This is a genomic window from Lentzea sp. NPDC042327, from assembly GCF_040647275.1.
In the GTDB taxonomy this organism is placed as follows: Bacteria; Actinomycetota; Actinomycetes; order Mycobacteriales; family Pseudonocardiaceae; genus Lentzea.
In genome coordinates, this window is the sequence record NZ_JBEZBX010000025.1 from 1 (window position 1) to 81,102 (window position 81,102).

At 71.0% G+C, this 81,102-nt stretch carries 70 protein-coding genes, 1 tRNA gene and 3 pseudogenes; 31 read left to right on the forward strand and 43 right to left on the reverse strand.

The genetic code is table 11. The features are described from left to right. Positions 1-104 precede the first annotated feature (104 nt). The 4 genes from AB0A63_RS37755 to AB0A63_RS37770 form a co-directional block, all read right to left on the reverse strand. Positions 105-1,712, reverse strand: coding sequence for an ABC transporter substrate-binding protein (locus AB0A63_RS37755; protein WP_360400589.1), 1,608 nt, complete (start codon positions 1,710-1,712; stop codon positions 105-107). Then, complete coding sequence (locus AB0A63_RS37760) at positions 1,709-3,619, reverse strand: hypothetical protein (protein WP_360400592.1); 1,911 nt, start codon at positions 3,617-3,619, stop codon at positions 1,709-1,711. Before AB0A63_RS37760 ends, AB0A63_RS37755 begins: the two co-directional genes overlap by 4 nt. Before the next feature lie 227 nt (positions 3,620-3,846). Next, complete coding sequence (locus AB0A63_RS37765) at positions 3,847-4,635, reverse strand: chitosanase (protein WP_360400595.1); 789 nt, start codon at positions 4,633-4,635, stop codon at positions 3,847-3,849. A 181-nt stretch (positions 4,636-4,816) separates the two neighbouring features. Beyond that, positions 4,817-6,547, reverse strand: a complete 1,731-nt coding sequence (locus tag AB0A63_RS37770) for a S8 family serine peptidase (RefSeq protein ID WP_360400598.1) — start codon at positions 6,545-6,547, stop codon at positions 4,817-4,819. Positions 6,548-6,770: 223 nt separating this feature from the next. Between AB0A63_RS37770 and AB0A63_RS37775 the strand changes: the two genes are divergently transcribed. After that, positions 6,771-7,859 carry a substrate-binding domain-containing protein gene (locus tag AB0A63_RS37775; RefSeq protein WP_360400601.1) on the forward strand — a complete coding sequence of 363 codons (1,089 nt, stop codon included), beginning with the start codon at positions 6,771-6,773 and terminating at the stop codon, positions 7,857-7,859. Between the two features lie 30 nt (positions 7,860-7,889). Here the strand turns inward: AB0A63_RS37775 and AB0A63_RS37780 are convergent, their stop codons facing one another. Further along, entirely contained in the window at positions 7,890-8,582 is a 693-nt protein-coding gene (locus AB0A63_RS37780; protein ID WP_360400604.1) for a hypothetical protein, read from the reverse strand. 76 nt (positions 8,583-8,658) lie between these two features. After that, complete coding sequence (locus AB0A63_RS37785) at positions 8,659-8,898, reverse strand: hypothetical protein (protein ID WP_360400607.1); 240 nt, start codon at positions 8,896-8,898, stop codon at positions 8,659-8,661. A 232-nt stretch (positions 8,899-9,130) separates the two neighbouring features. Between AB0A63_RS37785 and AB0A63_RS37790 the strand changes: the two genes are divergently transcribed. After that, complete coding sequence (locus AB0A63_RS37790) at positions 9,131-9,337, forward strand: cold-shock protein (RefSeq protein ID WP_030468404.1); 207 nt, start codon at positions 9,131-9,133, stop codon at positions 9,335-9,337. Between the two features lie 88 nt (positions 9,338-9,425). Here AB0A63_RS37790 and AB0A63_RS37795 read toward each other — a convergent pair whose 3' ends face one another. Further along, entirely contained in the window at positions 9,426-9,866 is a 441-nt protein-coding gene (locus tag AB0A63_RS37795; RefSeq protein WP_360400610.1) for an ester cyclase, read from the reverse strand. Between the two features lie 67 nt (positions 9,867-9,933). Between AB0A63_RS37795 and AB0A63_RS37800 the strand changes: the two genes are divergently transcribed. Next, positions 9,934-10,563 (forward strand): TetR/AcrR family transcriptional regulator C-terminal domain-containing protein, encoded by a 630-nt coding sequence (locus tag AB0A63_RS37800; RefSeq protein ID WP_360400613.1) that lies wholly within the window; start codon positions 9,934-9,936, stop codon positions 10,561-10,563. Here AB0A63_RS37800 and AB0A63_RS37805 read toward each other — a convergent pair. Then, complete coding sequence (locus AB0A63_RS37805) at positions 10,560-12,242, reverse strand: acyl-CoA dehydrogenase (RefSeq protein ID WP_360400616.1); 1,683 nt, start codon at positions 12,240-12,242, stop codon at positions 10,560-10,562. The two genes, AB0A63_RS37800 and AB0A63_RS37805, sit on opposite strands and share 4 nt — an antisense overlap. 137 nt (positions 12,243-12,379) lie before the next feature. Here AB0A63_RS37805 and AB0A63_RS37810 point away from each other — a divergent pair, with 137 nt between their 5' ends. Both AB0A63_RS37810 and AB0A63_RS37815 read left to right on the forward strand, forming a co-directional pair. Continuing rightward, entirely contained in the window at positions 12,380-13,453 is a 1,074-nt protein-coding gene (locus AB0A63_RS37810) for an exo-alpha-sialidase (protein WP_360400619.1), read from the forward strand. Between the two features lie 502 nt (positions 13,454-13,955). Then, positions 13,956-14,240, forward strand: coding sequence for a ubiquitin-like small modifier protein 1 (locus tag AB0A63_RS37815; protein WP_360400622.1), 285 nt, complete (start codon positions 13,956-13,958; stop codon positions 14,238-14,240). Between the two features lie 118 nt (positions 14,241-14,358). On the opposite strand, the gene AB0A63_RS37820 is transcribed toward AB0A63_RS37815, so the two are convergent. The 3 genes from AB0A63_RS37820 to AB0A63_RS37830 are packed head-to-tail and all read right to left on the reverse strand — an operon-like array spanning position 14,359 to position 18,555. Next, positions 14,359-14,718, reverse strand: coding sequence for a hypothetical protein (locus AB0A63_RS37820; protein ID WP_360400625.1), 360 nt, complete (start codon positions 14,716-14,718; stop codon positions 14,359-14,361). A gap of 23 nt (positions 14,719-14,741) precedes the next feature. After that, positions 14,742-15,587 carry an SWIM zinc finger family protein gene (locus tag AB0A63_RS37825; protein WP_360400628.1) on the reverse strand — a complete coding sequence of 282 codons (846 nt, stop codon included), beginning with the start codon at positions 15,585-15,587 and terminating at the stop codon, positions 14,742-14,744. Then, a complete protein-coding gene (locus AB0A63_RS37830; RefSeq protein ID WP_360400631.1) occupies positions 15,580-18,555 on the reverse strand; it encodes a DEAD/DEAH box helicase in 2,976 nt (991 codons plus the stop codon). Before AB0A63_RS37830 ends, AB0A63_RS37825 begins: the two co-directional genes overlap by 8 nt. Before the next feature lie 30 nt (positions 18,556-18,585). Between AB0A63_RS37830 and AB0A63_RS37835 the strand changes: the two genes are divergently transcribed. Then, positions 18,586-20,052 carry an aromatic amino acid ammonia-lyase gene (locus AB0A63_RS37835; RefSeq protein ID WP_360400634.1) on the forward strand — a complete coding sequence of 489 codons (1,467 nt, stop codon included), beginning with the start codon at positions 18,586-18,588 and terminating at the stop codon, positions 20,050-20,052. Between the two features lie 1,168 nt (positions 20,053-21,220). Here AB0A63_RS37835 and AB0A63_RS37840 read toward each other — a convergent pair. From AB0A63_RS37840 to AB0A63_RS37850, 3 genes are all read right to left on the reverse strand, one after another. Next, positions 21,221-21,496, reverse strand: coding sequence for a GlsB/YeaQ/YmgE family stress response membrane protein (locus AB0A63_RS37840; RefSeq protein WP_360400637.1), 276 nt, complete (start codon positions 21,494-21,496; stop codon positions 21,221-21,223). A gap of 63 nt (positions 21,497-21,559) precedes the next feature. Further along, positions 21,560-22,042, reverse strand: a complete 483-nt coding sequence (locus AB0A63_RS37845; protein ID WP_360400640.1) for a hypothetical protein — start codon at positions 22,040-22,042, stop codon at positions 21,560-21,562. A 94-nt stretch (positions 22,043-22,136) separates the two neighbouring features. Further along, positions 22,137-23,177 (reverse strand): DUF2786 domain-containing protein, encoded by a 1,041-nt coding sequence (locus AB0A63_RS37850; protein WP_360400643.1) that lies wholly within the window; start codon positions 23,175-23,177, stop codon positions 22,137-22,139. Between the two features lie 62 nt (positions 23,178-23,239). Between AB0A63_RS37850 and folP the strand changes: the two genes are divergently transcribed. From folP to AB0A63_RS37865, 3 genes are read left to right on the forward strand one after another with little or no spacing between them, the layout of a single operon-like run. Further along, positions 23,240-24,076, forward strand: a complete 837-nt coding sequence (gene folP / locus AB0A63_RS37855) for a dihydropteroate synthase (RefSeq protein ID WP_360400646.1) — start codon at positions 23,240-23,242, stop codon at positions 24,074-24,076. Position 24,077: 1 nt separating this feature from the next. Further along, on the forward strand, positions 24,078-25,016 hold the full coding sequence (locus tag AB0A63_RS37860; RefSeq protein ID WP_360400649.1) for a hypothetical protein: 939 nt from the start codon (positions 24,078-24,080) through the stop codon (positions 25,014-25,016). Between the two features lie 49 nt (positions 25,017-25,065). Then, entirely contained in the window at positions 25,066-25,350 is a 285-nt protein-coding gene (locus tag AB0A63_RS37865) for a hypothetical protein (RefSeq protein ID WP_360400652.1), read from the forward strand. Positions 25,351-25,435: 85 nt separating this feature from the next. Here the strand turns inward: AB0A63_RS37865 and AB0A63_RS37870 are convergent, their stop codons facing one another. The 9 genes from AB0A63_RS37870 to AB0A63_RS37910 all read right to left on the reverse strand — a co-directional run bounded on the left by AB0A63_RS37870 (position 25,436) and on the right by AB0A63_RS37910 (position 39,056). After that, on the reverse strand, positions 25,436-29,305 hold the full coding sequence (locus AB0A63_RS37870) for a TIGR02680 family protein (protein WP_360400655.1): 3,870 nt from the start codon (positions 29,303-29,305) through the stop codon (positions 25,436-25,438). Then, positions 29,298-30,452 carry a TIGR02678 family protein gene (locus AB0A63_RS37875; protein ID WP_360400658.1) on the reverse strand — a complete coding sequence of 385 codons (1,155 nt, stop codon included), beginning with the start codon at positions 30,450-30,452 and terminating at the stop codon, positions 29,298-29,300. The genes AB0A63_RS37870 and AB0A63_RS37875 overlap by 8 nt, the downstream gene beginning before the upstream one ends. Next, on the reverse strand, positions 30,449-31,786 hold the full coding sequence (locus AB0A63_RS37880; protein ID WP_360400661.1) for a TIGR02677 family protein: 1,338 nt from the start codon (positions 31,784-31,786) through the stop codon (positions 30,449-30,451). Before AB0A63_RS37880 ends, AB0A63_RS37875 begins: the two co-directional genes overlap by 4 nt. A gap of 69 nt (positions 31,787-31,855) precedes the next feature. Then, on the reverse strand, positions 31,856-33,745 hold the full coding sequence (locus tag AB0A63_RS37885) for a DUF2075 domain-containing protein (protein ID WP_360400664.1): 1,890 nt from the start codon (positions 33,743-33,745) through the stop codon (positions 31,856-31,858). A 95-nt stretch (positions 33,746-33,840) separates the two neighbouring features. Beyond that, entirely contained in the window at positions 33,841-35,220 is a 1,380-nt protein-coding gene (locus AB0A63_RS37890; RefSeq protein WP_360400667.1) for a DNA/RNA helicase domain-containing protein, read from the reverse strand. Between the two features lie 842 nt (positions 35,221-36,062). After that, entirely contained in the window at positions 36,063-36,995 is a 933-nt protein-coding gene (locus AB0A63_RS37895; RefSeq protein ID WP_360400670.1) for a DUF6346 domain-containing protein, read from the reverse strand. After that, positions 36,992-38,311 (reverse strand): PPE domain-containing protein, encoded by a 1,320-nt coding sequence (locus AB0A63_RS37900; protein WP_360400673.1) that lies wholly within the window; start codon positions 38,309-38,311, stop codon positions 36,992-36,994. The genes AB0A63_RS37895 and AB0A63_RS37900 overlap by 4 nt, the downstream gene beginning before the upstream one ends. After that, positions 38,308-38,616, reverse strand: coding sequence for a type VII secretion target (locus AB0A63_RS37905; RefSeq protein WP_360400676.1), 309 nt, complete (start codon positions 38,614-38,616; stop codon positions 38,308-38,310). The genes AB0A63_RS37900 and AB0A63_RS37905 overlap by 4 nt, the downstream gene beginning before the upstream one ends. Then, positions 38,613-39,056, reverse strand: a complete 444-nt coding sequence (locus AB0A63_RS37910; protein WP_360400679.1) for a YbaB/EbfC family nucleoid-associated protein — start codon at positions 39,054-39,056, stop codon at positions 38,613-38,615. The genes AB0A63_RS37905 and AB0A63_RS37910 overlap by 4 nt, the downstream gene beginning before the upstream one ends. 57 nt (positions 39,057-39,113) lie before the next feature. Between AB0A63_RS37910 and AB0A63_RS37915 the strand changes: the two genes are divergently transcribed. The 7 genes from AB0A63_RS37915 to AB0A63_RS37945 all read left to right on the forward strand — a co-directional run bounded on the left by AB0A63_RS37915 (position 39,114) and on the right by AB0A63_RS37945 (position 47,092). Then, positions 39,114-39,665 carry a hypothetical protein gene (locus tag AB0A63_RS37915; RefSeq protein ID WP_360400682.1) on the forward strand — a complete coding sequence of 184 codons (552 nt, stop codon included), beginning with the start codon at positions 39,114-39,116 and terminating at the stop codon, positions 39,663-39,665. Positions 39,666-39,727: 62 nt separating this feature from the next. Next, positions 39,728-40,360, forward strand: a complete 633-nt coding sequence (locus AB0A63_RS37920; RefSeq protein WP_360400685.1) for a hypothetical protein — start codon at positions 39,728-39,730, stop codon at positions 40,358-40,360. 112 nt (positions 40,361-40,472) lie between these two features. Next, a complete protein-coding gene (locus AB0A63_RS37925; protein ID WP_360400688.1) occupies positions 40,473-41,789 on the forward strand; it encodes a cytosine permease in 1,317 nt (438 codons plus the stop codon). 11 nt (positions 41,790-41,800) lie between these two features. Then, positions 41,801-43,369 (forward strand): hydantoinase/oxoprolinase family protein, encoded by a 1,569-nt coding sequence (locus tag AB0A63_RS37930; RefSeq protein ID WP_360400690.1) that lies wholly within the window; start codon positions 41,801-41,803, stop codon positions 43,367-43,369. Beyond that, the gene (locus AB0A63_RS37935) at positions 43,362-44,432 is read left to right on the forward strand and encodes a DUF917 domain-containing protein (protein ID WP_360400693.1); all 1,071 of its coding nucleotides are present in this window, start codon (positions 43,362-43,364) and stop codon (positions 44,430-44,432) included. The genes AB0A63_RS37930 and AB0A63_RS37935 overlap by 8 nt, the downstream gene beginning before the upstream one ends. 63 nt (positions 44,433-44,495) lie before the next feature. Further along, on the forward strand, positions 44,496-45,557 hold the full coding sequence (locus tag AB0A63_RS37940) for a DUF917 domain-containing protein (RefSeq protein ID WP_360400696.1): 1,062 nt from the start codon (positions 44,496-44,498) through the stop codon (positions 45,555-45,557). Further along, positions 45,554-47,092, forward strand: coding sequence for a helix-turn-helix domain-containing protein (locus AB0A63_RS37945; protein WP_360400699.1), 1,539 nt, complete (start codon positions 45,554-45,556; stop codon positions 47,090-47,092). Before AB0A63_RS37940 ends, AB0A63_RS37945 begins: the two co-directional genes overlap by 4 nt. Before the next feature lie 34 nt (positions 47,093-47,126). Here AB0A63_RS37945 and AB0A63_RS37950 read toward each other — a convergent pair whose 3' ends face one another. Beyond that, positions 47,127-48,155, reverse strand: coding sequence for a histidine kinase (locus tag AB0A63_RS37950; protein WP_360400702.1), 1,029 nt, complete (start codon positions 48,153-48,155; stop codon positions 47,127-47,129). Between the two features lie 334 nt (positions 48,156-48,489). On the opposite strand from AB0A63_RS37950, the gene AB0A63_RS37955 reads away from it, so the two are divergent. Continuing rightward, positions 48,490-50,157, forward strand: coding sequence for an ABC-F family ATP-binding cassette domain-containing protein (locus AB0A63_RS37955; protein ID WP_360400705.1), 1,668 nt, complete (start codon positions 48,490-48,492; stop codon positions 50,155-50,157). Here AB0A63_RS37955 and AB0A63_RS37960 read toward each other — a convergent pair. Further along, the gene (locus tag AB0A63_RS37960) at positions 50,127-50,963 is read right to left on the reverse strand and encodes a DUF4082 domain-containing protein (protein ID WP_360400708.1); all 837 of its coding nucleotides are present in this window, start codon (positions 50,961-50,963) and stop codon (positions 50,127-50,129) included. The genes AB0A63_RS37955 and AB0A63_RS37960 overlap by 31 nt on opposite strands. A 169-nt stretch (positions 50,964-51,132) precedes the next feature. Here AB0A63_RS37960 and AB0A63_RS37965 point away from each other — a divergent pair, with 169 nt between their 5' ends. From AB0A63_RS37965 to AB0A63_RS37980, 4 genes are all read left to right on the forward strand, one after another. Further along, complete coding sequence (locus tag AB0A63_RS37965) at positions 51,133-52,401, forward strand: glycosyltransferase 87 family protein (protein WP_360400711.1); 1,269 nt, start codon at positions 51,133-51,135, stop codon at positions 52,399-52,401. Next, on the forward strand, positions 52,310-53,299 hold the full coding sequence (locus tag AB0A63_RS37970; RefSeq protein ID WP_360400714.1) for a hypothetical protein: 990 nt from the start codon (positions 52,310-52,312) through the stop codon (positions 53,297-53,299). Before AB0A63_RS37965 ends, AB0A63_RS37970 begins: the two co-directional genes overlap by 92 nt. A gap of 46 nt (positions 53,300-53,345) precedes the next feature. Further along, the gene (locus AB0A63_RS37975) at positions 53,346-54,137 is read left to right on the forward strand and encodes a TIGR02452 family protein (protein ID WP_360400717.1); all 792 of its coding nucleotides are present in this window, start codon (positions 53,346-53,348) and stop codon (positions 54,135-54,137) included. 166 nt (positions 54,138-54,303) lie between these two features. Next, positions 54,304-55,683 carry a GMC oxidoreductase gene (locus AB0A63_RS37980; protein ID WP_360400720.1) on the forward strand — a complete coding sequence of 460 codons (1,380 nt, stop codon included), beginning with the start codon at positions 54,304-54,306 and terminating at the stop codon, positions 55,681-55,683. Positions 55,684-55,824: 141 nt separating this feature from the next. Here AB0A63_RS37980 and AB0A63_RS37985 read toward each other — a convergent pair whose 3' ends face one another. The 10 genes from AB0A63_RS37985 to AB0A63_RS38030 form a co-directional block, all read right to left on the reverse strand. Further along, entirely contained in the window at positions 55,825-56,535 is a 711-nt protein-coding gene (locus AB0A63_RS37985) for a DsbA family protein (protein WP_360400723.1), read from the reverse strand. Next, complete coding sequence (locus tag AB0A63_RS37990; RefSeq protein WP_360400726.1) at positions 56,525-57,937, reverse strand: cytosine permease; 1,413 nt, start codon at positions 57,935-57,937, stop codon at positions 56,525-56,527. Before AB0A63_RS37990 ends, AB0A63_RS37985 begins: the two co-directional genes overlap by 11 nt. After that, positions 57,934-58,242 carry a Rieske (2Fe-2S) protein gene (locus AB0A63_RS37995; protein WP_360400729.1) on the reverse strand — a complete coding sequence of 103 codons (309 nt, stop codon included), beginning with the start codon at positions 58,240-58,242 and terminating at the stop codon, positions 57,934-57,936. The genes AB0A63_RS37990 and AB0A63_RS37995 overlap by 4 nt, the downstream gene beginning before the upstream one ends. Further along, positions 58,239-59,054: an iron-containing redox enzyme family protein gene (locus tag AB0A63_RS38000; RefSeq protein ID WP_360400732.1), complete on the reverse strand. Its 816-nt coding sequence runs from the start codon at positions 59,052-59,054 to the stop codon at positions 58,239-58,241. The genes AB0A63_RS37995 and AB0A63_RS38000 overlap by 4 nt, the downstream gene beginning before the upstream one ends. Further along, positions 59,051-59,839, reverse strand: a complete 789-nt coding sequence (locus AB0A63_RS38005; RefSeq protein ID WP_360400735.1) for a dihydrodipicolinate synthase family protein — start codon at positions 59,837-59,839, stop codon at positions 59,051-59,053. The genes AB0A63_RS38000 and AB0A63_RS38005 overlap by 4 nt, the downstream gene beginning before the upstream one ends. A 6-nt stretch (positions 59,840-59,845) precedes the next feature. Continuing rightward, entirely contained in the window at positions 59,846-60,352 is a 507-nt protein-coding gene (locus AB0A63_RS38010) for a DUF6190 family protein (protein WP_360400738.1), read from the reverse strand. After that, the gene (locus tag AB0A63_RS38015) at positions 60,342-61,493 is read right to left on the reverse strand and encodes an aminotransferase class I/II-fold pyridoxal phosphate-dependent enzyme (protein ID WP_360400741.1); all 1,152 of its coding nucleotides are present in this window, start codon (positions 61,491-61,493) and stop codon (positions 60,342-60,344) included. The genes AB0A63_RS38010 and AB0A63_RS38015 overlap by 11 nt, the downstream gene beginning before the upstream one ends. 293 nt (positions 61,494-61,786) lie before the next feature. Beyond that, entirely contained in the window at positions 61,787-62,482 is a 696-nt protein-coding gene (locus tag AB0A63_RS38020; protein WP_360400744.1) for a DsbA family protein, read from the reverse strand. Beyond that, positions 62,479-63,297, reverse strand: a complete 819-nt coding sequence (locus AB0A63_RS38025) for an MBL fold metallo-hydrolase (RefSeq protein ID WP_360400747.1) — start codon at positions 63,295-63,297, stop codon at positions 62,479-62,481. The genes AB0A63_RS38020 and AB0A63_RS38025 overlap by 4 nt, the downstream gene beginning before the upstream one ends. Before the next feature lie 25 nt (positions 63,298-63,322). Beyond that, positions 63,323-64,327, reverse strand: a complete 1,005-nt coding sequence (locus AB0A63_RS38030; RefSeq protein ID WP_360400750.1) for a DMT family transporter — start codon at positions 64,325-64,327, stop codon at positions 63,323-63,325. 110 nt (positions 64,328-64,437) lie between these two features. Between AB0A63_RS38030 and AB0A63_RS38035 the strand changes: the two genes are divergently transcribed. The 6 genes from AB0A63_RS38035 (at position 64,438) to AB0A63_RS38060 (ending at position 69,647) form a co-directional block, all read left to right on the forward strand. Next, positions 64,438-65,052 carry a helix-turn-helix domain-containing protein gene (locus AB0A63_RS38035; protein ID WP_360400753.1) on the forward strand — a complete coding sequence of 205 codons (615 nt, stop codon included), beginning with the start codon at positions 64,438-64,440 and terminating at the stop codon, positions 65,050-65,052. Positions 65,053-65,268: 216 nt separating this feature from the next. Continuing rightward, positions 65,269-65,790: a YlcI/YnfO family protein gene (locus tag AB0A63_RS38040; protein ID WP_360400756.1), complete on the forward strand. Its 522-nt coding sequence runs from the start codon at positions 65,269-65,271 to the stop codon at positions 65,788-65,790. 72 nt (positions 65,791-65,862) lie between these two features. Further along, entirely contained in the window at positions 65,863-66,705 is an 843-nt protein-coding gene (locus tag AB0A63_RS38045; RefSeq protein WP_360400759.1) for a DUF4097 family beta strand repeat-containing protein, read from the forward strand. Positions 66,706-66,717: 12 nt separating this feature from the next. Continuing rightward, positions 66,718-67,653 carry an ATP-binding cassette domain-containing protein gene (locus AB0A63_RS38050; RefSeq protein ID WP_360400762.1) on the forward strand — a complete coding sequence of 312 codons (936 nt, stop codon included), beginning with the start codon at positions 66,718-66,720 and terminating at the stop codon, positions 67,651-67,653. Beyond that, positions 67,650-68,432: an ABC transporter permease gene (locus AB0A63_RS38055; RefSeq protein ID WP_360400770.1), complete on the forward strand. Its 783-nt coding sequence runs from the start codon at positions 67,650-67,652 to the stop codon at positions 68,430-68,432. The genes AB0A63_RS38050 and AB0A63_RS38055 overlap by 4 nt, the downstream gene beginning before the upstream one ends. A gap of 15 nt (positions 68,433-68,447) precedes the next feature. Next, a complete protein-coding gene (locus AB0A63_RS38060; RefSeq protein WP_360400773.1) occupies positions 68,448-69,647 on the forward strand; it encodes a cytochrome P450 in 1,200 nt (399 codons plus the stop codon). Between the two features lie 3 nt (positions 69,648-69,650). Here AB0A63_RS38060 and AB0A63_RS38065 read toward each other — a convergent pair whose 3' ends face one another. Both AB0A63_RS38065 and AB0A63_RS38070 read right to left on the reverse strand, forming a co-directional pair. Continuing rightward, positions 69,651-70,352, reverse strand: a complete 702-nt coding sequence (locus AB0A63_RS38065; RefSeq protein WP_360400776.1) for an SDR family oxidoreductase — start codon at positions 70,350-70,352, stop codon at positions 69,651-69,653. Between the two features lie 43 nt (positions 70,353-70,395). Next, positions 70,396-71,382, reverse strand: a complete 987-nt coding sequence (locus AB0A63_RS38070; protein WP_360400779.1) for an acyl-CoA desaturase — start codon at positions 71,380-71,382, stop codon at positions 70,396-70,398. Positions 71,383-71,735: 353 nt separating this feature from the next. Between AB0A63_RS38070 and dnaE the strand changes: the two genes are divergently transcribed. After that, on the forward strand, positions 71,736-75,296 hold the full coding sequence (dnaE, locus tag AB0A63_RS38075; RefSeq protein ID WP_360400782.1) for a DNA polymerase III subunit alpha: 3,561 nt from the start codon (positions 71,736-71,738) through the stop codon (positions 75,294-75,296). 124 nt (positions 75,297-75,420) lie between these two features. Then, positions 75,421-75,750 (forward strand): annotated as a pseudogene (locus AB0A63_RS38080) (AAA family ATPase); the annotation flags it as partial. 197 nt (positions 75,751-75,947) lie between these two features. Here AB0A63_RS38080 and AB0A63_RS38085 read toward each other — a convergent pair. After that, entirely contained in the window at positions 75,948-76,442 is a 495-nt protein-coding gene (locus AB0A63_RS38085; protein ID WP_360400785.1) for a hypothetical protein, read from the reverse strand. A gap of 337 nt (positions 76,443-76,779) precedes the next feature. Between AB0A63_RS38085 and AB0A63_RS38090 the strand changes: the two are divergent. Further along, positions 76,780-77,289: pseudogene (locus AB0A63_RS38090) on the forward strand (tetratricopeptide repeat protein); the annotation flags it as partial. Here the strand turns inward: AB0A63_RS38090 and AB0A63_RS38095 are convergent. The 5 genes from AB0A63_RS38095 to AB0A63_RS38115 form a co-directional block, all read right to left on the reverse strand. Continuing rightward, a complete protein-coding gene (locus AB0A63_RS38095; protein ID WP_360400788.1) occupies positions 77,247-77,681 on the reverse strand; it encodes a hypothetical protein in 435 nt (144 codons plus the stop codon). The pseudogene AB0A63_RS38090 and the gene AB0A63_RS38095 overlap by 43 nt on opposite strands. Positions 77,682-78,581: 900 nt before the next feature. Further along, positions 78,582-78,655: transfer RNA gene (locus AB0A63_RS38100), tRNA-Lys, on the reverse strand. A gap of 66 nt (positions 78,656-78,721) precedes the next feature. Beyond that, on the reverse strand, positions 78,722-79,339 hold the full coding sequence (locus AB0A63_RS38105) for a lysoplasmalogenase (RefSeq protein ID WP_360400791.1): 618 nt from the start codon (positions 79,337-79,339) through the stop codon (positions 78,722-78,724). Positions 79,340-79,368: 29 nt separating this feature from the next. Next, entirely contained in the window at positions 79,369-80,091 is a 723-nt protein-coding gene (locus AB0A63_RS38110) for an anti-sigma factor (RefSeq protein WP_360400793.1), read from the reverse strand. After that, positions 80,088-80,690 (reverse strand): sigma-70 family RNA polymerase sigma factor, encoded by a 603-nt coding sequence (locus AB0A63_RS38115; RefSeq protein ID WP_360400796.1) that lies wholly within the window; start codon positions 80,688-80,690, stop codon positions 80,088-80,090. Before AB0A63_RS38115 ends, AB0A63_RS38110 begins: the two co-directional genes overlap by 4 nt. A 221-nt stretch (positions 80,691-80,911) precedes the next feature. Between AB0A63_RS38115 and AB0A63_RS38120 the strand changes: the two are divergent. After that, positions 80,912-81,102 (forward strand): annotated as a pseudogene (locus AB0A63_RS38120) (fasciclin domain-containing protein); the annotation flags it as partial.

Sequence of the window (81,102 nt, forward strand, 5' to 3'; positions counted from 1 at the left end):
CCCCGCGGCCGCGGGGGCCGCGGGCGCCCCCCCCCCCCCGCCCCGTGGGGGCGCCCCCTCAACCCCCCCCCCCGCGGCCGGGGGTGGTACTTGCAGACGCCCGCTCAGCAGGACGGGGCGGGGGTGCCGGGGTGCAGCGTCACGCTGCGGACCCGGCCCACCGCCCCGTTCTGCTTCTGCGGCAACGGGCACACCCGCACGACCGGCGGCTCGGCGCCGACCCGGTTGCCGTCGTTGTCGAACATGATCGGCCCGCCCGCTCCCAGCACCGCGGTCTCCGGTGAGGAGACGAAGCTGATCTGGGTGTTCACCTGGCTGCGCTGCACCGGTTTGGTCACCGGCAGCTTGTTGACGGCCTCCTCGACCACGGACACGGCGTCGTAGCCGTTGACCGCCCAGCCCGCGTCGGTGTGCGCCACGTCGAACCCGATCCGGGTGAACTGGCGCTCGAAGTCGGCGAACCCGGTGTTGCCGGGGACCTGCTTGTCCGCCCCACCGACCAGGGTGGCCACCAGGCGCAGCTTGCCGGAGGTGAAGGAGGGCGAGGACAACGCCTGCACGCGCAGGTCCTCCAGCCGCGGGTCGAGCTCGGCCGCCCGCACCCGCTGCCCGTCCGACGTGCTCACCACCGTGATCGAGCTCGCAGAGCAGTGGCCCTGCGAGAACTCCTGGTCGAGGCTGTGCAGGAACATCGCCAGGTCGCGGCCGCGGGCGATGTAGCCGACCGTCACGTCCTTGGTCACGTTGCAGACCCGCCTGGCGGTCTGCGACACCGTGCTCGCCTCGTCCGGGTCGAACTTGACCTCGGTGATGTTGCCGCCGAACTGCTTGTGCATCAACGGCAACGCGGTGCAGGTGTAGGGGTCGGTGCCGCCGGTCGGCACCATGATGAAGTCGAGCCGGGTGCCCGGCAGCGCCGCGCCGAGCGAGCGGATCTGCTCGGAGCCGCGGAAGGCCACCCGGTAGTAGTGGTCGCGGCCCACGCCGTTCTGGTAGGTCGTGTCGGGCTCGCAGCCGCTGTAGTCCGTCTCCTGCGCCGTGGAACCGCTCTGGTCGAACCCCTCCGCCGTGACCAGGTCCGAGACCATCGGGATCTTCTCCGCCGCCAGCAGGTCGGCGATCTCCGCCGAGTGCTGGTGGCTCAGCCCGATCCCGGCCACGGCGACGACCTCGGGGTGGTCGGCGAGTCGGCGCGCGACCTGCACGGCCTCCTGCTCCGGCCCGTACGCGCCGATGTTGCCGACCAGCAGCCGCACCGGGTGCAGGCAGCCGGTGCCGTTCGCGCGGGCCTGCCCGGCCGCCATGCCCTCCAGCTCGTGCACGGCTCGCGCACCGGCGTACTGGTCGGTCATCGTGAGCAGCACGCCGACCGTCACCGGGGTGCCGCTGGGGTCGCAGACCTCGGCCGCCGCGGCGTTCTGCTTCTCGATCACCTTCAGCACGTTCGTGAACGCGTCGAGCTCGAAGGCGTAGGGCCCCTGGCTCAGCCCGACGCACTCGCCGCCGGCCGACCACACGTCCGCGCTGGGCAGCCAGCCGTCCTTGCAGGACAACCGCTTCCACAGCCACGGACCGCCGGTGACGCCCCCGGCCACGAGCGCGACGACCGCGAGCACGGCGACCGGGCGCAGCCAGTCGGTCCACTTCGCGGGGTGCCGCAGCGCTCGCGGTCTGGGCCAGATCCCGAGGTAGAAGCGTTCGGTGAACGTCACCGGTGGTTCCTCCCGAACCGTTCGTAGCGCTGTGCGCGCCTGAGCAGCAGCGCCGGGTCCTGCGCGCGGTTGGAGAGCTGCCGCAGGGCTTGTTCCACGTGCACGGCGTAGTCCTGCAGCACGTCGGGGTCCGTGACGCACGGGTCGTGGTCGAACGCGGGCACGACGCCGAGCAGCCGGTGGACGTGGGCCAGGTCGCTGCCGCGCGCGGCACCGCCGATCGAGTCCGGCGCGGTCTCGCGCGGGTTCACCTCACCGGTGACCAGGTCGAAGAGGTCGAGCCAGGCCTTGGTCGCCATGTCCGCCAACGACTCCAGCAGCTCCGCCGCCACCGCCGCGCGGTCGCCCAGCAGCAGCGTGTGCCGCAGCCGGGGACCCTCGTCACCGGCGTGGTCGCGCAGCTTGCCGACCACCGCGTCCCACGACGCCTCGTCGGTGCCGGGCCGCGCGGCCAGCAGCCGCAGGCCGAGGTAGCGGACGAGCGGTGGCAGCCGCTGCTCACCGGACTCACCCGGTGTCCACAGCGTCGGCGACGAGTACAGCGGCGAGCCCAGCCCGACCGGGTCGGGCAGCAGCGGGGCGAGCGTCTGCGCCTCCAGCTTGGTGAGCGCCGCCGACAACGTGACGAGGGCCTGCACGTGGTGCTTGTTCGCCCTGCCCCCGGCGGAGAACTCGCGCACGAACGGTTCGAGCAGGCCCGTCTCCGCGCCGCGCAGCAGCCTGGCGGGCTCACGGGTGCGGCTCGGTTCGTCGTGGAGCTTGCGCAGCAGCGTGTCGACGGACTTCGGGTGACCGCGGCTCAACCGGTGCACGACCTTGCCCACGGTGCTCGCGGCGAGGTCGTTGGGCCACAGGTGGCTCTTGGCGAGCTGCACGACGTCCTTGCTCGTCAGGTCCTCCGACCGGACCCGCAGCCACACGCGTGCTGAGCGGGCGAGGTCGGCGTCCACATCGGACTCGGCGAGCACCGGTGCCTCCGGCAGCTCGTCCTCGGCCAGTTCCTCGGCCAGCAGCCCGCCGCTCGTGGTCACGACGAGCAGCGGGTCGGGCAGCGCGGGATGGCCGCCGCGGGCGGTGTCCGCGATCGCCCTGCGCACCCGCAGCAGCGCGCGGACGAACGTCGTGGCCACCGCGATGTCGCCGTCGTCGAGCAGCATCAGCACGTTGTGCCGCCGGGTGCTGACCGGCGCGAGGCTGTGCCGCAGATCGGCCAGCAGCGCGGCGACGAGCAGGTCGTCGACGTCGCGGCGCACGTCGGGGTCCCTGCTGCGGGCCTGGGCGCTCAGCCGCAACCGGGCGTGGTCGGCGTTGAGGGAGAGCCGCTGGTCCTGGTGCCCGAACCACTCCAGCGCCGCCCTGCTCCAGCGGAAGCCGGACGCCCGGCGCGAGGTCTCCAGCATGCCGCCGAGGTAGTCGGCGATCCGGTTCACCACCGGCGCCGGGTCCACCGGCAGCTGGATCAGCGAGCCGGCCGTGGCGGCGAGGTCGCGCACCAGGTCGCGCAGGTTGCGGTCGCGGTAGTTGTTCGTCTGCCGGTTGAGCTCTTCGAGCGCGGCCTCCTGGTCGAGGGTGTCGGTGTCGACGCGCATGGCGATCTGCGCGAGCAGGACGCGTTCGAACGACAGGGGGAAGCCGGGGACCTCGGTGCTCAGCCCCAGCAGCACGGCCGCGAGCACCGGCCGCACCGCGCTGTCCCACGCGGTGTCCTCGTCGTCGGCGCTCAGCTCACGCGGCCGCACGAGCACCGTGGGCGTCCGGTCCTGCCACTCCAGCACCGTCTGGTGCAGCAGCGCGGACTTGCCGGAGCCTCCGCAGCCCTCGACGACGAGCACCGGTGTCACACCTGCCCCCACGGCCCCGACCAGGCCTTGGACGAGTCCGCGCAGCCGGGTGCGCCCTTCGAACACCGTGGCCTCCTCCGAGGTGCGGGGATCGAAGAACTCTATGCAGCCGTGGAGTTCCTACGGGGGCGAACGACGCAATCTGCCTGCGGTTTCGCCGTGTTGGCCGAATGGATCACCCGTTCGGCCGCGCGGCGGAACGCGCTGCGTCGAAGCGCGGCAGGGGACCACCCCCGGTCGCACGGTGAAGGGCGTCCCGATCGGGACGCCCTTCACCGTGCGCGGTCACGCGATCACTTGATCTCGAAGCTGTCGCCGTAGACCTTCCACTTGAGCGGCGTCTTCAGGTCGAAGTTGCCTGCCTTGAGCCACACGCGCTGTGCGGTCTCGATGCGGGAGACGTCCTCGTGCGCGGCCTCCTGCTTCATCGCCCACACGCGAGCGTCCATGAACGCGTTGAGCCAGGTGGTCTCGTTGCCGCCCTGCGACGGCGGCTTCGCCTTGCCCAGCGCGCGCTTGCGGATGTTGCTGAAGCTGGTCTTGTCGCCACCGTCGCCGTGGACGACGATCGCGTCGTAGTAAGCGAACTGGCCGAGCGCGCGCACTCCGTCGGCCTTGCCCTGTGCCACGGCCGGGTTGAAGTACACGCGGTCGCGTTCGGACTCCTGGGCCGCCTTGAAGGTCGAGTCCTTCGCCGCGGTCTTCCAGTCCCTGGTGAAGTTCGGGTCCAGGCCCGAGTGCGAGTCCGTGCCGTTCACCCTGCGCAGTGCGGGGAGGTACTTCTCCAGCACGTTGCCGGGCTTGCGGGACTTGTAGAGCTCGACCAGGTCGAGCATGTCCCCCGTGCCACTGCAGAAGCCGATGATCCCGGCGGTGTAGCCGCGACCGTCGTCGATGTCCTCGATGTAGCCGAACTGGGCCCTCCAGTCCGTGGAGGAGTTCTCCGCGCTGGACACGATCTGCATCGCGATGTCCTTGAGGCGCGGCTCGTCGAGGTTGGCTGCGGAAGCCGTTGTTGCGGTGGTGGTGATGAGCGCGGCGCACGCCAGAAGCGCGGCCGCGATGCGACCAGAGAGTTTCACGGTTTTCCTCCGGGGCAGGGATGTGTGGGGTCCCGGGCGGCGTGAGGGCAACGGTAAGCGGTCCACACCACTATTGGCAAGAGTCTTTACTAATTCGCGAAACGGACAATCCCCGCAACAGGCCCCGGAAACGGCAAAGGCTCCCGGCCGAAGCCGGGAGCCCCTGTGGTGCAACGGAAAATCAGATGAACTGACCGCCGCGGGTCACCGCGCCGTAGGCGTCCACGATGCCGTGACCGTAGAAGCCGTTGAACTTCGCGTCACCCTCGCAGGTGGCGTCGAACTCGGCGGAACGGCCGACGTTGACGTACGACACCGTGCGCGGGTTCGGGCACGCACGCTGGATCGCCGTCTTGTACAGCACCTTCTCGACCTTGTCGGGGTCGAGGGTGAGGCCGCCGTTCTTCTTGTCCTTCTTGCCGTACTGGCTCACGACCAGCGCGGCGACACCAGCGGCGTGCGGGGCGGCCATCGAGGTGCCCTGCAGGTACTGGTAGTAGCCGACCCTGTCACCGTCGACGGCCTTCTTGACGCCGGCGTCGAGGCCCTTCTGCGTGATGTTCCCGGCCTCGTCGATGTTGCCCTCGGCGAGGGCGACGTTGCGCGGGTAGGTCGACAGGATCATGTTCTCGTTGGTGCGGTACCACGGCGTGCCGAGGCCGTCGCGGAAGTAGCCGCCGGGAGCCGAGAGCGCGGTCTGCTCCACACCGTAGTTGGAGTAGTCCGCCTTGGCGGTCGACGGGCCGAGCGACGAGACCGAGATGACGTGGTTGCCCTCGGTCGGCAGGTTGAGGCAGGTGGCGTTGTCGATCGGGCGGGGACGGGCGTGACCCGGCGGGTAGTTCGGGCTCGCCGTGTCGGTGCGCGGCTTGCCGAGGTCCTCGTGGTTGTTGCCGCCCGCGCCGATCAGCGTGACGCCCTTGCGGTGCGCGTAGTTCAGGGCGCGCTGCACGGTCGCGATGATCGTGCGCTGCTCCAGCTGCTCCTCCGCCGTGGCGGTGGAGTCGTTGGCGCAGTTCATGTACCACGGGTCGACGTAGAACGACATGTTGATCACGTCGAGGCCGATGTCGGCGCCGTAGGTCAGCGCGTCGACGACCGGCTGCAGGAAGAACGACCCCGCGTCCTGCCCACCGCGGATGTTGACCAGCGACACGCCCGGCGCGACACCGGAGATGCCGAAGCCGTTGGCAGCGGCGCCGATGGTGCCGGCGACGTGCGTGCCGTGGCCGCCGTCGTCCCAGTTGGCCGGGTCGACGCAGCCGCGGAACTCGCACGGGCCGTCGAACTCGCCACCGTCGGCGTCGTTCGGGATGTCGACGGTGAAGTTGCGCGACAGCTCGTTGTTGAAGTTCGGCGCGATGTCCGGGTGCGAACCGTCCACACCGGTGTCGAGGATGCCGACGTACACCCGCTTGTCACCGGCCTGCTTGGCGCGGGCGATGTTCGAGCGGACGAGGTTCAGGCCCCACAGGTCGCCGTCGAGCGGGTCCATGCCCGCGGTCGACTTCGGCGCGGCGGGAGCCTTGTTCGCCGCGGTGGTGGTGTTCTCCTTCTCCACGTTGTCGCGCTTGGCCTTCTCGGCCTTCTTCTGCGCCGGCGCGTGGCCGATCGGCTTCGCGCGAGCGGCGCCGGCGACGTCCTTCGACGCCGAGACCTTCTCCACGAAGCCGTTCGCGGGTGCCTTCACGGTCAGCAGGCCGATCGCCTGGTTGTCCCGCACGACCTCGCCACCCGCCGCGTGCACGGCGTCGATCGCGAAGTCGCGGTTGCCCGGGTCCTGCAGGAGCACCGTGTACTCCGTGTCCTGCTGCTGCCCGGCCGCGGCCGGCGCTGCCCCCGCCGCCGATGTGCCCGCGGCGATCAGCGACACCGTTGCCGCCACCGCCATCACGGTTCTGCGCGTTCTCACCTAGCTGTCTCCTCACACCCGGTCAGGGCTGGATCCAACACAGAAGGTACGGCCCCCGATTGCCGCCCAAGTCCAGCACACTAGGTGCGAAATAGGGCGAACATCAGCGCCTTTCGTACGGAATCGAACTGTAGTCGATCGGCCGCAGAGCGTGATGGCCGAGAAGAAATCTTGACTTAACATCTCGCAAGCGATGAACTCCGCGTTTATGCGAAGACGGGTAATGGCGGCGTCGGCATGCGCGCTCCTCCTTCTCTCCGGTTGCGGCGATGCTGACCAGGGCGGTCTGTCCCTGCCCACGCGCGGCCCCAAACCCGTTGTCGGTGTAATCCTTCCGGACCGAACGTCCTCGACGCGGTGGGAAGAACAAGATCGCCCATTGTTGACGCAGGCGTTCAACTACGCCGACATCGAGCCGTTCATCGAGAACGCGGACGGCAACGAGGCGAAGTTCGCCCAGATCGCCGACGAGATGATCCGGCGCAAGGTGAAGGTACTGGTCATCACGCCGTTGTCGTCGGCCGGTGGCCTCGCCGTGCAGAAGAAGGCGAAAGACGCCGGCATCACGGTCATCGACTACGACCGCGTGACGCTCGGCGGCCTGGCCGAGTACCACGTCGGTTTCGACAGCCGCAACGTCGGCCAGCTCCAGGCGGAGGGGCTGCTCGGCTGCCTCGGTGACCGGCCGGGTGCGCAGATCATCGAGGTCGAGGGCGCGCCCACCGACCACAACGCGACGCTGTTCGCGCAGGGCCACAAGGACCGGCTGGAGGCCAAGTACGCCAGCGGGGCGCTGAAGCTCGTGAAGTCGGCGCCGGTGGACAACTGGGACGCGGTCCTCGGCGGACAGGTGTTCGAGCGGATCCTCACCGAGAACGGCGGCAAGGTCGACGGCGTGGTCGCCGCGAACGACGGCCTCGGCGGCGCGGTCATCGAGGTGCTCAGGAAGAAGGGCCTCGCGGGCAAGGTCCCGGTCACCGGGCAGGACGCCACACTGGACGGTCTGCGGGCCGTGCTGCGCGGCGACCAGTGCGTGACCGTCTACAAGCCGGTGCGCGACGAGGCGGAGGCGGCCGCCCGGCTGGCCATCGCGGTCGCCCGCGGCGACCTGGCCGGTGCCGACGACCTCGCGACGGGCAACCTGCGCGACCCCGTCTCCCGGCGGGACGTGAAGGCCGTGCTGCTGGGCGCCACGCTGATCAAGCGCGACACGGTGCGCACCATGGTGACCCAGGGCGTGATCAAGGCGCAGGAGTTGTGCGCGAGCGAGCTGCAACCGGTGTGCGTGCAGCAGGACATCGTCGGCGGCTGACCCCGGTCGCCCGCCACGACCTCCCCGGCACTAGTCGGGGAGGTCGTGGCGGCCGGAGATGAACTCCTGCACGGCGATCTTCGCCCGGATGATCGGCTGCCGGATCCGCGCCTCGCGCCGGTACGCGCGGGCCAGCTTCCGCGAGCCCTCCCGGTAGCGCCAGCGCGCCCACGGCGACCCCGGCCGCGCGAGCCGGACCGCGCCCACCGCGGGCACGACCGGCACCAGCAGGCCCAGCAGCCCGGTCCAGATCTTGCCCTTGAGCAGTGCCGCGATGGCGAAGCACAGGTTGACGCCGATCGCGATGAGCCGCAACGTGAACGTGCTCGCCGGCGTCGTCTCCGGGTTGAGCTGAAGCACCTCGTCGTAGCCCAGCGGCCGCGCGCCCAGCAGGAACAGCCCGGTCAGCCCCACGGCGAGGAACACCGCGTCCACCGACAGCCGGCCCGCCTTCGTCCAGTACACGTCCCGCAGGTGCAGGATCAGCGCGAACTCGTCCAGCACCAGCGCGGCCCCGACGCCGAGCCCGGCCGCGGCCGCGAGCCGCGCGCCGTGCAGGTCGTCCGGGATCACCAGGCTGGTCACGCTGGACAGGAGCAGCAGCACCGTGCCGAACACGACGTGGTGCACGTGCGTGTCCCCGTGCACGACGTTGCGCGGCCACCAGCGCACCTTCGCCCTGATCATGCGCACGCTGATGCGGATGAACACGAACGTGGTCACCAGTCCGACGAAGAAGAAGAGCAGTCGTTCACTGCCGGTCAAAGCCACGGCCCCCCGGGTCCAACGACCCTCCAGGTTACCGCCTCCGGTGCGGCCCGGAGCCGATGTTGATGCCACCGTCGACGTTTCCGGTGACCTGGACCACGTTGCCGGTGACGGTCCCGGTGACGAGGTTCGTCACGCCGCCGGAGGGCCGCGGGGCGAGCTCGGCGGACAGGCTGGTCAACCGGGCGAGCAGGAGGGCGTGCAGTCCGGCGCGCACGCGCGGGGCCACCGCCACCGTGATCGACAACGCCGCCACCTGGGGCACGGCCACCTCCGCGTCCTCGTTCCGGATCTCACGGTAGCAGCGCGAACGATGGCTCGACTGGGAGCGGGAGGTCGTGGTTCACTGTCCATGGTCGTACGTTGTGTGTTCGTGCTTGAGCGTGATCATGCGACGAGGTTGAGAGCGTGTGGATTCTCCAGGTTCCGGAGATGACGCAGTTCCAAGCTTGACCCGGTGGTCGCGAGCGCGATCCGGCACCTGTTAGAGGAGAAGTAGCAAGATGGCAGTACAGGGCACCGTCAAGTGGTTCAACGCGGAGAAGGGCTTCGGCTTCATCTCCCCTGACAACGGTGGCGCCGACGTGTTCGTCCACTACTCCGAGATCCAGATGAACGGCTACAAGGCTCTCGAGGAGAACCAGCGGGTCGAGTTCGAGATCGGTCAGGGCCAGAAGGGCCCGCAGGCCCAGGGCGTTCGCGCCGTCTGAGTCTGACTGGTCAGCACATCTGATCTGTCGCGAAGCCGCTGTCCGTTTTCGGACAGCGGCTTCGCTGCGTCTTGTGCCCGTGCGGGCGCTAATACTCTTGCGGGGCCTCGATCAGGCCGAGCTGGTGCAGCACCGTCGCGGAGTCGCCGTAGACGCGTTGGCAGACCAGCACGTCCTTGTCGAACAGGAAGAACCCGGACATCCGGACCTTGAACGACTTGCCGGTCACCGGTTCGCCGGTCAGGCTGCCCAGGTGCGTGCCCTGCAGCTCGAACTCGACGATCACGGCGTCGTCGGCGTGGTAGACCTCGACGACCTTGCTCTTCTGGTCGGGGAACGCCGCGCGCGTGCGTGTCCAGTAGTCCCGCACCGCCTCGGTGCCGTCGAGGACCTGACCGGTGGCCATGATCTCGAACCGGGGGTGGCTGAAGGGGGCCAGGCCCGCGTCGAAGTCGTACTCGTTCTGCGACTCGATGAGCTCCAGGACGATCGCCTCGCGCAGCGCTCTGAGCGCCTTGGACTCGGTCATGCCGCCCGACCTCCTACGTACGCCGTACGTCGGACGGAAGCTACTCCACGTCGTATGGTCTTCGCCAGTGTCCTCGCCCCGTGAACCGCTGACCCGCGCCCGCATCGTGGATGTGGCGGTGCGGCTGATCGAACGCGAGGGCGTGGAGGCCGTCTCGATGCGGCGGCTCGCGGCGGAGCTGGGCGCGGGCACGATGTCGCTGTACAACCACGTGCCGAACAAGGCGGTGCTGGTCGACCTCGCCGCCGAGCGGATCATGGCGCAGGCCAAGCCCTATCACGTCGACAGCGACGACTGGCGCGACCACGTCCGTGCGCACGCGCGTGCGGTGCGGGAGCTCGCGCGGCAGCATCCGCGGGCGTTCGTGCTGCTCGCGACCCGGCGGCTGAGCGGGGAGGCGGGGTTCCGGACCATCGAGGCCGCGCTGGTGAACATCGAGAAGGCGGGCTTCCGCGGCAAGGTCGCCGTCGGGATGATGCGGGCGATGGTGTCGTACCTGCTCGGAACCCTGATGAGGGAGGTCGCGACGTCGCCGGAGCTCGGCGGGATCGCGCTCTCACCGTTCGAGGGCGTGGACGCGGCGGCGTTCCCGTTGTCGGCGGAGGTCATCGACGAGCTGGGGACCTACGACCACGACCAGGAGTTCGAGTTCGGGCTCGAACTCCTGATCACGGCGTTGGAGCGCTACCAGGGCTAGGGGCGCATCTCGTAGCGGCCGGAGAGCGCGACCACCTGCTGCCACACGGCGTCGAAGCGGGCCTGGTCGACGTGCGGCTTGCGGATCTGCCGCACCGCCCACTGCTGCTGGGCCTCGGTGCTGCTCGGCTTGCCGTGCAACGCGGTCGCGTACCCGGCGAAGTCGCGGACCAGCACGTCGAAGATCTGGTCGACGACGGCGTCGCCGGTGCCGGTGGTCTTGGCCTGCTCCAGCACCAGCTGGCCGTAGACGACCAGGGTGAAGAGGTGGCCCAGGTTCAGCAGGAAGTCGAGGTCCTTCTGCTGCTCCGCGTCCGGTGCCGCGGTGGTGAGCAGGGTCTTGAGCGCGTTCGCCTGCTCGTGGAACAGCGCCACGTTCGGCAGGTGCGCGTGCTCGGTGTAGATCGGCTCCCAGTCGTGGAACTGGACCTTGCCGAGACCGCGCGCGGGGCCCTGGTGCCAGAAGAAGTCGTCGTCGCTCGCGTCGTGGCGGGTCGGGACCTCGGCGTAGTCCTTGGGGTTGAACAGGTAGTTGGGCATGAACTTCAGCACCAGGGCCAGGTTCACGTGCACGGTGCCCTCGAGCTTGGGCAGTGCGCGGATGTCGGCCGTGGCGCGGGTGAAGTACGTGTCCTTCTCGAAACCCTTGGCGGCGATGACGTCCCAGAGCAGGTCGATGACGTTCTCGCCCTCGCTCGTGACCTTCATCTTGGTGATGGGGTTGAAGAGCAGGTAGCGGCGGTCGTCCTCGCCGGCGCTGCGGAAGTAGTCGACGCTGCGATCGGCGAAGAGCTTCATCGCGGCGAGGCGGGCGTAGGCGTCGACGAAGTTCTGCCGCACGTGCGGGAAGTCGGTGACCGGGTTGCCGTAGAGGATCCGGTTGTGGGCGTGGGTGATCGCCTCGTAGAAGGAGTGCTCGCAGATGCCGATGCTGGCCGTGCACAGGTTGAACTTGCCGACGTTGACGGTGTTCAGCGCGGCGGAGAAGGCGTCGGGGCCGCGGTGCAGGACGTCCGCGTCGGTCAGCGGGTAGTCCTCCAGGCGGAACTCGCTGACGAACATCTGGCTGTCGACGACGTTCTTCACCAGCTTGAAGTTCTCGTGCTGGCTGTCCACGGCGAAGAAGAGGTACTCGTCGTCGATCTTGCCGAAGACGCTGACCATGCCGGCGACGTTGCCGTTGCCGATGTAGTACTTGCTGCCGTTGGCGCGGTAACCGTCGGCGGTCTTCGTGACGATCATGTCGGTGCTGTAGACGTCGGCGCCGTGCTCCTTCTCGGAGAGGCCGAACGCGAAGACGGCGCCGGAGTCGAGCAGCGCCGCCGCCTTCTGCTTGGCCTCCTCGTTGCCGCTCATCCAGATCGGACCGAGGCCGAGCACCGTGACCTGCCAGGCGTACCAGTACTGCAGGCCGTAGAAGCCGAGCACCTCGCTGAACGCGGCGTTGCGTGCGGCGTCCCAGCGCTTGGCGGGGTCGACGCTCGCGGGCGTGCAGAAGGTGGCGAAGAGCTTCTCCCGCTTCACGAAGTCGAGGAACTCCGCGTACCAGACCTTGTCCTGGGCGTCGGCGATGAGCTGCCGCTTGCCGCGGGCCTCGAACCAGTCGACCGTGGCCTTGAGCAGGCGGCGGGTCTCGTCGTCGAGGTGCGCGGGGTCGTAGTGGTTCGGGTCGAGCAGCACGGGGGAGCCTCCTTCGTCTCTCCGCCGGACGCTACCAGTGAGTAACTTGCGGGTCTACGTGGCCTTTCCTCCACCACCGGAAATTGTCAGACCCCCGGCGTAACGTGCTCCACATCACATCTTCGAGGAGGCGCGAGATGACGGTGTTGCTGGCGATCGGCACCCGCAAGGGCCTGTGGCTGGCCCGCAGCGAGGACCGCGTGACGTGGCAGGTGGACGGCCCGCACCACCCCATGCAGGAGGTGTACGCGGTCGCGTTCGACACCCGCGGGGGCACCCGCCTGCTCGCCGGGGTGTCGTCCCCGCACTTCGGCCCCGGCGTGTCCACATCGGACGACCTCGGCGCCACCTGGGACGAACCGGAGTCACCCCCGATCGCGTTCCCGGCCGACGCCTCCCTGGAACGCGTCTGGCAGCTCCAGCCCGCCCCCGCCACCCAGCCCGGCGTCGTCTACGCGGGCACCCAGCCCTCCGCGCTGTTCAAGTCCACCGACGGCGGCCGCACGTTCGAGCTCGTCGAGGGCCTCTGGAACCACCCGCACCGCCCCGAGTGGTCGGCGGGCTTCGGCGGCCAGGCCGTCCACACGATCGTCCCCGACCCGGAAGACCCCGACCGCGTGCTCGTGGCCATGTCCACCGGCGGCGTCTACCGCACCGCCGACGGCGGCAAGTCCTGGGAAGCCCGCAACAAGGGCATCAAGGCGTACTTCTTCCCCGATCCGTGGCCCGAGTTCGGCCAGTGCGTCCACAAGGTGGCCCAGCACCCCTCGTCCCCGTCCCGCTTCTACGCCCAGAACCACCACGGCGTCTACCGCAGCGACGACGGCGGCGACACCTGGCAGTCCATCGCCGACGGCCTCCCCACCGACTTCGGCTTCGCCATGGTCGTGCACCCCCACGACCCGGACACCGTCTTCACGTTCCCGATCGAGGCCGACGCCCGCCGCTTCCCACCCGAGGGCAAGTGCCGCGTCTACCGCACCCGCGACGCCGGCTCGTCCTGGCAGGCCCTGGGCGCCGGCCTGCCCGACGCCTTCTGGACCGCCGTGATGCGCGACGCCATGTGCACCGACACCGCCCCCACCCCCGGCGTCTACTTCGGCTCCCGCTCCGGCGAGGTCTACGCGAGCCCCGACGAGGGCGAGACCTGGCACCAGGTAGCCGCCCACCTGCCCGACGTGATGTCGATCCGCGCGGCGGTGCTCCCTTGACGCCCGCCGGCCCACCCGCGGCGCTCCCAACCGCGGCGCCTCCACTCGCGGCGCTTCTAACCGCAGCGCCTCTTCCCGCGGCCCTCTGTCCCGCAGCACCTCACCTCGTGGCGTCTCCACCTGCGGCGCTCCGTCCTGCGGCGCTGGTGCCTGCGGCGCCTCCACTCGCGGCCCTCTGTTCCGCGGCGCCTCTACCCGCAGCGCTCCCAACCGCGGTGTCCCCACCCGCGGCACCCCGTCCCGCAGTGCCCCCATCCGCCGCGACTCCCAGGCCCGCTGCAAGACCCGCGCCTGCGGTGCCCAGGCTCGTCGCGACACCCGCGACACCCGCGACACCCGCGACACCCGGTCGCGCCGCGGTCCCGGCGCGCTTGTCGTCCAGGCCCGCCGCGGCGCCTGCCCACACAGCCCTCAGGCCCGCAGCAAGGCCCGAGTCCGTGGCGCCCAAGTCCGCCGTGGTGCCCGCCCACGCGGCGTCCGCGCTCACCCCGGAGGTGCCCGCATGAAGGTCACCGTCCTGATCCCCGGCGTCCTGCGCACCGCCACGGCCGGCGCCTCCCACGTCGACGTCGACGTCCCCGAACCCGCCACCCTCGGCGCCGCCCTGGACGTCCTCGCCGACACCTACCCCGGCCTGGACCGCCGCCTGCGCGACGAACGCTCCACCCTCCGCCGCTACGTCAACTTCTACGTCAACGGCGAGGAGTGCCGCCGCCTCTCCGGCCCGGCCACCCCACTCCCGGCAGGCGCCGAAATCCAGATCCTGCCCTCGGTGGCCGGCGGCTAGCCGCAGGTGTCCAGGGGTCCGCGGCCACGGGGACGGGTCGCGGACCTCCGGACGGCGCGCTCACGGGTACCGCCCCCGAGGCGGGTGTGCCCGTCATCCGCATTCCTGACCTCGCTGGTCAGTGCGACTGGTCCCCGGAACCGCCCGCACGGGCGGCGGACCTCTGGGTCCACATGGCCCAGCCACCGACGACGGCGCAGAGCACGGTCACCGAAGCGAGCACCACGAGCAGCGGTGGCACCCACGGTGTCGGCTGTTCGTCGTGGGTGCGGCCGTCCTCGAAGACGCAGGTGCTCGTGAGCGTCCACGGGTCCTGCAGTTCTTCCTTGAGCACTGCCCTCTCGTAGACCAGGCCTCGCGCGCACATCTCGTCGTGCTCGCTGATGACGAACAGGATGTTGCCCCAGGCGAAAACGGCCCCCATGAGCACCAGCAACAGCGGGACCGGCACGACGAGCCAGGTCAGCTTCTCCCTCATCTGGCCAGCATCCCGCAAATCGCTCACGTGCCGGTCACATCGGGAGGCGGTTCGGCGAGCCGCAGGTATGCCGGCCGCAGCAGGTCCACGAGGTTGTCGCGCCGAACGGAGATCGGAACCGCGTCGAGCTGGTCGAGGACCGCGTCCGGGCGCACCGCGGCCGTCGGGTCGCCGAGGGGGATGGCGGTCGTGGTCTGGCGGTGCCAGAACGTGTCGAGGCACTGGGTGAGCGGCGGGGCCTCCTCGCGGGTCACCGTCGTGCGGGTGGCGCCGCGGAGGGTGCGGAGGCGGTCGAGGAGGTCCTCACGGCCGCGGCCGCGCCAGGCGAGGATTTCGAACGGGTCGTTGTCGAAGGACTCGGCCAGCAGGTAGCAGGTGGCGGCCAGGTGTTTGCAGGGCACCTCCCAGTCGGGGCAGGTGCAGTCCATCGTCAGCTCGCGCATCGTCGCCGGGAACAGCTGCAGGCCGAGGCCGGCGAAGAGGGTCTCGATGTCGCGGGGCATCTCGCCGGCCAGCAGCTTCGCGGTGTAGAGGGCTTGGCCGGCGAGGGCGTGTTCGATGCGCTGCCACTCGGGTGTGGTGAACGACTTGATCGCGATGCGGGCCCGGTACGGGGTGGGGCGGGAGCCCTGGACCAGGGCGATCACCATGCTCGTGGACAGCGACAGGCTCAGCACCTGGCCCTGGCGCGCGTAGGTGCGGCCGCGGGTCAGGCGGCCGCCCATGCCGAACGACTCCAGGACCTCCAGGAAGCGGCGCGACCACCAGGTAGTGGCGATGTCGCCGCGCTGGCTCTTCGCCCTGATGCCGTTGTCGGCCTTGATGGTCCTGCCGTAGCGGGGGTGTTCACCGGACCAGTGGTCACTCACCGACGGCCTCCCCGGAGAGCGTGAGCAGGTCGCGCAGCTGGGAGGTGGACAGCTCGGTGAGCCAGTTCTCGCCCGCGCCCACGACCAGCTGGGCCAGTGCGCGTTTCTCCTCGATCATGGTGTCGATGCGTTCTTCGAGCGTGCCGATGCAGACGAACTTGCGCACCTGGACGTTGCGGTTCTGGCCGATGCGGAACGCGCGGTCCGTCGCCTGGTCCTCGACCGCGGGGTTCCACCAGCGGTCCAGGTGGATGACGTGGTTGGCGGCGGTCAGGTTGAGGCCGGTGCCACCTGCCTTGAGGGACAACAGGAACAGCGACGGACCGGTGCGGTCCTGGAAGCGTTCGACCATGCGGTCGCGGGCCGCCTTGCTGGTTCCACCGTGCAGGAACATCACCTCGGTGTCGAAGCGGGCCGCGAGGTGGGGCACGAGCATGCTGCCGAACTCGGTGAACTGCGTGAAGCACAGCGCCTTGTCGCCCTCGGCGAGGACCTCTTCCAGAACTTCCTCAAGGCGCGCGAGCTTGCCGGAGCGGCCGGAGATGCGGGAGCCGTCGCCCAGGAAGTGGGCCGGGTGGTTGCAGACCTGCTTGAGCTTCGACATCGTCGCCAGCACCAGGCCCTTGCGGCCGATGCCCTCTGCTTCCTCGATCTTCTCCAGCATGTCGTTCACGACGGCCTGGTAGAGCGAGGCCTGCTCGGTGGTGAGGTTGCACAGCTGGCGCACCTCGACCTTGTCCGGCAGGTCGCTGATGATGCGCGGGTCGGTCTTCACGCGGCGCAGCACGAACGGGTTCGTGATCTTGCGCAGGCGGGCGGCGGCGTCCTTGTCGTTGTGGCGTTCCACCGGGACCGCGAAGCGCGCGCGGAAGGTGTTGATCGTGCCGAGCACGCCGGGGTTCGCGAAGTCCATGATCGACCACAGCTCGGCGAGGCGGTTCTCCACCGGGGTGCCGGTCAGGGCGACGCGGTGGCGGGCCTTGAGCCGGCGCACGGCCTGCGACTGGCGGGTGGCGCTGTTCTTGATGTTCTGCGCCTCGTCGAGCACGACCCGGTCCCAGGTCAGGTCGCCCAGTGCGGCACTGTCGCGGCCCGCCAGCGCGTACGTCGTGAGGACCAGGTCGTGGCTCTCGACGGCCTCGCGCAGGGCGTCGCCGTCGAGGCGGCCGGCGCCGTGGTGCACGTGGACGGAGAGCTCCGGCGTGAACCTCGCCGCCTCGCGCTGCCAGTTGCCGACGACCGACATCGGGCAGATCAGCAGGGTCGGCGGGCGCTTGCCGTTCGCGCGGTTCAGGGCCTCCAGCGCCAGCAGCTGCACGGTCTTGCCCAAGCCCATGTCGTCGGCGAGACAGGCGCCCAGGCCGATCTTGTCGAGGAACGCCAGCCACGCCAGACCGCGCTGCTGGTACGGGCGCAGCCGGGCGCCGAAGCCCGCCGGCGGCTCGACCGGCTCGATCTGCTCGTCGGCCCTGCCGGACAACAGGTCGCCGAGCCAGCCGTCCGCCTCGACCGACGTGAGCGGCAGCGGCAGGCTCTCGTCCTCCTCGGTCAGTCCACTGTGGAGCATCACCTCGGCGGCGGTCATCTGGCCACCGCCGCGCTGGAGGAACGCGAGCCCCGCCGCCAGGCGCTTCTGGTCGACCTGCACCCACTGGCCGCGCACCTGCACCAGCGGCACCTTCGCCCTGGCGAGCTCGGCGAGCTCCGCGTCGGTGAGCGAGTCCTCGCCCAGAGCGAGCTCCCACCTGTAGTCCACGATGGACTTCAGGCCGATCTCGCTCTCCTTCGCCACGGTCCCCGCCGTGCCGCGGCTCTTCGTGGTGAGCTTCAACCCGAGCCGCACCCGCTGCTGCCACCACGACGGCAGCAGCACGCCGAACCCGGCCTGCGCCAGCACCGGCGCCGCGGTCAGGAACCGGTACGCGCCTTCGGTTCCGACCTCCAGCTCCGCCGGGTGCGCACCGCGCAGCGCCTCGTCCAGGTCGGGGTGCAGCCGGCTCGCGCGGCCGAGGTCCGCCAGCAGGTGCTCCTGCGGCGCCGGGATCCAGCGCCGCAGCACGGCGTCGTCGGCGAACCACACCTGGTGCGCGGGCACCAGCACGCTCGGCTCGTCGACGGCCTGCAGCAGGAACTCGACCGCCCACTCGTCCTCGCCGCGCTGCTCGGGCGAGCGCAACCGGAAGCACGTGCGCACCGGGCTCTCGCTGCCCGCGCTCTGCCGCCACCGGTCGAGCTGTTCGCGCAGCTCGTAGAGCTCCACCGGGTCCGCGTCGAACTCCGGGTCCCCGGTCAGCGCGGCGAGCCACGCCTCCGCCGTCGTCTGCTGCCCGCGGCGGCGCGGCGCGAGCGAGGTCTTGTCGAGGCGGGCGCGCACCTGCTCGTCCACCACCGTCGTGAGCGCCGCGCGCACCAGCTCCGCCGGGTCGGCGGCGATCTCCTCACAACGGCACGCGGGCGGCATTGCGGCCTGCAACGCGGCGAACCGCGCCGAGTCCGTGCCCGACAGCACCGGCACCCACCGCGCCCGCGGCCGGTCCGGTGCGACCGAGGGCAGCACGCGCCCGCGCGTGACGAGATCCGCCGCGAAGCCCGCCACGTCGAACACGAACCGCGCCGAGTCGCTCAACCGCACGTCCGGACCCGGTTCCGGCCGGTCGCCGAACCGGATCGTGGGCACACCCCACTGCTTCAGCCCGACCTTGCCGCGCTGCGCCCGCCCCGCCGTGAGCGGGTCGCGCACCAGCTCCGGCGACGCCATCGGACCCGACGCGTAGGAGGGCAGCAGCAACGCGCGCCGCGTCGCCCGTTCCTCGTCGATCCCGAGCGCCGCCGCGAGCGACTCCGCCGTGGCCGCGAACGGGTGCGGCGCGTCCCGGCGGCTGCTCTCACTGCGTGCGGGCAGCCCGGAATCCTCGGCCCACAGCGCAAGCGCGCCGTCGGTCGTGCACAGGCCATGCAGTACGAGCACCTGTGAACCCTATGTGTTCACATTGTCGCCATGGTCGATGACACCCCTGTCGTGCTGGACGGTCAGTCCCTCGGCGGCGACGACGTCCTGCGCGTGGCCAGGTACCACACGCCGGTGGTCCTGCACGCCGACGGGCTCGACCGCCTCGAAGCGTCGTGGCGCGCCAGCCAGCGCCTCGTCGTGCGCAGGCAGGTGTACGGCCGCACCACCGGTGTGGGCGCGAACCGCGACCAGCTCGTCACCAACGAAGGCTGGGCCGAGCACGGTCTGCGCCTGCTGCGCAGCCACGCCGGCGGCCTCGGCGGCATGCTGCCGGAGGAACAGGTGCGCGCCATGATGGTCGTGCGCCTGAACCAGCTCCTCGCCGGCGGCGCGGGCGTCCGCCGTGCCGTGGCCGACGCCCTGCTCGCGGCGTTGAACAGCAGCTGCTACCCCGGCGTGCACGAGTACGGCGCGATCGGCACCGGCGACCTCACCGCACTCGCCGAGACCGGCCTCACCCTGATCGGCGAGCGCTACTGGCTCGGGTCCACGCAAACCCCGGACCCGATCGACCTCGACTCCGGCGACGCCCTCGCGTTGATCAGCAGCAACGCCCTGACCATCGGCATGGCGGGCCTCGCCTGGCACGACGCCGCGGAACTGCTCAGGGCCACCCACGTCGTGGCCGCCCTGTCGTTCCTCGCCGTCGACGGCGCCGTCGAGGCCTACGCCGAACGCGTCCACCTCGGCCGCCCGCACCCCGGCCAGGTCGCCGTCGCCGCCGAGATGCGCAGGCTGCTCGCCGAGCCGTCCCGTCCGCCCGCACGCATCCAGGACCCGTTCGGCTACCGCTGCTTCCCGCAGATCCACGGCCCCGCCGTCGACGCCGCCACCGACCTCGGCCGCGTCCTCGACGTCGAGTTCAACGCCGCCGCCGAGAACCCGCTCATCGTCTCCGACCACTTCGGCCCCGAGGACGACGCCGCCTACCACCACGGCGCCTTCCACAGCGCGTACCTCGGCCAGGCCCTCGACCGCCTGCGGTTGGCCCTGCTGCACACCGGTCACCTCTCGACCGCCCGGCTCGCCACCCTCGTCGAGCCGAACTTCACCGGCCTGCACCCGTTCCTGGCCGAAGGCGTGCGCGGCAGCTCGGGCGTGATGATCCTGGAGTACAGCGCCAACTCCGCGCTCGCCGAGGTCCGCACCCTGGCCGAGCCGGCCAGCATCGGCAACGCCGTCGTCTCGCGCGGCCAGGAGGAGAACTCGAGCTTCGCCTTCCAGTCCGCGAGCCAGGCCCTGCGCTCGCTCGGCGCGTTCCGCCTCGTGCTTGCCTGCGAGATCGTCGCCGCCGTGCGCGCCCTGCGGCTGCGCGGCATCGCGCCCGACACCCCGGAGCTGCGCGCGGCCTTCGAGCTCGCCGAGTCGAAGCTCAACCCGGACATGTCCGACCGCCAGCTCAGCCCGGACGTGGAGGTGGCCTCCGGTCTGCTCGCCGAGTTCGCTTCCTGCTGATTCGCACCTTCCTCTCCCCGCGGTTGGGCGGTGGGGTTGCTGTGGGTTGGGGTGGGCGGCCGCTGGGGGTGTCAGTGGTGGATGGGTTGGCCTGTTGCCGGTGATGGGTGGGGTGAGGCGGCCTGTGGCGCGAAGCGGCGCGGGCGCTGTGCCGGCGACGGGAGTCGGCCGGGGTGCAGCGGGCGCGTCGGGGCCCTGAGAGCCGGGGGAGGGAACGGGCTTGGCGGCGGGACCGGTTCTGTGGCGGGTGCGAGCGTTGGTGAGGCTGGGCGAGCCAGCTGGTGGTGTGGTGGGAGGTGCTCCTCTCGTCGCTGGGTGAGGTGGGCCTGGCGTTGAGGTGCGGGCCTGGGGCGGCACGGGACGTGATGCGTGGCCAGGGATGCGGCGGTCGGCGCGGGCGCTGTGGGACACGGGTGTGGGGCGTGGCCGGGTGCGGCGGGCGTGCCGGGACCGCAGGTGCCGGGATGGCGGCGGACGGCGCGGGCGCTTGCGTGGGCAACGCGTGAGGCGTGGCTGGGCAGCGGGCGCGTCGGAGACCGCGGGGTGCCGGGGGATGGCGGTGGTTGACGCGGGCGCTTGCGGAGCAACGCGTGAGGCGTGGTTGAGGTGGGGCGGGCGGCCGGAAACCGCGGAGTGCCGGGTTGGCGGCGGATGGTGCGGGCGCTTGCGTGGCAACGCGTGAGGCGTGGTTGGGAGCCAGCGGGCGCGTCGGAGACCGCGGGGTGCCGGGGTGGCGGTGGTTGACGTGGGCGCTTGCGGAGCACGCGTTGGGCGTGGTCGGGGTGCGGCGGGCGGCCGAGGATGCGCGTGCCGGGGTGGCGGTGGTCGGCGCGGGCGCTTGCGGGGCACGCGGTGCGGGGCGTGGCCGGGGGAAGCGGGCGCGTCGAAGGGCCGGGGAGGTGGGCCGCGGGGGCGGCGGGCGGCGCGCGAGGCGTGCGGGATCAAGGCACGGGGTGTGCGCGGCGGGCGCCGAGGGCGGGGTCAGGTGCGACCGGGGACCGGTGGCGGGCCGAGGTGCCGGCGGGCTGTGCGACGGCGGTTGGCGCGAGGGCGGTCGGCGGTCGGGAGAGGTGCGGTTTGTGGGGAGGTTGTGCGGTGGGCAAGGCCGGGTGGGGCGCTGACGGTCCACCCGGCCGGTGGCGGCGGGAAGCCGGCCACGAGGGGTGGGTCAGTGGACGAGGGGGGACCTCGTGCGGCGGTTGGCGAGGGTGGTGACGCCGGCGCCGGCCAGGCCGACCTGGAGGGCCAGCTCGATCCAGTCGATGCCCGCGGTGTCGGCGACGCCGAGGACGGTGGCCGCCGCGGTGCCCAGCAGAGCCGCCGCGATGCCGACGAGGATCGTCGTGAGCAGCGAGACGTGTTGCCTGCCGGGGACCACCAGGCGGCCGAGGCCGCCGATGAAGGCGCCGATGAGCAGGGCGCTGATCAGGCCGGTGATTTCCACGGTTACCCCCTGAAGACTCTGGTGCGTACTGCTCCAGGGTCCGCCGCCGCGGGGTCCGCCGAATCAGGTCTTCCCCTGAGGCTGCCCTGACATTCCCCCTAGCAGTGCGGCGGCGGTGGAGGAGAGCTCGCGGCCGGGCACGTCCGGGTCGCAGCCCACGCGGGCCAGGCGGGCCCGGATGGCGGTCGAGGAGCGCTGCATCTCCTCGCCCAGTGCGCGGATGAGGACGGTGGCGTCGTCGGTGGACGGGGCGAGCCAGGCTGCGCGGAGGTCGGAGTCGAGGGAGTCGGTCCAGGGCTGGTTGGCGTTCGCATGGCGGGCGGGGCGGCCGCGCAGGCGCGTGTGGGCGCCCAGGACGCGGGAGAGCAGCTTGCCGACGGCTGCCCCGCCCTCGGAGGGCAGCCTGAGGCGGCCGTCGGCCACCACCTCCCCCGAGGGGGCGGACCCCAGCAGGTCCAGGACCACGGACTCGTCCGCGTCCGTCGTGGCGCTCAGCCGGTACAGGACCTCACCGAGCTTCGTCTCGTTCTGGTAGGTGCTTGGCATGGGGTTGACGTTAGGGAGGGGGTCTGACGGTTTTCAGCCCCGGTTGCCCCGGGACGGCCCCGGGAAGGGGGAGTTCACTCGAACGGGTACGGGGTCAGCCCCGTGGCACGGCCTTCCGGCCCGTTCCCAGGTCCGCGGCGTCCGCCGCCGCCCGCCCCGCGCCCCACCCGGCGGCCGACCGCACCGTCACGCGCGAGGTCCGCGTCCGCGTGAACATCTCGTCGAACAACGTGTCCACGGCCTTCCTGCGGTTCGCCAGCACCGGCAGCAGCCGCTCGTCCGGCACCGGCTCGTCGGCGGTGTGCAGCCGCTCCGCGATCCGGGACGCGTAGGCGATCAGGAACGACTTGCGGAACGGCCTCGACCGCGCCTCGCTGCCCTTGGTCTCCTTCCCGCCGGCGGCCACCATCGCGCGCGTTGCCTGCACCAGCAACGACGTGGACAGCAGCTCCACGATCTCCAGGTCCACCTCGTCGCCCACGAGCGCGACGAACCCGAACCCGTCGTAGGCCACCGCACGTGCCCGCGATGCCTCCGCCACCACGTGCACGAGCTGCGACTTCTCCTTGAAGTACGCCTTGTCGAGCCACATCCGCCGCGACGTCGCGAGCTGCGGCAGGTCCGCGTCCAGCACCGCCCGTTCGAGCGCGTGCCGGTTCATCAGGTCCTGCGCCTTGGCCGACAGCGCCTCCGCCTCCTCCGGGAACGACGTCGACTCGGCCTTCGCCAGCAGCCCGCGCACCCGGTTGAGCACCTTCGGGTCCACACCCGCGCGCACGAGATCGCTCAGCGCGTCACCGGGCAGCGGCAGGATCCGCGGCAGGGTCGGCAGCCGGTTCAGGAACGCGAGCAGCTCCGCGGCCGTGCGGGACGCGTAGGACGCCGTCTCGATGTGCCGTGCCGCCCACGCCTCCAGCAGCGGTCCCTCCCACCAGACCGCGGCGCCGATCTCGTCCAGCTGCCGTTGCCAGCGCGGGTGCACCGTGCTCGCGGCATGGGGCGAACAGGACGAAGCGATCACGTCCACCACGAGCGAGGTGGCCGACTCGTCGAGCGAACGCGACACGATCTCGCGAACGTCGTAGGGCAACCATCCCCGCTCCCACAGCGCGTCGACCGCTTTCACCAGTTCCACGCAGGGCAGTATGAGACGTCCGCCATGTGCACAGGCCGGGGCCCGCCTGGTAGACACGGGATGTGATCGAGCTCCAGTTCCGCGGCCGGACCGTCGTCCGCGACCACGCGCTGGTGATGGCGATCATCAACCGCACCCCGGACTCGTTCTACGACAGGGGCGCCACCTACGCCGAGGACGTCGCCATGGAGGCCGTCCACCGCGTGGTCGGCGAGGGCGCGGACATCGTCGACATCGGCGGGGTGAAGGCCGGTCCGGGCGACCTCGTCGACCCCGAAGAAGAAGTGCGCCGCGTCGTGCCGTTCATCGCCCGTGTGCGCGACGCGTACCCGGACCTCATCATCAGCAGCGACACGTGGCGCGCCGACGTCGGCCGGCTGGCCTGCGAGGCCGGTGCGGACCTGCTCAACGACACGTGGGCGGGCGCGGACCCGAGGCTGGCCGAGGTCGCGGCCGAGTACGGCGCCGGGTACGTCTGTTCGCACACCGGGGGCGTGAAGCCGCGGACGCGTCCGCATAGGGTGAGCTACCCGGACCTCGTGGCGGACGTCGTCGCGGAGACGACGGCGCACGCGGAGAAGGTGGTCGCCCTGGGCGTGCCGCGCAAGAGCGTGCTCATCGACCCCACGCACGACTTCGGCAAGAACACCTGGCACAGCCTCGCGCTGGTGCGGCACACGGACGAGCTGGTCGCCACCGGGTGGCCGGTGCTGATGGCGTTGTCCAACAAGGATTTCGTCGGGGAGACCCTCGGCGTTGAACTGCACGAGCGCGTCGAGGGCACCCTCGTCGCGACTGCGATCGCGGCGGTGGCGGGCGCCGCGGTGTTCCGCGCGCACGAAGTGGCGCGCACCAGACGAGTACTCGAGGCCGTCGCCCGGCTGCAGCAGGAGGTATGAGGTGGACGACGTCTTCGCCCGGTTCTCGGACGACCGGTGGGACGACTTCCTCGACGAGCTCGACAAGATCCGCGTCACGGCGGTGGACCCCGCGGAACGGCAGCAGGTCAAGGCCACCGCGCGCCGTGACGCACGGGAGGCGGCCGGTCAGCCGTTGCTCGTGCGGATGGCCATCGCGGACCACTACCTGAACCTGCTCGCCGTCGGCGTGTGGGCGGGCGACGAGAGCTGGCGCGCGGAGCTGCGTGACCTGGTCGTTTCTCTCGTGCCCGAGGACGACGAGACGCGCGACGACGGCCTGTTGAGCTCCGTCATCGCCGTGGTGCTCGCACAGCTGCTGCAGGACGCCCGTCTGCGCGGTGGTTCCGAGGCGGACGTCATCGCGCGCACGGCGTGGGAGAAGGCGCAGGAGTGGGCCGCCTACGCGGAGGACCGCCACGTCGAACGGCTGCTGCACCACTCGACGGAGGCCGGCGCACGCGTCGTGACCGCCACCGAGGTGCAGGAGGTCGTGGAACTGGCCACGGCCGCCGCCGACGACCAGCACGCGGAGACCATCGCGGCGCTGGAGGCCGAAGGGCTGTCCGCGGAGCTGATGAACGGCGTCTGGGTCGTGGACGGCGACTTCCGCAACCCGGTCCGCGCCGCCGCCCGCGCCATCACCCTCACGGGCTACGGGTGCGTGCTCGCGCGGAACATCCGCCAGTCGGCCGTGATGCTGTGGCACGAGAACACGCTCGCCATGGCGGACTCCAAGGTCCCGCGCTGGCGGGTCTACCCGATCCTCGCGCCGGTCACCCCGCAGTCGAAGTTCTCCGGCGGCGAGGGCCTGCCCTTCACCCGCGACACCCACCCGCTGGCACCCGCTCCAGAAGTCGTGCGCCGGTTGGCCGACGCCGTTGGTGTCAACCTGTCCCATCTGCTGGCTGCATTGCGGTGAAAGGGTGATCTTTGGCTTTCCGCAACCTTCAGTGGTTAATCTTGGTGCCATGCCCAGATTTGCCGAGTTCGATGTGGAAGGCCTGCGGAAATCCAGCGCCGTCGCGGACTTTCCCTGGTCAGAGACGTGGGTCACGCTGATCCGCGTCGACGCCAAGGGAGTTGTCCGGCAAGCCAGCTCGTTGTCGGAGAAAGTTTCTCTGCTGACCGTTGCGTCGGACAAGGACCTCGTCATCGCCTCCTGTCCGGAGATTTACGCGGTCGACGACCTGTCGGCCGCCCGAGCAGCCGTCAGGGCTTCGGTCGCACGCGAGATGTCGCCAAGCCTCGGATGAAGCACCACCCGCCACTCGGGCTCAGCGGCGAGCACGAGTTCCGGGAACCGCCGCAACACCACCTGGAAGCGCTCTCACCCCCAGGTCACGACTCGTCCGGTTGCAGGCTGTGGCCGTCCCACGTGAACCGCACCGTCGTCACCGCGTCGTCGCCGTCGGTGCCCGTGGTCAGCTGGTGGATCGCGATGCCGCTGAGCTCCTGGTAGTCGCACCACTCGTGGTCCGAGGTGAGGACCAGGTCGAGGTCGAACGCGACGAGCAGCTCCAGGAGTTGGCCCCGGTTCGTGGCGTCGACGCCGACGAAGACCTCGTCGAGCAGGATCAGGCGAGGTGCGGTCGGGGTGGCCTGGTAGTGGGCGGCAGCCGCGGCGAACAGCGGGAGGTGCAGGACGATGGCCTTCTCGCCGCCGGACAGGGCGCCGTGGACGCGTTTGGTGACGGGGATCCAGCCGTCGCCGCGGTCGACCTTCACCACGAACTGGTGCCAGGTCGTGTAGTCGAGGACCTGGGCGAGCTGTTGTTCCCAGCCTGTCGCGGTGCCGTGGGCGCGTGCCTCTTCTACGCGCTCGCGGAAGAACTGGTGCAGGGTCGCGCGTTCGTCGTCCCTGAGGCCGGAGGGGTCGCGGAGCAGGAGGTCGCGGGCCTCGTAGGTGCCGAGGGGGAGTTGCGGGTCCACCTGCCAAACGAGCTGCACGCGGATGTTCGACGCGGTCTGCACGCGCTCCAGGCGCTGGTTCATCGTGTCGACGAGGTCGATGGTGGAGCTGATGCGCTGGGCGAGGTGACGGCGGGTGTCGCCGGTGAGGAGCTGGTCGAAGAGGGCGTGCTCGCTGTCGGCGATGTGCGCGAGCATGCGGTCGCGGTCGGAGCGCAGGGTGGCCAGCAGGCCGGAGGCGCCGGTGCTCACGCCGTTCACGGTGGCGGTGAGCAGGGTGACGTCGTCGTCGGGTTCGAGGGAGAGGTCGACGCGGCCGGCGAGCTGGTGGCGTGCGTCGTGCACGGTGTTGTTGAGCTGGGCCTCGGCGTCGCGGATCAGGCGTTGTTCGAACGGGACGTCCGCCAGCTCCTCGACGAGCCCCGCGGCGTCCGATGTGGACACGAGGGCGTCGGCGGGCAGCCGGCTGCCGATCAGGTGGCCGAACCGGGTCCTCGCGGCGTCACGGGCCGTGGTGGCCTCGAAGGCGCGGGCGGTGTCGGCCTTGCGGCGTTCCTCCCACGTGCCGAGGACGCGCGCGAGCGAGGTCTGCTTGTGCCGCAACGCCTCCTGCGAGTCGAGCAGTGAACGGGCCTGCGCGCGCAACGTGACGAGCTGCTGGTCCAGCTCCTGGTACTCGGCGCCGGAGGAGCGTTCGACGGTCTCCAGGACGATCGCGAGCCCCTCGGCCTCCTGCTGCTGCGTCGCGGCGGAGTCGGAGGCCTCCTCCGCGAGCTCGGCGCTGGTGGCCGCGCGGGCCACGGCGTCGGCGGCCAGTGCTTCGGCGGCGGCCGCGTCGAGGCGGTCGTCCAGCCAGCGCTGGCCCGTGGTGCGGAACGTCGCGACCGCGGCCAGGACCGCGTCGAGCCCCTGCTCGGTCGTGGGCAGGTCGGTCGCCAGCGCGGTCACGGCGCGCAGGGCCTCGGTGACGGCGAGGTCGGCCTCCGCGCACCGGGTGGTCGCGGCGGCGACGGCGTCTTTCCGCGCGGCACAACGGAGCTGGGCGCGCGTGCGCTGCTCCTCGGCGAGCTCCAGGGGGTCGTGGCTGGGCTGGCGGGCGATCTCACCGGCCAGGGTCGCGCGGCGCACGGACAGCAGCGACAGGGCCGCGTCGAGGCCGGAGAGGTCGGTGGCGAGCTCCTCGATCGACGCGGTGAGCTCGGCGATGCGCCGGGAACGGCCCCGCTCCCGTGCCGAGGTACCGATGTAGGTGGGCTCCGGCTTGGTCCAGCGACCGTGGGCCGCCGCGAGCCGCCACGAACCGTCGGCGCCGATCGCCGCCGTGTGACCGGTCGCGGTCTCACCGAACGCGATGCCTTCGAGCAGCTGCCGGGCGCGGTTGTCCTCGCTGGTCAGCACGTCGAGCAGAGTGCGGCCGGGTGCGGGCGCGGCCAGCAGGGGCTCGGCGAAGCGGTCCTCGTCGCTCAGGCCGTACGAGTTGACCGGCGTGAGCCACGCGTCGAGCAGGCCGGACGCCTCCAGTGCCGCCTCGACGGACCCGCGCACCGGGGTGGGCACGTCCGGGTGGAACTCGACGAGACGCCACAGCGGGGTGCCCGCGGCCGTCATCCGGTGGTCGAGGTCGCGGGTGTAAGGCGCCGGAGGTGGCACGTCGACCTGGTTGGCCAGCTTCTCGCGGATGGCGTTGTACTGCGAGAGCTGCCGGTTCAGCGCGTTGCGGCTCTCGTGCAACGTCGCCTCGGCGCGTGCGAACTCCTCACGGGCCAGCGCGGCGGCCTCCACGACGGCGGAGGGCACGATCTCGGTGGGGTCGGCCAGCGTCAGCTCGGAGCAGCCGCGGGCCCACGTCGCGAACTCCTCCGCGAAGCGCGCAAACGCTTGCTCGTGCGCTTTCTGCCCCTGGACCTCCGCCTGCTCGGCCTGCGCCAGCTCGTCGCGGGTCTCCTCCAGCCGCTGCTGCGCCGCCTTCTGCACGTGCAGGGCCACCTCGTGCGCGAGGAGCACCCGCCGCACGTCGGCGACCTGCGCGGTCCTGGCGTCGACGGCCGCGTCGAGCAGCTGGCGTTGCACTCGCACGTCGGTGCCGCGGTCGAGCTCGCCGAACACCGACGGCATGCCCGCGCGTTCGGCGGCGTGCTCGGCCTCGGTGGCGGACTTGCGCAGGTGCTCGGCCCGGTCAGCGGCCGTGGACCTGGCCGCGGCCGCCCGGTCGGCGTCCTCGGCGGCACGGGCGCGCAGCTTCTCGGCGTGCGCGGCGGCAGCGGCGGCCCACGCGCTCGCGGTGTCGAGCTGGCGGCGCAGCCGGTCGACCTGCTTGCCCTTCCGGTAGGCGGGCAGCTCGGTGATGCCGGTGATCTCAGCCTCGACCCCGCTCGCCTCCGCGATCAGGGCGGTGAGCTGCTCCGCGTTCTGCTCCACGTAGGAGACCTGCTGGTGGTAGCGCTGCTCGCTCTCCTCGGCGGCACGGGTGCGTTCGGCCAGCTCCGCCTCGGCGGACGTCAGCGCCGTGGCCGCCGCACGCAGCACGCGCTGGGCATAGGTGCGTTGACGTGCGGCGAGCACGTCGGCCGTGGCGATCTCCTCGTTGAGCCGCCGCAGCTCCTCGCGTTGCCCGTCGAGCAGCTCGAAGCCCTCGGCGATCTCCCCGAGCTCAGTGGTGTCCAGCGGCGGAAGTGCCCTGGACAGCAACGTCGACAGCACGCTCGGGTCGAGCCGCTCGGACAGCTTCGGCGTGCGCAGCTGCAGCAGGGCCGTGATCAACGAGTCGTAGCGCTGCTCGCTCACGCCGGGGAACAACGTCGTGCGGACCGTGTCGCGGTACTCGGCCGGAGACGGGTGCACGGCGCCGTGCTCACCGATCGCGGTCGCGAGGTCGGAGCTGGTCAGCGGCCGTCCGGCCTCGTTGACCAGCGCCAGGTCGCCGACGCGCTGGTCGGTGGTGAAGTAGTGCGTGGTGACGTTGTTGGTGTTCGTGGTCGCCTGCAATCGCGCGCCACAGGTGAACCAGCGCTCGCCCTGCTGGAACTCCAGCCACACATAGCCCACGCGGGTGCTGCCGTGCACACCCTCGCCCATGAGGTTCCAGTGCATGGTGCGGTCCGCGCTGCCGAACGTCGACAGGCGGTGCGGGCGCAGGTTCGCGTCGAACAGGTACGGCAGCAGCAGTTCGAGCGCCTTCGACTTGCCGGTGCCGTTCGGGCCCCTGAGCAGCAGCCGGCCCTCGTGGAAGGTGAAGATCTCGTCGTAGTAGCGCCAGACGTTGATGATGCCGGCGCGGCTGGGTTGCCACCGGTCAGTCATGCAGCTCCTCGACCGCGTACCTGGCTGCCGCGGGCAGCCTGCTCACGTTGCCGTCCTCGACGCGGGCCAGCCCGAACGCCCGCAGCAGCGCGAGCCCGTCCTGCGCGAGCCGGGCGGCGCCGCCGTCCGAACGGTAGGCCTTGGCCCAGTTGGGGAACCGGGTCAGCAGCTCGTCGGTCTCCGCGACCAGGTCGTCCTCGGTCGCGTCGCCCCGCGCGAGCCGGTCGAGCAGGACCAGCGCGGCGACCTTGGCGTGGTCGTCGTCATCGGGGAACCGCGTGTCCGTCGCGATCGCGTCGGCGTCGACGACCAGGAAGCCCTCCGCGCGCTCCTCCAGCGTGCACCCGGCGATGCCGACCGCGGTGTGCACGAGCTTGCGCCCGCTCGGCGAGGCCAGGAACGCACGCTGGTCCTCGGTGAGCTCGTCGCGGTACACGACCGGATCGTCGACCAGCCGCCGCAGCACCGAGTGCCGGGTCCAGGTCGTGCGCTGGACCGCCGAGCTGTCCTCGTGGCGGTTCTCCCGGGTCAGGCCCTCAATGCTATCCACTGTGGACGGTGCGACGGGCGCGGCGAGCAGCCGGGTGACGAGCGCGGCGTCCACCCGGTACAGCACCTTCGCGCCGGGCTGGTCGAGGAAGCTCTCCGCCTTGCCGTCGACCGGCCGTGCGGCACCGTGCTGTTCGAGGAACAGCAGCACGTCCACGAACGCCGACCGCTCGTCCCGGCGGGACGGGTCGAACACCGGCAACCCCTCCAGCGCGGTCGTCTGCCGCACGCGGTCGGCGAGCAGGCCGATCGTCGTCGCCGGACCGGCCAGCAACTCCGCGCACACCACGCACAGCAGCGTGTAGCGGCGGCGGTCGAACGGCGCCCGTCCCGACCGCGCACGCCGCGCCGGCCGGGTCGGGTCGGGCCGCTGCGTGGTCTTGGTCAGCCGGGCGTACCCGGCGCGCGGCTCGACGTGCAGCCGCCAGCCGCAGTAGTAGTCGAACCACTTCGTGATCGGCTCCCGGCGGTGGCGCACCAGGTCGAACCCGTCCGGTTCGAGCGCGGCGGTCAGCAACGGGCTCGCGAGCAGCATCCTGATGCCACGCGCCACCTCCTCGCTCTCCAACCGCGCGAGCTGGTTCCCGGTCCGGCTCATCGGCGCTGCACTTCGATCACGTAGTCCGGGCCGCTCAACGTACCCCTCTGCGTGGTGATCTTCGCCCACCCGCGGGCGTTGCGCAGCCTGATGTGCACCCGGCCGTCACTGGTGGAGGCCGCGCGGGTGCCCGTGCTGTCCGGCATCGCCCCGAGCGCCCTGCCGACGAGGTCGAGCAGCCGGTCGAACGTGTCGTGGTCGAGCTCCTGCAGGCTGGAGATCCGGATCGGGCCGTCGGTCTGCAGCTGCTGCCAGGCGAGCTCCAGCTGCTGCCGCTCCCGCTGCGCCTGCTCCTTGCGCGCCCGGCGGATCTGCTCGACGTCGCGGACCTTGCCGGTCGCGCCGATGTGCTCCTGCCTGCCGGACTTGCGCAGCTGCGGCGACACCGGCACCGCGGGCGTGTTGTGCCACGGCTCCGCGCTCGGGATCAGCTCGCCGTCCGCGTGCTGCAGGTGCGCGTGCCTGGCCGGCCACAACCCGAACGCCGCGTTGAACAGCGCGTGCGCCTCGTCGTCGTCGCTCGTGCGCGCGAACCAGCTCGCGAGCGCCCGGAAGTCGGCGGCGGTGTTGGTGGGTTTGCGGCGCTGCTCGCCGATCCGGTCGAGCTTGCCGAGGAAGTCGACGATGGCGGCGCGGACGACGTCCTCGAGCCGGTCGAGCCGCCGCGACCAGGCGGTGAGCTCCTCGACGCGTTCGTGCAGGTCATCACGGGTGAGCCCGGCGAGCGCGCGGCGGATGCGGTCCTTGCGCGCGTCCAGGTCCTCGACGAACCCCTGCAGGTGGCCGACGGTGTCGGCGGTGGGCACGTGCTCCCCGCGCTGCAGCTCGCCGACGAAGAGCACGATGTCCGTGCGGAACGCGTCCAGGTGCGCTTCGAGCTCCCGGAGCGTCGCCTTCGTGCGCGTCTCGGCGGCGGCCAGCGCTTCGAGGCGGTCGGCGATGGCGTCGAGGTGGGTGGCGTCGAGCGCGCCACGGCTCGTGATCGTCCTCAGCGCTTCCCTGGTGGCGGCGACGGCGGCCTCGCCGTGGCGGGTCAGGACGTGGACGACGTTGTGGCGCTCGTACTCGGCCGCGGTCGTGAAGTGCGCGGCGTGCCGCTGGACCGTCTCCGTGAGCCCCCACCGCCCGAGGTTCCCGAGAGCGGTCTTCAGCTCCTCGTCGCCGACCGGGCGGTGCGTCCTGCGCAGCTCCTCGTGGAGGTCGTCGGTGGTGAGAGCGGTCTCAAGGCGCTCGGCCGCCTCGCCGAACACGTGGAGGACCGCGGTGTGCAGCTCCGCGTTCGGCGCCGTGGTGAAGCGGAACAGGTCCGCGGGCACCGTCGGAAACGTCGTCACCTGCACCACCGTAGCGGGTGCGCCTACTTCTTCCGGGTGACATCGTGGGCTGTCAGGCGATAGTTCGCGTCACTGCGCCATCGACCGCAGGTGGTCCTGGGTCTCCTCGTCCTCGGAATAGACGCAGACACCGCGCATGCCCCTGGTGAGCAGCACTTTGTAGGTGTTGCGGACCAGCCGGGCGAACTGGAGATCGTCAGCCTTCTTCACCGCGGGGTCGTGCGAGTGCTCGCGCCGCGCCTCCCAGTGGTCGTTCCGCCAGACGAAGTCCTTCCCGAAGATCACGCCCGCCCAGTCGTACTCGAACCCCTGGGCGGTGTAGATGCAGCCGACCTGCCCGAACCCGCGTTCGTCGCTGGCCCAGAAGTGCGACGCCGGTACGTCAGGAACGCGCTGTTCGGGTTTGGCGTTCCACGGCCGGTGCCATTCGCCGATCCGTACGTCCGGCACCAGCACCTTCACCCCGTTCTCCACCACGGGGTCGCTCCACCTCCAGCAGTACCCGGCCGCGATGCGCGCGGTTCCACCGGCCTCGGCCTGCCGGGCGAGCAGCCACGACTCCATTTCGCGCGGCGACTCGGCGCTGCGGACCACGAACTCGTCATCGGTGCGCGTCACCAGCTCCGACCACTGCGCAGCCTTGCCCGTGACGCCGAGCAGCCTGGCGACCCACGCGTCGAAGAACTCCGATCCGCCGCAACGGAACTGTCCGCCGAGGGTTACCACCTGCACGTCACACCCCGCCGCCTCGGCCGCGGCCTCGACCTCCACCCTGGACCCCATCTCGCCGGGCCGCACCGTTTGGTTCTCATCGAGCAGGAACACCGGCACCCTGGCGGCGTCGATCAGCTCCTCGATCTGCCTGCGCGCCTTCACCCGGACCTCTCGCTTCGTGTAGCGGTTGAGGCTGGTCTCGCGGATGCGGTGGGCCTCGTCGCAGATGAGGACGTCCAGGTCGAGCGGATCGGCGTCGATGAAGTTGTTGAAGTACTTGAACATCGCCTGCACCCGCCGGTTGCGGCTGCCGGCGTGCTTGCGCATCGTGCTGGTGAACGACGAGGAACCCGTCGCGTGCAGCACCTCCCGGCCCTGCCGCGCGAGCTCGCCGAGCAGGCTCAGCGCGATGACGCTCTTGCCGGAGCCGGGGCCACCCAGCACGATCACCACGGTCTGCTTGCGCGATGCACGTGCCCTCTCCACCGCCCTGCGGACCAGGCTGTACGCGACCTGCTGCTCGTCCAGCAACACGAACTGCTCGCGTTCCTGGATCTCTTTTGCCGCAACGGTGAGCAGTGGCTTCGAGGGTGCGTGCCGCATCGCGAGGAACTCGTCGGCGGCCTCACGAGCACCGTCGCGCGTCGCGGCGTCGGTGTCGAGCAACGTGCGGAGCCGGTTGACCAGCTCGTTCTTGTTGTCGAGCGTGTAGAGCTCACCGAACTCGTCGACCTCGTAGCGCGTGATGTTCCAAACGCCGGCTTTCCGGGCGTTGTGCAGGTAGGCCACTCCGTGCACCGAGTCCGGTTGGTCGGCGAGGGCGGGCGTCGAGTCCACCAGGTACTCGCGGTACCGCCGGACCTGTTCGAGCGGGTGCAGGACGGGCTGGGCGTAGAACTCGACCTTGACCAGGTCGTCGCCGTACGGCTCCGCCTTCGACCACTGCTTCAGCTCGACGAGCACGTACGAAGGCCTGCCGTGCCGAGGGTTCCGGCCGCAGAGCACCACGTCCACCCGCTTCGGACTGTGCGGCAGCTTGTGCTCCAGCAGCACCTCGACGTGGCCGAGACCCGCGTCGACGAGGTCGTGGAGGAAGGCGGGCAGGCTGTTCTGCCAGGACCGCACCTCGCCGGCGCTCACACCGGCCTCGAACTGGATCCGGGCTTGGTCTTCCAGCAGCTTGTGCAGTCGGTCTGCCAGCGCGTCTTCGAGCAGCGACTGGGCGCTCCTGCGGACGAGAGCCACTCTTCGTTCCCCCACCTGGGCATGCGTGATCCACACGCGGGTGGAGGCAGCTACGGGGTCCGGTGCCTGGCGGGCCGCGACCCGAGGTTAGCTGATCAGCTCCTCGGCTGACCGACCATCGCCCGAAGGTGGTCTTGGGTCACCGGGTCGACGGAGAACATGGTGACGCCGCGCATGCCCCTGGTCAGCAGCACGCGATAGGCGTTGCGCACCAACTCGGGAAACAACCCCGGATCCTTCTTCGCCTTCTGGTCGAAGGACCTGTGTCGTTGTGCGACCCACCGGTCGCCGCGCCAGACGAGGTCGGGACCGAAGATCACCCCGGCCCAGTCGTACTCGAACCCCTGAGCGGTGTAGACGCAGCCGACCTGCTGCCGTGATCCCTCCTCCGTGGCCCAGTAGGTGTGGTCGGGCCCATCCTCCTGGGGCTCGCGGAAGTTCCACCACCGCCGCCAGTCCCCGATCTGGATGTCGGGTTCTTCCGCACGGCGATCGAACGGCCAGTCCCAGCAGAAGCCCGCGGTCATGCGTGCCCGTTGGCGGTCCTTCTTGCGCTCGCGGAGCCAGTTCTCCATGTCGCGTGGGCTGTCACCGACGTGGACCTCGAATCGATCATCGGAGGCGAGGTCTGACCAGGCGACGGGTGGCTCGTCGACGATCCCGAGCAGGCAGTCGACCCACCGGTCGAACGCGGCACTGCCGCCGCACCGGAACTGCCCACGCAGGTTGATCTCTTCGACCTCACAGCCGAGCTCGTGGGCGACTCTCGTGATCTCGGCTACGGATCCGACCTCGTCGGCCCGCACCCGCTGGTTCTCGTCGAGCAGGAAGACGGGCACGCGCGCCGCCGTGATCAGTTCCTTGATCTGGGGTTCCGCGTTCTCGTCGCTCCTCCTGGATCCCGGTGGAGTGCTCGAGCGGCGCAGCCGCTGTGCTTCGTCGCTGACGATGATGTCGACGCCGTGATTGCGATTCTCGCGGAAGTTGTTGTTGTACTTGAAGAGGTGCCAGACTCCCGTGCGGCGCTCCGGGTCGAGGTTGCGTCGCAAGGTCTCGGTGAACGACCTGGAGCCCGTCGCGTGATACCCGCGCATGTCGAGTTCCTCGAGGCTGCCCAGCAGGCTCAAGGCGATCGCACTCTTGCCGGAGCCGGGTCCTCCCACGACGACCACGACTTTCTTGCGGACTCCCTCGTTCGCCGTGGTCAGCGCATCCCGCACCAGCTGGTAGGCGGCCATCTGCTGATCCACCAGCGGCAGCAGCTCACGCCGGTGGATTGCGTCCTTGGCGATCTCGACGAACTGCGCGGAAGGCCGCGCCGGGTACTTCAGGAACCGCTCCGCGGCGATGACGTTCTCCTCATGACCGCGCTGTCGGTCGAGCAGCAGGGCCAGATCCCGCAGCAACTCGGACCGGTCGTCTTTCGTGTACATCCGACCCCAGCGATCGGGGGTGTACTGCTGCAGCGGTCCCACGTCTCGCCGACTCGCGTTGTGCAGGTAGGCGAGTCCGCTGACGAGCTCCTTCTCCTCCGCCACCAGCTGGATCGAATGGCAGACGTAGCGGCAGTAGTCCCGCACCTGGTCCGCTGGGTGCAACCTGAGCTCATCATTCTTGTGCTGCCGGACGAGAACGCCCTCGACCGAGTGCACGTGGCTCCACTGCTTCAGCTCGACGAAGACGTAAGAGGGACGACCTGTGCCCGGGTTGACGCCGCACACGATGGCATCGACCCGCAGTGACGAACGCGGCAGCGAGTGTTCCAGCAGCACGTGGCTGTTGCTCAGTCCTGCCTCGGCCAACGCTTCCAACAGCGCCTTGAGGCTGTGCTGCCACGACCGGTACTCGCCCGCGCTGAACGACCTGAAGTAGGTCGCGGAGTAAGCCTTGCCCAGGCGTGAGTGCAGCTTGTCCTGCCGCGACTCCTGCAACAGATCCGCAGCTTTGCCCCATACCAGTGGCACCAGTTCCCCCGCTATTGCTCAACGTGACCGCAGTCACCCGATCAGGTTATACCCAAACGAGTGATGGAGGGAAAGCGGTGAGGTAGCAACCAGTGACAGACAGGTGGTGGTTCTGGGGAAGCCGGCTAGGTGACGCGCGGCGATGTTGATCGAATGCGCACAGTTGCACACCGACGTCGACCGCGCACTTGCTGGAACGCCTCGCGGATCTTGATGGTGCAGCACGCCTCGTGTCCGCGCCGATCCGCTTTGTCGAGGCAGATCGTCAACCGCGACAAAGTACGTGGCTTGGATGTCTTACGCGTATACCCGCATTTCTGTGCCGTAGGCCGCTTCGTCGTTGATTCTCCTGATCACGACAGGAACTTTTGGTTCAGCGCGTCGCGTTCGGGGGCGGTGTTCTCCAGGCGCCGGGCCATCTGGAGGTTGGTCAGCGGCTTGGCGACCACCGTGCCGACGAGGAGCAGGAGCACCGTGAATGCCTTGGCGAACCGGTTCTCGTAGGGCTGGTCGACGGCTTCCCAGGCGCCGTCCACCAGCGTCACCGGCTTTTGCTCACCGCGGTCACCGGGAGTGAACCAGGTGATCGACTCCGTGGTCCTGGCACCGGTCTTCGAGGTGACGTCGACGGTGCAGCGCCGAACCGCGCCGAGGTAGCGCCAGTCGCGGCCGCAGGACTGGACGACGCCGGTGCCGTCGGTGGGAAGGGCGACGATGCCGTTGTCGTCGATGTGCGAGGCGACGAAGACGCCGTGCACGAAGAACGCGCCGTAGAGCCCCAGCGCGCCGATAGCGAGGTTCTTCGGCCATTGCGCGCGGAGGCGGCGGGCTTCAGCGAGACGTGCCTCGCGGGTCTTCGGCCAGCCGAGGCGGTCACGTGGCCACAGCACGACGAGGCCGGCGATGCCGAGGGCGATGAAGGCCAGCGTGCCGACGAGGTTCCACGGCATCGGGGCGAACTCGGCCCGTGCGGTGGTGAAGGTCGGTGGCGACTTCTTCGAGGTGAACTTCTCCATCGCGACCTCGGTGCCGATGTCCGCCGGGGTCAGCAGGGACGAGTCGCTGGTGAAGCGGTACTGCGCGCCGTCCGCGTCGGTCACGGTCGCCGAGCAGCTCCAGCGGGTGCCGAGCAGGAACCAGTTGCGGGAGCACTGGATGTCGTCCGCTGTTGCGACCGCTTTGCCCTCGTCGCTCGCGTCAGCCCAGTAGCTGCCGAGGAACGCCGCGCCGTAAAGGCAGAAGACGAGCCACGCGAGGGCGAAGCTGCGTTTGCGGTACTTCGTCACCTGCGGTCCTTCTCATCCCACTTCTGCTTGTCGTCGGCGACGAACATGTTGTTGTGCTCCTTCATGCCTTCCTTGGTGGGAGCGATCAGGTCGCCCCAGTTCGGCATGAGGTGGCTGATGTCGCGGCTCGAAACGGCGCGGACCCAGTTCTGGCCGTCGAGCAGGCCCTTGCTGAGCGGTGCGTCGATGCGGTCACCCGCGTTCTGCACCGCTGTCCGCGGGTCGGGCAAGTCGTCACGGCGTGTGCTCAGGGGTGGCTGGTTCATGCGCTCGTAGTAGTCCTTGATCGCCTGCTTGCGGCTGGGACCGTTCTCCTTCACGCGGGCTGCCCAGTCGTCGACCTTCTGGCTGGTGCGCTGCGCCCAGTCGTCCACCCTGGTCATGGCGTTGTCGGCGGACTCGCGAATCCGGGTGCCGGCGTCGGTCAGGTTGTCGCCGAGCTCGTCGAGGCCGTCGGCGCGGGAGGTCCGCGTCGCGGCGTCGTGCGCGAGTTCCCCGGCGCGTTGGTTGCCAAAGGGCGAGTTCGGCATCGACTTGCCGAGGGCGGCCAGCTCGTCGGCCTTCTTGCGCATGACGTCGCCGGCGGCCTTGGCGAGTCCGCCAAGCTTGTCGAGCGCCTTGAACAGCTTCGTCAGGAACTTCATGATCTTGGTGCCGATGGAGATCGCCTTCGTCACCGCGCGGGTGATGAAGGCGGCGACCGAGGCGCCCGCGGTGGGAACGGCTGCCGCGGCGGCGGGAATGCCCCAGGCCAGGAGGGTGCCGGCGAGCTCGGCGATCAGGTCGCGGACCAGGGTCCTCGTCGCGGCCACGCAGACGCCCGCGACCTTGATCTTGTTCGCCACCGCCGCTGCCGCTTCGGACGTCTGGTGGAGGCTGCCGATGAGCACGGAGCAGCGCATCCGGTAGGTGTCCGCGGCGGGACCGGTCCAGCCACCGAGGGAGGAGAGCTGGGTCTGGTACCCGTCCCTCTCCTCGCCGAGGCGCTTGGCGATGTTCTCCCAGGTGGTCGCGGCGGCCTCGATGGCGGGTGGGTCACCTGCCAGCTTGTCGAACGGCTCGCGGACGAAGTCGACGTTCTCGATGATCCAGCCGACGACCGACGCGGCCAGGGTGCCCAGCGGGTCGGCCATCAGGCCGGCCACGTCCATCACGGCCGCGGCGGCGTCGATGCCGAGTGCCGTCGGGTCCAGGCCCTTCCCCTCCTGGAACGGCAGGACGACGTCGCGCGCCACGTCCTCGAGGGAGTCGAACGGGCCTGCCCCGGTGAGCCCCTTCGTGTCGTCCTGGACCTTCGCGATCAGCGGTTCGCTCACTGGTGCAGCCCTTCCAACGAGCCTGCGTTGCCGGTGTCGGTGTTCTGGTAGAGCTCCGCGGTCTTGCCGAGCTGGTCGCCGGTCGCCTCCACGACGGCGGGCAGCAGGCCGACCAGCTGCTTCGCCTTGTCCAGCTCGTCGTTGAAGATGAACGCGTAGGCCTGGCAGAGCTCGCCCATCACGTTCGGGCCGAGACTGGTCTGGGAGGCCGTCACGACCTCCTGCAGCGACGGCGCGACGGCGTTGACCAACTGTTTGCCGTGCGCGGCGATCGCATCGGACCGGGCGGCGAATCCTCCGGTCATCGCAGCACCGAGTTCCCGCCGAAGTCGTCGTCGTCGCCCTGCGGCGGGGCAGGGCGGCCGGGTGGTTCGGAGACGGTGCCCGCCGGGTCGATCACGGCGATGCCCCGGTCGATCTGTTCGCGCAGGAAGGCCATGCCCTCGCCGTCGCCGAGGACGGGCTGGAGGGTGGTCTCGATCTTGCGGGCGGCTTCGACCTGGGCGCGGCGGATGGTGTCCATGATGGTGCGGGCCAGGGTGGTGTGGCCGAGGTCGTCGGCGCGCGGGGTGAGGTGCAGGGACTCGATGCGGCCGCCGGAGCCGACGGTGACGGCGACCGAGCCGTCGGGGCTGTGGGCTTCGGTGCGGGAGTCGCGGAACGCGGTCTGGATCGCGGTGGCCTGTTCCTGGGCCTGGGCGAGGCGCTGTTCGAAGGACGCGAGGTACTCGTACGGGTCGGTCACGGTTCGGATGTTCTCATTCCTCACGACTCTCCGCGCACGGTTCGGCACAATGCGTGCATGTTCATGCCGCTGGTGACGAGGGAGATGCGGGAACGGGCGCGGCTCGTGCCCAACAACTGGTTGCACGTGGTGGATCCCGCGTACGACCGGGTCGTGGCCGAGGCGGTGGTCGGGCGCTACCTCGTCGACGAACGCGGGGAGATCACCGGGCAGTACGTGCCGAACCCGCGGTACCGGGCGAAGGAGCTGGTCTTCGACAACGACCTGGAGTCGTTGATGTACCTCGTGCAGCACGGGCGGGCGGAGAAGCGGGAGCTGGTCGACGCGGTGCTGGCCGCCGAGCTGGTGCTGCCCGCGGACCCGGCGCGCAGGGCGCGGGAGCACGTGGTGATGCGCGGGAACGTCATCGACGCGTTCGCGTCGGAGAAGGCGGTGCCGCCGGACTGGCCGCCGCACTGGCAGCGGTTCAGCGGGGTCGAGCTGGCGGTGGTCGCCGACGCGGTCGCGGAACCGGTCGTGGTGGTGATCGGCGCGCAGGGCGGGGTGCGGTTCGAGGTTCCGGGGGACGTGCTGGTCGACGGGCTGCGCGCGGTGATCACGATGTGGTGAACCAGGGGGCGCCGGGGAGCAACAACGGCGTGCTGTTGCGCCGATCGGGCTAACCTCCGGCCGTGCGGACGAGGCTGAACCCGGTGCAGCAGGCGGTGGTGGCCGCCGGACGGCCGTTGCCGCAGCTCACGGACCCGTTGGAGGTCGAGCTGCGGGTCAGTGCCGCGGTGGGGGCGGTGGCGCACGACGAGCAGTTCTGGGAGGTCGTCGTCCGGCACCTGGCCGACCTGCCCAGCCGGCGCAGCGGGGCGTTGCTCACGGCGCTGGGGCACCTGGTGCCGGGACGGGTCGGGGCGTGGGCGCGGGAGGCGGCGCGGGAGCAGGAACGGCCGCCGTGGGACCTCGGGCGGCTCGTGTTCGGGGAGTGCTGGATCGGGGACCGCTCGATCGACGCGGGCTATCTCGCACTGATGTGCACCTATGCCTATGACGACGAGCCGCACGCCATGGTTTTCATGATCGACGAAATCAGCGGGAGCCTCACGCGGCACGCGTTCCTGACGCGGCAGGTGCAGGAGACGCTGGCGCGGGTGGAGGAGCAGGTGCGGCTCCAGGCGATTCCACCGGAAGCGGCGCACTGGCTGCTTTCCCGCAGCTACGACCGGTTCGAACGGCGGCCGGGGCTCGCGGTGAGCGCGGACGTGCACCACACGCGGCTGGTGGCGCGCAGGCGCATCGGGCTCGCCATGAATTAGGGCTGTGCGAATCGCAACGTGCTGGTTCGGCCGACTGTGCAGATTGTCTGTAGCTCGATCGTGACTCCGCCATTACTGTCCGAGTTGTCGATCACAGGGCGGAGGGACGATCATGGCCGCTCTTCTCGGACATGACGACCAGACCCTCACCCGTGTCCCTGACCAGGCGCGGCACCCGTGGTTGTCGGTCGCGACCCAGCGCTTCGGGCAGACTTCCGCGCTGAGCCAGTTGCTGCTGGGCGCGACCCTCGGGTTCGGCATGGAGTTCTGGGACGCGTTCCTCGCGCTGACGATCGGCGCCGTGCTGCTCAACGTCCTCGCCATCGCGGTCGGCGTGATCGGGCAGCGGGAAGGGCTCCCCACGGCGGTCCTCAGCCGCTGGACCGGGTTCGGGCACGCCGGGTCGGCCGTGCTCGGGCTGGTCGTCGCGCTCGCCGCCACCGGGTGGTTCGGGGTGCAGACGGGGCTCGCCGGGGTGGCGCTCGCCGGGGTCGCGGGACTGCCGGCGCCGGTGTGGTCGTTGGTGTTCGGGCTGGCGGTCACCGTCATCGCCGCTTTCGGCGTGCGGTGGAGGGCGTGGACGGCCTACCTGACCGTGCCCGCCTATCTCCTCCTCGTCTTCTGGGTCGTGCACGCGAACGTCGCCGACGTCCCCGCGGCGGTGGCGGCACCGGCGCCGGGACCGGGGATCGGCCTGCCGACCGCGGTCACGCTGGTCGTCGGCAGCTTCGTCCTCGGTGCCGCGATCGCGCCGGACACCACCAGGTTCAACCGGTCCACGGCGGACGTGGTGAAGCAGACCGTCCTCGGCGTCACGGCCGGGCAGTGGGTCGCCGGGTGCGCGGGCGTGCTCCTCGCGCACGGGCTCGGCACCACCGACGTCATGGGCGCGGTCAGCCGGTCGGGCGGCTGGGTCGGCGTGCTGGTCGTCGTCGCGGTGGTGCTGAAGGTCAACGACTGGAACCTCCGCTCCGCCTCGCTCGGGCTCGGCAACTTCTTCGACGCGGTGTTCGACCGGCGGATCAGCCGGGCGCAGGTGACCGTCGTGGCCGGCTGCGCGGGCAGCTTCCTGGCCGCAGCGGGAATCCTGCACCAGTTCACGCACTTCCTGGTGCTGCTCGGCGTGGTGTTCCCGCCGGTCGCCGGGATCATGATCGCCGAGTACTACGTGGTGCGGCGGTGGCGCAACGAGATCATCTCCACCCGGCCGCGCGTGCCCAGGTCGGCGCCGTCGTGGGTGCCCGCGACCGTGGTCATCTGGCCCGCCTCCGCCGTCGTCGGCGAGCTCGTCCCGTTCGGCCAGCCCAGTGTGAACGCGCTCCTGCTCGCGTTCGCGCTCTACGTCTCAGCTGGCCGGTTGGACCTGCTGCGCATGCGGTGCAGGCGTGCCACGAACCGTAGGGTGGCCGGGGAAGCGACCGCTGTCTGAGGGGTTCGTACATGCACATCGGTATCGACGTCGGCGGCACGAACACCGATGCCGTTCTCGTTGACGGACGCCGCGTCCTGGCCGAGTGCAAGAGAACCACGACCGCCGACGTCACCACCGGCATCGTCGCCGCGGTCGGCGGGCTGCGGGCGGCGTGCGCGTTCGAACCCGCGGCCGTGCGGGCGGTCATGATCGGGACCACGCACTTCGTCAACGCCGTCGTCGAGGGCAGGGGCCTCGCGCAGACCGCGGCCGTGCGGCTCGGACTTCCCGCCACGAAAGCACTTCCGCCGTTCGTCGACTGGCCGGACCGGCTGCGGCGGGTGATCGGCGGGCACGCCTACCTGTGCCACGGCGGGTACGAGTACGACGGCCGGCTGATCTCGCCGCTCGACCACGACGAGCTGCGCGCGGTGGCCGCCGACATCGCCGCGAAGGGCGTGCGGTCGGTCGCGATCTCCTCGGTGTTCTCGCTCGTCGACGGCGACCTCGAACGCCAGGCGGCGGAGGTCCTCACCGCCGAGGTGCCGGACCTGGTGGTCAGCTTCTCCCACGAGCTCGGCCGGCTCGGCCTGCTGGAGCGGGAGAACGCGACGATCATCAACGCCGCGCTGCGCGAGCTCGCCGCGCAGATCGCCGACGGGCTCGTGGAGTCGTTGGCGGCACAGGGCATCGACGCGCCGCTCTTCCTCAGCCAGAACGACGGCACGCTGATGGACCTGGAGCACGCACGCTGCTACCCGGTCGCCACCTTCTCCTCCGGGCCGACGAACTCGATGCGCGGCGGCGCGTTCCTGTCCGGGCTGGACGAGTGCGTGGTGGTCGACGTCGGCGGCACCACCACCGACGTCGGCGTGCTGCACAACGGTTTCCCGCGCGAGGCCTCCTCCCAGGTGCAGATCAGCGGGGTGCGCACGAACTTCCGGATGCCCGACGTGCTGTCGGTCGGCCTCGGCGGCGGCAGCGTCGTGCGGGAACGCGACGGCGTCCTCGTCGGACCGGACAGCGTCGGATTCCGGTTGGCGCAGAAGGCCCTGGTGTTCGGCGGCGACACGCTGACGGCCACGGACGTCGCCGTCGCCGCCGGGCGCGCGGACATCGGCGACGCCTCGCTCGTGCGCCACCTGGACCGCTCGCTGGTGACCGCGGTGCTCGGCCACGCCGGCGAGCGCATCACCGGGCTGGTCGACCGGATGCGCGCGAGCCCGACGCCGGTGCCGGTCGTGCTGGTCGGGGGCGGCAGCGTCCTGGTGCCGGAGGAGCTCGCCGGTGTCAGCGAGCTCGTCCGGCCGGAGCACCACGGGTTCGCCAACGCCATCGGCGCGGCGATCGCGCAGGTCGGCGGCGAGGTGGACCGCGTGTTCACGATCGACCCGGCACGGCGCGGCGACGTGCTCGACGCGGCCAGGCAGGAGGCCGTGGACAAGGCGGTGGCCGCGGGCGCGAAGGCGGACACCGTGCGGATCGTGGAGGTCGAGGAGATCCCGTTGGCCTACCTGCCGGGCAACGCGAGCAGAGTGCGCGCGCGGGCCGTGGGCGATCTCGTGCTGGAGGGCCTGCCGAGGAGGGCCCGTGCGTGAGATCGGAGTCGAGGAGCTGCGGTACCTCGCCCGTGGCGCGGCGATCCTGGGCGCGGGCGGCGGTGGCGACCCCTACATCGGGCGGCTCGTGGCGGAACAGGCGCTGCGGGAGCACGGGCCGGTGCTCGCGGTCGAGCCGCACGAGGTGCCCGACGACGCGCTGGTGGCCGGCATCGGCATGATCGGCGCCCCGACCGTGATGGTCGAGAAGCTGCCCTCCGGCACCGAGGCGGTGACGGCTTTCCGGACCCTGCAACGGGAGCTGGGCCGCCCGATCACGCACGTGCTGCCGATCGAGGTCGGCGGGATGAACTCGCTGGCGCCGTTCCCGGTCGCCGCCGCGCTCGGGCTGCCGGTGCTGGACGCGGACTGCATGGGCCGCGCGTTCCCGATGGTGCAGATGGTGGTGTGCACGCTCGACGGCGTGCCGGCCAAGCCGCTCGCGGTCGCGGACGAGAAGGGCAACTCGGTCGTCCTCGACGTGCTCGACAACCACTGGGCGGAACGGCTCGCGCGCTCGGCGGCGGTCAGGATGGGCTGCACGGCGGTCCTGTGCAGCTTCCCGATGTCCGGTGCGCAGGCCCGCGGCACCGTCATCCCGCGCACGCTGACCCGCGCGGCCCGGCTCGGGCGGCTCGTCGAGCAGGCGCGGCGCGACCACGCCGACCCGTGCGCGGCCGTGGCGGACCACCTCGGCGGGCGGGTGCTGTTCACCGGCAAGGTGGCCGGCGTGCTGCGGGAGAACGACCCCGGCTTCGCCAGGGGCGAGGCGCTGCTGGAGGGGTCCGGCGCGCACGACGGGTCGCGCTTCCGGCTCGCGTTCCAGAACGAGCACCTCGTGGCCACCCTCGACGACGTGGTGGTGGCGTCCGTGCCCGACCTGATCTGCGTGCTGGAGGCCGACGGCGAACCGGTCCCCGGCGAGCGGCTGCGGTACGGGCAGCGCGTGGTCGTCGTGGGAGCGCCGTGCCACCCGCGCTGGCGGACGCCGGAGGGGCTTGCGCTGGTGGGCCCGTCGGCGTTCGGCTACCCGCACGGGTACGAGCCGCTCGGACCGGCCTGACCGCCCCGGACGCGCCGTCGCGGGAGCTTCTCGCCCGCACGGCGCGGCACTACTGTTCCGCGCATGCACCTGCTCCAGCCCGACGAGGTCGACCGGCTCGCGCTGGGCGTGGTCGTGCTCGGCAGCGGTGGGGGCGGCGGGGAACGCGAGACGCACGCCTTCGCGGCCATGTTGCGGCAGCAGTTGCGGGAGAGCGGCCCGGTCACCGTCCTGTCGCCGGAGGAGGCGGACCCGGACGGGCACGGCGCGCGGGTCGGGCTGATCGGCGCGCCGTCGGTGGTGATCGAGAAGCTGCCGTCCGGCCGGGAGGCGGAGGAGGCGCTCAAGGCGTTGCGGGGCCACGACGACACGGCCGTGACCGCCGTGATCGGGTGGGAGGTCGGCGGGTGCAACGGCCTGCTGCCGCTCATCCTGGCCGCGCGGCTGGGCCTGCCGTACGTCGACGTGGACGGGATGGGGAGAGCGTTCCCACGGATCGACCAGACGACCTACGACGCGGCCGGGCTGCCCACGACCCCGTTGGCCATCACCGAACCCGGCGGCAACCGGGCCGTGCTCGACGCGACCGGCATCGAGAAGCTCGCGCGCACGGTCATGGTCGACTTCGGCGGCTGGGCGATGATGGTGGCGAAGCCGTTGCGGCTCGGGGACGCGCTCGGCGCGGGCGTGACGGGCTCGCTGATGCGGGCGTTGCGGCTGGGAGAGATCTGGTCGCGCCGGACCGCACCCGTCGCCGACAGGGCCGCGGAGTCGGGCGGGTTCCTGGTGGCACGGGGGAAGGTCGTCGAGGTCTGGCGCGAGTCGAGCGGTGACTTCCCGCGCGGGACGGCGGCGCTGCGGCTGCTGGACGACGACGACGCCTACGTGCGCCTGGAGATGCAGGGCGAGTACCTGGCCGCGCTGGCCGACGGCGAGACCCTCGTGACGACGCCCGACCTGCTCTGCTGCCTCGACGCCGAGTCGGGCACGCCGGTGTCGGCGGAGCGGCTCACGTTCGGCGCCGTGGTCGACGTGGTAGCGCTCCCATCACCGGCGCAGTGGCTGCACGGCGACGTGCTCGGCCGGGTGGAACCGCGGGCGTTCGGCTACGACCTCGACTACGTGCCCTTCGGGGCCGCCCGGTGATCGACGACGCCGACGCGCTGACCGTGCGGGACCTGCTCGACATCGGCGTGCTCGACGACGCCTCTCTGCTCGCCGGTGGACGCGGGCTCGACGTCGAGGTCGGTGACGTGCGGCTGGCGGCGGACCTGACCGCGGTGGAGGCGTGCGCCGCCGGTGACGTGGTGATCCTGACCGGGAACCAGCCGTACCTCGTCGAGGTGGCGCTGCGCAGGGCCTACAGCGCGGACGTGCGGGCCGTCGTGCTGGTGCGGCCGGTCTCCGGCACCCACCAGCCGCCGTCCGCCGCGACGCTGTCGTTCGCGAACCGGCTCGGCGTGCCGCTGCTGCAGACCGGTGCCGCCGATCCGCTGCTGGTGGCCGACGCGCTGCGCACCGCGGTTCGCCATCCCGAGGTGGTCGCGGCCCGGTTGCTCGTCGCCGTCACCGCGCGGCTGGGCCGGTCCCGCCCCGACCCGCGGTCGGTCGTCACCATCCTGTCCGGCGAGCTGCACGTGACGTGCGCGGTGATCAGCGCCGACGGCACCGCGATCGAGGGCCTGGCCCCACCGGGCCTGCCTGCCGACGTGCTGGTGGGCTCGGTCGCGACGACCGTGGAGCTGGCCGAGGGCTTCGCCGCCGCCGTGCCGGTGGAGACCGACCGCACCGGTCACGTGCACCTGTGGCTCGTCGTGCACGCCGGCGGACGCAACCGGCGCTGGGCGCAGACGGTGCTGCAGATCAGCCAGGTCGCGTCCTGGGCGCTGGGCAGCTGGGTCGCTGCCGAACGGCTGGAGACCGAACGCAGGGCCCGCTCCCGCGGCTCGCTGCTGTCGGAGCTGCTCGCGGCCGGTGACCACGTGCCGCCGCTGCTGGTGCAGCAGGCGGTGCTCGCGGGGTGGCGGCTCGACGGCTGGCACACCGGCGTCCACGTGGTGGCGCCCCCGCCGGTGCCCGGTGTGCACGACCCCGGCCACACCGAACGGTTGCGCGTCGAGCTGTCCCGCCGCGGCCTGCACGGCCAGCTCGTCGAGGGTGCGGAGGGCTGGTCGTTCTGGCTCACCAACGACTCGGAGCCACCGCAGTCGCAGCACCGCGAGCTGACCGCGCGGATCGCCGCCGCGCTCGGCCCGAGCCGGTTGGTGGCGGGCATCGGCCGGCCGCACCCGGGGGCGGCCGGTGTCGGGCGGACGCTCGCGGAGGCGCGTGAGGCGGCGGCGATGACCGGCACGGCGAAGGTCGTGCACATCGACGAGCTCGGCGTGCGGCGGCTGCTGTCGATGGCGGCCGAGACGCCGGCGCTGGTCGAGCAGGCGACCCGGCTGCTGGAACCGCTGGTGGGGGTGGAGGACGGGCAGCTGCTGCGGACCCTCGCCGTGTACCTCGACGAGGAGTCCGTGACGTCGTCGGCCGCGGTGCGGCTGAAGGTGCACCGCAACACCGTGTCGCAGCGGATCAACCGGGCGGAGCAGCTGCTCGGGGTGAGCCTGCTGAACGCCGACGAGCGACTGGCCGTGCACCTGGCCTGCCGGGCGGCCCGCGCGTCCGACGAGCTCTAGCCCTCGTCCACGGCACCGGCAGATGCCGGTGAAGCTAGGTCGGGACGAACGCGGGCAGCACGGCGTCCACCTCGTAGCCGCCGTCCGACGTCGGGCCGGCGGTCAGGGTGCCACCGACCATCTCCACGCGGCCGCGCAGGCCGAGCAGGCCGGTGCCCGGTGTCGGCAACGGGCCGGGGGCGGTCGCGGGTGGGGTGTTGCGGATGACGGCGCGGACACTGTTCGGTCCACAGTGGACGGTGATGGCGGTCTCGGCGCCGGGCGCGTGCTTGTGGACGTTGGTCAGGGACTCCTGGACGACGCGGTACATCGTGCGGCGGACGGCGGGGGAGACGGTGTCGGCGTCGCCGTGCTCGGTCAGGGTGACGGTGAGGCCGGTGGCGGCGACGAGGCTGGACAGCTCGTCGGGCAGGACGTCCGGGATGCGGGCGGTGCGGCCCGCGCGCAGGACGCCGACCAGGTCGCGCAGCTCGTCGAGGGCCTTCAGGCCCGCGGTGCGCAGGTCGTCGGCGGCCCTGCGCACGGCGTCGGTCCGCGCGGCCATGCGGAGGGCACCGGCGTGCAGGACCACCAGCTTCAGGCGGTGGGTGACGACGTCGTGCATCTCGGAGGCCAGGCGGGTGCGTTCGTCGGCGCGGGCCTGTTCGAGCAGCAGGGCCTGAGCGGCCTGGGCCTGGCTGAGGCGGTGCTGGGTGCCCTGGTGCAGGCCGGTGAGGGCGGCGATCACGAGCAGGGCCGGGGTGGTGGGGTCCGGTGACCAGGCGCCGAGCGCCCACGCCGCGGGCAGCGTGGCGGCGACCCAGCGGCGGCGGGGCTGGGCGGCGACCGTGACGGCGACCGGGAACGCGGCGTAGCTCGGGGCGAGCAGGCAGAGCAGCCCGACCGCCGTGGCCGAGGTCAGCGGGCGGGAACGGCGCCACCACAGCGCGGCGGCGGCGAGCAGGTGCACCGCCAGGTAGGCGGCGGTCGGGGCGGCCACCAGGTGTGCGGGCGCGGTCAGCTCGCGCCACGTGCCCAGGGCTGCGACGAGCAGCACCAGTGCCAGGTCGCCGGCGGCTTTCACCTCCCTGACGATACTGCGCGGAAGTGGTCCGGATCACCTACGTCAGCAGGCTGTGGACCCTACTTTCGCAGGTGGCGACCGGTCCGGTTTCCGCCTGCCGGACACCGTTGTCCGGCAGGCGGTTCGAGGTCCTGTGTGGACTCGCGTCACGGCCTGCCGAACAGCACTGTCCACAGGAACGACCGGCCGAGCGCCACGGACGAAACCGGCTCGCCGGGTACGAGGACCGGTGTGCGGTTGCGCTCTCGTACACCGTATGGGAGCCTTGACCACATGATCTTCTGACACCACATCCGTGCATCCGAACTTCCTCCTCTCGGTAGTGGGTGGTGTCATGTCAGGTCAGTTGACGCTGAAGAAAATCAGCAAGAGCTTCGCCCACCGGCGGGTGTTCGACGACGTTTCGCTCACGGTCAGGCCGGGCGAGCGGGTCGGCGTCGTCGGTGAGAACGGGTCGGGCAAGTCGACGTTGCTGCGGCTGGCCGCCGGGGTGGACACCCCGGACGACGGCGAGGTCACCGTGGTGGCGCAGGGCGTCGGGCACCTCGGGCAGGTGCTCGACCTGCCGCCCGGCGCGACCGTGGGCGACGCCGTCGACTCCGCGCTGGCCGACCTCCGGTCGCTGGAACGGCGGATCGCGGTCGCGGCGCGGGAGCAGCGGCTCGCGGAGTACGGCGACCTGCTCACGGCGTTCGAGCTGCGCGGCGGGTACACGGCCGACGCGCGGGTCGAGGCGGCCATGTCGGCGCTCGGGGTCGGTGGGATCGGCCGGGACCGCGAGCTCGGCGCGGTGTCCGGCGGGCAACGGGCCCGGCTCGCGCTCGCGGGCGTGCTGTCGGCGGAACCGGAGCTGTTGCTGCTGGACGAGCCGACCAACCACCTCGACGGGGAAGCGTTGCGGTGGCTGGAGAAACGGCTGCTGGCCCACCGCGGCACGGTGGTCGTGGTGACGCACGACCGGCTGCTGCTGGAACGGGTGGCCACCACGATCGTCGAGGTCGACGGCGACCGGCGGACCACCGCCCGCTACGGCGCCGGGTACGCGGGCTACCTCGCCGAACGCAGGGCCGCGCGGCAGCGGTGGGAGCAGGCGTACGCGGAGTGGACGGGCGAGGTCGGCCACTGGACGCGGTGGCGTGGCACGACAGCGCACCGGGTCGCGCCCGGCCGCCCGATCCCCGACCACAACAAGTGCAAGTACAACGGCGACGGGCGGCGGGTGCAGGCGTCCGTCCGGACGCGGGTGCGCAGCGCCTCCGAACGGCTGGAGCGGTTGCGCGCCGCACCCGTGCCGAGGCCACCGGACCCGTTGCACCTCAACGCTCCGCTCGACGCGGCGGTGCGCGAGGGCGCGGTGCTGGAGCTGCGGGACGTGGTGGTCGGCGAGCGGCTGGCGCTGGCGGAGCTGACCGTCGACGCGGGGCAGCGGCTGCTGGTGACCGGGCCGAACGGTGCGGGCAAGTCGACGTTGCTCGACGTGCTCGCCGGGGTGCTGCGACCGGACAGCGGCACGGTCGAACGGCACGGTGCGGTCGGCTACCTGCCGCAGGAAACCGTTGTCGCACAACCACGACAGCCGGTGCTGGCGGCCTTCGGCGGTGACGCCGGCGAGCTGGCGGCGCTGGGGTTGTTCCGGGAGGACGACTTCGCGACCCCGGTGGGCGCGCTGTCGGTGGGGCAACGGCGGAGGCTCGCGCTGGCGCGGCTCCTGCGGGCCGAGTGGGACGTGCTGCTGCTCGACGAGCCGACGAACCACCTGTCGCCCGCGCTGGTGGAGGAGCTGGAGGCGGCGCTCGCGGCCTACCCCGGCGCGGTGGTCGTCGCGTCGCACGACCGGTTGCTGCGTCAGCGCTGGCACGGCGCCCGCCTCGACGAACGGCTGCGGGCCGAGGAGGCGCCGCTGGTGCGCCTGCTCGACCTGACCGGCGGTACCGACGAGGTGCGGCACCGCCGGGCGACCGGCGCCTGCGCTCACGGCCGGAAGATCGGCTCGATCCAGTAGTTGCTCGCGTTCCACGTCTCGGTGGGGAAGCCGCCGCCCTCGCCGTAGCGGTAGACCCCGGCCTCCACCCCGGCGTAGAACGGCGCGTTCGCCACGCCGCCGAGGAAGTAGCCCTCGGAGGCGACGTACCCGCCGGCCGGTGTGTAGTAGGAGACGACGTAGTCGACGCCCGGCTGCACCGGGACCGGGGTGGCGAAGGTGATCCGCTGCGAGTGCGCGGCACCGGGCGCGGCCTGCTGCGCGAGCAGCGTGCCGTCCGGTCCCCAGACCCGTGCGGTCACGGGACCGGTGTAGCCGCCCCGGCGCAGGACCACGGCCGGGACGGAGCCCGCGCGGTCGAACCGGGTGCGCAGGCCGAGCTCGACGGCGGCGAGGTCGGGGTCGAGCTCGGCCGGGTGGCCCGGCTGCGGCGGCAGGACCAGCTTGGTGTCGCCGTGCAGCGGCGGGGTGGTGCTGCCGCCGACGTGGATGGTGGTCGAGGCGGTGACCGCGCCGAGCGCCGAGGCGGTGCGGGCGCGCGCCCAGATCGTGACCGGGCCGGGAACGCTCGGGAACAGCACCGTCGACCACGTCTCGGTGCGCGCGTCGAGCGAGGTCCAGTTGACCCCGTCGGAGGAGAACTCGACGGTGGTGACGCCGCCGGACTCGCCGTTGACCGCGCCACCGGCGAGCACCAGCGGGGTGTTGAGCGGTACCGAGGTGCCCGTGCTCGGCGAGTGGATCATCGCGTACGGGGTGTCCGCCGCGAGGGCGGGCGCCGCCTGGAGCAGGAGCAGGGCCGGCAGGAGTGCGGCTAATCGCTTCATGGTGCGCAAGTGTCGCACCAGCGGCGGACGGCCCCTGCCTCGGCCGAACGACCGACCCCCGCCCGGGTTGCCGTCTGAAAGCACGACTTTTCCCGGCCCGCCGACCGATCCGGCCGGGTGCCGGTGATCGGCACGCTCGTCCACGTCGGACGGCGGGAGGGTGCGGGCGGTGCTGGATCAGGTGGTTCCCCGGTGGGTGGTGCGGATCGACCTCCGCTGGGTGTGGGCGGCGGTCGCGGCCGGGGTGCTGGTGTGGGTGGCGGTGCGCGTTCCCCACGGCGGTTCGCTGGACCTGCGGGTGTACCTCGCGGGCGGGGAGGCGCTGTGGTCGGGCGAGGGCCTCTACGGACCGGACTTCCCCGGCCCGCGGGGGTTGCCGTTCACCTACCCGCCGTTCGCCGCCGCTCTCTTCGGCCTGCTGGCACCGCTGCCGCTCGTGGTCGCCGCGGTGGCGTGGGCGGCGGCCGGGATCGTGCTGTTCACGCTCGCGTGCCAGGTCGCGGTGAGCCGGGCGGCCGCGCCGGGCACCGTGCCGCGGGCCGGGTTCGGGCTGGCGGCGGCGTGCCTGCTGCTGGAACCGGTGCGCGGCGGGCTCGACCTCGGGCAGGTCAACCTCGTGCTGCTGGGCCTGGTCGCCCTGGACTGCCTGCTGCCGCGCACGCCGTGGCCGCGCGGGCTGCTGGTCGGGCTCGCCGCCGCGGTGAAGCTGACGCCGGCGGTCTTCGTGCTGTTCTTCCTGTGCCGTGGGCGGTGGCGCGCGGTGGCGACCGCCGTGGCGGCGTTCGCGGGCTGCGCTGCCGTCGGCTGGGTGCTGGCGCCGGGGGAGTCGCGGCGGTTCTGGTTCGACGCCGTGCTCGACCCGCAGCGCGTCGGCGGCCTCGCGTACACGGCGAACCAGTCGCTGCGCGGGCTGCTGGTGCGGGCGCAGGCACCGGAGTCGCTGTGGGTCGTGCTGTGCGCGGCGGTGGTCGCGGTGCTGCTGCTCGTGCTGCCGCGGTTGCGGGACGACCTGACCGCCGTGGTGGCGGTCGCCGTCACCGGCCTGCTGGTCTCGCCGGTGTCCTGGTCGCACCACTGGGCGTGGGTCGCGCTCGCGGTCCCGCTGCTGCACGGCCGGGTGCGCGTCGCGGTCGTGCTGCTCTTCGCGGCCGGCGTGCACTGGTGGCTGCCCAAGGAGGCCGATCGCGAGCTGCGGTGGACGTGGTGGCAGCACCTCGCCGGCAACGCCTACGTGTGGCTCGGGCTGGCCTTCCTCAGCTGGTGTTTCATGCGAACACGCAAAGTTGCGTGCACGCAAGAATGGCGGCTACTCTCGGCGGCGTCGACCGACGCGGAGGAGAACGGCCATGCGGGGCAAGGGAATCGCGTACAGCACGGGGTTCGTGCTGAAGGGGGAGAACTCGTTGCCGGTGTTCGACCCGGAGGCGGTGCGGCGTGACCTGCGGGTCATCCGCGACGAGCTGCACTGCACCGCCGTGCACCTGGTCGGCGGCGACCCGGACCGGCTGGAACGGGCTGCCCGGTGGGCGGCCGAGCTGGGACTGGAGGTCTGGTTCTCGCCGTACCCGCTGGAGCTGACGGCGCAGCAGCTCACCGCGTTGCTCGCCGACTGCGCCGAGCGGGCGGAACGGGTGCGCGCGGACGGCGCCGAGGTCGTGTTCGTGACCGGTGTCGAGCTGAGCATCATGAACCGCGGGTTCACCCCCGGTGACGACGTCCTGGACCGCGTCGGGCAGCTGCTGGGGAACCCCGCGCGGATGGCGGAGGCGGCCACCCGGCTGAACGAGTTCCTGGCGGACGCGGTGACGAGGGTGCGCGAGGTGTTCCACGGGCGGGTCACCTATGCGGCCATCCCGTTCGAACGGGTCGACTGGGACCTGTTCGACGTCGTGTCACTGGAGCTGATCCGCTCGGCCGAGGTCGCCGACCGGTACGCCGAGGGCATCCGGTCCGTTGTGGCGCAGGGGAAACCGGTCGCGATCACCGGGTTCGGCACGGCGGCGTGGCGCGGGTCGGGTGCGGTCGCGCCGCGCAGCATGGAGATCGTCGAGCACGACCGGGACGGGCGGCCGGTGGGGATCAAGGCCGGTTACGAGCGCGACGAGGACGAACAGGCGCGGTACCTGCGCGAGGTGCTGGCGGTCCTCGAGGTGGAACGGGTCGACAGCGCGTTCGTGTACCTGTTCGCGCTCAACGACTTCCCGCACCGCCCCGGTGACCCGCGGCGCGACCTCGACATGGCGAGCCCGGGCATCGTGAAGGTCCGCGAGGACGGGTCGTGGGAACCCAAGGCGGCGTTCGCCGCGGTCGCCGAGCACTACGCGCACACCGGCTGAAACTCGCTTGGCCGCGCGGAAACCGTGCGGCCACAATCGGCTCATCATGAGCACAAGGCTGAGAGCGATCGCCCATGAGACCGTGGCCATCGCGCAGAGCGGTTCTTACCGCACCGCGGCGGGAACCGTGCCGGTCGACGTCGCCCCGGCGGTCAGCGGAACGCGGTTGTACGTCCCCGAAGACGTCGTGCCGCTGCCCGAGCAGGGCGGTCCGCCGCGCGTCGAGGTCACCGCCGAGTCGACGCTGGTGGCGACCCGGCGGCTGGGCGGGGACGTCGCGGCGCTGGTGTTCGCCTCCGCCCGCAACCCCGGCGGTGGTTTCCTGAACGGCGCGCAGGCCCAGGAGGAGAGCGTCGCGCGGGCGTCGGCGCTGTACCCGTGCCTGCTGGCGGCCGGCGACTTCTACGCCCACCACCGCGCGCACGACGACCTGTCCTACAGCGACCGGGTCATCCACTCGCCGGGCGTGCCGGTGTTCCGCGACGACCGCGGTGAGCTCCTGCCGCGGCCGTACCCGGTGTCGTTCCTCACCGCGGCCGCGCCGAACCTGGGCGCGATCCTGCGCACGCAGCCCGAACGCGCGCCGGCCGTTCCCGGGCAGCTGCGCCGGCGCGCGGTCCGGGTGCTGCACGTCGCGGCCACCCATGGCCACCGGCGGCTCGTCCTGGGCGCGTGGGGCTGCGGTGTGTTCGCCAACGACCCGGCGACCGTGGCACGGGCGTTCCACGACGCGCTGCGGGAGTGCCGCTTCTTCGACGAGGTGGTGTTCGCGGTGTTCGACCGGCAGCGGGACAGCCCCGCGCTGAGGGCGTTCACCGAGGTGTTCGCCGGGAGCTGACCTCCCGGAAAAAATTTCCGGGGTTCTGCTGAACCGCCGCGGCCCGCTGTCCGTGTGGGTGGCGTCGGGCCGCCAGCCGGCCGGTCGACGAACCCCAGGGAGCACCGATGCCAGCCACGCTGTTGGCCCTGTTCGCCATGCCCGTTTCCGGTCGAGGAGCGCGGCGATGAGCGACTACGACTTCGTCGTCGTCGGCGGTGGCACGGCGGGCTGCGTGCTGGCCGCGCGCCTGTCGGAGAACCCGGCGCACACGGTCCTGCTGCTCGAAGCCGGCCACCACGACACCCCGGACACGCCCACGGCTCACGTCCGCGCGCACCGCTCCAGCTACGACGCGTGGGAGGCGGCCGGGGCCACCGGCTGGAACTTCCAGACCCTGCTGCCGCACCTCAAACGCGCCGAGCACGCCGCGGGCATGGACCCGCGGTGGCGCGGTCGCGGTGGCCCGGTGGTCGTGTCACCGGCGCCGATGGCCGAGCCCGGCTCGTTCTACGACGCCTGCTACCGCGCGGCGGAAGAGGTCGGTGCGCCGTTCACCGCCGACGGCAACGGCCGGGTCGCGGAGGGCGTGGCGCGCACCGAGGTCAACCTCGTCGGCTTCACCCCGCAGAGCCCGTTCGCCGCCTACCTGAAACCGCTGCGCCGCCCCAACCTCACCGTCCTCACCGGTGCCCGCGCCCGGCAGCTGCTCTTCGCCGGACGGCGCTGCACCGGCGTCGAGCACGTGGTCGACGGCCGCCCGCGCATCGCGTTCGCCTCGCGCGAGGTCCTGCTCGCCGCCGGTGCGGTCGGGTCGGCGCAGTTGCTGCTGCTGTCCGGTGTCGGACCGGCGAACCGGTTGCGGGAGCTGGGGATCGACGTCGTGCGCGATCTGCCCGGCGTCGGGGAGAACCTCCAGGACCACCCCTTCGGCCACGTCACGTTCACGTCGCGCGTCTCCGCCGACGACGGGCGGGTGCCGGACACACCGCAGGTGCTGCTGCGCAGCGACCCCGTCGCGGACCCGGACCTGCGGCTGGTGTTCACGCACTTCGCGTTGCCGCACGGCAAGCCGGACAACGGCTTCTCCGTCATGTTCTCGTTGCAGCGCCCGCACAGCCGGGGTTCGGTGCGGCTCGTGACCGCCGATCCGCACGAGGTGCCGCTGGTCGACCCCGGCCACTACCGCGACCCGCGCGACCTCGACCTCATGGTGACGGGGCTGCGGCGGGCCAGGGAGGTGGGCGAGGCGGCCGCGTTGTCCCGGTGGCGGATCGGCGAGCACCTGCCCGGTGCGGGCGTCACGTCCGACGAGGAGCTGCGGGCGTACGTGCGGCGGGTGACCGGGACGTTCCTGCACTTCGCCGGGACGTGCGCGATCGGCGCGGTCGTCGACCCGCAGCTGCGCGTGTACGGGACCGGCGGGCTGCGGGTCGTGGACGCCTCCGTCATGCCGACGGTCGTCGCCGCACCCCCGAGTGCGTCCGTGCTGGCGGTCGCCGAGCGGGCGGCGGTGCTCGTGGCGCGGCGGTGGGAGGACGAACGGGCGGTGCGCGCGACCGGCTGAGGCCGGTCGCTTCGGTGTGGCCGGGCATGGGCACAGCCAGGCCGTGCCCGGCCACACCTCGGCACCGGCGCCGTTGTCGGGACGGCACCGGTGGTGATCCGCTCCCGGTCGCGGCGGCGGCGCCGGCGCGACCGGGGCGTGTCAGGCGGCCGTCGACAACCCGGCGGCGCGGTCGAGCAGATCGGTGTAGACCGACGGGTCGTCGGCGTCGATCACCGGGAACCCGGTGCCGAACCCGCCGTTGACCCAGCGGGTGCGGATGCCGGGGTTCGCGAGGTTCGTCCCGTCGTGCAGGAACACGTGCGGGCTGCAGTTCACCCGCCCGTCCTTCGCGGCCTCGTACTGGCTCATGACGTCCGCACGGGCACGGCCGTCGTCGAGCGCGCGAGCCAGTTCGCCGACGTCCACGACACCGGTCGACCCGGCGATGTCGAGGATCTCGTGGCGCAGGGAGATGCAGCGGCCCTCCGCCCAGAACGCCCGGCGCAGCGCCAGGTCGAGCTGTTCGGAGGCGTGCCAGCCCTGGGCCTTCGCGGCCTGCACCGCCTCCAGCGGCGGCAGCATCGTGACCGGGTACGTCCAGTCCGGTCCCTGCCACAGCCGCCAGCCCGCGTCCGGTTCCAGCGCGCCGATCACGGACACCTCGGAGTCGACGCCGGGGCGTTCGTTGACCGTGCGGTTGAACAGCTCCAGCGGGAAGGCCCGGTGGTCGAACCAGATCCGGCCCTCCAGCCCCAGCCTGCGCCGTGCCTCGTGCAACCGGTACACGGCCAGGTGGGCGAAGGAGCAGTTGAGGTCGGTGAAGACCGTGATCGTGTCGTGGCTCGACGGGAGCCGCGGGTCAGTCGGCATGCGCGAGAACCCTTTCCGGGAACAGGCGGCACAGCACGTCGTACAGGACCGCGGCGACCACGAACGGGACCACCGCGCTCAGGTCGATCCCGCCCGCCAGCCCCGCGAGCGGGCCGGTGTAGAGGGTGTTGCCGACGAACAGCAGTCCCAGCAGGACGGACGGCACGAACGCGCACACCGCGCGGAGGTTGAACCCGCCGGTGTACCAGTAGCGGCCCTGGCCGGCGGAGGTGAACGCGAGCAGGTCCGCGGCCGAGTAGCGGCCACCGTGCTGCCGGTAGCCCACCAGCATGATCGCGGCCCACGGCGCCACGAACACCAGCAGCACCAGCACGAACGCCGAGATCGAGTCGATCGCGTCGTACACCACCGCGCCCACGTACAGCGCGCTGACGCCGACCACCGACACCAGGACCGTCGCCACCGGCCGGGACAGCCGCCAGAAGATCGACTGCGCCGACAGGCCCGCCGCGTAGATGCACAGGCCACCCTGCGGCAGGGTGCCCGCGAGCCCGTAGGCCACCACGACGACCGCGAACCACGCCGGCACCACACCGGCCACACCGATGATCCACGGCTTACCGGGATCGGTCAGCAGCGTGGTGACGAACGCGCCCACGCCCAGCGCCACCGCGTTGCTCAGGTACATCGCGGAACCGTTCCACCACACGGCGGTCCGGTCGCTCACCGACCTCGGCAGGTAGCGGCTGTAGTCGCCCTGGAAGGTCGAGTACGAGATCGGCACCGTCGCGCTGAACGTGACCGCGAGCAGCCACGTCCTGGTGAAGTCGCCGAGCGCGTACGCACCGCCGGCGTACCCGGGGTCGAACTCCGGCAGCAGCACCACGACGAGCCCCAGCAGCACCGCGGCACCGATGATCGTCATCACCCGGTAGGTGGCCAGCAGCACCGCGTGGCCGTACACCGCGACGAGCACCACGACCACCGCCACGACCGGTGCGACCACGGCGAGCGCCGCACCGTCCGCGGGCGTGCCGAGCAGGCGTTGCCCGGCGAACAGGATCGCGGTCGCGCCGGTCCACACGGCGATCGAGAAGAACCCGATCGCCGCGCAGACCGTGATGACGTTGCCGATGACCCGCCCGCGCACGCCGAAGTGGGCGCCGCTCGACACCGGGTCGTTGGCGCCGGTGGCCTTGCCGAACCGCACCAGCGGCGCGACCACGACCGTGCCGATCAGCAGCCCGATCAGCAACGAGCTGATGCTCGCCCACCAGCCGAGCCCGAACGCCACCGGCACCGAGCCGAGCACGACGGTGCCCAGCGAGAACTGCGCGGAGTTCCAGATCCAGAAGAACTCCCCCGGCGACGACGTCCGCTCCTCGTCCGGGACGACGTCCACGCCGCGGGTCTCCACCACGACCTTCTGCGGAGTGCTCATCGGGCCTCCTCCGCCGCTGCCAGCAGCGCGCGGGCGGTGTCCGGGTCGGGCACCTCGGCGCCCTCCGCCAGCGGTGCCACCACGAGCTCGCGGCACGGTGGCCCGGTGACCTGCCTGCCGGTGGTGAGGTCGAACGACGAGAGGTGCAGCGGGCAGGTGATGCGCAGCGTGCGGCCGTTGACGTAGCCGTAGCGCAGCCGGCCGCGGCGGTGCGGGCAGGCGGACTCGGTGAGGATCCGCCTGCCCGCGACCTCCACCAGGATCAGGTCCTCCGCGAGCTGGCGCACCACGGGTTCGGCGCTCATGCCGCCCTCGCCCTGTCGATCGCGGCCTCGGTCGCCTCGGCCACGACCGCGCTGGTCAGCGTCACGCCGGTCCACACCTTCGCGAGGTCGACCGGCCGCTCGTCGGCCAGCGCCTTGATCGACGCCTGCATCTGCCTGCTGTGGTAGGCGTCGATGTAGAGGTGCTCGTCGTAGTACCTGCGGTTGACGACCCCCAGCCGGTCGCACGCCTGCGCGTAGCACCGGAACGCGTACAGCACGCTCGACTCGAAGTAGGTGTAGGCGCCGAGGAAGTACTCCGGCGCGGGCGCCCGTTCGGCGAGCCAGTGGAACAGGTTGACGTAGGCGAAGCTCTCGTCGCCGACCCGCTCCACGTACCAGTCGAGGTCGGTCGGCATGCCGAGCTCGGCCACCAGCTTGCCGTACAGCGCCGAGTGCTCCTGCTCGTCGTTGCCACAGCCGAACTCGTCGATCAGCACGCGCAGCACGGCCATCCGCGCCTTGTTCGGCAGCCGCGGCAGGATTCCCAGGTGCGACTGGGACTCCACCAGCCCGTCGACGGCGAACTCCCGCACCACCACGCGGAACTGGTCCAGCGTGGCCTCCTCGGCGAGGAACCGCTCGTGCTCGGACGGACCGGCGGCCTCCTCCTCCTTGAGGAACGCCTCGATCGCCTCCAGCAGCTCACGGCGGTGGCCGAACGACGGCGCCGCCGCCTCCAGCTCCGCGGCCTTGGGCACGACCCAGCGGCTCTCGATGTCGAGCAGGTCGGCGTAGGCGCCGAGGTCGAGGACCGAGCGGTTGTGCACGTAGAGCTGCCGCTGGTCGCTCATGTGCCCACCACCCGGTCTGTCTTGATGATCCCGCGCTCGCGCAGGGCCGTCTTGACGTGGCGGTACCAGTCGTCCTCGAACACGCCGTACTTCTCGCACAGCGCGTTGATCTCGTCCTGCCGCTCCTGCGTGGGCTCGGCGAGCATCTCCGTGCACACCTTCGGCTCCAGGTTGGCGAGCGGGCCGATGAAGCCCGCGACGCCCCGCGCCTCCAGCAGCAGGTTCTCCCAGCCCTCGAACACCGGCAGGCCGGGGCACTCGGCGACCAGCGCGCGGGTCAGCTCCGCGGAGCCGCTGGACTCCTTGACGCCGACGACGTTCGGCAGCTGCGTGCAGACGCGCCGCAGCGTCGCGGGCTCGATGCTGTTGCCGGACACGGCTTTCTCGTTGTAGAGGAAGAGTCCGACGTCGAGCGCCTCGGAGACCTCCCGGTAGTGCTGGAAGATCTCGTCCTGGCTGATGTCCGCGCGGAACGGCGTGGTGACCACCACCGCCGACACGCCGAGCCGTTCGGCCAGCCGCGACCGCTCGACCACCGACTCGGTGTCGGGCAGCTGAACGCCGGCCAGCACCGGCAACCCACCGGAGTGCTCGACGGTCGCGCTCACCATGTCGGTCCACTGCCGGGTGTCGAGCAGCCAGCCCTCGCCGGAGCTCAGCGTGGGCATCAGCCCGTTCACGTTGCCCCGCACCGACTCCACGAGCCGCGCGACGCTGTCGGTGTCCACCTGCCCGCTGTCGTCGAGCGGGGTCACCAGCGGCACGATCGTTCCGGAGTAAGCCATCGTCGTTCACACCCTCTCCGGAGCAACCCGCAACGCCAGCGACTCTTCGTAGAGCCGTTCCAGCGGTTGCGGGAAGTCCACCGTGGACTCTTCTGCGGTGTTCCACACCGACACCACCGCGGCGGGCAGGTCGGTGCGGGCGGTGAGCCGGCTGCTGGCCGTGTGCACGGTGGCACCGAGCCTGGTCGCCATGGCGAGCAGCAGCCGTTCGTGCCAGGGCAGGTCGGGCGGCCAGGCCCGGTCGAGGGCGAACTTGAGGTCCGTCTCCTCGTAGCCGATGCGGTCGATCCGCATGTCCGTGTGGAGGACGTCCATGAACGGGTAGTACGCGTCCTGCTCCGCTCTGGGGTGGCTCCACACCAGGTTGTCGCAAAACCCCACGTGTTCGAGGCTCATCGAGACCCGGTCCGCCATCCGCTGCGCGAAGAAGCTCTTGCAGCGGAGGCGGATCGTGTCGTCGGTGCTGTGCATGCCCATGAACAGCGAGGCGTCGATCATCGCCTCAGCGCTCATCGGACAGCAGCACCTCCCGCATCTTGCGCGCGGCGCCGGCGAAGTGCTCCGGCTGGCGGGCGAGCGCGATGCGGACGAACCGCTCGCCGCGGGCCGGCTCGTTCCAGTAGAAGAACGTGCCGGGCAGCACGTAGACCTCGTGCTCCAGCATGGAGGCCTGCAGCTCGGTGGCCGTCAGGTTCTCGTCCGCGATGCGGAACCACGCGACGCTGGTGTCCACGACCGGCTGGACGTACTCGAGGATCGTGCCCTCGAGCGCCTCGCGGATGGTGGCCCGGTTCTCGCTGATGACGTCGCGCACCGACGCGAAGTCGTCGGCGATGGAGTCCTCGACGTACTGGGTGAGGACGTTCAGCACGAACGGCGAGACGTTGAGCAGCACCGCCGTGTGGATGTTGTAGACCTCTTCGCGGATGTTCTCGCTGACCGTGATCATCGCGCACTTGGCGTCCTGCACCGGCCAGGTCTTGCCGGTGTCCTCGATCGCCATGTACGTGACGCCCGAGTCCTCCAGCAGCTGGTAGACGTCGAAGCGGTCCATGCCCTGGTCGCACAGCGCGAACGAGGCGAAGCAGAAGTCGATGACGAGCAGCTTGTCGTGGTCGACGCAGAAGCGGACGACCTCCTCGAAACCGCTGCGGCCGTCCTTGAGCAGCGTGAACCCGGTGGGGTTGTTGGGATCGACCAGGTAGATCGCGTCGGTCTCGACGACCTTCAGGTTCTCGTAGATCGAGCCGACGTCGTGCAGCGCGGTCTCGGCCAGCGGCCGGGTGTCCACCCGCATGCACTTCAGCAGATCGACCAAGTTGTCGAAGCACGGTTCGACCAAAGAGACGGACATGTTGCGCTGCTTCATGTACATCGCCGCGACCATCGTGGAGACGCTGGCCGAGTAGGACAGCCAGGTCTTTCCCATTGCCAGCGCGGTCGGTTGCTTGTGCAGCCGGAAGAAAGCATCGATGAACTTCTGCTCGAAGTGGGCCTGCTGGTCGCGCTCAGCCTCGTACCACAGGTCAGGAAGTCGAGAAACGATCTTGTCCTGACTCGGCGACTGGTACTGGTGGGTGTGCGCGTCAGCGAGGTTGAACTTTGTTCGAAGAGCGAGCAGTTCGTGCTGTGTGAGATCGACGAAATCTTCCACAGCATTGTTGTTACTCACAGTAATTCCCCCGAGGAATTGTTGTGGGTGGTTTCGCGAACTCCCCAGCCGCGATGGGTGCAAAGCTATCCGAACGCTTCGAGAATTTGTGTAACGGAAAGGTAACGCCAATGTTTCTGCAAAGTTGCCTATGGGATTCCTGAGCTGCTTTTTCGGGAACGCCGAAATGGCGCTGCCCCTGAAGGGGCGCGCCATGCCGGTTTCTGGTGTTCTGCTTGTTATTTAGCGGAGGATGGTTAAGTTTTTTCTGTGTCCGTTTTGACTGGGTTCCGCGGTCAGGCCGCCGAACGCTTCAGGATTTCCTCGTAGACGTCGCTGTCGTCGGCCTCCACGACGGGCCAGCCGACGCCGTAACCGCCCTCCCAGCGCACCTGGATGCCGGGGTTGGCGTGGTCGCTGCCGTCGGGCAGGAACAGGTGCGGGCTGCAGTTCACGACGTCCGTGGCCGCGATGGCCGCCTGGTCGCTCAGCGTGCGGCGGGCCCGGCCGTCGTCGAGTGCCTCGACGAGCTCGGCCACGTCGACCGCACCGGTGTCCTGGGCGCAGTCGACGATCACCTTGCGGTTGCTGATGTTGCGCGACTCGGCCCAGAAAGCCTTGCGCAGCCTCAGGTCGAGCTGCTCGGAGGCGTGCAGGCCCTGCAGCTTGGCCGCCTGCACCGCCTCCAGCGCCGGGAGGACGGTCGACGGGTACAGCCAGTCCTGCACCTGCCACAGCTGCCAGCCGGCGGCGGGCTCCTGCGCCGCCATCCGCCCGACCTCGCTGTCCGTGCCCGAGCGCGGGCTGGAGGCGTTGTTCAGCAGCTCCAGCGGGAACGCGCGCAGGTCGAACCGGACGCGGTCCTGCAGGCCGAGCCGTTCGCGGGTGGCGTGCAGGCGGTGGATGCCGATGTGGGCGAAGGAGCACCAGATGTCGGAGAACACGACGATGGTGCCCTGCTCCGGCGTGAGGTCTGCCTTGGTGACGGTCACTGCGCACTCCTCTGGTCTGCTTCGTACTGGGCGAGCACCGACTCGACCTCGACGTCCTCGTCGGGCAGCCACGGGTCCATCGCGGGCACGCCGCGGACGGTCTCGATGAGCCGCTCGACGCGGTCGGTCGCGGTCGGGCCGTGCGAGCTGAGGACCCGGCGCGGCCGCAGCCGGGCGAGGTCGTCGAGGTTGCGGTCCCACTTGGCCTGGTCGACCAGGGCGGTCCACGGGGCGTTGGCGCGCGTGAAGAGCGCCATGCCCTCCAGGTACTCGCTCTCCTTGGCGTCCGTGGCGTCGTCGACCAGGTCCGGGATGATCGTGCCGAAGCTGTCCGCGCTGAAGAACGCTTCCTCCTGGTGCTCGTACACGGCGAGCGTGGAGGGGGAGTCGTAGGACGGCGGGCGCAGCAGCGTGATCTTGCGGTCGCCCAGGTCGAGCGTCCGGCCGGGGTTGACGAGGCGCACCCGGTTCGGCGGCACGTCCCACTCCTCGCCGAGGCGGGCGACGGCGAGGCCGTTGGTGATCAGCATGGCGTTCGGTGCCGCCATGAGGACTTCCTTGAGGTTCCCCGCGTGGTCGCGGTCGTCGTGGGTGAGCACGATCCACCGCAGGTCCACCGGATCGACCAAAGACCACAGCGACTCCAGGAAGTCGCTGCGGTCGATGCCCATGCCGGTGTCGACGAGGACGGGTTCCCGTGCGCGGACCAGGTGCGCGTTGACGGGCAGCAGGCCCGCGCCGGGAATCGGTAAGTACGACGGGAGGGTGAAGATCTCGGGAGCTGCGCGGTAGGGCTTGCGCATGTTCGGCGGCACGGGTGGTCCCCCCAAGTGCGTGGTGTCAGGTGAGTTGGACGAGTGCGGAACCGACGACCAGCAGCGCGAGGCCGGTGACGCGGACCGCGGTGAAGGGCCGGCGCGGCATCTGGAACAGACCGCGGCTGTCGATCAGCGCGGAGGCCAGCTGCTGGCCGGTGACGGTGAGCGCGACCGTGGTGGCGGCGCCGATCTCCGGGATGAGCATGAACGTCGCGGTGACGTAGGCGGCGGCGCACGCGCCACCGAGCCAGCCCCACCACGGCATCGTCTTGAGCGGCGCCAGCTTCGGCGCGGGAGTGCGGTTGAGCGCGCGCATGACGAGCAGCACGATGGCGATGGCGAGCGTGGCCACCACGAAGCTGATCATCGCGACGGTGATCGGCGCCTTGAGGTCGGCGCGCAGCTTGGCGTTCACCGCGCCCTGGATCGGCAGCACGGCACCGGCGACGATGCCGAGCACGATCCAGCCGGCCTGCTTCACGCTCGTGCCGGACGCGGACTTCGTCGCGACGGCGGTGCCACCGCCCGCGGGCGTGGCCGGTGCGGGCGCGGCGCTGGCGGGTGCGGCTGCCTTCTGCGCCTTGAGCTGACCGCGGATGATCACGGTTATGCCGGCCAGGACGGCGAGGGCGCCCACCGCGATGCCGATCGTGAGCGGCTGCCTCGGCACGCCGAACAGCCCGAACAGGTCCAGCGCGAGCGAGGCGAACATCTGGCCGGTGACGAAGAGGCCGACGGCCGCCAGCGCGCCCAGGCGCGGGAACAGCAGGATGCCGCTGGTGATGTAGAGCGGGCTTGCGAGGCCACCGAGCAGGTGCCACGGCTCGACGTCGGGCACGAGGGAGACCGCGCCGATCGTGCCGACCGCGACCGCGAGGATCGCGAGCAGTGCGGTGGCCACGCTGAGCTGCAGCGTCGAGGCGCCGTACGGCGTGCCGACCGCCTTGTTCAGCTGAAGGTTCACCGACGCCTGCACGGCGAGCAGACATCCGACCAGCAGCGCCGCCGCCAAGAGTGCGAAGTACACGGGACTACCCCCGACCTGAATAAGTGGACAGCGTGTCCATATGACCGCGTCAGCCTAAGGGGCAAGTGGACGAGCTGTCCACTTCCTTGCGGTGCGCGTAGGATTCGGCCATGGCCATCAGGGGCGGACAGGGTGAGGCCCTGCTCGCGGTGACGACCGGGCAGCCGGAGGTCAAGGAGCGCGTCGACGCCGCGCGCAACCGTGCGCGCGTGCTCGCGGCCGCGGAACAGGTGTTCGCGGCCAAGGACGCGCGTCAGGTCACGATGGAGGACATCGCCCGCGCCGCCGGTGTCGGCAGGGCGACGCTGTACCGCCGGTACCCGGACCCGGCGTCGATCGCCGCGGCACTGCTGGACGAGCACGAACGGCAACTGCAGGAGCAGTTGCTGCGCGGCGAGCCGCCGCTCGGTCCCGGCGCGACGCCGTCGGACCGGCTGGCGGCGTTCTACGGCGCGATGACCTCGTTGCTGGACCGGCACCTGCACCTCGTGCTGGGCGCGGAGGTCGGGTCCGCCCGGTTCGGCACGGGCGCCTACGGGTTCTGGCGGGTGCACGTGCGGTCGCTGCTGGTCGAGGCCGGCGTCACGGAGCCGAACGGGCTGATCGAGGTGCTGCTGGCCCCGCTGGCGCCGGAGGTCTACCAGGAGCAGCGCCGCCGCGGCGTGAGCAGGGAGCAGATCGCGGAGGGGCTCACGTGGATGAGCCACCGCCTGCTGATGCCCTGAGCCACGCTGAGCCAGCCTGAGCCGCCGGGTGCCACCCGGCTCGGTCGCGCTGCGGTCCGAAGGCCACTTCCGAGTCGCTGTGGCACCGCGTGAGCCATCCTGCTTCACTGCTGTGAGCTGCGACTATCCTTCCTGGGGCCGGATTTTGAGCCACGGTGATGCCAAATTGAGCCAAAGGTGCTTGTGGGTGGTGCCACCGTGTGCCATAGTGGTGCCATGGATCTGACCCCGTATGTGGCTTCCCTCGGCCGCGAGCTCCTCACCGCCGCCGAGATGGGCAGCGGCGAGGACAGCGCGCTGGTCGAGCGGTTGACCGTGTCGATGGAGTCGGCGATCCGGCTGGCGCTGCTCGAAGCGCTCTCCGCCGCCGCCGACGAGATCACCGCGGACCTGGCACCGGACTCGGTGCAGGTGCTGCTGCGGGGCCGTGACCCCCGGTTCGTCGTGACCCGCCGCGCACCGGAGCCGCAGCCGGCCGAGGTCGCGCCGAAGCCCGCCCCGGCACCGGCCGAGGACGCCTCCGGTTACGAGGACGGCGCCACCGTGCGCATCAACGTCCGCCTGCCCGAACAGCTCAAGGCCGCGATCGACGAGGCAGCCGCCAAGGAGGGCCGCTCGGTCAACGCGTGGCTGGTCCGCGCCGCGACGGCCCAGCTGGCTCCCAAGCGCGACACCGGCACCGACTCCTGGCTGGGCGGCGTCGCCCAGTCGCAGCGGTTCACCGGCTGGGTCCGCTAGCTCCCTGCCGCTCTTCACCTCACGTCTCTGACCTGCGGAGACGGTTTTCCGACACCTTCTGAGGGGACAGCCATGCCTTCTTACGACACGCCAGAACCGATTTCGGTGCTGCTCGACATCTACGCGGGCCACGTCGAGGTCAGGGCGAGCGACCGCACGACGACCTCGGTCGAGATCCGGCCGTCCGACCCGCGCGACACCTCCGACGTCGAGGCCGCGCAGAAGACCCGCGTCGACTTCGCCGACGGCACGCTGACCGTCCGCGGCCAGAAGCGCACGTTCGACTTCTCCAAGAAGACCAGGAGCGTCGACGTGGTCATCGAGCTGCCGACCGGTTCGAAGGCCGACCTCGACGTGACCGCGGGCGGCATCCGCACCAGCGGCGTGCTCGGGGAGACCGGCGCCGACATGTCCGCGGGCCACGTCCACGTCGACCGCACCGGCAAGCTGAAGGTCGACACCGGTGCCGGTCAGGTCACCGTCGGCGCCGTGAACGGCGACGCCGACGTGAAGTCCGGCAGCGGCAGCATCCGCGTCGGTGCCGTCACCGGCTCGCTGACGGTGAAGAACTCCAACGGCAACACCGAGATCGGCACGGTCGGCGGCGAGCTGCGGGCCCGCGCCGCCAACGGCGACATCACCGCCGAACGGGTCGGCGCGCTGCTGGACGCCAAGACCGCCATGGGGTCCGTCACCGTCGGCGAGGTCGTCCGCGACACCGCCACGCTCAGCACCGCGATGGGCAGCATCGAGCTCGGCATCGCCCAGGGCACCGCCGCGTGGCTCGACGTCAAGACCGGGTTCGGCCGCGTCACCAACACCCTCGACGGCAGCGACGGCCCCGGCGACTCCACCCAGACCGTCGAGGTCCACGCCAGCACGTCGTTCGGCGACATCACGATCCGCCGGGCCTGAGGAGCAACCCCGATGAACGCGATCAAGGCAACCGGCCTGCGCCGCTCGTACGGCGACACCGAGGTGCTCAAGGGCGTCGACCTGACCGTGCCGCGCGGCACCGTCTTCTCGTTGCTCGGCGCGAACGGCGCGGGCAAGACCACCACGGTCAAGATCCTCTCCACGTTGATCCGCGCCGACGGCGGCAGTGCTTCCGTTGCGGGACATGACGTTGCCGCCGACCCGGACGCCGTGCGCGCCGCCATCGGCGTCACCGGCCAGTTCTCCGCCGTCGACAACCTGATGACGGGCAGGGAGAACCTGAAGCTGATGGCCGACCTGCACCACCTCGGCAAGACCGAGGGCAGGCGCAGGGCCGACCGGCTGCTGGAGCAGTTCGACCTCGTCGACGCGGCGGACCGGTCGGCGTCGACCTACTCCGGCGGCATGCGGCGCCGGCTCGACCTCGCGATGACGCTCGTGGGCTCACCGCAGGTGATCTTCCTGGACGAGCCGACCACCGGGCTCGACCCCCGCAGCCGCCGCGCCATGTGGCAGGTCGTGCGGGAGCTGGTCGCCTCCGGCGTCACGATCTTCCTGACCACCCAGTACCTGGAGGAGGCCGACGAGCTCGCCGACCGGATCGCGGTGCTCGACAACGGCCGGGTCGTCGCCGAGGGCACCGCCGACGAGCTCAAGCGGCGCATCCCCGGTGGTCACGTCCTGCTGCAGTTCACCGACCCGCGCCACCTGGAGTCCGCCCTGCGGGTCGTCCGCACCGCCACCCGCGACGGCGACGCGCTCGCGGTGCGCGTGCCGAACGACGGCAGCGTGAGCTCGCTCAAGGCGCTGCTCGACCGGCTCGACCACAACGCCGTCCCGGTCGGCTCGCTGAGCACGCACACCCCCGACCTCGACGACGTCTTCCTCGCCCTCACCGGCAATCCCGAAAAGGTGGCCCAGCCATGAGCTACGTGCTGACCGACTCGGCGACGATGGTCCGCCGCAACCTGCGGCGGATGGTCCGCTACCCGTCGATGACGTTCCAGCTGCTGCTGATGCCGGTCGTCTTCCTGCTGCTGTTCGTCTACGTCTTCGGCGGCACGCTCGGCGCCGGCCTCGGCGGGCCGTCCGGTGGCCGCGCCGAGTACCTGAGCTACGTCACCCCGACGATCGTCCTGATGGCGATCACCGCGGCGGTGCAGGGCACGTCGATCTCCATCGCGATGGACATGACCGAGGGCATCGTCGACCGGTTCCGCACCATGCGGATCGCACGGGTGTCCGTCCTCACCGGACACGTCGTCGGCAGCCTCGTGCAGACCGTGCTCGCCATGGCGTTCGTCTTCGGCGTCGCCGTGGCCATCGGGTTCCGGCCGCAGGCGGGCCCGGTCGAGTGGCTGGCCGTCATCGGCCTGCTGGTGGGCATGTCGTTCGCGCTCATCTGGCTCTCCGCCGCGCTGGGCCTCGCCAGCAGGTCCGTCGAGTCGTCGAGCAACATCGGCCTGCCGCTGATCCTGCTGCCGTTCTTCGGCAACGGGTTCGTGCCCACCGACTCGATGCCGGCGGTGCTGCGCTGGTTCGCCGAGTACCAGCCGTTCACCCCGTTCATCGACGCGCTGCGCGGCCTGCTCACGGGCACGCCGATCGGCCACAGCGGCTGGATCGCGCTGGGCTGGTGCGTCGTCATCGGGTTCGGCGGCTACCTGTGGTCCAAGAAGCTGTTCAACCGCGAGTCCACCCGCTGAGAAGGAGACTGAACCATGTTGCAAGGCTTGCCGATGGACCGCGACGCCGGCCCGTTCGTCCCGCCCAGCGCCATCACCGCCGTGCGGTCGGAGCGCCCGGTCAGTCCGATGCTCTTCCCCGACGGCCACGAGGGGTGGCTGGTCACCGGCTACGAGGCCGTCCGGCAGGCGCTGGCGGACACCCGGTTCAGCTCCCGCCAGGACCTCGGGGTCCTGCACGTGCCGTACCCGACGCCGGGCTGGCCGGAGCAGACCGAGCCGTCCCCGCAGGAGCCCGGCCTGTTCCTGAGCATGGACCCGCCGGACCACACCCGGCTGCGGCGCAAGCTCACCGGCGCGTTCACCGTCCGGCGGATGAAGGCGCTCGAAGAGGGCATCATCGCGATCACCGAACGGCAGCTCGACGCGCTGGCACAGCTCACCCCGCCGGTCGACCTGGTCGCCGAGTTCGCGCTTCCGGTGCCGTCGCTGGTGATCTGCGAGCTGCTCGGCGTCCCGTACGCCGACCGGGAGACCTTCCAGGTGAACTCCTCCAGGATGATGGAGCGGGACATCACCCTGGAGGACAAGATGGCCGCCTACACGGCCATCGCCACCTACCTGGCCGGCCTCGTCACCGCCAAGCGCGCCGACCCCGCCGACGACCTGCTGTCCGACCTCGCCCGCGACGAGGACCTGAGCGTCCCGGAACTGGTCGGCATGTCGTTCCTGCTGCTGCTCGCCGGGCACGAGACGACGGCGAACATGCTGGCGCTGGGCACGTTCGCGCTGCTGGAGCACCCCGACCAGCTCGCGGCGCTGCGGGCGGACCCCGAGCTGGTCCCCGGCGCCGTCGAGGAGCTGCTGCGCTACCTCGCGGTCGCCGACGTGTTCTTCCGCTACGCAGCGGAGGACGTCGAGTTCTTCGGCGAGACGATCCCGCGGGGGTCGACGGTCGTCCTGTCACTGCTGGCGGGCAACCACGACCCCGCGAGGTTCACCGGCGCCGACGAGCTGGACGTGCACCGCAACGCACGCGGCCACCTGGCGTTCGGGCACGGCATCCACCAGTGCCTCGGCCAGCAGCTGGCCCGCATCGAGATGCGCGCCGGCTTCGAGGGGTTGCTGCGCCGGTTCCCGACGCTGCGGCTGGCCGTGCCCGCTGACGAGGTGAGGCTCAGGACCGACATGAACATCTACGGCGTGCACGCCCTGCCGGTCACCTGGGGGCAGTAGCGGTCAGGCGGTGAACCCGCCGTCGGCGTTGACGGAGGCACCGGTGACGTACGCACCGGCGTCCCCCGCGAGCGCCACCACCACCTCGGCGATCTCCGCAGCCTGCCCGTAGCGCCCCAGCGCGGTCAGCCCGCGGATCGTCTCCGCCATCGGCCCGTCCGCCGGGTTCATGTCCGTGTCGGTCGGACCGGGGTTCACGATGTTCGCGGTGATGCCCCGCGGTCCCAGTTCGCGGGCCAGGCCCTTCGTCATCCCGATGAGCGCCGTCTTGCTCGCCGAGTACAACGCGAAACCGGGGAACGGCGCGTACACCGCGACGTTGCTGCCGATGCTGATGATCCGGCCGCCGTCGCGCATGTGCCGTGCCGCCGCCCGTGCCGCGAGGTAGGGCGCACGGACGTTCACGGCCATGGTGTGGTCGAACTCGGCACGGCCGATCTCGTCCAGCGGCCCCACCTGGAACGTGCCCGCGTTGTTCACCAGCACGTCGAGCCGGCCGAACTCCGCCGCGGCCGAGTCGACCGCCGCGACCACCGCGTCCGGGTCGGCGCTGTCCGCCCTGATCGCGAACCCGTTGTCCGGCTTGGTGTTCTGGTACGTCACCGCCACCCGCGCACCCAGCGCGGCGAGCCTGGCGGCGACTGCGGCCCCGATCCCGCGGCTGCCACCGGTGACCAGTGCTGCTTTGCCTTCAAGTGATCCCATGGGGCAAAGCCTGGTCGAACGGCAGCCGCGGGTCTGGCGGGAATCAGACCGCGGGTTTGACCCGCAGCGGTGCGGCCGCCTCGTGCAGGTGCTCCAGCACGTACCCGTACGAGCGGAACAGCCCGCACTGGGCGTAGGAGATGCCGTGCTGCTCGCAGAACTCCCGCACGATCACCTGGGCGTGCCGCAGCGCCGGACGGGGCATGCTGGGGAACAGGTGGTGCTCGATCTGGTAGTTCAGCCCGCCGAGCAGGAGGTCGACGAACCAGCCGCCGGTGATGTTGCGGGAGGTCAGCACCTGCTTGCGCAGGAAGTCGAGCGAGTGCCCGGCCGAGAGCACCGGCATGCCCTTGTGGTTGGGGGCGAACGAACATCCCATGTAGAGCCCCCACACCCCCTGGTGCACCAGCACGAACGCGATGGCGTACACGGGGGACAGCACCCAGAAGACGACGCCGAGGTACACGACGACGTTCGCGATCATCACGTACCGCTCCCGGCCGGAGTACCTGATCGAGTGCCAGTGCAGCGCAAAGCCTTCGAGCAGCAGCAGCGGGAAGAACAGGAAGGCCTGGCGGGCGGCGATCCAGCGCAGCGGCCCGCGCTTGGCCGCGCTCTGCCGCTGGGTGAACGCCAGCACCGAGATGTCGACGTCCGGGTCCTCGTCCTCGTGGTTGGGGTTGGCGTGGTGGCGGCTGTGCTTGCCCACCCACCAGTCGTAGCTGACCCCCACCAGTCCACTGTGGAAGTAGCCGGTGACCTCGTTCCAGCGCCGGGACGCGAAGATCTGCTTGTGGCCGGCGTCGTGGCCGATGAACGCCAGCTGCGTGGTCATGACCGCCAGCGCGACCGCCACCGCGAGCTGCCACCAGCTGTCGCCCAGCACCGCGAACACCACCCACAGCGAGGCGTACACCAGCAGGTTCGCACCGATGCGGACGTAGTAAGAGCCGCGCCGTCGCCGCAGCAGGCCGGCCTGCTTGATCAACGCGGACAGCTGGGCGAAGTCGCTCGCCTGCCGAAGCACCATTCGTGCAGTTTGACGTGCTTCGGCGGCAAGTCAACGCACAACCGGTGACGGATGCGCAAAGGCCGCCCGCACCGCGCACCGGCGAGTTCGAGCTCGCCCACCACGGCTGGATGTCACCCGGTGTGATGACGTGCGCACGCCTGAGCAGCCACTGCGGCGTCCCGCCCGCCGACCCGCGGGCCGGCCTCCGCGAGCTCACCGCACGGCGCGTCGCGCGACCCGTCCGGGTAGGTTCGGGGGCATCATCGACGCTGTGCGGTCGGGCGGCCGCGGCGGACCGGGCTTGGCTAGTGTGTGCGTCTGGTCCGTGCCGGGTCCGGCACAGTCGACCACGATGCTGGGAGGTCTCCGCCTTGTCTGGGCAGTCGTTCGTCCACCTGCACGTGCACACCGAGTACTCGATGCTCGACGGTGCGGCCAAGGTGGCCCCGCTGTTCGAGGAAGCCGAGCGGCTGGGCATGTCCGCGGTGGGCATGAGCGACCACGGCAACATGTACGGGGCCGACGAGTTCTACCAGACGGCGACGAAGACCGGCATCAAGCCGATCATCGGCATCGAGGCCTACCTCGCACCGCACAACCGGCTGCACAACAAGCCCGTGTTCTGGGGCGACCCGTCCCAGCGCGGCGACGACATCTCCGGTGCGGGCGCCTACACCCACATGACGATGTGGGCGAAGAACGCCACCGGCCTGCGCAACCTGTTCCGGCTGCACACCGAGGCCAGCAAGACCGGCTACTACTACAAGCCGCGCATGGACCGCGGCCTGGTCGCCGAGCACTCCGAGGGCATCATCGCCACGACCGGGTGCCCGTCCGGCGAGGTGCAGACCCGGCTGCGGCTCGGCCAGGTCGAGGAGGCCTACCGGGCCGCAGGCGACTACCAGGACATCTTCGGCAAGGAGAACTTCTTCCTGGAGCTGATGGACCACGGTCTCAGCATCGAGACGCGGGTCCGCGAGGACCTGCTCGCGATCAGCAAGAAGCTCGGCATCCCGCCGCTGGCGACGAACGACAGCCACTACGTCACCAAGGAGCAGGCGGACACGCACTCCGCGTTGCTCTGCGTGCAGTCCGGCAAGATGCTGACCGACCCGAACCGGTTCAAGTTCGACGGTGACGGTTACTACCTGAAGTCGGCCGCCGAGATGCGCGAGGTCTTCAAGGACCTGCCGGAGGCGTGCGACAACACGCTGCTCGTGGCCGAGATGATCGAGTCGTACGAGGACGTGTGGACCCCGCGCGACCGCATCCCGAACTTCGAGGTCCCCGAGGGCGAGGACCAGGCGTCCTGGTTCCGCAAGGAGATCCAGCGCGGCCTGGAGTGGCGGTTCAAGGGGCAGCCGGTCCCCGAGGAGTACATCAAGCGCTGCGACTACGAGGCCCAGGTCATCATCGACAAGGGCTTCCCGGCGTACTTCCTCATCGTCGCCGACCTGATCAGCTACGCCCGCAGCGTCGGCATCCGGGTGGGTCCCGGCCGTGGCTCCGCCGCGGGTGCCGCCGTGTCGTGGGCGATGGGCATCACGAACATCGACCCGATCCCGCACGGTCTGCTGTTCGAGCGGTTCCTGAACCCCGAGCGCACCGCCATGCCCGACATCGACATCGACTTCGACGACCGCCGGCGCGGCGAGATGATCCGCTACGCGAGCGAGAAGTACGGCGCGGACAAGGTGGCGCAGGTCATCACGTTCGGCACCATCAAAACCAAAGCCGCGCTGAAGGACTCGGCGCGCGTACACCACGGCCAGCCGGGCTTCGCGATCGCCGACAAGATCTCCAAGGCGCTGCCGCCGCCGATCATGGCGAAGGACATCCCGCTCAAGGGCATCGTCGACAAGAGCCACCCGCGCTACGGCGAGGCGGCCGAGGTGCGGTCGCTGCTCGAGACCGACGTGCAGGTGAAGGAGATCTTCGACACCGCGCTCGGCCTCGAGGGCCTGATCCGCAACGCCGGTGTGCACGCGTGCGCGGTCATCATGTCGAAGGACCCGCTCACCGAGTCCATCCCGCTCTGGTACCGCCCCGACGGCTCGTTCATCACCGGCTGGGACTACCCGTCGTGCGAGAACATCGGCCTGCTCAAGATGGACTTCCTCGGTCTGCGCAACCTCACCGTGATGGGTGACGCGATCGACAACATCAAGGCCAACCGCGGTGAGGCCGCCGTCCCGGACTTCGACAACCTGTCGCTGGACGACCCGGAGACCTACGCGCTGCTCGGCCGCGGTGACACGCTCGGCGTGTTCCAGCTCGACGGTGGCCCCATGCGCGACCTGCTGCGGCGCATGCAGCCGACGACGTTCGAGGACATCGTCGCCGTCGGCGCGCTGTACCGGCCCGGCCCGATGGGCGTGAACGCGCACAACGACTACGCCGACCGCAAGAACGGCCGCCAGGACGTCAAGCCGATCCACCCGCAGCTCGAGGAACCGCTCAAGGAGATCCTCGGCGAGACGCACGGCCTGATCGTCTACCAAGAGCAGATCATGTTCATCGCCCAGGAGGTCGCCGGCTACTCCATGGGCCGCGCGGACGTGCTCCGCAAGGCGATGGGCAAGAAGAAGGCCGAGGTCCTCGCGAAGGAGTTCGAGGGCTTCCAGGCGGGTATGCGGGCCGACCCGCGCGGCTTCTCCGACGAGGCCATCCAGGCGCTCTGGGACACGATCCTCCCGTTCGCCGGCTACGCGTTCAACAAGTCGCACGCCGCCGCGTACGGCCTGATCTCCTACTGGACCGCCTACCTGAAGGCGAACTTCCAGGCCGAGTACATGGCCGCCCTGCTCACCTCGGTCGGCGACAACAAGGACAAGTCGGCGGTCTACCTCGCCGAGTGCCGCCGCCTGGGCATCAAGGTCCTCCCGCCGGACGTCAACGAGTCGGCGCTGCGGTTCAGCGCGGTCGGCACCGACATCCGCTTCGGCCTCGGCGCGATCCGCAACGTCGGCGCGAACGTCGTCGAGTCGATCATCAAGACCCGTGCCGAGAAGGGCGCCTACACGTCGTTCACGGACTTCATGGACAAGTCCGAGCTCGTGGTCTGCAACAAGCGCGTCATCGAGTCGCTGACGAAGGCCGGCGCGTTCGACTCGTTCGGCCACCCCCGCCTGGGCATCTTCCAGGTCCACGAGGACGCGGTCGACGGCGTGGTGCCGATCAAGCGCAAGGAGGCGGAGGGCCAGTTCGACCTCTTCGGCTCCGACAGCGCCGACGAGCCGGACGACAGCACCTCACCGCTCGCGCACCTCAAGATCGGTGCGGACGAGTACCCGCGCAAGCAGATGCTCAGCTACGAGAAGGAGATGCTGGGCCTCTACGTCTCCTCGCACCCGCTCGACGGCGCCGAGCGCATCCTGCGCAAGCACGCCCCGCGGCCCATCGCCGTGATCCTGGACGACCCGCCCAAGGACGGCGAGCTGATCGTCTCCGGCATGATCTCCTCGATCGAGCGCCGGGTGAACAAGAACGGCCAGCCCTGGGCCATCACCGTGATCGAGGACCTGGACGCCTCGATCGAGGTGCTGTTCTTCCCGAAGTCCTACGAGGTGCTGAAGGACGACCTGGAGCTCGACTCCGCCGTCTGCGTCAAGGGCCGCGTCAACTGGCGCGAGGACAAGATGGCGATCTTCGGCGACGGCGTCATCCCGCTCGACATCAGCGACGCCGAGCTGAACCCCGACGCCGACCCGCCGATCGTGCTGGGCCTGCAGGCGAAGAACCTCACGCCGGAGATCGTCGAGGAGCTGAAGCTGACCCTCAAGTCGCACGAGGGCCACGTCGCCGTGCACCTGGAGGTCCAGCGCCGCGACAAGACGAAGGAGCTGCTGGTCGTGGACAACTACCGCGTCCAGCCGACCCCGTCGTTCTTCGGCGACCTCAAGACGATCCGCGGTGTGACCGTCCAGAGGTGAATTCGATTCGACGAGGACTGCTTTCCGCGTCAGCACCGCAAATGGCCTGAGCGATAACTCAGCCGTATCAGCGGAACTGGTCCGCAGGAGTGACGCACGGGATTTCTGCGCATTGCTGTGGATGATGGGAAATGTGGACCACGGGTCGAGCGCGGTCAGCAACCAGGCGGTGGGGGGACGGGGGCCAGTGGTCCAGGCCGGCACCGTGCACGGGGGCGTCCACGTGCACCCGGACACCGCGCAGCGCCGCCACGTCCCCCGCCAGCTGCCCGCTACCAGCAGGTACTTCGTCGGCAGGTCGGACGCGCTCGCGGCGCTGACGGCGCTGGCGGAGACCCCGGCCGGGCGGGGGAACCGGGTCTGCGTGGTCGAGGGAGCACCCGGAGTCGGCAAGACGTGCCTGGTCACGCGGTGGGCGAGGGACGTCGCCGAGCGGTTGTTCCCCGACGGGCAGATCTACCTCAACCTGCACGGGTTCACGCCCGGACAGCCCGCCGTCAGCCGGGACCGGGCCACACTGGCGTTGTTGTCCGCGCTGCGGGTGCCTCCCGGCGAGGTGCCGCCGGACAGCGACGAGCGAATGGCTCTTTTCCGCGATCTGGTGCACGACCGCTCTTTGTTGCTGGTGCTCGACAACGCGCGGGACAGCGGTCAGGTGCAACCGCTGTTGCCCGGTGACGGGTGTTTCGTGGTCGTCACCACGCGCCGCAGCCCCGCCGCGCTGCACGCGTTGTACGGCGCGGAGGTCCTGCGACTGGGAACGCTGACGCGCGCCGAGTCGCTGGAGCTGTTCGAGAACCACCTCGGCGCCGGACGGGCCGGTGATCCGCGGTCGCGCTGCTCGCCGAGGAGTGCGCCGACCTGCCGCTCGCCGTGTCGATCGCGGCGGGCCTCCGCGGTGCAGCACCCCGGGATGGACCTGGAGCGCTTCGCGGGGGAGCTGCGGGAGCACGGTCTGCGGCTGGACATCCCCGCCGCCGACCTGGGCGCGGTCATCTCCAGCTCGTACGACCTGCTGTCGGACGGGGCCGCCCGCACGGTGCGGTTGACGAGCCTGTGGCCCGGTGACTCCTTCAGCGTCGAGGGCGCGGCGGCGGTGAGCGGGCTGACCGTGCGGGAGGCCGGCGGCCACCTGCGCGAGCTCACGTCGCACAACCTGCTGCTCGCCGACGCCGGCCGGTACCGCTTCCACGACCTGCTCCGGGTGTTCGCACGGGAACGGTGCGCGGCCGTCGACCCGGACGAGGTGCGCCGCGCGGCGATCACCGGCTTCCTCGACCACGCCCTGCACACCGCCCTCCGCGCCGACCGCGTGCTGAACTCGCACCGGCGGCCGATCGACGCGCCCGCCCCGCCCCAGGGGATGGTCCTCCCCGCGGTGGAGGGCTACACCGAGGCGGTCGACTGGTTCGCGGCCGAGATCACGGCCCTGCTCGCCGCCGCCCGCATCGCGTTCGACCAGGGGGCGTTCGCCCACGCGTGGATGATCCCGTGGGCGCTCACCGACTTCCTGCACCTGCACGGCCGGTGGCAGGACTGGGCCGACTGCCACACCACCGCGCTCCAGGCCGCGCGGGTGCTGGCCGACGTGGCCGCCGAGAACCGCGTCCTGCAGTCGCTGGCCAGGGCGTACGCCGAGATCGGTGAACCGGCGAAGTCGGCGGAGTGCTACTCGGCCGCGCTGGAGAACTACCGCCGCTGCGGCGACACCCACGGCGAGGCCAACTGCCTCAACGGCAGGGCCGGGAGCCACCTGTACGCGGGCAGGCCGGACGAGGCGTGCGACGACGCCACCGCCGCGCTGCGGATCTACACCGCCCGCGCCGACCTGGCGGGACAGGCGAGCACGGTCAACCTCCTCGGCCGGGTCCGCACCGCGCAGGGGTCGCTGGACAGCGGGGTCGTGCTGCACGCCAAGGCGGTGCGGCTCTTCCGGCGGCTCGGCGACCGCTACGGCCAGGCGCAGGCGCTCGACGCGATGGGCGTCGCGCTGTCCTCGGCGGGACGGCACCGGTTCGCGTTCGTCTGCCACCGGCGGGCCGTCGAGTCCGCCCTGAACCTGGTGGTCATGGTCCTGCTGCCGGTGGTGGCCGCCGCGGCGCTGTACTGGTCCGGTTCCCGCGAGGAGGTCGGTTCGCAACGGGACCTGCGCCGACGGCTGGGACACGTCGCCACGGGGGTCGCCCTCGCCGGCGCCTGGCTGTCGGGCGTGGTGTTCGACGTGGTCGTGGCGCTCGACGACGTCCCGGTCCGCAGCACCGTCCTGCTCACGATCCTGGGCGGTGGCGTGCTGGCCGTGCCGCTCCTGGTCCTGACGACCAGGCCGAGCCGCACCAGGAAGGTGGGGAGCAGGAGCCACTGGATGCCGTTCCTCTCGATCGGCAAGGCGCTCACCCTGGCCGTCCCGGTGGGACTCGCCGTCATCCACCTGACCGGTGGGGCGCACGTCTTCGTCGTGCCGTTCATCGTCCTGGCGAGCCTCTTCCTCGACGCGGCGCTGCGCAAGGACAAGGCAGAGGCGGAGAGGGACGTGGTCCTCCAGGCCGGCGCGGTGGTCTACATCCGCGGGTTCCGCCGCGAGCTCGACCTGTTCGCGCACACCTCCGCTGACCACGGGGTGAACACCGGGCTCGGCATCACGTACAAGCCCAACCGGTTCCGCCGCGGCAGGGCGTCGTTCGCCGAGTTCCTGGAGCCCACCGCCAGCGAGCTGCTGGGACGCTGGCAGCACATGGGGAACCTGCACGACCGCCTGCCCCTGCACGGGGGAACGGCGGCCTACACGGCCGACAAGGAGTGGCGCGAGCACTTCGCGTGGCTGGTGGAGCACTCCCGCTGCGTCATCACGTTCCCGCACCCGTACCGGCAGCTGAGCTACGAGCTGGCGGTCATCAGGAAGGCGGGCGCGTACACGCGGCTCTTCCTGCTCACCCGCCGGAGTCCCCTTCTCGCCGGAGCGCCCTGCACGCGCGCCGCTGGGCTGCCTTCGCCGCCGCGGCTGCCCAGCCCCACAAAGACTTCGGCCTCGGCGGCTGCACCCTCGAAGACAACCCCGGGCCGGGCGCGGTCGTCGCGTTCGACGACGACTGCAAGGCCGTCGTGCTGTGCAGGAACGCGAAGACCCCGGCCGACTACGTCCAGGTCGTCCGAGCCCGCCTGGAAGCGACCAGGAACGTCGGGAACCAGCAGTAGCCGTGGGCCGAGGTCGAGCCGGTGGTGGTCTGCGACGAACCCCGCACAAAAGGAGAAGCAGGTCGAGACGAATCTCGACCTGCTTCTCCGGTGTACGCCGCCAGGGACTCGAACCCCGGACCCGCTGATTAAGAGTCAGCTGCTCTAACCAACTGAGCTAGCGGCGCTTGTTTGTGTGCCGGTGTCCTGCTCGTTCCGACGAGAAGAACGTTAGCACACGCCTGGGAACCGTTTTACGAGGGCTCCCCCCGACCCTGCGCGAAGCCGGTGTGCAGCAGCCACTGCGCGGCCGTGTAGGTCGGCATCACCCCGGCCGACGCGATGCGGGCGGCACGTCCTTTGAGGACGAACCGACTCGCGCCGAGCAGGGCGTCCGAGGTCATGAACAGGGTTGCGCCGCCGAGGACGCGGCGGGCGCCGGTGCCGCGGGCGGTGGACGCGGCGGCCACCATCGTGCCCAGGGTGAGGGCGTAGAGGGCGACCGGGCGTCCCAGCGGGCCGGCCGCGCGGCCGAAGAGCGCTGCGGCGGCTGCGGAAGCGGCGACGATCGGCACGACCGCGTCGCGGGTGCCGGGGCGGGAGCGGCGGGCCAGTGCCGCCATGTACCCGAGGTGGGCGGCCAGGAACGAGAACAGGCCGGTGCGGAACGCGCGGTCGGAGTCGCCGAGCAGGGCCACGTCGCCCGCCCACGAGCCGGCGAGACCCACGGCCATGCCGGGGTCGCGGGGTGGGCTGGCGACCGCCAAAGCGGGCATCAGCGCGGTTTTCGTCACCTTGCGGACGGAGGTGGTGCGGCGCGCGGCCGCGATCGAGTCCACGACCGCGGCCAGCGCGTAGGCCTGTTTCTTCACGGGCGCAGCCTAAAGCGACTGCGGCACCGTCACACGACGGTGATCTCCATCACCTTCTCGCCGGTGGGGGTGGGCGAACCTCCTTGTGGCTCAACGGTGACGGCCACCCGCTCGGCGCCGGTGACGCCGCCGGTCAGCAGTGGTGCCGAGCCCGAGGGGAGCACGCCGGCCGAGTGCGGGCCGTCGGAGTTGATCACCCACAGCTGGTAGACGCGGTCGGTCGGCGGGGCGGGCATCGAGCGGCTGAGGAACAGCAGTTCGTTGCGGCTGGGGGAGATCACGGCGGTGGCGGTCGACCCGGCCGGTCCGTTCGCGGTCACCAGCCTGGCGTCCGGTGTGGACAGCAGGTCGGAGAACCGGCCGTACTCGCTCGCCAGCTGGGTCAGCTGGTCCTGCGACGAGTCGGAACCCGTGACCTGCACGGTCAGCACGACGGCCGCGACCAGGCAGGCGGCGGCGAGCAGGCCGCCGGCGGGGCGCCAGCTGCGGGAACGGGCGGCGCGCGGGGTGTGCGGGGGCAGCTGGCGGGTCTCGCTCGCCGCCGCCAGCACGCGGGCGCGCAGGTGCGGTGGGGGCGTGAACTCGACGGCGACGCCCAGGCGGGTCGCGGTGGCCGCCAGCTCGGCGACCTCCACGGCGCAACCGGCGCAGTGGGCCAGGTGGGTCTCGAACGCGGCGCGTTCGAGGTCGGACAGGGCGTTCACGGCGTAGGCGCCGGTGAGCGTGTGCAGATCGGGGGACGTGGTCCTCATCCGGTCACCCCCATGCAGTCGCGGAGCCGGATCAGGCCGTCGCGCATCCTCGTCTTGACCGTGCCGAGCGGCAGGCCCAGCAGGCTCGCCACCTCCGGGTAGGAGTAGCCCTGGTAGTAGGCGAGCACGACGGACTCGCGCTGCAGCTCGGTGAGGAAGCTCAGGCAGCGGCGCACCTGGCGTTGCTCGAACCGGCCGGAGACCTGCTCGCTCACCTCGTCGAACGGCCGCGCGGGGTCGAGCCGCGCCACGTGCTCCTCGCGGTTGCTCGCCGCCTGCGCGGACCGGACCCGGTCCACGGCACGGCGGTGCGTCAGGGTCATGATCCAGGTCGTGGCACTGCCCCTCTCGGGGTCGAACCTCGTCGCCGTCCGCCACACCTCGAGCATCACCTCCTGGAACACCTCCTCCGACTGCGCCTGGTCCCGCACCACCCGCCTGATCAGGCCGAACACCGAACCGGACGCCACGTCGTAGAGCCGTTCGAACGCGGCCTCGTCACCACGCGCGACCAGGGCCAGCAGCTCGTCGGCTGACGGTTCGGCCGGATGGCCGGTGGCCGGTGGCAGGCCGTGCAGCGGCCGCTCGAGCTTCGGCATCCTGCGTCCTCTCCTGGAGCGTTGTCCTCTGGTGTTCGCAGCAGGAGCGCGAATGGATCGGTCGGTGTCCGACTGACTGGTTGAAGCGCAGGTCACCGCCCTCGACGCCGACTGTGGGCGACGGCTTCGGGTAACGGATCGATAACCGCACCCATCCGCTCACCGGGGGGTCGCGAATCACCGGCAGCAACCGCTCGACCACTCCCTGGAGATGTCCTGTCATGAACAAGACCGTCCGCACCACCGTCCTGGCCGTCGGCGCCGCCTCGCTCGCCCTCTTCGGCGCGGCCTGCGGCTCGGGTGACACGGCCGGCAGCAGCTCCACCACCGCGACCACGTCGGCGACCTCGATGGCACCGCCGTCCTCGTCGGCGATGGCCGACCCCGCCTCGAACCTCGTCGGCCCCGGCTG

What these genes read in the sequence shown, in the direction of transcription:
- AB0A63_RS37970 (WP_360400714.1), top strand. Translation starts at nt 52,310, where the DNA reads ATGCGGGGCAAGGGAATCGCGTACAGCACGGGGTTCGTGCTGAAGGGG.
- AB0A63_RS37790 (WP_030468404.1), top strand. Translation starts at nt 9,131, where the DNA reads ATGGCAGTACAGGGCACCGTCAAGTGGTTCAACGCGGAGAAGGGCTTC.
- AB0A63_RS38065 (WP_360400776.1), bottom strand. Translation starts at nt 70,352, where the DNA reads ATGGGATCACTTGAAGGCAAAGCAGCACTGGTCACCGGTGGCAGCCGC.
- AB0A63_RS38005 (WP_360400735.1), bottom strand. Translation starts at nt 59,839, where the DNA reads ATGGCTTACTCCGGAACGATCGTGCCGCTGGTGACCCCGCTCGACGAC.
- AB0A63_RS38010 (WP_360400738.1), bottom strand. Translation starts at nt 60,352, where the DNA reads ATGAGCGCTGAGGCGATGATCGACGCCTCGCTGTTCATGGGCATGCAC.
- AB0A63_RS37795 (WP_360400610.1), bottom strand. Translation starts at nt 9,866, where the DNA reads ATGACCGAGTCCAAGGCGCTCAGAGCGCTGCGCGAGGCGATCGTCCTG.
- AB0A63_RS37815 (WP_360400622.1), top strand. Translation starts at nt 13,956, where the DNA reads ATGAAGGTCACCGTCCTGATCCCCGGCGTCCTGCGCACCGCCACGGCC.
- AB0A63_RS37875 (WP_360400658.1), bottom strand. Translation starts at nt 30,452, where the DNA reads ATGAGCCGGACCGGGAACCAGCTCGCGCGGTTGGAGAGCGAGGAGGTG.
- AB0A63_RS37870 (WP_360400655.1), bottom strand. Translation starts at nt 29,305, where the DNA reads ATGACTGACCGGTGGCAACCCAGCCGCGCCGGCATCATCAACGTCTGG.
- AB0A63_RS38050 (WP_360400762.1), top strand. Translation starts at nt 66,718, where the DNA reads ATGAACGCGATCAAGGCAACCGGCCTGCGCCGCTCGTACGGCGACACC.
- AB0A63_RS37820 (WP_360400625.1), bottom strand. Translation starts at nt 14,718, where the DNA reads ATGAGGGAGAAGCTGACCTGGCTCGTCGTGCCGGTCCCGCTGTTGCTG.
- AB0A63_RS37930 (WP_360400690.1), top strand. Translation starts at nt 41,801, where the DNA reads ATGCACATCGGTATCGACGTCGGCGGCACGAACACCGATGCCGTTCTC.
- AB0A63_RS38115 (WP_360400796.1), bottom strand. Translation starts at nt 80,690, where the DNA reads ATGCCGAAGCTCGAGCGGCCGCTGCACGGCCTGCCACCGGCCACCGGC.
- AB0A63_RS38045 (WP_360400759.1), top strand. Translation starts at nt 65,863, where the DNA reads ATGCCTTCTTACGACACGCCAGAACCGATTTCGGTGCTGCTCGACATC.
- AB0A63_RS37960 (WP_360400708.1), bottom strand. Translation starts at nt 50,963, where the DNA reads ATGAAGCGATTAGCCGCACTCCTGCCGGCCCTGCTCCTGCTCCAGGCG.
- AB0A63_RS38055 (WP_360400770.1), top strand. Translation starts at nt 67,650, where the DNA reads ATGAGCTACGTGCTGACCGACTCGGCGACGATGGTCCGCCGCAACCTG.
- AB0A63_RS38070 (WP_360400779.1), bottom strand. Translation starts at nt 71,382, where the DNA reads ATGGTGCTTCGGCAGGCGAGCGACTTCGCCCAGCTGTCCGCGTTGATC.
- AB0A63_RS38040 (WP_360400756.1), top strand. Translation starts at nt 65,269, where the DNA reads ATGGATCTGACCCCGTATGTGGCTTCCCTCGGCCGCGAGCTCCTCACC.
- AB0A63_RS38060 (WP_360400773.1), top strand. Translation starts at nt 68,448, where the DNA reads ATGTTGCAAGGCTTGCCGATGGACCGCGACGCCGGCCCGTTCGTCCCG.
- AB0A63_RS38035 (WP_360400753.1), top strand. Translation starts at nt 64,438, where the DNA reads ATGGCCATCAGGGGCGGACAGGGTGAGGCCCTGCTCGCGGTGACGACC.
- AB0A63_RS37835 (WP_360400634.1), top strand. Translation starts at nt 18,586, where the DNA reads ATGGTCGATGACACCCCTGTCGTGCTGGACGGTCAGTCCCTCGGCGGC.
- AB0A63_RS38110 (WP_360400793.1), bottom strand. Translation starts at nt 80,091, where the DNA reads ATGAGGACCACGTCCCCCGATCTGCACACGCTCACCGGCGCCTACGCC.
- AB0A63_RS37975 (WP_360400717.1), top strand. Translation starts at nt 53,346, where the DNA reads ATGAGCACAAGGCTGAGAGCGATCGCCCATGAGACCGTGGCCATCGCG.
- AB0A63_RS37905 (WP_360400676.1), bottom strand. Translation starts at nt 38,616, where the DNA reads ATGACCGGAGGATTCGCCGCCCGGTCCGATGCGATCGCCGCGCACGGC.
- AB0A63_RS38000 (WP_360400732.1), bottom strand. Translation starts at nt 59,054, where the DNA reads ATGAGCGACCAGCGGCAGCTCTACGTGCACAACCGCTCGGTCCTCGAC.
- AB0A63_RS37865 (WP_360400652.1), top strand. Translation starts at nt 25,066, where the DNA reads ATGCCCAGATTTGCCGAGTTCGATGTGGAAGGCCTGCGGAAATCCAGC.
- AB0A63_RS37845 (WP_360400640.1), bottom strand. Translation starts at nt 22,042, where the DNA reads ATGCCAAGCACCTACCAGAACGAGACGAAGCTCGGTGAGGTCCTGTAC.
- AB0A63_RS37775 (WP_360400601.1), top strand. Translation starts at nt 6,771, where the DNA reads ATGGCGGCGTCGGCATGCGCGCTCCTCCTTCTCTCCGGTTGCGGCGAT.
- AB0A63_RS37940 (WP_360400696.1), top strand. Translation starts at nt 44,496, where the DNA reads ATGCACCTGCTCCAGCCCGACGAGGTCGACCGGCTCGCGCTGGGCGTG.
- AB0A63_RS37995 (WP_360400729.1), bottom strand. Translation starts at nt 58,242, where the DNA reads ATGAGCGCCGAACCCGTGGTGCGCCAGCTCGCGGAGGACCTGATCCTG.
- AB0A63_RS37955 (WP_360400705.1), top strand. Translation starts at nt 48,490, where the DNA reads ATGTCAGGTCAGTTGACGCTGAAGAAAATCAGCAAGAGCTTCGCCCAC.
- AB0A63_RS37980 (WP_360400720.1), top strand. Translation starts at nt 54,304, where the DNA reads ATGAGCGACTACGACTTCGTCGTCGTCGGCGGTGGCACGGCGGGCTGC.
- AB0A63_RS37915 (WP_360400682.1), top strand. Translation starts at nt 39,114, where the DNA reads ATGTTCATGCCGCTGGTGACGAGGGAGATGCGGGAACGGGCGCGGCTC.
- AB0A63_RS37810 (WP_360400619.1), top strand. Translation starts at nt 12,380, where the DNA reads ATGACGGTGTTGCTGGCGATCGGCACCCGCAAGGGCCTGTGGCTGGCC.
- AB0A63_RS37925 (WP_360400688.1), top strand. Translation starts at nt 40,473, where the DNA reads ATGGCCGCTCTTCTCGGACATGACGACCAGACCCTCACCCGTGTCCCT.
- AB0A63_RS37990 (WP_360400726.1), bottom strand. Translation starts at nt 57,937, where the DNA reads ATGAGCACTCCGCAGAAGGTCGTGGTGGAGACCCGCGGCGTGGACGTC.
- AB0A63_RS37985 (WP_360400723.1), bottom strand. Translation starts at nt 56,535, where the DNA reads ATGCCGACTGACCCGCGGCTCCCGTCGAGCCACGACACGATCACGGTC.